This window comes from Sphingobacteriales bacterium (genome assembly GCA_016711285.1).
GTDB lineage: Bacteria > Bacteroidota > Bacteroidia > Chitinophagales > UBA2359 > JADJTG01.
Map to the genome: position 1 here is coordinate 57,672 of JADJTG010000016.1, position 115,343 is coordinate 173,014.

At 42.3% G+C, this 115,343-nt stretch carries 68 protein-coding genes and 9 pseudogenes (1 of these 77 only partly in view); 27 read left to right on the top strand and 50 right to left on the bottom strand.

Annotated features, from left to right (window positions below; genetic code table 11):
* Both phaC and IPL35_15515 read left to right on the top strand, forming a co-directional pair.
* Positions 1 to 891 carry the 3' portion of a class III poly(R)-hydroxyalkanoic acid synthase subunit PhaC gene (gene phaC, locus IPL35_15510; protein MBK8444720.1) on the top strand. 153 nt of this gene lie to the left of the window's left edge, so only the last 891 of its 1,044 coding nucleotides appear in the window; its start codon lies beyond the left edge, outside the window; the stop codon is at positions 889 to 891.
* Between the two features lie 194 nt (positions 892 to 1,085).
* A complete protein-coding gene (locus tag IPL35_15515; GenBank protein ID MBK8444721.1) occupies positions 1,086 to 1,400 on the top strand; it encodes a DUF3467 domain-containing protein in 315 nt (104 codons plus the stop codon).
* An 83-nt stretch (positions 1,401 to 1,483) separates the two neighbouring features.
* Here the strand turns inward: IPL35_15515 and IPL35_15520 are convergent, their stop codons facing one another.
* From IPL35_15520 to IPL35_15530, 3 genes are all read right to left on the bottom strand, one after another.
* The gene (locus IPL35_15520) at positions 1,484 to 2,260 is read right to left on the bottom strand and encodes a succinate dehydrogenase/fumarate reductase iron-sulfur subunit (GenBank protein ID MBK8444722.1); all 777 of its coding nucleotides are present in this window, start codon (positions 2,258 to 2,260) and stop codon (positions 1,484 to 1,486) included.
* 93 nt (positions 2,261 to 2,353) lie between these two features.
* Entirely contained in the window at positions 2,354 to 4,270 is a 1,917-nt protein-coding gene (locus IPL35_15525) for a fumarate reductase/succinate dehydrogenase flavoprotein subunit (GenBank protein ID MBK8444723.1), read from the bottom strand.
* 68 nt (positions 4,271 to 4,338) lie between these two features.
* The gene (locus IPL35_15530; GenBank protein ID MBK8444724.1) at positions 4,339 to 5,025 is read right to left on the bottom strand and encodes a succinate dehydrogenase cytochrome b subunit; all 687 of its coding nucleotides are present in this window, start codon (positions 5,023 to 5,025) and stop codon (positions 4,339 to 4,341) included.
* A gap of 383 nt (positions 5,026 to 5,408) precedes the next feature.
* On the opposite strand from IPL35_15530, the gene IPL35_15535 reads away from it, so the two are divergent.
* Entirely contained in the window at positions 5,409 to 7,421 is a 2,013-nt protein-coding gene (locus tag IPL35_15535) for a VWA domain-containing protein (protein MBK8444725.1), read from the top strand.
* Positions 7,422 to 7,435: 14 nt separating this feature from the next.
* Here IPL35_15535 and IPL35_15540 read toward each other — a convergent pair whose 3' ends face one another.
* From IPL35_15540 to IPL35_15575, 8 genes are all read right to left on the bottom strand, one after another.
* Entirely contained in the window at positions 7,436 to 8,866 is a 1,431-nt protein-coding gene (locus IPL35_15540) for a T9SS type A sorting domain-containing protein (GenBank protein ID MBK8444726.1), read from the bottom strand.
* A gap of 5 nt (positions 8,867 to 8,871) precedes the next feature.
* Positions 8,872 to 10,068 (bottom strand): hypothetical protein, encoded by a 1,197-nt coding sequence (locus IPL35_15545; protein ID MBK8444727.1) that lies wholly within the window; start codon positions 10,066 to 10,068, stop codon positions 8,872 to 8,874.
* Positions 10,069 to 10,232: 164 nt separating this feature from the next.
* Positions 10,233 to 14,858 (bottom strand): hypothetical protein, encoded by a 4,626-nt coding sequence (locus tag IPL35_15550; GenBank protein MBK8444728.1) that lies wholly within the window; start codon positions 14,856 to 14,858, stop codon positions 10,233 to 10,235.
* 59 nt (positions 14,859 to 14,917) lie between these two features.
* Positions 14,918 to 15,766: a 50S ribosomal protein L11 methyltransferase gene (prmA, locus tag IPL35_15555; protein ID MBK8444729.1), complete on the bottom strand. Its 849-nt coding sequence runs from the start codon at positions 15,764 to 15,766 to the stop codon at positions 14,918 to 14,920.
* Between the two features lie 62 nt (positions 15,767 to 15,828).
* Entirely contained in the window at positions 15,829 to 16,584 is a 756-nt protein-coding gene (locus tag IPL35_15560) for a triose-phosphate isomerase (protein MBK8444730.1), read from the bottom strand.
* A gap of 101 nt (positions 16,585 to 16,685) precedes the next feature.
* Positions 16,686 to 17,087 (bottom strand): HIT family protein, encoded by a 402-nt coding sequence (locus IPL35_15565; GenBank protein MBK8444731.1) that lies wholly within the window; start codon positions 17,085 to 17,087, stop codon positions 16,686 to 16,688.
* A 24-nt stretch (positions 17,088 to 17,111) separates the two neighbouring features.
* Positions 17,112 to 17,588, bottom strand: coding sequence for a transcription elongation factor GreA (gene greA, locus IPL35_15570; GenBank protein MBK8444732.1), 477 nt, complete (start codon positions 17,586 to 17,588; stop codon positions 17,112 to 17,114).
* Positions 17,589 to 17,933: 345 nt separating this feature from the next.
* Positions 17,934 to 19,736, bottom strand: coding sequence for an ABC transporter ATP-binding protein (locus tag IPL35_15575; GenBank protein ID MBK8444733.1), 1,803 nt, complete (start codon positions 19,734 to 19,736; stop codon positions 17,934 to 17,936).
* Positions 19,737 to 20,099: 363 nt separating this feature from the next.
* Between IPL35_15575 and IPL35_15580 the strand changes: the two genes are divergently transcribed.
* From IPL35_15580 to IPL35_15595, 4 genes are all read left to right on the top strand, one after another.
* Complete coding sequence (locus IPL35_15580) at positions 20,100 to 21,812, top strand: tail fiber domain-containing protein (protein MBK8444734.1); 1,713 nt, start codon at positions 20,100 to 20,102, stop codon at positions 21,810 to 21,812.
* Between the two features lie 266 nt (positions 21,813 to 22,078).
* Positions 22,079 to 23,872 (top strand): OmpA family protein, encoded by a 1,794-nt coding sequence (locus tag IPL35_15585; protein MBK8444735.1) that lies wholly within the window; start codon positions 22,079 to 22,081, stop codon positions 23,870 to 23,872.
* Between the two features lie 97 nt (positions 23,873 to 23,969).
* Positions 23,970 to 24,752, top strand: coding sequence for a hypothetical protein (locus IPL35_15590; GenBank protein MBK8444736.1), 783 nt, complete (start codon positions 23,970 to 23,972; stop codon positions 24,750 to 24,752).
* Positions 24,753 to 24,806: 54 nt separating this feature from the next.
* The gene (locus IPL35_15595) at positions 24,807 to 25,652 is read left to right on the top strand and encodes an ATP-binding cassette domain-containing protein (protein ID MBK8444737.1); all 846 of its coding nucleotides are present in this window, start codon (positions 24,807 to 24,809) and stop codon (positions 25,650 to 25,652) included.
* Between the two features lie 53 nt (positions 25,653 to 25,705).
* On the opposite strand, the gene IPL35_15600 is transcribed toward IPL35_15595, so the two are convergent.
* From IPL35_15600 to IPL35_15665, 14 genes are all read right to left on the bottom strand, one after another.
* A complete protein-coding gene (locus tag IPL35_15600; GenBank protein ID MBK8444738.1) occupies positions 25,706 to 27,226 on the bottom strand; it encodes a SulP family inorganic anion transporter in 1,521 nt (506 codons plus the stop codon).
* 277 nt (positions 27,227 to 27,503) lie between these two features.
* Positions 27,504 to 28,190, bottom strand: coding sequence for an aquaporin Z (aqpZ, locus tag IPL35_15605; GenBank protein ID MBK8444739.1), 687 nt, complete (start codon positions 28,188 to 28,190; stop codon positions 27,504 to 27,506).
* 176 nt (positions 28,191 to 28,366) lie between these two features.
* Positions 28,367 to 28,915 carry a dTDP-4-dehydrorhamnose 3,5-epimerase gene (gene rfbC, locus IPL35_15610; protein MBK8444740.1) on the bottom strand — a complete coding sequence of 183 codons (549 nt, stop codon included), beginning with the start codon at positions 28,913 to 28,915 and terminating at the stop codon, positions 28,367 to 28,369.
* Positions 28,916 to 28,973: 58 nt separating this feature from the next.
* Entirely contained in the window at positions 28,974 to 30,071 is a 1,098-nt protein-coding gene (locus IPL35_15615) for a hypothetical protein (protein MBK8444741.1), read from the bottom strand.
* A 49-nt stretch (positions 30,072 to 30,120) separates the two neighbouring features.
* On the bottom strand, positions 30,121 to 32,721 hold the full coding sequence (locus tag IPL35_15620) for an SLBB domain-containing protein (GenBank protein ID MBK8444742.1): 2,601 nt from the start codon (positions 32,719 to 32,721) through the stop codon (positions 30,121 to 30,123).
* 65 nt (positions 32,722 to 32,786) lie between these two features.
* Positions 32,787 to 33,854 carry a dTDP-glucose 4,6-dehydratase gene (gene rfbB, locus IPL35_15625; protein ID MBK8444743.1) on the bottom strand — a complete coding sequence of 356 codons (1,068 nt, stop codon included), beginning with the start codon at positions 33,852 to 33,854 and terminating at the stop codon, positions 32,787 to 32,789.
* A gap of 294 nt (positions 33,855 to 34,148) precedes the next feature.
* Entirely contained in the window at positions 34,149 to 36,272 is a 2,124-nt protein-coding gene (gene pnp / locus IPL35_15630) for a polyribonucleotide nucleotidyltransferase (GenBank protein MBK8444744.1), read from the bottom strand.
* A 130-nt stretch (positions 36,273 to 36,402) separates the two neighbouring features.
* On the bottom strand, positions 36,403 to 36,672 hold the full coding sequence (gene rpsO, locus IPL35_15635; GenBank protein ID MBK8444745.1) for a 30S ribosomal protein S15: 270 nt from the start codon (positions 36,670 to 36,672) through the stop codon (positions 36,403 to 36,405).
* A 179-nt stretch (positions 36,673 to 36,851) separates the two neighbouring features.
* The gene (locus IPL35_15640) at positions 36,852 to 37,397 is read right to left on the bottom strand and encodes a DUF1573 domain-containing protein (protein MBK8444746.1); all 546 of its coding nucleotides are present in this window, start codon (positions 37,395 to 37,397) and stop codon (positions 36,852 to 36,854) included.
* Positions 37,398 to 37,627: 230 nt separating this feature from the next.
* The gene (gene clpB / locus IPL35_15645; protein MBK8444747.1) at positions 37,628 to 40,231 is read right to left on the bottom strand and encodes an ATP-dependent chaperone ClpB; all 2,604 of its coding nucleotides are present in this window, start codon (positions 40,229 to 40,231) and stop codon (positions 37,628 to 37,630) included.
* A 401-nt stretch (positions 40,232 to 40,632) separates the two neighbouring features.
* The gene (locus tag IPL35_15650) at positions 40,633 to 41,772 is read right to left on the bottom strand and encodes a gliding motility-associated C-terminal domain-containing protein (GenBank protein ID MBK8444748.1); all 1,140 of its coding nucleotides are present in this window, start codon (positions 41,770 to 41,772) and stop codon (positions 40,633 to 40,635) included.
* Positions 41,773 to 41,875: 103 nt separating this feature from the next.
* Complete coding sequence (locus IPL35_15655; GenBank protein ID MBK8444749.1) at positions 41,876 to 42,082, bottom strand: hypothetical protein; 207 nt, start codon at positions 42,080 to 42,082, stop codon at positions 41,876 to 41,878.
* 38 nt (positions 42,083 to 42,120) lie between these two features.
* Positions 42,121 to 42,258, bottom strand: a complete 138-nt coding sequence (locus IPL35_15660) for a hypothetical protein (protein ID MBK8444750.1) — start codon at positions 42,256 to 42,258, stop codon at positions 42,121 to 42,123.
* An 11-nt stretch (positions 42,259 to 42,269) separates the two neighbouring features.
* On the bottom strand, positions 42,270 to 42,674 hold the full coding sequence (locus IPL35_15665; protein ID MBK8444751.1) for a winged helix-turn-helix domain-containing protein: 405 nt from the start codon (positions 42,672 to 42,674) through the stop codon (positions 42,270 to 42,272).
* A gap of 199 nt (positions 42,675 to 42,873) precedes the next feature.
* On the opposite strand from IPL35_15665, the gene IPL35_15670 reads away from it, so the two are divergent.
* The gene (locus IPL35_15670) at positions 42,874 to 43,908 is read left to right on the top strand and encodes an o-succinylbenzoate synthase (GenBank protein MBK8444752.1); all 1,035 of its coding nucleotides are present in this window, start codon (positions 42,874 to 42,876) and stop codon (positions 43,906 to 43,908) included.
* 118 nt (positions 43,909 to 44,026) lie between these two features.
* Here IPL35_15670 and IPL35_15675 read toward each other — a convergent pair whose 3' ends face one another.
* From IPL35_15675 to IPL35_15760, 18 genes and pseudogenes are all read right to left on the bottom strand, one after another.
* Positions 44,027 to 45,061 (bottom strand): outer membrane beta-barrel protein, encoded by a 1,035-nt coding sequence (locus IPL35_15675; protein ID MBK8444753.1) that lies wholly within the window; start codon positions 45,059 to 45,061, stop codon positions 44,027 to 44,029.
* 7 nt (positions 45,062 to 45,068) lie between these two features.
* Complete coding sequence (locus tag IPL35_15680) at positions 45,069 to 46,046, bottom strand: zf-HC2 domain-containing protein (GenBank protein ID MBK8444754.1); 978 nt, start codon at positions 46,044 to 46,046, stop codon at positions 45,069 to 45,071.
* 33 nt (positions 46,047 to 46,079) lie between these two features.
* Positions 46,080 to 46,574 carry an RNA polymerase sigma factor gene (locus tag IPL35_15685; GenBank protein ID MBK8444755.1) on the bottom strand — a complete coding sequence of 165 codons (495 nt, stop codon included), beginning with the start codon at positions 46,572 to 46,574 and terminating at the stop codon, positions 46,080 to 46,082.
* A 113-nt stretch (positions 46,575 to 46,687) separates the two neighbouring features.
* On the bottom strand, positions 46,688 to 49,339 hold the full coding sequence (locus tag IPL35_15690; protein ID MBK8444756.1) for a WG repeat-containing protein: 2,652 nt from the start codon (positions 49,337 to 49,339) through the stop codon (positions 46,688 to 46,690).
* Between the two features lie 129 nt (positions 49,340 to 49,468).
* Complete coding sequence (locus IPL35_15695; GenBank protein ID MBK8444757.1) at positions 49,469 to 50,647, bottom strand: beta-lactamase family protein; 1,179 nt, start codon at positions 50,645 to 50,647, stop codon at positions 49,469 to 49,471.
* Entirely contained in the window at positions 50,640 to 50,978 is a 339-nt protein-coding gene (locus IPL35_15700) for a hypothetical protein (protein ID MBK8444758.1), read from the bottom strand. Before IPL35_15700 ends, IPL35_15695 begins: the two co-directional genes overlap by 8 nt.
* A 298-nt stretch (positions 50,979 to 51,276) precedes the next feature.
* A pseudogene (locus tag IPL35_15705) lies at positions 51,277 to 54,643 on the bottom strand (methylmalonyl-CoA mutase family protein).
* A gap of 147 nt (positions 54,644 to 54,790) precedes the next feature.
* Positions 54,791 to 56,926 (bottom strand): cadherin-like domain-containing protein, encoded by a 2,136-nt coding sequence (locus tag IPL35_15710; GenBank protein MBK8444759.1) that lies wholly within the window; start codon positions 56,924 to 56,926, stop codon positions 54,791 to 54,793.
* Between the two features lie 760 nt (positions 56,927 to 57,686).
* Positions 57,687 to 58,076, bottom strand: a pseudogene (locus IPL35_15715) (DUF11 domain-containing protein).
* Positions 58,077 to 58,085: 9 nt separating this feature from the next.
* A pseudogene (locus IPL35_15720) lies at positions 58,086 to 58,475 on the bottom strand (DUF11 domain-containing protein).
* 12 nt (positions 58,476 to 58,487) lie between these two features.
* Positions 58,488 to 58,961: pseudogene (locus IPL35_15725) on the bottom strand (DUF11 domain-containing protein).
* A 303-nt stretch (positions 58,962 to 59,264) separates the two neighbouring features.
* Positions 59,265 to 59,759 (bottom strand): annotated as a pseudogene (locus IPL35_15730) (DUF11 domain-containing protein).
* Positions 59,760 to 60,058: 299 nt separating this feature from the next.
* A complete protein-coding gene (locus IPL35_15735) occupies positions 60,059 to 60,529 on the bottom strand; it encodes a DUF11 domain-containing protein (protein ID MBK8444760.1) in 471 nt (156 codons plus the stop codon).
* A gap of 1 nt (position 60,530) precedes the next feature.
* Positions 60,531 to 62,141, bottom strand: a complete 1,611-nt coding sequence (locus IPL35_15740) for a DUF11 domain-containing protein (GenBank protein MBK8444761.1) — start codon at positions 62,139 to 62,141, stop codon at positions 60,531 to 60,533.
* Positions 62,063 to 70,507 (bottom strand): DUF11 domain-containing protein, encoded by an 8,445-nt coding sequence (locus tag IPL35_15745; GenBank protein ID MBK8444762.1) that lies wholly within the window; start codon positions 70,505 to 70,507, stop codon positions 62,063 to 62,065. Before IPL35_15745 ends, IPL35_15740 begins: the two co-directional genes overlap by 79 nt.
* Positions 70,504 to 73,335 carry a DUF11 domain-containing protein gene (locus tag IPL35_15750; protein ID MBK8444763.1) on the bottom strand — a complete coding sequence of 944 codons (2,832 nt, stop codon included), beginning with the start codon at positions 73,333 to 73,335 and terminating at the stop codon, positions 70,504 to 70,506. Before IPL35_15750 ends, IPL35_15745 begins: the two co-directional genes overlap by 4 nt.
* A complete protein-coding gene (locus tag IPL35_15755; protein ID MBK8444764.1) occupies positions 73,332 to 80,705 on the bottom strand; it encodes a DUF11 domain-containing protein in 7,374 nt (2,457 codons plus the stop codon). The genes IPL35_15750 and IPL35_15755 overlap by 4 nt, the downstream gene beginning before the upstream one ends.
* A 786-nt stretch (positions 80,706 to 81,491) precedes the next feature.
* Positions 81,492 to 83,031, bottom strand: a pseudogene (locus IPL35_15760) (2,3-bisphosphoglycerate-independent phosphoglycerate mutase).
* Positions 83,032 to 83,240: 209 nt separating this feature from the next.
* On the opposite strand from IPL35_15760, the gene IPL35_15765 reads away from it, so the two are divergent.
* Together IPL35_15765 and IPL35_15770 are read left to right on the top strand one after the other, a co-directional pair.
* On the top strand, positions 83,241 to 83,687 hold the full coding sequence (locus IPL35_15765) for a hypothetical protein (GenBank protein MBK8444765.1): 447 nt from the start codon (positions 83,241 to 83,243) through the stop codon (positions 83,685 to 83,687).
* Positions 83,688 to 83,875: 188 nt separating this feature from the next.
* Positions 83,876 to 85,116 (top strand): annotated as a pseudogene (locus IPL35_15770) (sodium:proton antiporter).
* A gap of 32 nt (positions 85,117 to 85,148) precedes the next feature.
* Here IPL35_15770 and IPL35_15775 read toward each other — a convergent pair.
* Both IPL35_15775 and rpsA read right to left on the bottom strand, forming a co-directional pair.
* Positions 85,149 to 87,594: pseudogene (locus IPL35_15775) on the bottom strand (DNA translocase FtsK 4TM domain-containing protein).
* Between the two features lie 305 nt (positions 87,595 to 87,899).
* Positions 87,900 to 89,784, bottom strand: a pseudogene (gene rpsA, locus IPL35_15780) (30S ribosomal protein S1).
* 509 nt (positions 89,785 to 90,293) lie between these two features.
* Here rpsA and IPL35_15785 point away from each other — a divergent pair.
* From IPL35_15785 to IPL35_15800, 4 genes are all read left to right on the top strand, one after another.
* Positions 90,294 to 91,211 (top strand): hypothetical protein, encoded by a 918-nt coding sequence (locus IPL35_15785; protein ID MBK8444766.1) that lies wholly within the window; start codon positions 90,294 to 90,296, stop codon positions 91,209 to 91,211.
* Positions 91,212 to 91,282: 71 nt separating this feature from the next.
* Positions 91,283 to 91,588, top strand: coding sequence for a T9SS type A sorting domain-containing protein (locus IPL35_15790; GenBank protein ID MBK8444767.1), 306 nt, complete (start codon positions 91,283 to 91,285; stop codon positions 91,586 to 91,588).
* A gap of 94 nt (positions 91,589 to 91,682) precedes the next feature.
* Positions 91,683 to 92,231, top strand: a complete 549-nt coding sequence (locus IPL35_15795) for a sigma-70 family RNA polymerase sigma factor (protein MBK8444768.1) — start codon at positions 91,683 to 91,685, stop codon at positions 92,229 to 92,231.
* Between the two features lie 104 nt (positions 92,232 to 92,335).
* Positions 92,336 to 93,973 (top strand): PorT family protein, encoded by a 1,638-nt coding sequence (locus IPL35_15800; GenBank protein MBK8444769.1) that lies wholly within the window; start codon positions 92,336 to 92,338, stop codon positions 93,971 to 93,973.
* Between the two features lie 19 nt (positions 93,974 to 93,992).
* Here the strand turns inward: IPL35_15800 and IPL35_15805 are convergent, their stop codons facing one another.
* Positions 93,993 to 94,409, bottom strand: coding sequence for a hypothetical protein (locus IPL35_15805; GenBank protein MBK8444770.1), 417 nt, complete (start codon positions 94,407 to 94,409; stop codon positions 93,993 to 93,995).
* Between the two features lie 271 nt (positions 94,410 to 94,680).
* On the opposite strand from IPL35_15805, the gene IPL35_15810 reads away from it, so the two are divergent.
* Positions 94,681 to 95,250: a DUF1572 family protein gene (locus IPL35_15810; protein ID MBK8444771.1), complete on the top strand. Its 570-nt coding sequence runs from the start codon at positions 94,681 to 94,683 to the stop codon at positions 95,248 to 95,250.
* Between the two features lie 213 nt (positions 95,251 to 95,463).
* Complete coding sequence (locus tag IPL35_15815; GenBank protein MBK8444772.1) at positions 95,464 to 96,369, top strand: ethanolamine ammonia-lyase reactivating factor EutA; 906 nt, start codon at positions 95,464 to 95,466, stop codon at positions 96,367 to 96,369.
* Positions 96,370 to 96,706: 337 nt separating this feature from the next.
* On the opposite strand, the gene IPL35_15820 is transcribed toward IPL35_15815, so the two are convergent.
* Positions 96,707 to 98,104: a dipeptidase gene (locus tag IPL35_15820; GenBank protein MBK8444773.1), complete on the bottom strand. Its 1,398-nt coding sequence runs from the start codon at positions 98,102 to 98,104 to the stop codon at positions 96,707 to 96,709.
* 232 nt (positions 98,105 to 98,336) lie between these two features.
* On the opposite strand from IPL35_15820, the gene IPL35_15825 reads away from it, so the two are divergent.
* From IPL35_15825 to IPL35_15835, 3 genes are all read left to right on the top strand, one after another.
* Positions 98,337 to 99,650, top strand: a complete 1,314-nt coding sequence (locus IPL35_15825) for an adenosylhomocysteinase (protein MBK8444774.1) — start codon at positions 98,337 to 98,339, stop codon at positions 99,648 to 99,650.
* Positions 99,616 to 100,146, top strand: a complete 531-nt coding sequence (locus IPL35_15830) for a hypothetical protein (GenBank protein ID MBK8444775.1) — start codon at positions 99,616 to 99,618, stop codon at positions 100,144 to 100,146. Before IPL35_15825 ends, IPL35_15830 begins: the two co-directional genes overlap by 35 nt.
* A gap of 297 nt (positions 100,147 to 100,443) precedes the next feature.
* Entirely contained in the window at positions 100,444 to 100,986 is a 543-nt protein-coding gene (locus IPL35_15835) for a transposase (GenBank protein ID MBK8444776.1), read from the top strand.
* 118 nt (positions 100,987 to 101,104) lie between these two features.
* On the opposite strand, the gene IPL35_15840 is transcribed toward IPL35_15835, so the two are convergent.
* Positions 101,105 to 102,112, bottom strand: a complete 1,008-nt coding sequence (locus IPL35_15840) for an acyl transferase (protein MBK8444777.1) — start codon at positions 102,110 to 102,112, stop codon at positions 101,105 to 101,107.
* A gap of 38 nt (positions 102,113 to 102,150) precedes the next feature.
* Between IPL35_15840 and IPL35_15845 the strand changes: the two genes are divergently transcribed.
* The 5 genes from IPL35_15845 to IPL35_15865 all read left to right on the top strand — a co-directional run bounded on the left by IPL35_15845 (position 102,151) and on the right by IPL35_15865 (position 106,836).
* The gene (locus IPL35_15845) at positions 102,151 to 102,645 is read left to right on the top strand and encodes a hypothetical protein (GenBank protein ID MBK8444778.1); all 495 of its coding nucleotides are present in this window, start codon (positions 102,151 to 102,153) and stop codon (positions 102,643 to 102,645) included.
* Between the two features lie 71 nt (positions 102,646 to 102,716).
* Complete coding sequence (gene hemF / locus IPL35_15850; protein MBK8444779.1) at positions 102,717 to 103,643, top strand: oxygen-dependent coproporphyrinogen oxidase; 927 nt, start codon at positions 102,717 to 102,719, stop codon at positions 103,641 to 103,643.
* Positions 103,644 to 103,826: 183 nt separating this feature from the next.
* The gene (lptB, locus tag IPL35_15855) at positions 103,827 to 104,567 is read left to right on the top strand and encodes an LPS export ABC transporter ATP-binding protein (GenBank protein MBK8444780.1); all 741 of its coding nucleotides are present in this window, start codon (positions 103,827 to 103,829) and stop codon (positions 104,565 to 104,567) included.
* A 90-nt stretch (positions 104,568 to 104,657) separates the two neighbouring features.
* Complete coding sequence (locus tag IPL35_15860) at positions 104,658 to 106,106, top strand: hypothetical protein (protein MBK8444781.1); 1,449 nt, start codon at positions 104,658 to 104,660, stop codon at positions 106,104 to 106,106.
* 82 nt (positions 106,107 to 106,188) lie between these two features.
* Positions 106,189 to 106,836 carry a Crp/Fnr family transcriptional regulator gene (locus IPL35_15865; protein MBK8444782.1) on the top strand — a complete coding sequence of 216 codons (648 nt, stop codon included), beginning with the start codon at positions 106,189 to 106,191 and terminating at the stop codon, positions 106,834 to 106,836.
* Positions 106,837 to 106,902: 66 nt separating this feature from the next.
* Here IPL35_15865 and IPL35_15870 read toward each other — a convergent pair whose 3' ends face one another.
* Positions 106,903 to 108,339 (bottom strand): hypothetical protein, encoded by a 1,437-nt coding sequence (locus IPL35_15870; GenBank protein ID MBK8444783.1) that lies wholly within the window; start codon positions 108,337 to 108,339, stop codon positions 106,903 to 106,905.
* 97 nt (positions 108,340 to 108,436) lie between these two features.
* Here IPL35_15870 and IPL35_15875 point away from each other — a divergent pair, with 97 nt between their 5' ends.
* Both IPL35_15875 and IPL35_15880 read left to right on the top strand, forming a co-directional pair.
* Positions 108,437 to 109,012 carry a thymidine kinase gene (locus IPL35_15875; GenBank protein ID MBK8444784.1) on the top strand — a complete coding sequence of 192 codons (576 nt, stop codon included), beginning with the start codon at positions 108,437 to 108,439 and terminating at the stop codon, positions 109,010 to 109,012.
* A 68-nt stretch (positions 109,013 to 109,080) separates the two neighbouring features.
* Positions 109,081 to 109,980, top strand: a complete 900-nt coding sequence (locus IPL35_15880; GenBank protein MBK8444785.1) for a 3-hydroxybutyryl-CoA dehydrogenase — start codon at positions 109,081 to 109,083, stop codon at positions 109,978 to 109,980.
* A gap of 128 nt (positions 109,981 to 110,108) precedes the next feature.
* Here the strand turns inward: IPL35_15880 and IPL35_15885 are convergent, their stop codons facing one another.
* Positions 110,109 to 111,656 (bottom strand): NAD(P)H-hydrate dehydratase, encoded by a 1,548-nt coding sequence (locus IPL35_15885; GenBank protein MBK8444786.1) that lies wholly within the window; start codon positions 111,654 to 111,656, stop codon positions 110,109 to 110,111.
* Between IPL35_15885 and IPL35_15890 the strand changes: the two genes are divergently transcribed.
* Positions 111,546 to 115,307 (top strand): leucine-rich repeat domain-containing protein, encoded by a 3,762-nt coding sequence (locus IPL35_15890; GenBank protein MBK8444787.1) that lies wholly within the window; start codon positions 111,546 to 111,548, stop codon positions 115,305 to 115,307. The two genes, IPL35_15885 and IPL35_15890, sit on opposite strands and share 111 nt — an antisense overlap.
* The last annotated feature ends 36 nt before the right edge of the window (positions 115,308 to 115,343 follow it).

Sequence of the window (115,343 nt, forward strand, 5' to 3'; positions counted from 1 at the left end):
GAAGGCAAGGCAAGTGTAAAAACACCTTTGCTGATTAGCTACGCCCTCGTAAATCGCTGGGAGATGATGGACTTGCAGGAAGACCGCAGCCTTATCCGAAAACTCCTCTCCGAAGGCAGCGACATTTACTTGATAGATTGGGGCTATCCTTCTGCCATTGACCGCTACAAAACGCTGGAAACCTATATCAACGAGCACCTCAACGATGCCGTTGATTATATCCGCGAAACACACCAAACAGAAAGTGTAAATTTGTTGGGGGTGTGCCAAGGCGGTACATTTAGTGTAATGTATGCCGCTTTGTATCCCGAAAAAATAAAAAACCTCATCACCTTGGTTGCTCCCATAGACTTTGCACCCAACGAAGGTTTATTATTTAAATGGGCAAAAACAATGCCCGTAGATACCATTGTGGACGGCTTCGGCGGAGTGGTGTCGGGCGATTTTCTCAACTCCGGCTTCGATTTGCTCAAACCACTCAACAAAATGCGCAAATATCAAAATATGAACAAAGTGGTGAAAGATCAAGCTACTTTGCTCAATTTTTTGCGTATGGAAAAATGGGTTGCCGACAGTCCCGCTCAAGCCGGCGAAACCTATCGCCGCTTTATCAAAGATATGTATCAGCACAACAAGCTCATCAAAGGCGAATTGGAGCTGGACGGCAGAAAAGTAGATTTAAAAAACATCACGATGCCCCTACTCACCATTTATGCCAAAGAAGACCACATCGTGCCGCCGGTATGTACGCGCCCGCTCAACGATGCGGTAGGCTCTAAGGATAAAACGATGTACGAGTTTCCGGGTGGACACATCGGCGTATTTGTGGGCGCACGCTCCCAAAAAGAACTCGCCCCTGCCATTGTAAAATGGATGAAAGAGCGCGAATAATCGGAATAAGAAAAACATATACTTTATTGATTTTAAGAAAACAAATATATAATATTGGCATAATATCAAATAAAAGAGCAAAAAGAATTAACTTTTAAAGTTTTCTGATGAACTTATTATAGGTGGAATTTGTATTGTTTTGTACCTTATAAAATAATATTATCACTTTATTTGTATTCTATCAACCCGATTATATGTCTGACGAAAAAAAGAACCAAATAAGCATTGAATTATCTGAAAATGTAGCCGAAGGTGTTTACTCTAATTTGGCAGTTATTACACATTCTGCTACCGAGTTTGTATTAGATTTTATTCAAGTGCTGCCCGGTATGCCCAAAGCAAAAGTGCGCTCTCGTATTTTGCTCACACCCATACACGCCAAGCGTTTGCTGCGAGCTTTGGAAGATAACATTTCCAAATTTGAAAATGCGCAAGGTGAAATCACCGACTCCGGCGGCGGGCATATTCCGCCGATGAACTTTGGCGGTGGACCTCCTACACAAGCATAAAAACGAAAACATACAAAAAACCTATCAGTTTTTGCCGACTGATAGGTTTTTTATTTTTTGTTAAAAAAATTAAACTACTTTTTTTATCCGCCTTCTTCGGCAACTGCTGTTTCTTGCTGTATTACTAAGCTGGCACGCAAATAGTCTTTATTCATCAGAGCTATATTGGCAACCGAAATACCTTTCGGACATTCGGCTTCGCAAGCACCGATATTGGTGCAGCCGCCAAAACCCTCATTGTCCATTTGATTGACCATGCTAAGTACGCGGCGATAGCGTTCCGGCTCACCTTGTGGCAAGAGAGCCAAATGTGCTACTTTGGCAGATGTAAACAATGCCGCTGCCGCATTGGGACAAGCTGCCACACAAGCCCCGCAACCGATGCAAGCCGCCGAATCAAAAGCAGCATCAGCGTTGCGTTTTTCAATCGGAATACAGTTGGCATCTACGGCATTACCTGTATTTATCGACACAAAACCGCCCGCCTGCTGTATGCGGTCAAAGGCACTTCTGTCCACGACCAAATCCCTCACCACCGGAAAAGAACCGGCGCGAAACGGCTCAATATAGATGGTGTCGCCATCTTTGAAGGCTCGCATGTGCAATTGGCAGGTGGTGGTGCGCTCCCAGGGTCCGTGCGGGCGACCGTTGATAACCATACTGCACATACCGCAAATTCCTTCGCGACAATCGTGGTCAAAAGCAACAGGGTCGTCTCCTTTTTTGATGAGTTGCTGATTGAGTACGTCCATCATCTCCAAAAACGACATATCACTCTCCACATGGTCAATTTGATAATCCACTATTTTTCCGGCATCTTGCGCATTGCGCTGCCGCCATATTTTTAGATTGAGTTTCATTGATTGATGTTTTATTTTTTAATTGAAAAAAGTGTGAATTGCTGCCGAAAAAAATAACTGCAAATCCTCTTTATTCTATTGTGATTGATGATACTACTTATAACTTCTCGTTGTTGGTTTCACTACTTCGTATTTCAATTCTTCTTTGTGCAGCACCGGTGTTGAAACATTACTGTTGTGTTCCCAAACCGATACATACATATATTCGTCATCGCGGCGTTGGGCTTCGCCGTCGCTTTGGTATTCGCTGCGAAAATGTCCGCCGCAGCTTTCATTGCGATTGAGTGCATCTAATGCCATCAATTCACCCAACTCCAAAAAGTCGGCAACACGGGCAGCTTTTTCCAATTCTACATTCAGTTCTTCGGCTTTACCGGGTATGCGCACATTTTTCCAAAAGTCGCCGCGTATCTGCTGAATTTCGCTCACCGCCTGTTTCAAACCTGCTTCGTTGCGTGCCATACCTACTTTATCCCACATCACTTTTCCGAGTTCGCGGTGGTATTCATCTACGGTCATATTTCCATTGATACCCAACAAACGACTCAAATCATTGCGCACTTTATTTTCGGCTTCCACAAAAGCGGGGTGGTCGGTAGAAATGGGTTTGGTGGCGATTTCTTTGGATAAATATGCGCCGATGGTATAAGGCAATATAAAATAACCGTCTGCCAAACCTTGCATCAATGCCGAAGCACCCAAACGATTGGCTCCGTGGTCGGAGAAATTACATTCGCCGGTGGCATACAAGCCGGGTACGGTGGTACTCAGTTCATAATCTACCCACAAGCCGCCCATCGTGTAGTGTACGGCGGGATAAATGCGCATGGGTGTTTTGTAAGGGTCTTCATCGGTGATGCGCTGATACATTTCAAATAAATTACCGTAGCGTGCTTCCACTGCTCCTTTGCCGTCCCGTTCAATGGCACTTTTGAAATCCAAATAAACTGCCATTTTGGTTTTTCCCACGCCTCTTCCTTCATCGCATACATATTTGGCAGCCCTTGAAGCCACATCGCGCGGCACCAAGTTTCCGAAAGCCGGATAAATGCGCTCCAAATAATAATCGCGGTCTTCTTCTTTGATGTCTGCCGGATTTTTATCACAATCTTCTTTGCGTTTGGGCACCCACACGCGCCCGTCGTTGCGCAAAGACTCCGACATCAGCGTGAGTTTGGACTGGTGGTCGCCACTCACCGGAATACAAGTGGGGTGAATTTGTGTGAAGCAGGGGTTTCCGAAAAAAGCACCTTGTTTGTAGCATTTCCAGGCGGCGGTAACATTGCTGCCCATTGCGTTGGTAGAAAGATAAAACACATTGCCATAGCCGCCGGTAGCCAATACTACAGCGTGTCCGAAATGACGTTCCAAAGCACCTGTGATGAGATTTCGGGCGATAATGCCGCGGGCTTTGCCGTCAATTTTCACCAACTCCAGCATTTCGTGGCGGTTGAACATTTCCACATTGCCTAGTGCAATCTGGCGATTGAGCGCGCTGTATGCGCCGAGCAATAGCTGCTGTCCGGTTTGTCCGCGTGCGTAGAAAGTACGGCGTACCTGCACCCCTCCGAAAGAGCGATTGGCGAGTAAGCCGCCGTATTCGCGGGCGAAGGGCACACCTTGTGCTACGCACTGGTCAATGATGGCGGCACTTACTTCGGCGAGGCGATGCACATTGGCTTCGCGGGCGCGGTAGTCGCCGCCTTTGATGGTGTCGTAAAAAAGACGATAGGTGCTGTCGCCGTCATTTTGGTAGTTTTTGGCGGCGTTGATACCACCCTGTGCGGCGATGGAGTGAGCGCGGCGGGGGCTGTCTTGAAAACAGAATGCTTTGACACGATAACCCAACTCGGCTAAGGTGGCGGCGGCAGAGGCTCCGGCAAGACCAGTGCCTATAATGATGATTTCTATTTTGCGTTTGTTGTGTGGTGCTACCAAAGATACGGTAGATTTATACATTTTCCATTTATCGGCTAATGCACCGGCAGGAATTTTTGCATCTAAGGACATATCGGGAGTTGATTTTTTTTAATTCACAATAATAATAAAAAGAAAAAAAGAACATATCTGCGATTTTTTTAACCGCCGTTCATAGATAGCCACAACATATAAAGCGGCTGTATAGCAAAACCCAAAGGAATACCGATGGAATATAGCAAACCGATGCTTTGTATGATAGGGGTGTATTTATTGTGCATCAAACCCAAAGTGCGGAAAGCACTCTGAAAACCGTGCATCAGGTGATACGACAAAGCTATGAGCGACAATAAATAAAAAGCTACATACCACCATTGCGAAAAAGCAACTTTTACGATTTGATACAAATCTTTATTGCCCCATTGGTCAGTAGGAAGATGGCCGAATTTGTATTCAAACCAAAAACTTTTCATGTGAACTACCAAGAAAAAGAAAATCAAAGCACCCAAGAGTGCCATACTGCGCGATGCCCACGAAGTATTGGAGCGACCCGGCGCACCGGCGGCATAGCGCAGAGGGCGCGACTGGCGGTTGCGATATGCCAAATACAGCCCGTCGAAGGCGTGCAACAGGAAAAAAAGATAAGTGCCCCACGAAGCAATTTTGATAATGGGCGAAGAAGTCATAAGATGCGCATAAGCATTAAAAGACTGCCCACCATCGGGAATGAGCAACTGAAAATTGCCCGCCATGTGTATTACCAAAAACAGGCATAGAAATAAGCCCGTAATTGCCATAATCACTTTTTTGCCGATGGAAGAGGTGAAAAAAGAACGAATCCAACTCATATTATTATACTTGTTTTAGAATGTTTTTATGTTTTTGGAAATACGCCGCCAACACCTCATTCGTTCTTTATCTGTCCGTTCCTATTTTGCGCAAACAGCAAATGCAGGTATCGGCGTTATAAAGTGCTAAGGTAGGTAAAAAAGTACAATTTTTATAATTTAATCGTATCAAAGTTGCTCCTAATATTTTTTTTGGTTTTATTGGATGCCGTCTTTTTTTTCATATTCCTTATTTATAAACAATATCACTATATTTTTACATAAAAAAAGACAATAAAATGACAATTCTTTGTGTGTTTTATCGTTTGTTTGCTGATAGTTTTATTGACCTATTTTTTTTATGGATTTTATTTTTTTATTCTTATATGAAATTTTTAAACGTTTTGCTTGGGGGAATAATATTATGGCTCAATACCTGCCAGATACAGGCACAGAACAGCAAAATAGAAGGCAGTGTGTATGATGCCCACACGCATCTCCCTTTAACAGCTTCTATTGCAATAAGCAGTATGCCATATTTGATATTTTCGGACAAAGAGGGTGCTTACAGCTACGTTTTGCCTACCGGAAAATATGTATTTGGCATTTATGCACCAAACTACGAACCCTTTGTGAGCGATACGCTGCATTTATACGAAGAGGCTACACTTCTTCACAACTTTTTTCTGCAACCTGTTTCAAGTAACAGAGAAGAAGTTTTTGAAATGACAGAAGAAAAGGGAAACCGTGCTGTAGAAATAAAGGCTGTTACCCGCGAAGATTTGGAAGCTATGCCCACAAGAATGGTTGAATCAATTGCTTCAAAAACACTAGGCACTTACGATGCAGCCGCTCATAAAGGAACACCTTACGACCGTAGAATTAATGAAGTAGTTAAAAACGAACCTACAACCGCCTCGCCGCCCCCTTCGTTGCGCAAAGTTAAAGACGAACCTACAAGTGCCGCCTCGCCGACCTCCCCTTTGTTGCGACAAGATGCCGCCGATACAAACCTGCAAGGTAAGCTCACCGCCGGAGAAGTAAACGACTTCGGAAAATGGGAACTGTGGAAAGACCTCACCGAAGGCGAATTGGCGCAGTTTCAACAAATATGGCATTGCCTACCTACACAACGTTTTACGGTGCAGGTGAGCAATAGCGAAGGTTGGGCACTAAGCGATGTGCCGGTGGAGTTGTTGGACGAAAACAAAGTGGTGTTGTGGAGCAGCCGCAGCGACAATACCGGAAAAGCCGAACTGTGGGCAAATTTGTTCCTCGACCACGCCACACAAAATCCCGACAAGCTGCAAGTGCGTGTGGGCAAAGGCAAAAACGAAAAAATATTAAAAAAAATAAAACCTTTTCAGCAAGGTATCAATATGGTGGAATTGCCGAAAGCCGACTGCCACGCTGCCGACTCTTTGGATATTGTGATTGTATTGGACGTAACCGGCTCTATGGGCGATGAACTGCGCTATTTGCAAAAAGAACTCAGCGAAGTGACCGCACAGATAAAAAGCCGACAAAACGACTTGTATATTCGCACAGGGATTGTGCTGTATCAAGATGAAGGCGATTTGTTTGTTACAAAATACTCGGATTTAAACGAAAATATTGATGTAAGCACCGATTTTTTGCAAAAAACCAGATTTGGCGGCGGCGGCGATACACCCGAAGCCTTAGATGTAGCACTCGAAACCGCCGTAGAAAAATTATCGTGGAGCGAGGCAGCGCGGGCGCGGCTAGCTTTTGTTATCACCGATGCGCCGGCACATCAAGATGCCGCCACTTTACAACGCCTCCACAATGCGTTGGCGGCGGCAGCACACAAAGGTATCCGCATCGTGCCGATGGCGTGCAGTGGCATTGATAAAAGCGGCGAATATTTATTGCGCTCTATGGCGTTGGCGTGCAACGGTACTTATACATTTCTGACAGACGACAGTGGTATCGGCAATGCACACATCAAACCCAGCACCGACCACTACGAAGTAGAAACCGCCACCGATTTATTGGTACGCGTGATACAGCAATACAGCAGTGCACCCGCCTGCGACACACCTCCCCCACCGCAAAAATCGCAGCCCGAAGCAGTGACGATAGCCGTTCCGGTGATGAATAAAACAGCAGCCGACAGCCTCTCCCAACAAGAGACGGAGCAGCCTTCGCTGTTATTGCTGAGTTGTTATCCCAATCCCACCTACGGTGCACTCACCATAACTACGACAAGCGGCAGCGTGGGCGGTATGTTGTATGTGGCGGATATGAACGGCAAACTTTTGGCACGATACGATATGTCGGAGCAAACAACGATCGACATTGATTTAAGCCCTTTTCCGGCGGGCATCTACCTTATCAGCTATATTCACCCCGAAACAGAAAAAGCACACAGCGCAAAAATCAGTTTGTTAAGGTGATTGTATAAAATAATTTATTTAACGAATTTAGTACTGTAAGGACTTTCGCCAATAATTGCCCTCAGCATATAAATACCTCTCGGCAAATGTTGTATATCTATCTGATTATCGGGATTTTGTAAAGAAATTTTCAAATTACCCAAAGCATCATAAATATTAACACTTTTTATTTCTTCTATGCTGTGTAAACAAATAAAATTACTCACCGGATTAGGCGAAAGTTGCAATAAATTACTATTAGTATCCTCAAAACCTATTACATCAGGTATGGTTTCAATAATTTCGGTTTGCGTAGTATTAGTAATAACAGGAAAATTATAGTCAAAATAAATATCAGCAGTATTCTCTAATTTGCTACCAATACCTACTGTGTCGACAGCTTTTATTTTAAAAGCTAAAAAACCATGACTCTCTGGCTCGTTGGTGGTGCTATCGGGCAAATTAATATTTTCAAAAAACGCCTCTAAACTATTACCTTCCAAACGCAAACGACATTCATGGCTTGCACCTACCATTCTAAAAGTAGAAATATCTAAGTTCTTAGGTATATCATCTTTTACTACTATATTGAAAGCTTCAGCTGTCCCTGTGTTTTGAAATCGAATTACATAATGTAAATAATTGTCAATATTTTTGACTTCAATTTGTGTACCTTGTAAGCAAATTTTATCATTTGGGTCACAAGAGCCAATAACAGTCTGACGCAGAGCAGAACTGTTATCTTCGGGTGTCTCGTCTGTTTGAGGGTAATCAATATATGCTAAATAACTTAACACATCACCAATATTGACTGCTGGTATTTCTTGTGGTGAATTTACACGTATATGGAAAATAATACTACGACTTTCAAAAGGGTATAAGTTTTCAAAATTCCAACGGAGAAGGTTGTTGCTTTGAGCAGCTAATGATGAGTTGCTATAAATATATTCTAAACGGCTTGCATCGTATTGTAAGCCAATACTTCCATTTTCAATAATTGTGCCCATATTTTGATAAATAATTTGGTATGTTGCATCAAAACCCGGCCTGGCATCAATTAAAGGCATAAGCGTAATCTTTAAATCGTGGTATGTGGAGATAGGTTTGATGCAAAAGTCTTGAGTAATAGTGTCAATATCATTTCCAAAGTTTAAAACTGCCGGAGCAACGGAATAATATGGTATATCATTTAATTGAGGTTGGAGCTTAAAGGTGCCTTCATTACAGTAAAAGTCATATTTACCCGTATGATTACCAATAATATAGCCTTTTCCCTCAACATTATCATATTCAATAATTGGGTTTGTAACAGAAACAGCATTTTCATTGCAGTCGTTGTTGCCCATATCTATTTTAACCGCCCCTGAAACCACATTATAATCATTTCCGCCCGGCTCAAATGAGCAATAATTATTCACCTGACAGGGAGGCATATAAGGTCCGTTGTAAGGATAGCTATTAAGCATATTTATTATTGAAGACATTTGATCCTTATCACAACAGATATACTTAAAAAGTTATTGTACATTATTCCTAAATCGTTGTAAGCATTGGGCTGAACGATATAAGATAATTCATCTCTGCCATTTTTCAAAAATAAAGAACTCATACCATTATTTTGACAAGACAGAAAATTCAACTTGTAGTTGTTAGAAACGTCTAACTTTGCCAAGTTATTACCATTACAGTTCAATGTTTCTAAATTAAAACAGCCTCCCACGTCTAAGTCTGCCAGATTGTTATTAATACACTTTAGTGTTTGCAAATGGTCTAAATCAGAAACATTAAGTACAGATATTTCATTAATACCACAGTCTAAATATTTTAGTTCCGGAAAATTTTCTACTGCCAATTCTGTTATACTATTGTAGTGACAGTCTATATAGTATAATTTTGGCAAGTTATCCAATTTCAATTCAGCAATAAAGTTAGTATAACAAGTAAATTTTTCCAAGTCTGCCAAATTACTCAATACTATAGTATCCGATAATGAGTTTTGATGCACATATAATTGTTGCAAATGATTCAACCCTTCAATTTTTAAACTACTCAGGTCGTTATTAGAGCAATCAAAAAATTTCAGATTAGGCATATTATTCACATCTATAGAAGATATATTATTATTACCCGCATCTATATTTTCTATATTGTACAAATAACCCACTTCTAAATCGGAAATCAAATTTTGGCTGCAATTCAAGTCTTTTAAACTATAACCAAAATTTGATAAATTGAGAGAAGATAACTCATTATTTTGACAGTATAAAATACTTAATTGGGGGGTATTTTGTATGAATAAGTAATCAATTTTATTATTATTGCATTGCAAAGTTGTCAATTTAGATAAATTATGTAAAATAACTGTTTCTATTTTGTTATGGGCGCAGTAAATATTTTTTAAGAGTTGTAAATCTTCTATTTGCAGTTTTTTAATTTCATTATAGCTGCAATCTAATGTCGTCATATTCAAAAAATATTCAATTCCCTTAATATCACTTATATTGTTGTTGTTGATATTTATTTGTCCAGCAAAGGCATACGCCTCCGCTATTTGAATTTCGCCATCGCCGTTGGTATTTATAACGGGGTCGTGGTTGAGGAGTGCATTTTTAAAGTTGGTATCGGGAATATAAACATTTTGGGCAACGGCTACTATATAACAGAACAATAGCCCTGTTGTAATAAAAAATTTTTTCATATAATAATTTTTTATTTTTGAGTGATAAAAAAATAACTCTGTTGTTTAAAATAACTTTTATTATCTCCTGCTCTTTTGCAAATATAATCTTTTATTTTAAACTACCAATAGTATCGACTTATTTTTTTACGCAATTATTTTTTATCCTCTTCGCCGTTCACGACTTTTTCTAAGGCTTCGTACCAACTTCGGTTTTCTTGTAGTCGGAACACAAAATTGTTTTTCTTGACCACCGGAGCTACCATATATTGATATTTAATGGCTTTCTCTTTGTCTTCTTTGATGCGTTTGCTCTCTTTAATTCCCTCTATCATCGTGTTGATTTCCGCTTTGGACGAAAGCACCTGAAAAGTATTTGCCGAATAATGGAAATAGTACCATTGAGGTACGCCTTTTTCGGGGTCTTCCATTTCTATATAAATATTGAAGAAGTCGCCGTTTTTGCGCGGCGCAAATTCTATATAGCTGTTTTTGACGGTACGGTTGATGTAGGTGTTGCCGATATACGCCACGCCGAAGTTGCCCACCGAACGGAAAGAGTTGTTGAGGCTGTCCCATACCATAGTGAGGTCGGCAAAAAAGAGTGGGTAGTCAAAATCTTTGGGTTTGTTGAAATAGCCGTCTTTGGACAAATTAATGAGGGTTACTTCGGCAATTTCGGGTTTTACCAATTCTACTACCGCTTTGTTAAAGCCTTGCGTCATAAAGTTTACTTCTTTGTTGTCGGAAACCAACTCGCGCACATCGGTGGCAATAGCGTCCCATATTTTGCCGTCAAAGTGCATATTTAAGCCCAAAGCAATATTTTTAAACAAAAAGCTGTTGGCATTGAGGTCGTTTTCTATGATACCGGCAGCATCGGCTTTTACCAAACCCAAATTGCGACAAAAGTTTATTTTTCCTTCTACATTCACTTTGTCTTGCTCATCGTACAAAGTAAATACATTTCCTATAATTTTTTCCTGCCGCAATTTGGCGGCATCGCCCACCTGATAGGTTTTTTGTTTGGCATTGTATGCCAGCAAACCATTGGCGGGTGTGAGGGCATAGTCGTCGCCGCCGCGCTTGGAGTCCATAAATACCGAATACGGCATATTATCGCCAAAACTAAACATCAGCCCCGTAAACAAAGGCTCTTTTTCCTCGCCTTTGAGCAAGGTGTCCAATGCTATCTGAATGTTTTTAGGGTTTACTTCATCTTTAAAAGCAAACCAGCGTGCTGACAACTTTTGGGTACGCAGTTCTATTTTTGAAAAGCCGTCGAAGGTCATAAATTTATTTTGCGAAGCCAAAGCAACCTTTCCTTTAAAGAGCATGCGTTCATCTAAGTGGAAGTTCTGCTCTTCGGGCACATCGGTTTCGGCGAAGGTGTACCAGCCGTCTTTGATGAGGGTTTTGTCTTTGCGGCGTTCTTGTTTTTCGTTTTTGATAAATTGGGTGGTGATGGAATTGAGGCGGATAATCTGGTCGCTCAACGAGGGCGACTGATATACATAATCGCCGGAGGCACGATAATTGAATCGTCCGAAAATTTCTACATCAGCATTGGATATATTGTGAATTTTGGAAAGTGTATCTACTTCTATGCGTGCGCCTTGCATGGTTTGCATGGCAGCATCAGCACCTATATCAAATTTGTTGTCGGGCGGAATGATAGAAGCATCGGCGATTTTTATATCGGGTACTCCACTGAAATGCACCAAGTCTTTATCCAATTCGTATTCGGCTAATTTAGCATCAAAACGCAAAGAATCCTGTTTTTTATTCAAAGAATAATATTTTGCCAATTGATCGCCTTTATTTTTGAAGGTAAGCACATTTTGTTTTACTTTCCAGTCCACCTCATCGGAGTATGCCATATAGCGAATTACAGGCATTTTGATACCGAGTGTGTCGGTTTGACGTTTGAAATTGGCAAAGTCATCGTACATTTGCATCGTAGCTTTGAGTTTTTTAGCTTGCGCCCACACTTTGTCGCTGCCTTCGGCAATTTTGATTTCGAGGTCGGCGGTATCGGAGTAGGCGGTGGCTTCGTCGAAGGTAAACAACTGCGATTTTACCAAAGCATTTTGCCATAAAAAGTGTCCGCGCCCTTTGAGTCCGCTGCGCTGCATGAGGAGGTTTCCTTTCATTTGAGCGCGGTCTTCAAACATCACAAAGGGCTGTTCTTTCATAATGAGGTTCAGGCTGTCTTTGTAAGGAAAAAAGCGCACTTTGTGCAAGCCGTTGGTAACTTTAGGATATGAAACGCCGTGAAATTTGCCCTTTTCTATGAGTACTTCATCGGCATCTACGAGCATAGAGTCGGGCAAAAACAAGCAATCGCGTACTTTGAGCGTGGCGGGTTCAAAAAATACCGACCCATCGCCGCGCAAGCCGCGCAGGTTCATCATCACCGCACCTGTGAATTTCCCTATATTTTTATACAAAGGCGTATTTTCATGTACTTCGCCGTCTTTAAATCCGAATGATTTATCTTCCTGAATATCAATGGTTTTGCGCACTTCCGGAAAAATATCGCCAAACACCATCATACCACCAAAAGACAATTTTTCGGGCGATATTCTGTCCACATCTTCTACGGTAAAAGGGTCGAGTTTGAAAAAGAAACGGTCGCGGGCGTAAGCTCCGTTGAAGAGTTCTTTGTCATCATAATACACAAAAGAGTTTTTCTTGCTCTCAAAGCGCGGATATTGCTCATTATTCACCAAACCGGACTTATTATCGGGATTATCAATTTCCATGGTGCCGCTTACATTGTGGATAAATGTTTTTATCGGCTCGGTTTTCAGTTCTTTGGGGTTGTCTATTTGGTCTTTGGTGGGGATATAAAAAAGGAGTTTTTGCGTAGAGTCCACATTGATATTAAAATCACCGTAGTTAAATTTAAAGTTGCCGCCAATCAAGTCCATACGCCCTGCCACCACATCGCCGTAAATATCGGTGTCGCGCTCTTTTTTTACAAAAAATTCTTTATTATACGGAAACAATACCACTTTTTGCGTATCGCTCAACATTACTTGTTTTACGCCGCGCAGGTTGAGTTCGTAATTATCGAGATTGAGTTCAATGTTATCTTTATCATATACCGAAACAAACTGTATATTGTCGTAGTCTTTTTCTTTTTGATAAGAGAGGGCATAATCGCGGGCTTTTTCGCGAATGGTGATCATCTCTGCCACCGAATCGTAATAAATAAATCCATCGGCTACCAAATCGTAAATCACTGTGAGTGCGCTTTGTACATTGTAGTTGCTGTTGATAGAACGGGCGAAATCCAAGGCGGGCATCTGATTAGAGCCGCCCACGAGCCAGTTTTTCAAAATCGCCACCATGTTTTGTTCGGTGAGTGCGAGGTATTTTTCTACACGGTTTTTATTATAATAGTTGTATGATTCAATAAAAACGGGCTTGCCTTCCAGAGTGGATATTTTCTGAAAAGTGATTTTCGGCTCGTCCAATTTCCAGTCTAAAGCATCGGTTTTCATTTCCACTTTGTGGTAGCTGTCCATAAAAGCGATTTGTGAAGTGGCTTTTTCGTCGCGCACCAAACGCAGGTGTTTGGTGGGTATTTTGTAATTGAGTGTAAGGCTGGGGTGATAAATGGAATCCTGAGCAAAATAAAGGGCGGTTTCGGTTTCGGTGGAGTTGATTTCTTCGTTGTTGCGGATACCCACAAAGCGGGCGTGTGCTTTGAGCACCACATTTCCTTTGGAAGAAAAAAACTGCATCGACGCTTTTTGCTCTTTTGTTCCCAAAATAGTGGCTTTGGCACCGCGCAAGCCGAATCCGCCAAAAAAATGTACGTTATCGGCGAGGGTTTTAATGGATAAATCGTGATTATAGCTTTCAAATTGTGGATATTCGTAGTCGTCTTTTATCACCACGGCAATTTTATCGGTGATGCGTCCTTTTTGCGGCTGTGGCAGGTATTTATCCAAATGCAGTGTTACGTTTTCTATGATAAATTCGGGGTTTTCCAAGTTAATTTCATAATCCTGCAAGTCGCAATAAGCGTCTTTGTACAAACTTTTGGTGCGTTCCCAAGTAATTTTTCCGCCTTTTCCTATCCATTTTTTCCCCAAAAGATAAAATATTCCGGCAGTTTCCTGAATGGTGATGGTATCTTTTTTTTGTGTGGCTCCGAAAAAAGTGGTTTTGGGAGCAGTGATGGTAATGTCGTTGTCTTTCCACGCCATCATAAAATCGTCTGTTTTGATGCCCCAGCTTTTTGCCGGCGAATCAAAAAGCACTTTGCGCTCAAAAAAACTGTTTGAAAAATCAATAAAAGCATCGTAGCGGGCGTTTTTGCCGCGCTCCATCAAGTTGGCGAATTGGGTAGAAACCTCTATCCAGCCTTTAAATCGTGTGCCTTCGGTATCAATGAGCAAAAGCTTATTGGCAGCAGCCATATAGCCGTCTATATAGGGCGAAGCCGTCATTTTTTTGGAAAACATTACATTGAACAAAGCCGCCAACTGCGCTATTTTTTCTTCGTCCAAAGCACCTTTATCTATATTTTTGTTAAATTCTTTGAGAATATCTTTTGTTTTTTCGCTTTGAGTATTCTCAAAAAGCGCATTGATTTGTGTTTTAAACTCGGCAGGGTTCGCCGAAATTTCTATTGTTTTTTGGGCAGCGAGAGAGGAGCTTAAAAAAGTACCCACGAACACCAATAAAACGATTGCCCGATAGGAAAAACTGATTTGATTTTTCAAGCAAAATTGTAAATCATTGATAAGAAACATGATATTTCTCATTATCCATTAGTTTTGATAAATTGGTAAATGTTTCGTCTATTGTTTGTTTGGAAAAAATTTCAAGTCTTATGCTCAAACGCCATACACAACCAATTATTGCGCTCGGCGGTGCGGAGATGCTCCAAACCAACGGCTTGGGCGGCGGCGGTAATGGCGGCTTCGTCGGTGGATAGAATACCGCTCAACAGCAGGGTGCCGCCCGCGCGGAGGGCATTGCGGAGTTCCTGCATGGCATCTAAGAGCACATGCAAATTGATATTTGCCAGAATTGTATCAAAAGTATCGGCTACAAAAGAGGATTTTTCACCTAATTCCACCTGTATCTGCTGCTGCGAAATGCCATTAAGTGCCATTGTTTCGGCGGTATTCTCCGTTGCCCACTCGTCATTGTCTATCGCCAGCACCGCTGTTGCTCCTTTCATTGCCGCAAACACCGCCAAAATACCCGTTCCGCAGCCGAAATCCAACACTTTTTTCCCCGCAAAATCCATATCATACATCGCCCGCAACATTAAATAGGTGGTGGCGTGATGTCCCGTACCGAAAGCCATTTTAGGAGAAATGAGCAACTGATGATGAAAATTTTCGCCGCTGATGTCGTGAAACACCGCCTTTATCAGAATTTTATCTTCAATAGCGATGTGTTCAAAGTTTTTTTCCCACTCTTCATTCCAGTTTTTCTCTTCCAGAGGTTCGGCACTCAACAAAGCAACTGCCACCTGCGGCGCATAGCGTTGCAGGAGTGTCTGCAAATCGTCTGCTTGGTAGTGGTGATGTTCAATGTAGGCTTTCAAGCCGTCTGGCAGTTCCCAAAAGCTGTCGTATCCGAGTGCGCTCAATTCTGCCACCAACAGCGCAATATATTCGCTGTCATCTACCTGCAAATGAACTTCTATATGGGTGCTCATGCGTGATGATATAAAAAGAAAAGAAGAGTGATTATTTTAATAAATAAAAAAGAAAAAACATTTTAGCAAGCCGCTTGTATAATGGCAATAAAATCATCGGCTACCAAAGCTGCACCGCCAATCAAGCCGCCGTCCACATCGGCTTGCGTAAAGAGTTCGCGGGCGTTGGAGGGTTTTACGCTGCCGCCATACAAAATGAGCATACGTCTGGCTGCCGCCGCGCCCGCTAATTTTGCCACTTCTTTCCGAATAAAAGCGTGCATTTCCTGTGCTTGCTGCGGCGTGGCGGTTTCACCCGTGCCTATCGCCCACACCGGCTCATAAGCAATCACCACCGACTGCAAATCCTCGCCCGAAAATCCCGACAATGCCGTTTGTATCTGACGGCTCACCACTTTAAAATGTTCATTGCGCTTGCGCTCTTCCAATACTTCGCCACAGCAATAAATCACTTTCAATCCCTGCGACAAGGCTGTTTTTATCTTTGCTGCTAATTGCGTATCGTTTTCGTGCTGATATTGGCGGCGTTCGGAGTGCCCCACAATCACATAATCGCATTTGAGTTCTTGGAGCATTGCCGCACTGATTTGCCCTGTATATGCTCCTTTGAGGTGTTCGCTGCAATCTTGCGCCCCGATTTTTACTTTGCGCCCTGCCACTCGTTTGGCGGCGGCTATATGTACAAAAGTAGGACACAACAATACTTGCACAGCAGCGGGTATTTGCGGAGCAAAAGCGGCAACAGCCCGCGTGAGGAGTGTGATGTCGTGCAGCGAAAGGTTCATTTTAAGATTGCCCGCTATGAGTTTTTTGCGCATATTGTATGAAATAGTAAATGCTGTTTTTTATTAAAAAAATGAAAAAAAATGGATATAAAAAAATATCCGTGAGAAGAATTGTCGGATTGCTGCCGCATTTTCTATTGTGTAGATAAGGCTTCGCGGATAGCGGCTGCTAAGGCTTGATACTCGGCATCGCTTATCTGTACGCGCGGTTTTTTGAAATCAATAATCCCTTTTTCGTCCAAAGGCACTAAATGAATATGAGCGTGGCGCACTTCCAAGCCCAACACACATACGCCTACTTTTTCGCAGGGCACTACGCTTTTCAGAGCCTTTGCGATACGTTTCGCAAACAGCATCATAGCTGCCAACAAAGCATCGTCCAAATCAAAAATATAGTCAATTTCTTGTTTGGGAATAACCAAAATATGTCCTTTTTCTACCGGTCTGATGTCTAAAAAGGAGAAAAACTGCTCGTTTTCGGCAATTTTATAGCACGGAATTTCGCCGTTGATGATTTTAGTGAAAATACTCGCCATATTTAGAAAAAAGTTTTAAAAAAATTACTCTCTTGTAATTTCTATTACCTGCAAATCCATCAAACCGCCGGGTGTTTTGATGCTCACTACTTCGCCTACTTGCTTGCCGAGCAGCCCTTCGCCGATGGGCGATTTTACGGATATTTTGCCTTCTTTCAAATTTGCCTCCGACTCTGTTACCAATTTATACTTAAATTCTTTGTTGAGTTGGAGGTTTTTGAGGCGCACCGTAGAGAGTATTAATGCTTTGGAACTATCCAATTTGCTTTCGTCAATGAGGCGGGCATTGGATAATTCGGCTTCCAACTTGGCTATTTTCATTTCCAGCATACCCTGCGCTTCTTTGGCGGCATCATATTCGGCATTTTCGGACAAATCGCCTTTTTCACGGGCTTCGGCAATCTGGCGCGACATTTCGGCTCTGCCTTTGGTTTGCATTTCGTGCAATTCTTTTTTCAATCGCTCCAAACCTTCTTTGGTAAAATATTTGATTTCTGCCATATTTTTTAAATAAAATGATATTGTGTTAAAAGTGTAATGCAGTTAAATGTTCAGGTGTGTATTTTTTTTTCAATCACTCAATTTATTGAAAATATTATTATTGAAGTTTATTTTAAAAGAGTATTGCTTGATTTTTTTATTAAAAAATATTTATTGCATTAAAAATAGATTTTTTTGTAATTTTTTTCTATATATTTTATTTTCTATCAATCAATACGCAAAAAACACAGATTTTTGGTAAAAAAAATACAACGTTCCTGTTTTTCTCTGACAGGAACGTTGCAAAAAAGTATGGTGCAAAGATACATTTTTTATCAATGCCACAACACTTTACTATTTTTTATTTTAAATATCACGCAAGGCAGCAGCTTCTTCTAAGCGGCGGCGTATATCTTCGGGGCGACCTTTCGGAATGGCGGCGATGAGTTTTTGGGTATAGGGCGTTTGCGGATTATTGTAAATATCGTCAGCTACGCCGATTTCTTCTATTTTTCCTTTGTTCATCACCATCATACGGTCGCTCATAAATTTCACCACCGACAAATCGTGCGAAATGAAGATATAGGTAAATTTGAATTTTTCGCGCAATTCTATCAGCAAATTCAGCACTTGCGCCTGCACCGATACATCTAATGCCGACACCGACTCGTCGCAAATGATAAATTTGGGGTTCAGAGCCAAAGCGCGTGCAATGCAGATGCGTTGGCGTTGTCCGCCCGAAAATTCGTGTGGGTAGCGGTTGAAATGCTCCGGTTTCAAATTGACGGTTTGCAGCAAATCTATCACGCGCTCTTTGCGCTCGCGGTCGTTGGCATATATTTTATGTACCTGCATCGGCTCCATAATGGCATTGCCGATAGTGAGGCGCGGATTGAGCGAAGAGTAAGGGTCTTGAAAAATGATTTGCATTTCTTCGCGCAGTTGCTTCATTTCTTCCTGTCCCAATTGCAAAATGCGCTTTTCTTTGTACACAATGTCGCCGCCGTAAGCGGGAGCCAAACGCAGCAAAGTGCGCCCCAGGGTGGTTTTGCCGCAGCCGCTTTCGCCCACCAAACCGAGGGTTTCGCCTTCGTGTACTTCAAAGCTCACATCATCTACGGCTTTTACATAATCTAATACTTTGCCAAAAAAATTGGTTTTGGACGGAAAATAAGTTTTCAGGTTTTTCACTTCCAGCACCGGTTTTTGGCGGTGCAGGGTGTCGAAGCGGGCGCGGGTGGCTTCGGGCGATACCTCCACCGACTGCACCATCGCCTCCACGGATACCGGCACTTCCACGATATTTCCGGCGGCATCTTCTTTCATAAAATCCGACACAGTGGGCAATTTGCTCAGGCGTTTGCCGAGCGGCGGACGACAAGCCAGCAGTCCTTTGGTGTAAGGGTGCTGCGGGTTCGTAAATATATCGAGCACGCGCCCCTGTTCTACTATTTTTCCTTTATACATCACCAGCACGCGGTCGGCGATTTCGGCAATTACGCCCAAATCGTGCGTAATGAACATAATGGCAGAATTGTATTGCGATTTCAAATCCGACATCAGTTCCAGAATAGTTTTTTGAACGGTTACGTCTAAGGCGGTGGTGGGTTCGTCTGCTATCAGAATCTGCGGATTACAGCTCATTGCCATGGCTATCATCACCCGTTGCTTTTGCCCACCCGACAACTGGTGTGGGTAGCTGGTAAAAATACGCTCCGGCGTGGGCAGTTTCACTTGGTTAAACAAATCCAATGTGAGTTGTTTTGCTTCGGCGGTGCTGCGTTTTTGGTGCAAACGAATGGCTTCTACGACTTGATTGCCGCAAGTAAAAACGGGATTGAGCGAGGTCATCGGCTCTTGAAAAATCATAGAGATTTCGTTGCCGCGATAGCGGCGCATTTCGTCTTCCGGCACTTTTGTCAAATCGGTTTCTTTGCCGTCGCGGGTACGATACAGCATTTGCCCGCCCGCAATAATACCCGGCGGATTCGGAATGAGGCGCATCACCGACAGCGAAGTCACCGACTTACCCGAACCCGACTCGCCCACGATACCGAGTGTTTCGCCCTGTGCGAGCGAAAAGCTCACATCGTTCACCGCTTTTACCAAACCCTCTTCGGTACGAAAATGCGTTTCTAAATGATTGACTTCTAAGATAATTTTACTCATAAAAAATAAATGCAGATAAAAGCCCGTGATGAAAAACGAGTATTGCTCACTTTTGGCACAAGATAAATATTTTTATAAAAAAACGAAGGAGGTTTTTTTTATCATTCACAATCAAAATAATTCTGTTCTTTTAGAGAGGGGTTTAAAGAAACAACGCTATTACTACCTCAATTAATTATTTATTTAAAAACTATTTATTTTTTTAATTTCATATATATTTTATTTTTAATTAAAAAAACAAACTAACTTTGGCTATATCAGCATTGAGTTTAAGCTAAAAAACAAAATAACAAGCAATTTAGCTGTAACCTAATTCTGTAGATATTTATTATTTTTTTTTATCAAACCCAATCGAAATCAAACATGAAAAAAAACATTTATCAAGTATGCAGCCTCATTTTTGGCTGTGTATTTGTTGGTCAGTACAGTTTTGCACAAAATTTTATTCTTGATGTTTATGGAAATGCCAAAATACGCGGACGAATGGAATTAGGTACGACTACCGGCAATGATATTTACATCGGTATCAATGCCGGCGCACCTGATAATAATGCCGCTACCACAGGCAATATAGGTATAGGACGGGGAGTTTTGTACAACAATAACCGCTCAGAGATAGTGGCGATAGGCGACAGTGCTTTGTACAAGAATGGCACTGGTGCTACTATTCCACAACAACAGGCAATATGTAATACAGCAGTAGGCAGTAAATCTCTCTACGCCAACACCGTCGGCTCCTACAACACTGCCAATGGATATTATACCCTTCGTTTCAACACCACCGGTATTGGCAACACTGCCAATGGATATTATGCCCTTCGCTCCAATACCTTTGGATACTACAACACTGCGAATGGGCATGGTGCTCTTTCATCCAACACCACCGGCAATTCCAATACCGCTAATGGAAAAAGTGCGCTTTCATTCAACACTACCGGCTCTTATAATATCGCCAATGGATATTATGCTCTTTATAGTAACACCACAGGTGATTATAACACAGCAACTGGTATGAATGCCCTCTATTCCAACACCACAGGGTATTACAACACGGCAAATGGTATGAATGCCCTCTATTCCAACACCACAGGGTATTACAACACGGCAAATGGTAGGGCTGCACTCACCTCCAACACCATAGGGTATCACAACACGGGAATAGGGAACTCCGCGAATGTAAGCATCGGAAATTTAAGCTTCACCACTGCCATCGGTTATAATGCTGTAACGAATGCCAATAGAAAACATGTAATTGGCTCCAATCTAGCAAATACGGTTATCGGCGGCTATGCCAACTGGAGCAACCTTAGTGACGGGCGGTTCAAAGATAATGTAAAAGAAAATGTCCCCGGTTTGGAGTTTATCAATCAACTTCGTCCGGTTACTTATACAATAAATATCGATAAATTACAGCATCATATCACCGCCCAAATGCCCGACAGCATTGCGGCACGCTACTACCCTTCCAGCGAAGAAATTGACAATGCCAATCAGGAAATACGAACCGGTTTTATTGCGCAGGAAGTGGAGGCAACGGCACAAAAAATAGGATATAATTTTGACGGCATAAATGCACCTACCAATCCTACGGATAATTACAGCATAGAGTACGCTGGTTTTGTGCCGAGTTTGGTGAAAGCCGTGCAGGAGCAACAGGAAACTATATCAGCACAACAAAATGATTTGACGGAAAAAGACAAACGTATTGAGCAGTTGGAAGAACGCCTCGCCCGTTTGGAAGCCTTATTGAGCCATACCGATAATACAGGCGAAAAAACGCATAGCATTTCCACCTTATTGGAAGGCAGCAGCAACGAAACACCGCAATTATTCCAAAATGTCCCCAACCCTTTCAACGGCGAAACCAATATCGGCTACTTTTTACCCTCATCAACAAAAAATGCGCAACTCCGTATTACCAATGCTTTGGGACAGGAAGTAAAAACGGTAGAACTCTCCGAAACAGGAAACGGAAACGTCAAAATCAGCACCCGCAACCTGCCCAAGGGTACTTATATATACGAACTCCTCATCAACAGTGAGCGCATAGATGCCAAAACCATGATTTTGAAATAGTGAAAATATTTTTTCATTTTTCATCACTTCTGTTCAAAAGCCGCAAAAGTTTTGCGGCTTTTGTTTTTTTACCAAAAATTGTAATATAATGGCACATTGTTAAAAATAACAGTATATTTACTTTAAAAAATGGAACTTCACTACCATACACAATGTTTTTTACACAATATATACAGCACTGAAATAGCGTTGTATAAATGGTAAAATATAAATCAGCAAACTTTATAACCCAAAAAAGTTATTTGACAATAAAACTTTTATATCCTATGGCTAAATTAACACCTTTTTCGCGTATTCTTATTACAGCCGCTATTGTGGGGCTGATCAGTTATTTGGTAATCAAATTTGCCCCCGGCATCAAAATCGGCGAAGCCAAAAAATTAGATAGCATCGAAGTTTCGGGCGATGATGTAAATAATGTAAGTACCTCCGCCGAATTGTCTTTGCCGACTTCCAATGCATCTTCCAAAGTAAGCAGCCAACCCTTAGTGCGTTTGGGGGCTTATGCGTGGAATGCTCAATCGGGGATTATTGTTGCCAACGGCGGCACACGAAGCACCGAAAGCTCGTTAATGGAAAAAAACAACGTAAACTTAGAGATTATCCGTCAGGACTGGCTCTCGGAATTGCGCAACTTACACCTCAAATTTGTAGAAGAATACGATAAAGGAAACAAAAACCCTAAAAACGGCGTGGTGGGCGTGATGATTATGGGCGATGGTGCGCCGTATTATATCAGCTCTACCCAACAGGCACTCAACGACAAGTACGGCGAAGGTAAATACAGCCTGCAAGTGGTGGGCTGCGTGGGATTGAGCTACGGAGAAGATAAACTCATCGGTCCGCCGAAATGGAAATTAGACCCGCAAACCCTCAAAGGTGCTTTTATTTCGGCAGTACTCGGCGACGGCGACTGGGTGACGGCAGTGAACTATGCCTTTGCCAACGGACTTAAAGTGAACCCCGACCCGGGTACTTACGATGCCGATGCGGTTAATTTTTACCCTTCTGCCAATGACGACTATATAGAATCTGCCAAAGAACTCATCAAATCGCAGAAAGAAGGCTGGACAGTGCCGCTGAAAGAAGTAAAAGACGGCAAAGCCACCGGAAAAACCATCAACAAAAAAGTAGATGGCTGCGCCACCTGGACTCCCGGCGACAAAATGGTATTTGATGCTTTGGACGGATTTACCGATATTGTTTCCACCAAAGAATTTAACAACCAAATGGCTACCACTATTATTATGGTAAAAGAATGGGCTGAAAACAACAACACTACGGTGAGCAATATGCTCAAAGCGGCTTATACCGCATCTAACCAAATGAAACAATACGACTCGTGGCGGCGCAAAGCTGCCGAAGCAGTGGCAGCTACCTATCAGTTGGAAAACGGCGATTATTGGTACAATATGTTCAAGGGGCAAAAAGGCGAAAAAAACGGCATTACTTATAATATGGGCGGCTCGCGGGTGTTTAATTTAGCAGATGCCCGCCAATATTACGGCTTAGGCAGCGATGGCATCAGCCGTTACAAAGCCGTATATGACCAAGTATCGCGCTATCTGAAAGAACTCAATCCGGCGGGATTTAACCAAAATGTAAAACGCATTATTCCCTACGAAGAAGCTGTAAATTTGTCGTTTTTAAAAAATATCGCCAACATAGACGAAGGAACGGCATACGCGTCAGATTATAAAGAAAAAGCAAAAACGCTGCTGGCATCGGGGCAGTGGCAAATTAATTTTAATACCGGACGCGCCACCCTGCGCCCCGAAGCCACCGATATATTGAACCAAATTTATAATTTGCTCATTCAGGCGGAGGATTCTAAAATAGAAATCGTGGGACATACCGACAATGTGGGCAACGTAGAAGCCAACATCTCCTTGTCGCGGGCACGCGCCGAAGCCGTAAAAACGTTTTTGATGCAAAAAGGCATTCCGGGCAACCGCTTCCAACGATTGGACGGCAAAGGCTCTGAAGAACCCGTCGCCGACAACGACACCGAAAGCGGACGCGCCAAAAACCGCCGCGTAGAACTGACCTTGCTCAAATAAAGCAATATCACAACAAGTTTTTCCTTTCTTTTATACAAGACTGTTTTCCATTTTTCATTATTTCTTTCTTCTTTTAAAAAAAAATACAAGTAAAAGAATGGATATAAAAGCGTGGTTCCGTCCTTTTGAAAAAATAAACCGCAACAACCGCCTCTTCATCGCTTTGATATGGATAGTGGGGTTGTTGCTTTACTGGATAATAGCCACCAGCGGCGAAAAAAAATTGTTTCCGCCGCCTCAGAGTGTGTGGCAGGGTTTGAAGGATCTGTTCAATGAGGGTTTGGTGATGCACATCGCTGCCTCGCTCGGCTTGTGCCTGCAAGCCACCTTATTCTCTTTGCTCATTTCTTTGACAATCGTGTATTTGTCGCCTTTGCCTTTTGTGAAGCCTTTGGCGCAGTTTCTGAGCCGTCTGCGCTATTTGCCCCTCACCGGACTCACTTTTTATCTCGCCATTTTGGTATCCGATGCACGCACCATGCAAGTGTGGGTGTTGGTGGTATTTATGAGTTTGTACTTCATCACTTCTTTGCTCAGTGTGCTAAAAGATATTCCGCAAGAAGAAATAGACCACGCCCGCTCGCTCAATTGCAGCCGTTGGGAAGTGCTGTGGGAAGTGGTGATAAAAGGCAGATTGGATTATGTAGTAGATGTGCTGCGGCAAAATCTGGCGATTGTATGGATGATGCTCGTAACGGTAGAATCTATTTTGGTGGCGGCAGGCGGCTTGGGCGTATTGATTAAAAATAGCGACCGCTTTATGAATCACGGCAGAATGGTGGCTTTGCAAATCGTTATTTTAACCGTGGGTTTATTATTGGATTGGACACTGAGTGCCATACGAAAAATATTGTTCCGCTATTCACAGCCTAATTTTTGAGCAGCTATTTTTTCCTTGCTCTCATTTTTTATTTTCCCTTCATTGTTCACAATCATGCAACATTTCACCCTTAACCATACCATTTTGAAAGTAGAAAATGTGAGTGTGGTATATGGCGATAAAACCATTATTAAAGATGTTTCTTTTGAAGAAAAAGATGTACAACGCCCCCACTACCAACAATCACAAGGGCAAACCATCGCCTTTGTGGGCAGGTCGGGGCGCGGAAAATCTACTTTATTTCGGGTATTGGCGGGTTTAGAAAGCCCCAAAACCGGACAGATATGGCTCGCCGACCACGCTACCAACCATTCAAAGCCCACCTTAAAAGCCGTGAAAGAGGGCGAATTTGGCTTTGTTAATCAAAAATACACGTTGTTTCGCCACAAAACAGTGCATCAGGCTTTGCGATTTGCCTTGCGCAACAGCCCACTTTCCGATGGCGAAAAAGAAGATAAAATACAAACGATGCTCCAACAATGGGGCTTGGAAAAAGTAAAACACCACTACCCCAACGAGATGTCGGGCGGACAACGCCAACGCACCGCCATTTTGGAGCAACTACTCAACTCGCGCTATTTTATGATTTTGGACGAGCCTTTCAGCGGCTTAGATGTCGGCAATATTGAGCAGGTAAAAAAAGCTTTTTCGCTCATCAGCAGCAACCACGAACTCAATACTATTTTGTTCAGCACCCACGATATTGATTTGGCGGTATCTTTGGCAGATTCCATTTATATTGTCGGGCACCCCACACTCGCCAACGGGCAGCACGCCGACTACGGCACTTTGCTCAAACAATACGACCTCAAAGCAATGGGCTTGGCTTGGGCAGAAATATGGACACCTGCCCATCAGGAATTGGCGGTGATGATAAAAAACGATTTGCTTTGCTCTTAATAAATTAAAAAACAGCGATAATATTGTAATAATCAACAACGAAATTCCTTATCTCACAAACGCACTTTCAATCCTCTTACTTCCAAGGATATGTTCTTTTCGGGAGCAATCGTGTTCTGATAATCCTGCAATACCTCCATCACATCGTTGTCGATATAATTGCTGTAAGAAGCATCAATGATGACGTTGGAGTTTTCGGGCAAATCCCACAAAGTTTCTTTAATGGCGGCTTTGTTCAAAAAAGATACCTGATTGGGCAATTCCACCACCAATAATTCTTTGCCTTCGGCTGATTTTTCTTTGTGTAATAAAAAGGGATTTTTGTAGTTACTTTTGAGTATAAAGAAAATACTCACCGACAAACCGATTAAAATACCCACCAACAAATCCGTAAAAATAATAGCCAGAATGGTAACTACAAAGGGGATAAATTGGTCGTAGCCTTTGCGGTACATTTCCCGAAATAGGGATATTTTCGCCAGCTTATAGCCCGTTATCAGCAGAATAGCCGCCAATGATGCCAAAGGAATGAGATTGAGCCACTGACTGAAAAACAAGACGCTCACCAATAAAAGTACGCCGTGCAAAATGGCGGAAAGTTTGGTTTCGGCTCCGGCTTGCACATTGACCGAACCTCGCACGATAACCGAAGTAAGCGGAATGCCGCCGAGCAAGCCCGACAAAAAATTACCCGCTCCCTGTGCCACCAACTCCCGATTGGGCGAGGCTTGACGCTTGTGCGGGTCTAAATTTTCAACGGCTTCCAAATTCAGCAGCGTTTCCAAAGAAGCGATGAGTGCCAGCGTAAAGGCTACCACCCACACTTGATATTGCCCTATTGCCGAAAACAAAGGGAATGTAATCATAGACGACACACCATCAATAGGCGGAATATTCACCAAATGTGAAGGCTCTATATATAAGGCAGGAAAATAATTTTTAAAAACGAGACTGTTGAGCAATACGCCAAAAAATACCACAAACAAAGAGGAAGGGAAAAAATAGATTTTTTTCAGAGGCGTTTTGTCCCACAGTATCATAATCAGTATAGAAAAAACCGAAATAAGCACCGCTCCCCACGTAAAATATGAAAACACATTCAACAATTCCGAAAATGTGTTGGCACCATCGGGCTGAAAAAACGAAAACTCACCCTCCGCATCGCGGTCAAAACCTACCGCATGCGGTATTTGCTTCAAAATCAGAATAATACCGATAGCCGCCAACAAACCTTTGATAACGTTAGAAGGAATATAATTCGCAATAATACCCGCTTTCAATATACCGCCGATAAACTGAAAAATACCCGACAACATCACTGCTACCAAAAAAATCTCGAATTGCTGCAACTGAGCAATAGACGACAATACCACCGCCGACAAACCCGCCGCCGGTCCGCTGACACTCGTGGGCGAGCCACTGATGATACCCACTACTATACCGCCGATAATGCCCGTAATCAAGCCCGACAGCAGGGGTGCGCCACTCGCCAAAGCAATGCCCAAACACAAAGGCAGGGCAACCAAAAATACAACGATACTCGCCGGAATGTCTTTTTGCAAAGATTTCAACATATACAGATAGGTTTTTAGTGAAGGGCGAAAATAGTATATTTATTTATACTTATTCTAAATAAGTAAAGTATTTTTAATATTTTTTAACAAATTCTAAGCCCTGACCCTGCCAAAATTTTTTATTGGCGCGTTAGTAATCAATGACCTAAAACAAACATTTGGCAACAGGCCGAATGTATATTTGACAGAATTGAAACAAAACTAAAAAAAGTAAAAAAGCCGCTGAAAAATATTTTTCAGCGGCTTTTTTGTGCCTTTTATTTTAATCTTTCAACTTTTATAAATTATTTTCTTCAAAGACGGATTTATAAACAATACCGGCAAGGGCGGCTGCCAAAATCGGTATCACAATAAAAAGCCACAACTGACCCAAAGCCCAACCGCCCGCAAACAAGGCTTGGCTAATGCTGCGTGCCGGATTTACGGAGGTGTTGGTAACAGGAATACTGATGAGGTGAATGAGTGTAAGAGCCAAACCAATGGCAATACCCGCAAAACCTTTGGGCGCGCGTGCATCGGTAGCTCCCAAAATGATGATCAAAAACATAAAGGTCATCACAAACTCCGTAACTATCGCCGCCATCATAGAGTATTTGCCCGGAGAGTGGTCGTCGTAGCCGTTAGCCGCAAAATCGCCGACCGCCGAACCGTTGCCCGTAGCAATAACATACAAAACACCGGCAGCTGCTATCGCTCCCAAAATCTGGGCAACAATATAGGGAAATACATCAGACACCGACACGCGCCCGCCTGTCCACAAACCAACAGTAACAGCAGGATTGAGATGCGCCCCCGACACAGGCCCCAGCGAATAGGCGATGGTGAGTACCGTTAAACCGAAAGCAAATGACACCCCCACCAAGCCGATGCCCACTTCCGGAAAAGCTGCCGCCAACACCGCACTGCCGCAGCCGCCCAATACCAACCAAAAAGTGCCTAAAAACTCTGCAACTAACTTTTTCATAAAAAAAATTTGAATAAAAAAAGTGAATAAAAACCTACTCGTATGGCTTTTCGGTTTACGCCCTGTTTTTTTGGCAATACGCCAGTGTTATCAGCTACACAATATCATAGCTAACAAAAATAGAAAAAAAGTTAAAAAAAACTTTTTTTATCCCAAATTATTTTATCAAATACGCCTTAAAAGTCGTAATCTGCTTGTGCGAATACGGGCAACAGTAAATCTTTTTCCGAAATCAAGGCTTTTTCGGGGGCAATACGCCAATCTATTTCCATAGCGGGGTCGTTGTAGAGCATACCGCGCTCGTGTTGTTTGGAGTAATAATTATCACATTTATACACAAAAACTGCCTCATCGCTCAACACCGAAAATCCGTGTGCAAAACCGCGCGGAATGTAGAGCATTTTTTTATTTTCAGCCGATAGCAGTATCTCAAATTTTTTGCCGAAAGTGGGCGAACTGCGGCGCAAATCCACTACGGCATCTAATACCTCCCCTTGCAGTACACGCACCAACTTGGCTTGCGCATATTCGCCGATTTGGTAGTGCATTCCCCGAATAACACCATAACACGATTTAGATTGATTATCCTGCACAAAATGCGCGTTGATACCACCGGCTTTAAATTTTTCGTCTTGATACGACTCATAAAAATAGCCGCGCTCATCGCCTATCACCAAGGGTTCTACTATGATTAATTCGGGAAAATCCGTAGGAATAAATTTCATAAGATTATTATATATGCTATATATTTTTTGTGTTGTCGTAATTTTTTTAAAAAAAACATCAATCATCAGCCGGCTGATGGTGCAACGCATCTTGAATAATTTGCAGCACCAATACCCAAATTGCCCAAGTGAGCAAAGCCAAAAACAAAGCCAAGATGTAAAATTTAAAGGTAGGCGGGTCTTTTTTTTCCAAAGGCAAAGTCGGAAAATCAATAATTTGGATAAGCGGCTTTTGAAGGTCTAAGTTCATTTTAGCAATTTCCTGATTTTTGATGGCTTCGCCGAGTACCACGCTCATAAATTCCACATCGCGCTCCAAACGTATTTTATCCACATAAGAGTCGGCACTTACGGCACCGGCACGTATTTTGGGCTGTTCGCGGTCGTACCAGTGCGAGAGGCGGTATTCGGCATTGCCCAAAGTTACTTTAATAGAGTCCACCCTTTTATTCACCAATTCGTAGGCTTCGCGCTGTGCCTGCACCGATTTTGATACATAAAAATCGCTGAGTGTTTTTACTAAATACTCCAAAAAATATTTTGAAAAAACCTCCGAAGGCGTGGCGTATCGCAGTTGTATAATACCGCTTTTGGAAGTAGTAATCGCCAAGCCCGAAGTGAGAATTTGATAATATACTTCTTGCATCAAAAGATTTTCGCGTACATCAAAATCTTCTATTTTTTTATCTTTTGCAAATAAAAAACCCTCTGTTTCTATATCGGGTTGCTGTGCTTTTACTTTGCCGTAAACATTAAAATTTTTCAGGTAATAATTAATCAACAATTCTTCTTTTCCTTCTTCGTCTTTCAGTGTTTTCATCAAAGTAGAATAAATAATGCGCTTGCTGCTGAGGAGTTCCATCAGTTTTTCGCTGCTGATGTCGCTGCCCGTTTCTACGCCAAATCCGAACTGTCCGGCGAGTTGCATCAGCCCGCTCACGCCCGAAGCACTGTCGTTGTTGGTCATAAAAGAAGCGGCGGCGGTGTAAGTGGATCGCAGTCCTTTGCTAAAATAATAAGCAAAGCCAAACAAAGGCAAAGCCAATATCAGCAGCAGCCACCAACGGCGGCGCAACGACTGTCGGTAGCGTTGCCAATTGGCAAGCCACGTTTTTAAGTAATTGGAGGGCTGACTGAGAGGAGGAATACGATTCATGGGTGAATACAAAAAATACGGCAATGCAGCACGAGTAGCTTTGTTTTTTTTATTTAGAGGCTTGTTGTACCAATACAAAAATAGTGAGAATAGTAGCAATTTTAGAAGAAAAACTGTCGAAAGCATCGTTCCAGTTGCGATTTTTGCGCCGTTCGGAACGTTCTTTCTCAAATTTCTTGCGGTCGCTTACATCTACGAACACCGTAGCACCGCGTTCCACTTTCGGATATTTTACAAAAAACCAATAATTGCGGGCTTTGCGCACTTCACCATTAGACATTTGTACATAAGTGCGCGAGTGTTTGCCGTAGCGGTTGTAGCCTGCTCCATATTTTTCTATATACCTGCGGGCACTTTTTTTACCGAAATACGGCACACTGATTTGAATAAGAGAGTCGGTTTTGATTTGTTGTTTTTCGGCTTGGCTCAAATATTCCACATCAAAAAAACCGATAGCACCCTGCAAGGTCACGATATCGGTGATTTTGGGAATATAGAGCGAGTCGCCTTCGGTGAGTACATAGTTGTAGCGCGATTTTTTGGGGCGGCGCAATACATCTTCCAAATTCAGCAACACATAGCCCAAACTGTCTTCTTTGCGATACAGGCGCGTACCTTCCTGAAAAGCAAAAGGTGTAACACCGCCGGCACGCTCTATCAAAAGCCCCACATTATCATCTTTTCGGATAAGGGAATACTCGCCCGGATAATAAATTTCGCCGTAGATGACGATATTCTGCTGCAATTCAAAATCAGGCGAACGGCGCACCGAGATGCGGTCGAAGGGTTTGAGCAAATATAGCGCATTGGTGCTGTCCATTTTGAGGTTTTCGTCAATATCCACCCGCTTCATAATGATGCGCTCATCACTTTTTATCAAAGAACTTCTACCTTCAATCTGCACCATGCGCGACACTTCCAAACGGCTGTTGCCAGCTTCGCGCTTAAAACCACCCGACCAGTTGATTAAATCCAAGAGCGTCATACCTTCGGCATATTGATACTCGCCCGGAGTATTCACTTCACCCGAAATATTAACGGTATAGTCTTTTCTAAAATCGCGTTTGGATAAAATCTGTATCGTGTCTAAGGGCTGTAATAAAATATTGTCGGGCGAGTTTTGATTGAGCAATACCTCTTTGAGGCTGAAAGTATGAACTACTTTTTGCAAATCTTCATCAAGGCGCAGCACGTATGCGCGGTCTAAGTCGGCTTCTTCCATCGGTCCTTCGGCTTTGTAAAGAACATCGCTGATGCGGTTGCCTTTGTTGAGTTGGTAGCGTCCGGGTACACGCGCCGCACCCATCACTTCCACATAATTGCGCAAGGAGTTGGGAATGGTAGAAACAAAAATGCTATCACCGTTGAGCAGGGCAAAATTGCTTTTATTAGAACGAAGGCTGTCTAAATTTACGCCCACCAGCACTTCGCGGTTATCCACAAAGCGTTTGATATTGATGTTTTTGGTATAAGCATTGGCTTGCAAACCGCCGGCAAAATCCAACAATTCAAATAAACCCTCGCCATCTTTGAGTTCGTAGCTGTGGCTGCGGCGCACTTCACCTTTGATATGCACCACTTTGCCCAAAGGCGGCACAAAGATATAATCGTTGTTCGTGAGGAAAAAATCCTGCCTGCTGTCGGGGTTGAGCAAATACTGATACACGTCAAGATCGGCGATTTTTTTGTCGCCACGCTGTATGTTGATGTTGCGCACCGAGCCTATTTGGTTAGGTCCTTCCATTGCCACCAATACATTAAAAGCAGAATTGACCGAAGGAAAACGATAAGTACCCGGATTAAAAACTTCGCCTACCACATGCACGCTAATCATATTGGCATATACCAAAGTTATTTCCAACTGGTTGGCATCTTTGCCGTAAAACTGCTCCATTTTTTGTTGCAGCAGTTTTTTGGAAGCGGCATAAGTGACCCCCTCCAAATAAATTTTCCCTGCCAAAGGCACAGTAATCGCGCCATAGTCGTCTATGGTATAAATGGCGTTGAAGTCGGCACGTCCCCACATGGTAATATTGAGGCGGTCGCCTTTGCCGAGCACATAGTTTTCGGGCGGGTACAATTTTATTTCGTTTTCTTTACTGATATGCACTAAGTTTTTTCTAAAAAACTCGTGTCCATACACGGCGGCTTCGGGCAAAGAAAATGCTTTTTCAATGAGTTTATCTTTTTGTTTTTGAATCAATTCATCTAATTCATCAAAGGAGATGCTGTCGCGCTGGGCGGTGGCGTTTTTACTTTTTTGCTTGGCAGCCAACCCCAAAGCGAGTTGTTTGAGGCTGTCTTGCAATTCGTTGAGGCGCACAATTTCGGCAATAAGGGTGTCGTTTACGCCCAATTTTCGCAATTCTTCCGGCGAAGTACCTATTTTCTGTCGGTTGCTGACGATGGAATCCATTTTGGCGAGTTCCATTTCGCGCAGGGAGTCGGCTTCGGCATAGTAGGCATCAAAATCGTAGCGATTAAAAGCCCTTTGGTCGAAGCGTTCGAAGTCGCCACCGATGCGGCGCGGCATCGAGCGGGAATTATTTTTATTGCGGTTTTTATCAAAAATTTCCCCATAAAACTGCGCCTGCACCGCCTGAAATAGCAGCAGCCCGATAGCAAGCAGGATAATTTTTGAAATGTTCATTTTTTTCTTCAAAGATGAATTGATATTAAAAATACAATAATATCCGTTTTTTTTATCTATTGCGTCTAACGCTGCGCATATTGTTTATCATAATATTGCTGATACGCTCCCGATGTTACATTATCCAACCAGCTTTCATTATTCAGGTACCAATCTACCGTTTTTTCCAATCCTTCTTCAAAAGTGAGCGAGGGTTTCCAGCCGAGTTCGCGGTTTATTTTGGTAGCATCTATGGCATAGCGGCGGTCGTGACCGGCGCGGTCTTTTACATAAGTGATGAGCTGCGCCGAAGTACCCGCCGCACGATGGAGTTTTTTATCCATAATCTCACACATTTTTTTAATCAGTTCTATATTTTGCCACTCATTAAAGCCGCCCACATTGTAGGTTTCGCCGATTACACCTTTGTGAAAAATGAGGTCAATGGCGGCAGCGTGGTCTTCTACCCACAACCAGTCGCGGGTATATTTGCCATCGCCATATACGGGCAGGGGCTTTTTGTTTTTAATGTTGTGGATAAAAAGCGGAATGAGTTTTTCGGGAAATTGATACGAGCCGTAGTTGTTGGAACAATTGGAAACAAGCACAGGCAAATGATAAGTGTGATGATATGCCCGCACAAAGTGGTCGGAGGATGCTTTGGAAGCGGAATAAGGCGAGCGCGGGTCGTAGGCGGTGCTTTCGGTAAACAAACCCGTTTCGCCGAGCGAGCCATACACTTCATCGGTGGATATATGATAAAAACGTTTGTCTTCCAACTGGTCTTTCCATTGTTGGCGACATACATTGAGGAGGTTCACCGTACCCACCACATTTGAAAATATAAACGCATTGGGGTTGAGAATGGAGCGATCTACATGCGACTCGGCAGCCAAATGAATGACACCATCAAAATTGTAGCGTTTAAAAAGAGCTTGCAGCAATTTTTCTTTGCAAATATCTACTTTTTTAAAACGATAATTACGGGCAGTTTCAATATCGCGGAGGTTTTCCAAATTGCCCGCATAAGTGAGGGCATCTATATTGACGATTAAATAATCGGGATAGCAATGTACAAAACGGCGCACCACATGCGAGCCGATAAATCCGGCACCGCCGGTAATTAAAATTTTTTTCTTAAAAACAGTAGCCATTGGAGCAAAAAAAATAATATGCTAAAAAATAAACGGAAGGTTTGAGTGATATATCCTCCGTGTGCAAAGACACATTATACGACTTTGCGGCGCAAAAGTAGTGATTTTTATGAGATTTTATGTAAATTTATATTCCGCACGCTCTATATACTGCTGTCAATTACAACGATAGCAGCCAAATATACCTAAAAGTTGATACGATTTAAAAAAATAAAACGTTGATATTCTTATAAAAAAAGCACCCTTATCCAACAAAAAAAGATAAGGGTGCTTGTATCTTAATAAAGATTCTTTCTATACTTTCGGCAATAATACTTTGCGCGACAATTTGAATTTTCCGGTTTTTTCGTCTAAGCCGATTAATTTTACTTTGATGCGGTCGCTTTCTTTCAAAACCCCATCTAAACTGTCCAAGCGGCGGTGTTCCACTTCGGAAATGTGCAGAAGACCTTGTTTGCCGGGCAAAAATTCTACAAATGCGCCGTAAGGCATCACCGATTTTACGATAGCATCATACACCTCTCCTACTTCAGGCACGGCAGCTATGGCACGAATGCGCCCCATAGCAGTATCCAAACCTTCGCGGTTGGCAGAAGCGATGGTTACTTTGCCCTGTTCGCCTACTTCTTCAATATTGATACTTGTGCCGGTGGTGCGCTGCAACTCCTGAATATGTTTTCCGCCGGGTCCTATGATTTGACCAATAAATTCGCGCGGTATCAAAACCGTTTCAATACGCGGGGCGTGTGGTTTGTAGTCGGCACGCGGGCTTTCGAGTGCTTCATTCATTTTACCCAAAATGTGTAATCTCCCTTTTTTTGCTTGCAAGAGGGCTTCGTAGAGGGTTTCAAAAGACAAACCGTCAATTTTAATATCCATCTGACAGCCGCAAATGCCTTTTTCTGTGCCGGTTACTTTAAAATCCATATCGCCCAAATGGTCTTCATCTCCCAAAATATCCGACAAAATAGCATAGCGTTTGGGGTCTTGCGGGTCACTGATCATACCCATCGCAATACCTGAAACGGCAGCTTTTATTTTTACGCCTGCGTCCATGAGTGCCAAAGAGCCGGCGCATACGGTAGCCATCGAAGAAGAGCCATTTGACTCCAGAATATCCGACACCACGCGCACTGTATAAGGATTTTCCAACTCAGAAGGCAGCACTTGTTTGAGAGAACGCAACGCCAAATTACCGTGTCCTACTTCGCGTCGTCCGGGTGCACGCATAGGTTTTACTTCTCCGGTAGAGAAAGGCGGAAAATTGTAGTGTAAAATAAACTGCTTGTATTCAATACCTCCTGCTTTGTCAAGCATCAGTTCATCATCGGGCGTGCCCAAAGTAACGGTAGTGAGCGATTGTGTTTCGCCGCGCGTAAAGAGTGCGCTGCCGTGCGGCATAGGCAATATGCTGGTTTCGGCAACAATGGGGCGGATTTCGTCCAATTTTCTGCCGTCCAAGCGAATACGGTCGCTCAAAACAGTTTCGCGCACAACACTATATTCGGTATCTTCATACACTTTTGCAGCAAAGGCTTTATCTTCATCCGTAGCTTCTTCGCCCAAAAATGCTCCTAATTCTTCTTTTATAATTGAAAAACGCGCTTTGCGGTCTTGCTTGCTCAAAGCGGCTTTGGCGACTTCGGCAATTTTAGGTTGCAAAAATGCCTCTACCTTTGTTTTGAGCTCTTCGTTCACTGCCGCCGTTGCCACTGTTCTTTTTTCTTTTGCACCTGCTTTGCGTACCAATTCGTGCTGGGCATCGATATGTTGGCGGATAGCAGCGTGTCCTGTTTTAATAGCTTCGAGTAAGTCTTCTTCCGAACATTCTTTGGCTTCGCCCTCTACCATCATAATATTGTCGTAGCTGGCTGCCAAAATAATATCAATATCGGCGTTTTCCATATCCGCACGCAACGGATTGATAACAAATTTGCCATTGATACGCGCCACGCGCACCTCAGAAATAAGGTGTGGGAACGGAATATCCGACACTGCCAAAGCTGCCGATGCAGCCAAAGCTGCATAAGAGTCGGGCAAAATGGTGGGGTCGGAAGAAAGAAGGCTGATAAGAATTTGGGTATCGTTGACATAGCCTTCGGGAAAAAGCGGGCGCAGCGCACGATCTACCAATCTCGAAATAAGCACTTCGTAGTCGGAGAGCTTGGTTTCGCGTTTATGAAAACCTCCCGGAATACGACCGGCGGCTGCAAATTTTTCCTGATAATCCACCGAAAGCGGAAAGAACCCTACACCTTCGCGGGGTTTTTGAGCAGATACCACTGTGGCTAAAATAACGGTTTTGCCTACGGTCAGCACAACGGCTCCATCAGCTTGGCGCGCCATTTTACCGGTTTCGAGGGTCACAGTCAGCCCATCGCCTATATCAACGCTGCTGGAAACGGCTTGTAAATTCATAAAAATTAGAAATAACTAAAAATAATAAAAATAGAGGAATATAAGCGTCATGTTTTCTTATATTCCTCCTGATAAAAAAAATAAATGTAAATACGATAAAAAAACGCTTCCGACAGGGAAGTGAAAAGTATTATTTTCTTAATCCTAATTTCTCAATCAACGAACGATAGAGCGTAATGTCTTTTTTCGTCAGATAATTGAGCAAATCGCGGCGTTTTCCTACTAATTTTATCAGCGAACGGCGGCTGTTTTTATCTTTTGGGCGCACTTGTAAGTGGGCGGTGATGTGGTTGATACGCTCGGTAAACAGCGCAATTTGTCCTTCTATAGAACCGGTATTCTCTGCTGTACCGCCATACGTTTTAAAAATTTCCTGTGTTTTTGCTTTCGTCAAACTCATCGTTTTGTATAAAATAAATAGAGCGTCAATAAAAAAAATGCTTATAATTTGGCGGCAAAGATAATAATTTATTTGAGAAAAAGTAATATTTTTATTTTTTCTTTCATAAAAATAAAGAAGCTCCCCTTATCTTTTTAAGGGGAGCTTCTCTAAAAAAAACAAATTTTAGTACTAAATAATTAGTGTGGGTGGTTGTGGTCACCGCTGCCGGCAGGTACGGGTGCAATTACCGGAGAGCCTACAGCTGAAGGAGCAGTGGGTTCTTCTTTTACATCAACGTTGCCTTTCAATGTAACACGGGTTTGTGCGGGGTTTGTGTTGGCAGTGATAGTAACGGGTTTAGTTTGCATACCGCGTTTGCCGGCACTGTTGAAAATCACTTTCACGATGCTGCTTTCTCCCGGAGCGATAGGCTCTTTGGAATATTCAGGAATTGTGCAACCGCAAGAACCTTTGGCTTGTGAAATAATCAAAGGCTCAGTGCCTGTGTTTTTAAATTTAAAAACGTGCTCTACCTTATCCCCTTGCTGAATAGTGCCGAAATCAAATTCGGTTTCTTCAAATTCAATGGTGGTGGTAGGTCCTGCTTCGGCGGGAGTTGCCGGCTCAGGAGTAATTTTTACGGGAACCGGAAGTGCAGGAGTAGGTACTGCCTGATTTTCCTGTGCCATAGCAGTTGCGCTCATCAATAAGATGAAAGAGAAAATGCCGATAACTTTTTTCATGTCTTAAAAAATTGATATAATGTTGTTTTAAAATTATGATGCAATATTACAATATTATTTTTAATTGAACCGAAAGAACTAATATTTTAGTTGTATTTCATTTCTTTTTAACATTTTTTATACTTCCATATCTGTAAGTGTAGGATACAGCATATTTTAAAGAAATTAAGAGCTATCAAACTATTAGTTTTATGATATTTATTTTACACGCTGCTTTCATTGCACCCCATTTATGCCTCTTCGCTCTTGAATATCAGTTCATCTTGTTGTATATCAATTACAATGCGGGTATTTTTGCCAAATTCGCCGCCAATGATTTTTTTAGACAATACATTGACAATTTCTTTTTGTATGAGCCTTTTGAGGGGGCGTGCGCCGAATTGGGGGTCGTAGCCGTATTGTGCCAACCACGTTATGACTTCGGGTGTGTAATGGAGGTTTAATCCATTTTGTAACATTATTTTTTTCAAACCTTGCATTTGTATAGCTACTATTTGCTGCATTTCGCTGCGCAATAAGGGCTGAAACATCAGTATTTCATCAATACGGTTCAAAAATTCGGGGCGTATAGATTTTTTGAGCAATTCCATCACTTCTACTCGGGTGCTTTCTACGATAGCCGCCAAATTATCTTTTTCTTCATCAATTTTTGAAAAATTTTCCTGTATCAAATGTGCTCCTAAGTTGGAGGTCATAATGATAATGGTGTTTTTAAAATTGACGGTGCGCCCTTTGTTGTCGGTGAGTCTGCCATCATCGAGTACCTGCAACAATACATTGAAGGTATCGGGGTGGGCTTTTTCTATTTCGTCAAGCAGCACCACCGAATAGGGTTTGCGGCGCACGGCTTCGGTGAGTTGCCCGCCCTCATCGTAGCCTACATAGCCCGGAGGCGCACCCACCAAGCGCGATACGCTGTGTTTTTCCTGATATTCGCTCATATCAATCCGTATCAATGCTTGCTCGTCGTTGAACAGAAATTCTGCCAAAGCCTTGGCGAGTTCGGTTTTTCCTACACCGGTAGAGCCTAAAAATATAAACGAACCGATGGGTTTGCGGGGGTCTTGCAAACCGGCGCGGCTGCGGCGAATGGCATCGGATACGGCACTAATGGCGGCATCTTGCCCCACCACGCGCTTGTGCAATTCGGCTTCGAGTGTCAATAATTTTTCGCGCTCGCTCTGCAACATGCGCGTCACCGGAATATGTGTCCATTTGGCGACAATTTCGGCGATGTTTTCGGCATTTACTTCTTCTTTTACCAACCGCTGATTTTCTTCGTCTGCCAATTGATCTTGCAGTTCCACCACTTTGTTTTCGGCTTCTTTGATGCGCCCGTAGCGCAATTCCGCCACACGTCCGTAGTTACCTTCGCGCTCCAATTGTTCGGCTTGAAATTTATAATCTTCTATTTTTCTTTTTTCGGCTTGTATGGCTTCTATAATTTCGCGCTCGGCTTTCCATTTTGCCAAAAAAGTATCTCGTTTTTCGCTCAGGTCGGCAATTTGGGCAGCGATGCGCTCCACTTTTTCGTCATTGTTTTCGCGTTTGAGGGCTTCGCGCTCAATTTCCAACTGTGTAATTTTGCGGTTGAGTTCGTCCAATTCTTCGGGTACGGAGTTCATCTCCAAACGGAGTTTGGCGGCAGCTTCATCAATGAGGTCAATGGCTTTATCGGGCAGTTGGCGGTCGCTGATGTAGCGGTCGCTGAGTTCTACGGCAGCGATGATGGCTTCGTCTTTGATGCGCACTTTGTGGTGGTTTTCGTAGCGTTCTTTCAGCCCACGCAAAATAGAAATGGCATCTTCAACGGTAGGCTCATCAATGATAACCTTTTGAAAACGGCGTTCTAAGGCTTTATCTTTTTCTATATATTTTTGATACTCGTCCAATGTAGTAGCACCGATAGCACGCAAGTCGCCGCGTGCCAGAGCGGGTTTGAGGATATTGGCGGCATCCATAGCACCTTCGGCAGCACCTGCGCCCACCAGTGTATGAATTTCATCAATAAACAAAATAAATTCGCCCTCGGAGGCAGTAATTTCTTTGACCACTCCTTTGAGGCGTTCTTCAAAATCGCCGCGATATTTTGCGCCTGCCATCAGTGCGCCCATATCTAAGGCAAAGATGCTTTTGGTTTTCAGGTTTTCGGGTACATCGCCGGTGACAATGCGGTGGGCGATGCCTTCGGCAATGGCGGTTTTTCCTACACCCGGTTCACCGACCAAAATGGGATTGTTTTTGGTGCGGCGGCTCAGAATATGGAGCACACGGCGTATTTCTTCATCGCGCCCGATGACGGGGTCGAGCTTGCCGCTACGGGCGAGGTCGTTGAGGTTGCGGGCGTATTTTTCTAAGGTTTGGTAGCGGTTTTCGGCGTTGGCATCGCTCACTTTTTCGCCTTTTCGCAGTTCGGCAATGGCTTTCTGAACGGCGGCGGTGCTTAATCCGGCATCTTTGAGCAAACGCGACACGGGGTCATCGCTCTCCAAAATAGCCAGCAGCAAATGCTCTACACTCACAAACTCGTCGCCCATTGTTTTGGCGATTTGCTGGGCTTGCAGCAAAGCGCGATTGGCGGCGTTGGATAAATATTGTTGAGTGCCTCCCTGCACACGCGGAACAGACTCTAATTGTTTGCCGATGATTTCGTTGATGCGGGCGGCGTTGATGCCCACTTTTTTGAAAATATACGCCAATACCGCTTCATCTTCATCTAAAAGAGCTTTAGCGATATGTGCCACTTCTATGCTGGAATGTTGAAGATTAAAAGCCAAAGACTGTGCAGCAGCTATGGCTTCTTGTGCTTTAATGGTGAATTTATTGAGGTTCATATATATTGAGGAGTTGATTTTTTAGTTATTGATTGAATCTATCATCAAACATATATCAAAATACATACCGCCCCCAAAATAGCGACAAAACGACTGTTCTTTAATAAAGAGAACTGCAAAAATGACAGTTTTGTTCCAAATTTGGCAAAATTGCTGCGATTCTACTTAAAATCATAAAAACCGCTAAAAATGATTTTAACGGCTTTTTATGAACGATTTTTGTTTTTACTGCTATACTTTCAAACAAAAACTTTTGAGGGTTTGAGCCGATGCGTGCTGCTGAAAATACAGACCGACAACAAAAAAACAGAAATATAGTAGAGTGTGTTTCATGGTGTTTTGAATATGGGGGGTTAAAATTGTAAAATATAATAAATTAATTAAAAAAATTCATATTATTATCAGCGCAATAAGGTGACATTGCCGCCGTCTTGAATATTCGGATTTGCAGTGCTGCCCTCCAAGCGATAGCTGATACGATATACATATACACCCACCGGTTGCGGCTTGCCTCCATAAGTGCCGTCCCAAACGGCGGCGGGGTCGCTGCTTTCAAATACTTTTTCGCCATAGCGGTTGTATATCGCCAAATGGTATTGGCTTATCCACTCGCTCAGGCTCGCCTTGAACAGTGTGCCGAAGGTGTCGTTGTAGCCATCGCCGTTGGGCGAAAAACCCGTAGGCAGAAAATGCCCCCCGCAAGGCTCAAAAGTAAGGTGATAGGCGGTGATGCGGTCGCAAGCGGTAGCCAAGCGCAGGGTATCGTAGTAGATGCCGCTTTCGGTGTAGCTCCGATTGCCGATGCGCACCACAGAATCGCTGCAAACGCGCCAATGCTGCGGGTCGGTGTATTCAAATACATTTTCGTAAGAGATGGAGTCTATCTCTACATTATAAAGATGTTCTCCTTGCGCACTAAATCCGAAAGCACCCGCTTCGCGCAGCGAGCTGTCTGCTACATAGAGGAGTTCTTCGCCATCGAAGGTCAGGCGGATACCCCAGTCGCAACTGCGTTGCAGTTCTATATCGTACCAAATATCTTCTTTATATGCCCAACTGAGCGATTGCAACAGCGTGGTGTCGCCGTTAACTACCTTATGCAGAGCAATGTTTTGCTTGTCGGCAAATAGGAGCGTATCGTACAAGCCCCCTACATAAAAATCAAAATGAATGAAATAAAAATTATCCCAATCAATATGTTGAAAAATGAGGCTGCTGCGATTGAGAACATAATTTTCTGTATTAAATGCAGCACTGTATTTATATTGGATAGTGCCGAAATTGCTCTTGTTTTTGCTGAGGCAATATGCCAATTCCGGATCGGCATCTAAATAAATAGGTAAGTAAATAAGTTCTCTACCTTCAGAAACTGTTGAAGAACCAGAGAAAACATGTTTCATCTCCTCCCAAAAATTTCCTTCAAATTCTTCGGGTACATTGGGGTCATAGTTGCTGGCATAATCGGCTTCTACTTGGGCGTGCAGGGGCGGTGGCACAAAAAGCAGCAGATAAAGCAACAAAAATTTTAATAAGTAGTACATTGTATTGTTTTTATTGGTAGAAAATTACAAACAATCACAGTTTTTGGAAATGACATATCCTGTTGCACCGCCGTTGTAAAAAATAATTTCTTTAACTTTTGCCTCAGCTGATTCCTTGTAGGGGCAGAGGGTGAAAACAAGTATTTTGTTTTTGCAATATTTTTTCTGCATCACTACAGTACACCACATCGCAATCCATCTTTTTATAAGCAACTACTTTTTTAATCCCTTTATTTTGATAAATAAGTGATAAATCGGCAAAATATTGAGCTACTTGCTCGGCTTTGGCTACTTGGTTGGCTTGGAACAAACAATCCGCATCAAAAAGGTCAATGGCTAAGAATCCGTTTAGTCTTGAACGTTTTTTTCATTGGTAACCACCAAAGGACGCGTGTTTTTCTCTGCCCAGCCGTAATAGGAGGTGGGTCTTTCACTTATCGAAAACTCGTCGTACATCAAAACGGCGGTGGTATCATCAGCTACCAAAAGTTGCTCTTTTAAGTCTGTAACAAAGGCTTTTGTTTGTCTTTATCGGCATTGCCATAATCAAAATGGGCTTTCTGGTGGCTCAGATTTAAGCGTTCCAATAAGTCATAAATGCCTGATTTATAAACTACTCCATAGGTGGCTTTCAGGTAGGCTTTCATTTCGTTGCCTGTCCAAATATTCCCCTTTAAACCTACCTCCGAGGGACGTTTATTTAAAACAACTTCCTTAAAATCAGACATTTGAAACTCGCTTAGTTGGCTGGGTTGTTTTCGCTCAACCCGCTTGCATAATTGCTCAAAGCCGCCCATAATATACTCATTGATATATTTACGCACACTTTGCCAATGTACCTTCAATTCCAAAGGGATTTCTTTAAATTCTTTCCCTTGATTATACAGAAAAACGCAACGCAATTTCCTGCGTATGTATTCTATTTAATGACGATGATAATACTTCTGGTATTCTTTTACGTCAAATCCTCTTTGTTCAAATTTTGTTCTACTATAGCCCATAACACAAAATTATAAAATATTAACCAAATGGGAGTAATTCGTTCTTCGATGAAGATACCTTTGTATCTTTGTACTTTTCAACAACAACATCGTTGCCCCTATGCCCTTCATTGCTCGCTACCAACGCCACCGCCTTGAGTTGCTGCGCCCCGCCGGTACTTCGCGTGGCTATTTGGAGCACAAAGACACTTGGCTGCTGCACCTCCAACACCGCCATCAACCGCAAATTTGGGGCTGTGGAGAAGCCGCCCCCCTCATTGGTTTGAGCATAGATGCACACGCCGGCTTTGAAAACAAAATTGCCGAAGTCTGCGACCACATCAACGATTATCTGCCGCAATTGCACGAGCGTTTAACGGATTTTCCCGCCCTTCGCTTCGCTTTGGAAAGTGCTCTGCGCGATGTGCAAAACGGCGGCAGGGCTTTGTATTTTCCTTCGCCTTTTACCGAAAATCGGGCGGGTATCGCTATCAACGGACTCATTTGGATGGGCGATATTCCTTATTTACAAGTACAAATAGAAGAAAAATTGCAGCAGGGCTACACTTGCCTCAAAATGAAAGTGGGCGCACTCCGCTTCGCCGATGAGTTGGAGGTGCTGCAAAAGGTGCGCCGCCGTTTTCCGAAAGAACAATTGGAAATTCGCGTAGATGCCAACGGTGCTTTCAGCCCTTGCGCCGCTATTTACCATTTGGAGCAATTGGCGGATTTGGATATTCATTCCATCGAGCAGCCCATTGCACCCAAAAATTGGCGTGCTATGGCTGATTTGTGCCGCAATTCGTCTTTGGCGGTGGCTTTGGACGAAGAACTCATCGGCGTGTCGTCGTCTGCCGAGCAACAACAGCTTTTAGATGAAATACAGCCGCAGTATATCGTTCTCAAGCCCACCTTTTTGGGCGGTTGGGCAGCAACGGAACAATGGATACAGTGGGCAAAGGAGCGCAATATTGCTTGGTGGGTAACTTCGGCGTTGGAAGGCAATGTGGGCTTAAATGCGTTGGCTCAATGGACGTTTACACTCAATAATCCTCTGCCGCAGGGTTTGGGTACCGGACAATTATATCGCAACAATTTTGAGTCGCCGCTTTATATGAGCAAGGCTCGCCTTTGGCATCGCGCTCCGGCCACATAAATAAAAAAAGCTGCCGCCCACGCTGTTCGGCTTGGACGGCAACTACACTTAACAACTTATTTTATGAGAAAACTTTTATTTTAAAAAAAATAAATACGATAAAAAAACATTGCAATTTCTAAAATCCGATAATATTCAATCCTACCGAAATGGGATAGTATTCCATAGTAGCAGGGCGTTCACTTTCTTTGAATAATTCGGTAAGAGCATATTTTGCATAAAAATTAAACATTCTGCCATAGCCAATTTCGCCCAACAATCCATAGCTCAAACGGTTGAGGTGTAAGCCGTCTTCTTCTTTGTGTTTTTCGTTGTTGCCGGTTTTGTATTTCAAATGTCCGCCCGTTACGATACCCATATAGCCGCCAACACCCAAATTAAAAGATTTACCTTTTTTGTAAGCATTACTTTCAAAACTCAGCATTAAAGGCACATATAAAGTAGAAGTTGTGAGTTTTACTTTTTTGTAACCGTCTTCGCGACTTGGTAACGCGATTACTTCTACCTGCGATACCGAAGCGGTGGGGCTGTCTTGCAACCAGATATTTTTTTCAAAGCGATAATTGTTAAAGCCGTAGGTCAAACCGTATTTCAAAAATAATTTGTGCTGGATTAAATTCAGGCGTTGCTGAATCAGGTGCAAATTGGCTTCAACAGATTTGGCTTTTAACTCCATCGTTGTGCCGTTTTCCAATACAGGTAAATCCAATTTTCCGTCATACAACAATCCGTTCCAGCCCAAATCAAGCAACAAAAAGCGTGTTTTTAGGTTTTTTTTCTTTTTGTTTTTGAATAAAGATTTCAAAGCACCTTCATCTGAAAAATCTTTTTCTTCTTCTATTACAATATCTTTATGATAGTTGTGTTCGTGTATTTCCTCCTCTGTTTCATTTATTTCTTCTTCTATCTCCGATTCTATGATTTTTTCTATGGTATCGCCAATGGCAGAGGCTATTCCTTTCTTGTCTTTTACCTGAATGGAAATATCCACACCGTTGTCGTCAATATTCAAACGAACAGTATCGCCGTTTTCGGTAATGTGGAGTTTGACGGGTTTTTGGGGGTTTTCAGAGTCGGTTTGAGCTTGCAGGATTATAGCAGGCAGACTGCTCAAGCAAAGCGCGCACAACAAAACACGAAGGTAAGTTTTCATTTTTTTGTTAATTTTTCTTATTAATAAAGTATTGAATAATTGAATTTTTTGTTTGTATAGATACTGTCAGTTGTTCATTTTGCGGTAAATGCTGCGACCATTTTTCGGCTACGGCGGTGGGCACTAAGGCTTCATTGAGCTTTGCTAATATCACCCCACTCACCCCTTTCCGAAAATCGGGATAACTCTGTTGTTCTGTTTCTGTATCCAAAGTCGCCACTTTTTTAGGTTTTAGCAAATCGTTGCGCAGGTGCGGCTCCACAGATGCGAGTGCGGCAATGGCAAGCGGCTCTACGGTGTTCAGTTCGGGTAGGGCGGGTCTTGTAGTAGCGGCGGCGGCAAGCGTTGAAACAGCAGCAGACGACACAATAAAAGCAGGAGCAACACTCTGTGGCAGTGGATTGTTATTTTGTGTAATTGTTATATCATTTATATCATTATTATCCGCTTTTTTGTTTGTACGGCGTTCAGCGATAGACAAGGCAGCAGAAGGCGGTATTTCAGCAACAGCTTCATCGTCTTTTTGCTGACTGACGGACTGTGTTCCGGCGGTTTTTTCTTTTTCCGGTGCGGCAATTGCAGTAGTAACAGACCTTTTATTTGCTCCATTTTCCGCCCGTGCGGGCTGTTCATCAAAAAAACGGGGTTGCACCATCGCCAGCAGCAGCCAAGCGGCGGCAATGCCCGTACTCAAGCCCCCTCCTATCCACGCCCACAACGGCAAAATACGGCGGTGGGCGGCGGCGGCTCGCGGAGCAGGCGGCGGTGCTTCGGCGGCTGCTGACGGCACAACGCGGCGCAATGTGTCTTTGCGTGTGTAGCGCAATGAAGTATCGGCTTGCAGACGGGTGGTGCGGTATTGCTCCAATACAAGGCGATAATTCGGATTTTTTTGCAAAAAAAGCAATAAACGCTGCTCCTCCTGCTCGCTCAATTCGCCGTCTATGTAAGCGACTAATTGTTGTTCTATCTCTTGTGCGGACATATCGTTGCTTTTTTTTATGATTAATTTATTTTTTTAAGAATGACGAATTTGCTCCGATGCTACAATGTGTTGTTTGAGATGTCGGCGGGCGCGGAACAAATATACCTTCACCTGGCTGTCGCTGAGTTGGGCAATCTGAGCAATTTCTTCGTAAGAGTAACCCTCATAGTCGCGCAGCAATACCAACGACTGATACAAAGGCGGCAGTTGCTGTAATGATTTTTCCAATAAATCCTGAAGATGATGCAAAGGCTCGGCTTCGGAGAGTTGGGCAGTTTCGGGTATTTGATCCAATGGCACCAAAGGGCGTTTGCGCCGAAACATATCCATCATGGCGTGATAGGCTACTTTGAAAAAATAGTTTTTGGCTTGCTCAAAAATGACGCTCTCGTGCGTGAGCCATACTTTTTCAAAAGTTATTTGCACCACATCATCGGCATCGGCTTCGTTGCGCAGCGTTTTCAGTGCGAAACGAAACAATTTGTCGGCATACAGCTCGACACATTCATTGTATTGATGCGGTGTCATTTGTAAGCTATTACGCCGCCGCCGCCCTAAAAGTTACAAACAATGAAAAAAAAAATTCAAATGTGTAAAAAATTGAAAAGACGGGTGAATTAAAGGATATTTTCGTTAAAGAATCAAAATGATGTATCTCTGTATTCTTGCAAAGTGGTTTTGTTGATGTAAAATATTTTATTATTTTCATCTTTAAATTTCAAATGACCTCCATTCTCTGCTGCTTCGTCTTGTAGGTGCGGATTATGAATTTCTGTGCCTTTAATTTCTTTTACGCATTTTCCTTCCTGATTAAATATCAATGATTTTCCTGCTATTGATACCGCCACATATTTTTCGGATATAGTATGTATATAGGGTGTTTCTGTCCAGTTTTTCATAATTATTTCGCCATATTGATTGAGCAAATATCTTGCCTTTTCGGGATAAGAACTAGCATACCACAAATTTGAATTATTTGCATTTTCCAAATAGGTGTAGTTAAGAGGAATTATTAGCTTCCCGTTTTCGTCGGCAAGCCCCCAGAAACCGCCTTTGCTCACCACCCAATATTTTCCATGATATACTCCCTCTATCCGATGATACTCGGTATCCCACAGAATTTTGCCTTTGCTATCCAATATATCTATTTCGTGTATGGTTTTAAATGATGCGAGCGTTTTATATCCGATGTATTTGGCTTCTTTTCCTTTTATCAATGCTACTTGTGAGTAAGACGGCAATTCTTTCATATCCCTATATTGATTGCTAAATAAAACTGCTCCCTTACAATTTATCCAATCGTTGATGATATTGCCATCGGGCTGCTTATTTATCCCTCTCAAAATAATATGCTCCTCATCAAAGGGTTCTTCGCTGATAGATATGGTATGTATTTCATCATAGCCTCCTCCTTCTAAAAGTATTTTTCCTCTTTCATCTATCCAATAGGTTTTATATTGTTGGGTAAGAGGATCGTAGCGTTGGGCAATAAATGTGGAGTCGCCGCTATCACAAGTGGAGGTTTCGACTATTTTGATGTTTTTCCATTGTGTGTCAAATTGAAAAACGATATTTCCTTTTTTATCTAAAATCAGGTATTCTTGTGTTTGGTCGGGGCGGGGTTGTGCAACAAAATATCCTTCGTCAAAATATTCCAAAATGTCGTAATAAGGGGCAATACTTACTCCCGATTGAAAATAAGGTGCTTTTTTAAAGGATTTTGACAAATTTTCGCTTTGCCGTTCCATTAATGTTTTATTATTCTTCGCTATTCTCCATTCATACAACAAGGGTTCTTCCAACTGACTGCTTACCAAAAAATATTCCTCTCCCTGATGTTGATATAAATAGATAGCAGTATAAACAGTATCTAAATTTCTTACGGTATCATTGCTCCATATTCCGTACCTGTCTTTGTTACTTAGACAAGTTATATATAAACAAGCATTGCTTTGAAAAAAGAATGCTACGTCTTTATATACAGGAGGAATGCGTACAATACCGTTGCAATCTATCAATCCTTTCTTACCTTTTTCTGTAATAATAAAATAATCCTTTGACATCACGTCATTTTGAAAATAAGGTTGTATATTTTCATCAGATGAATAGCTTACAATTTCTGTCAAATCGCTGTTTAATAAACAAACTGTTTTGCCTTTCTGACAGGTATAATAGGCGTTTTGATCATCAAATTCCAATCTGTCGAACTCATCGGGCAGCAAACGTTCGGTTTTTTCGTTGATAAGTATATATTTTTTGTTGGGTAAAACAGCCGTAAAAGTTGTCGAGTTTTTTATGCTGTCATCGTAATTATTATATATAATATCTGTGAATGTTTCACAATTGATGATATTTCCTTGTATATCAAATATTTCTACCTGTCCTGCGGCATTTTTTCCCTGAAAATAACGCGCTCCGAAAGGATAGATATATTTGTAATACAAACTGTCCAACAATATTTCGCCCTTGCGATTGATGATCCTTTTACAATGCGGAAAATCATCATCTATATATGTTGTGAAAGCCGTTAAGTCCCAAAAATCGGCGAGTTGCGGCGTTGCTTGGGTGCTTGCACAGTAAATGCCTGGTTGTAAATAGGTTATTTTCTGGTACGGAAGGGGCAATGTAGTGCGGGTGGGTATATCAAATAAACAGAGTATGCCGTCTTTTCGCAGAGATAATACATTTTTTTCTAAAGAATCTATATGTGTTACATCTGCGAGCACTACTTCAAAATCCTGATTAAGCAGGTCCTGGTGTATGCTGTCTTTTCGCAATACCAATATGTCTTCATACATTTTATAAGGTGTAAAAGGGTGATAAATACCAGAACGTATTGCGTAGGCAGGAGCAATGTATTGATATACCGGAGTAAAAGAGCCTTTGCGTACATTTACCAAATGAAAACGCGCATAAATGTGCGGTTTATTTTCGAGGTAATATATAAAAAAAGGCGGTAGGTCGTCAATTTGACCGAGATGCCCTGAATCTTTATTTTGTGATGCCGACGAACTAACAGGAAATAGTTCTTTGCCCCAGCAGGTGAGCAGCCACCATTGTTCGCCTTTGCGCACAGCAGCTACGCCATTTTTATCAAAGAGCTTCACTTCATCGTATTGAGCAGCGATGTACAAGCGTCCCGAAGCGTCCATATAACCATACTTACCCGCCTGCAAATAGGGCGTGAGCGGTAAAGAGGGAGTGGTAGTCGGTAAATCATACGACTTCCATTGGCAGGAAACAAAATTCAGGCAACATAGAATAATAAAAGGAAGCAAGTAATTTTGCAACATATTCTATAAAATTTACCTATTAACGCATCTGTCAAAAAAATATTATACCTGATAATTATGCGATAGTTCAGGGCATTTTTAAGATACTCATTTTTCGTATTGCTAATTTTTTCAATTATACTGCTTTGTTTATTTCGCTTCATTTATTATTTTTTCCATTGCTTCTTTTGTTGAGAAGAATTGGTCAATCTTTCCGTAGTTGCTGTTTACAGCGTAAACGATTGTAGTGCTGTCGTCTGGGAAATAAAGCATATTTGCATAATAACCAACTGCATCACCACTATGCATATAAGCAACTCCTTTATCTGTTTCAATTTTGAAAATTCCTAAACCATACGAAATAGGAAAAAAATCATTGTCTAGCTCTTTTGGTGTTTTCCAAGCAAACATTTGATTCAATGAGTTTGAGTTAATAATTTGTCCACTCATTAATGCTCTGAAAAAAACATTCATATCGTATGGATTTGAAATTAATCCACCGTCTGCCGTGAAGTAATCCCAGCCACTAAAATAGGTGCTTTCTACAACTTGTAAATTACTATACATATCTATATAACCTCTTACAATTCCAGAAGGAATAGGGTCTTCAGCTGCAAATTTTGTCATAGTTAAACCAAGTGGGTTGAATATTTTATCTTCAAAGACTTTATAAAATGGCTTCCCTTCAATTTTTTCAATCAGCATTCCGAGCATTATGTAACCAGTATTTGAGTATCGCACATCATCACCAGGCTGAAAATAAGCCTTTTGATTGTAGGCATACTTTAATAGGTCATTGGGTTTCCATTCTCTGATAAAGTCATTGAGGGAAGCAGTTTGGAATTTCAAATTTTGAATGTAGTTATAAATGCCGCTTGAATGTTGAAGTAGTTGCCTGATAGTTGCCTTGTCTGCATTTTCAATTTTATTAATTACATCGCCTTGTAAATAGGATGATATTTTGTCATCTAAATGTAGCTTTCCCTCTTCCGCAAGTTTCAATACTGTGGTCGCAGTAAACATTTTTACTGTTGAACCCACTCGACTGATATTACAAGGTTGCATATCTATATTATTGTGCAAATCTGCTTTTCCGCTTGCACCAATCCAGATACCTGTTTGAGTATGATAAACCGACATTGTAACTCCAACAACACCGCTTGAAGTCATATCATTTATTAATGACTGATATTTACTGTTGTTGGGATTTGTGGCACTGCTGTCCGCAAAATTGAAATCGCAGTTATAAAATGAAGGATTTATATCTTCGCCTTTATGACAAGAGTTTAGGATAAATAAGGCAAGAATGAAATATAGTATTTTATTCATTTTTCTTAGTCTTAGTATTGATGAAAAATTTAGCACCAACGTGGAGGTTGATATGTGTCATAACAGGTATAAAATCAGGAGAATAGGGATATTCTGCCCAAGCTTGATAACGGATGAATATTTTAGGACTGCTTTCATCTGCCTTTTTAAGATAGTAGCCAATATCTAAGAAAAATGAAGGATATAATCTTGCGTTTCCTTTATCGACTTTCTTAACATATTGTCCGTTTGTAAATGTAAATTCTTCGGCAGTTGCAAATGTGTGCATATATCCCACTCCCAAAAGTCCTGAAAAAGCAAGTCCACATTTTAGTCGGTATTCATATCCCAATTCTGTATTGAGTCCAATGCCTTGTGCCAGATAGTTGTGCTAGAAATAACTAATATTTGCAGTCTGAAAAAGTCGGGAATGTTCTTTTACTTTATAATTAAATTCAGTACCCACTTGAAGTCCGGGGTGAATCGGTGTTGTTACAAACCTTGTAAATGGGATAGCTGTTGATTCATTAAAAATTGAAACATTTATTGGAATTGCTTTCCTTTGTCCAAACAAAACTATAGGGCTGATGAAAATAAAAAATATTAGTATTCTATTCATTGCTATGATGTCTTTTTATAATGGCTTATAACTACATATTTCTTCGGTACTGACCGCCCACTGCGTAAAGTGCTTGTGTGAGTTGTCCTAAAGTGCAGATTTTGGCGGCTTCCATTAATTGTTCAAATACATTTTCGTTGCGCAAAGCCGCCGTTTGTAATTGTTGCAGAACGGCATTGCTACGGGCGGTGTTGCTCTGCTTCACCAAATCGCGGCTCTGTATTTGCAGTTCTTTTTCTTGGGTAGTGGAGCGTATCACCTCTTGCGGTATCACGGTGGGAGAGCCTTTGCTGCTCAAAAAAGTATTTACGCCCACAATAGGGTACTCGCCACTGTGTTTGAGGGTTTCGTAATATAGGCTCTCCTCCTGAATTTTGCTGCGCTGATACATCGTTTCCATTGCACCCAACACGCCCCCGCGCTCGGCGATGCGTTCAAACTCCTGCAATACTGCCTCCTCCACCAAATCGGTGAGTGTTTCAATAATAAAAGCTCCCTGCAAAGGGTTTTCATTTTTCGCCAGCCCCAACTCACGGTTGATAATTAGTTGAATGGCTACAGCGCGGCGCACACTTTCTTCGGTGGGTGTGGTGATGGCTTCGTCGTAGGCATTGGTGGAGGCTGTTGCAGTTGTCGTAAATGGCATACAGGGCTTGCAGCGTGGTGCGTATGTCGTTGAAATCAATTTCCTGAGCGTGCAGGCTGCGCCCCGATGTTTGGATATGATATTTTAGTTTTTGGCTGCGCTCGTTGGCGTTGTATTTATGTTTCATCGCTTTTGCCCATATCCGCCGCGCCACTCTCCCAATTACTGCATATTCGGGGTCGATGCCATTGCTGAAAAAGAACGATAAATTCGGTGCAAAATCGTCAATGTGCATACCGCGACTGAGATAATACTCCACAAATGTGAAACCGTTTGCCAGCGTAAATGCCAACTGCGAAATCGGATTAGCTCCCGCTTCGGCAATATGATAGCCACTGATAGAAACGGAATAAAAATTGCGTACTTTTTTAGTAATGAAATACTGCTGCATATCGCCCATTAGTCGCAGCGAAAATTCAGTACTAAAAATACAGGTATTTTGGGCTTGGTCTTCTTTTAAAATATCCGCCTGTACCGTACCGCGCACTTGGTTGAGGGTGTAGTTTTTAATATCGTTGTACACGGCGGCAGGCAGCACCTCATCGCCTGTAATGCCGAGCAGCAATAAACCTAAAACGGTATCAGTCTGCTGCCCTTCTTCGGAAATGAGTTGATACTGCGGTCGCGGCAAACCTTTGTCGTCGTATTTTTCTTTCAGTTTTGCCGCTGCCAAATGTTCCAATTTATTTTCTTTTATATACAATTCGCATTGTTGGTCAATAGCGGCATTCATAAAAAAAGCAGCTACGATAGAAGCCGGACCATTGATGGTCATAGACACCGATGTTTTGGAGTCGCAAAGATTAAAACCGGCATATAGTTTTTTGGCATCGTCCAAGCAGCATACCGATACGCCACTGTTGCCGATTTTGCCGTAAATGTCGGGGCGGTGGTCGGGGTCTTCGCCATAGAGCGTTACACTGTCAAAAGCAGTGGAAAGGCGGGCGGCGGGCTGTCCCTGTGCCAGATAATGAAAGCGGCGGTTGGTGCGTTCGGGGTTGCCTTCGCCGGCAAACATACGCGTGGGGTCTTCGCCTTCACGCTTAAATTCAAATACGCCCGCCGTAAAAGGAAATGCTCCGGGAAAATTTTCCTGTAATACCCAGTGCAGGCGGTCGCCCCAGGAGCGATATACCGGAACAGCAATTTTAGGAATTTTGTTGTGTGAAAGCGTTTCGTGATAGGTTTTTACACGAATTTCCTTATCTCTTACCTGATAAATAAATTCATCGTCCTGATATTTTTTTAATAATTGCTCCCAGTTGTCCAAAACCCGCTTACATGTACCGTCCAAATCTTCGCTGAACTGTCGGGCAGTTTTTTGCAACTTTTCATCGTTTTTCAACAAATGAGCTGCCGCTTGTACATGTTGCCATTGCTCGGCAATATCGGCTTGTTTTTTTGCCCATTGGTCGTAATTACGGTTGTTTTCGGCTATTTCTGCCAAATAACGGGTGCGTTGCGGCGGAATGATATAAATCTTTTCAGATATTTTATCCTCCACTACCAAATTACTTTTAAAATTTGTACCGCATTTTTCATTTATCTTTTCCAATATTGACACATATAAACGATTGATACCCGGATCATTGAATTGTGAAGCAATCGTGCCAAATACAGGTAAGGTGTCTAAATCCCGATCCCACAACTGGTGGTTGCGCTGATATTGTTTTTTTACATCGCGCAAGGCATCTAAGGCCCCTCTTTTATCAAATTTATTGAGGGCGATGAGGTCGGCAAAATCCAGCATATCTATTTTCTCCAACTGTGTTGCTGCCCCATATTCGGGGGTCATTACATATAAAGATACATTGCTGTGTTCTATAATTTCGGTGTCGCTCTGCCCGATACCCGATGTTTCGAGGATAATCAAATCAAAAGCTGCTGCCTTGCACACAGCTATGGCATCTGCCACATATTTGGATAATGCCAAATTGCTTTGGCGTGTGGCAAGCGAGCGCATATACACCGCCGAATGGTGTATGGAGTTCATACGGATACGGTCGCCTAAAAGCGCACCGCCCGTTTTGCGTTTGGAAGGATCAACAGAAATAATGGCTATATTTTTATTGTCGCTAAAATCCAACAAAAAACGGCGCACCAATTCGTCCACTACGCTGGATTTTCCCGCACCGCCCGTTCCGGTAATACCCAATACGGGGACTTTACTTTGTGCAGCGCGCTGGTGTACTTCGTTCAGTACGGATTCATATTCATCGGCACTATTTTCGGCGGCAGAAATGAGGCGGGCAATAGCTCGTTTGTTGTGCGGGTGGAGTTGTTTGGGTGCTATTTCTTTGAGGTCGGGGGCGATAAAAAAATCACTCTGGCGCAATACATCATTGATCATTCCCTGTAGCCCCAAAGCCCTACCATCGTCAGGCGAGTAGATGCGTGTAATGCCGTATTCATGTAGTTCGTCAATTTCCTGCGGTAAAATAGTACCGCCGCCGCCGCCAAATATCTTAATATGTGGCGCACCTTTTTCGCGAAGCAAATCATACATATATTTCAGATATTCCACATGCCCTCCCTGATAAGAGGTGATAGCAATGGCTTGTACATCTTCCTGAATAGCAGCATCAACAATTTCAGCTACCGAGCGATTGTGTCCGAGATGGATAATTTCTGCTCCCGAACTTTGCATAATGCGCCGCATAATATTAATGGCAGCATCATGACCATCAAACAAAGAAGCCGCTGTAACAATACGTATTTTATGAACAGGAATATAAGAACTACGAGCTTGCATAGAAAAAGATATTGTACTTATGAAAGGTAAATTTACAATGTTTTCGGCAACTATAATGTGACATTGTCAAAAAATAAAAAAAGCCGCATACTTTTCAGTATGCGGCTTTATAAACAATATCTAAGTATTAAACCTTCTTAGAAAGAACTATTTTATAACGGGCAGATAACCGGTGCGTTGAATAGTACCCTGTTCGCGAGTATTTATCAACATTTGATATACATAGATACCATTTGGTAAATTCATTTCGTTGAGGAAAGCAATACGGTTGAAATTGTTGATGTTGAAAGCAGCATTTTGATAAACTATTTGTCCGTTTACGTTATATACTGCTATTTGTGCATCTTGAATATCTAAACCGTTCAATTCATCAAGATTGAAACCATTGGTATCTGTATCCGGTGTCATCAATTCAGGCATTTGCAATTCGTTGAAATCATTTTTGCCTGAACCGTCACATTCACCCACATACATGTGTACTGTGTAAATATATTCCATTCCGTTGTTGTCAATGGCAGTTACGGTCAAGTGTTCTGTCAAATCAACATAGCCGGGTAAAGCAATATAGCGGAATGTATTTTCATCTATAATATCAATACTGCAAGGATAGATAGACTCAATATCTACGATATGTAAGTTTAATCCGCAGAAATTAACATTCACATAAATAGGTGTCATCGGTGCTACACACTCGTCAAACTCGGTTTGGCAATCTACCGCTACACTGATAGTACCAGTAGCCGTTCCATCATTGCCGTCACAGATTGTGTAGTTGAATGTTTCTGTACCAGAGAATCCATTATCCGGTGTATATACTACTTCACCATTTACAACACTTACTGTTCCGTGTGTCGGATCTTGTACATTGCAAATTGTCAAGTTATCACCGTCAGGATCTACATCGTTGCCTAAGATGTCTATCGTTACTAATGTACCTCCCTGAGTAGAAGCGTTATCATTGCTAGTAATAGGATTGTGGTTTTCATTATCAAATTCTTCACAATCTTCTACAACATTGACATAGTAAGTAATAATATCCTCTGTACCGCTAGTGCCCACCGCTTTGATAGTCAAGGTATCTATACCTACATAACCAGGTGTAGCTACATAGCGTACACAAGAGTCGCTTAAAATATGGATACTGCATTGATAAGCTGAATTGGTCAGAAGCGTGATAGAATAGGCTTCGTTATCAAATTCACAGAACTCAGGGCAGATAACCAATATATTGAAGGCATCAGCGCATAATGAAACCGGAGTGTTAGTGCAATCACCGCCGTCACCATTACAATCTACTGTGCTTGTTACAGGCAACGTGATGCTGCTCGCTTCATAATCACAAGCATCTAATGGATCTGTGCCGTCTGTTGTTTCATCTCCGTTCGTTACACCGTCTCCATCGCAATCTGCCGCAGTCCAAGATGCACTTGCATTCGCAGGTACTTGGCTGCTGCTGTAAATACATGGGTTCGTGTCGTTCGGATCTGTGTCGTCACCATCACCATCGCCGTCGGTATCATCGCTGCCACCGCCATTACAATCTACTGTACTTGTTACAGGTAACGTGATGCTGCCTGATTCATAATCACAAGCATCTAATGGATCTGTGCCGTCTGTTGTTTCATCTCCGTTCGTTACGCCGTCGCCATCGCAATCTGCCGCATTCCAAGATGCACTTGCATTCGCAGGTACTTGGTTGTTGCTGTAAATACATGGATTCGTGTCGTTCGGATCTGTGTCGTCATCATCACCATCACCGTCGGTATCATCGCTGCCACCGCCATTACAATCTACTGTGCTTGTTACAGGTAACGTGATGCTGCCTGATTCATAATCACAAGCATCTAATGGATCTGTGCCGTCTGTTATCTCATCTCCGTTCGTTACGCCGTCTCCATCGCAATCTGACGCAGTCCAAGATGCACTTGCATTCGCAGGTACTTGGCTGCTGCTGTAAATACATGGGTTCGTGTCGTTCGGATCTGTGTCGTCACCATCACCATCGCCGTCGGTATCATCGCTGCCACCGCCATTACAATCTACTGTACTTGTTACAGGTAACGTGATGCTGCCTGATTCATAATCACAAGCATCTAATGGATCTGTGCCGTCTGTTGTCTCATCTCCGTTCGTTACACCGTCTCCATCGCAATCTGCCGCATTCCAAGATGCACTTGCATTCGCAGGTACTTGGTTGTTGCTGTAAATACATGGGTTCGTGTCGTTTCGGATCTGTGTCGTCACCATCACCATCGCCGTCGGTATCATCGCTGCCACCGCCATTACAATCTACTGTGCTTGTTACAGGCAACGTGATGCTGCTCGCTTCATAATCACAAGCATCTAATGGATCTGTGCCGTCTGTTGTTTCATCTCCGTTCGTTACGCCGTCGCCATCGCAATCTGCCGCATTCCAAGATGCACTTGCATTCGCAGGTACTTGGTTGTTGCTGTAAATACATGGGTTCGTGTCGTTCGGATCTGTATCGTCACCATCACCATCGCCGTCGGTATCATCGCTGCCATTGTTGCCGCCTGTAATAGTAGTTGTTACACTATCTTGGTCGTCTTCGCTGGTTACATTATTATTTGGTGTAGAGTCAATATCATTTTCAGTTAAACCAACTACTTCAGCTGTATTAGTAATTGTTCCGTTACCGGTAGCAGTTACTGTAATAGTCAATACTTTTGTTTCATTAACTGCAATAGTACCGATGCTCCATATACCACTGGCAGCAGAATAAGTACCTGGAGCAATATGACTCACATATTGTACACCACTTGGCAATATATCTTTTACCTGTACATTGGTAGCAACATTAGGACCTTCGTTGATGACTGTAATCGTATAAGTAAAGTTCTGTCCGACATTCACAGTAGAAATAGAAACTTGTTTTTGCAATTCCAAATCGACTGCTATATTGCTGGCAGGTGTTACATTTACTGTTACATCATCTATATCGTCTTCCGAAGGATTACTATTGTTCACATCTGAATCAGGATCTTCTTGGTTAGAAGCCACTACTTCAGCAATGTTTTTAATAGAGCCTTCGTTTTGTGCTGTTGTTGTAAGAGTCAAAGTAACTGTTTGACCTACTGGTACACTATTAATGCTCCAAATACCAGTATTGCTGTTGTAAGTACCTGCACTTGTGATAGCAGAAACAAACATCAAGCCTGCAGGTAGTTGATCTTTAACTTGTACTCCGGTAGCAGGATTTGGTCCTTTATTTGTAAGCTGTAGAGTATAAGTAATCGTTCCTCCTACATTCACTGAAGTTACACTGGCTGTTTTTTGCAATTCTAAGTCAGCAGTTGGTGTAAATGGTTCAATTACGTTCACTGTTACTTGGTCTTGATCATCTTCGTTAGCATTGCTATTATTTGGCGTAGAGTCAATGTCTTGCTGATTTGCAGCATTTACCTGTGCCATATTAGTAATTGTACCCAAAGATGTTGCTTTTACTGTAATTGTTATGTATTTTGTTTGTCCGACTGCCAAGTCACCTACCAACCACAATGAAGTGTTAGATGTATAAGTGCCTTGTCCGTTAGAACTTTGATATTCTACACCCGCAGGCAAAATATCTTGAACAATTACACCCGTAGCAGCATCAGGTCCTTCGTTTTTAATATTCAATGAATAACTAAAAATACTATTCAAAGTAACTGTATTACCGCTTAGTGCCAATGATTTTTGCAACTCAAGGTCAATAGAACTATTAGGTTGTTGTACCTCAATAATATCATCGTCTTGATCATCTTCAGATAACACATTGTTATTTGGTGTTGAATCTATATCATTTTCGTTATGAGCAATAATTTCAGCCATATTAACGATAGTTCCATAGGTATTTACCACACCATTAATGTTCAATGTAACAGTAGTTCCGGCAGGTACATTACCGATAGTCCAAAGACCGGTAACTGCATCATAAGAACCTACTGTAGTTGTTGCAGATGTATAAGTTACGCTGCTTGGCAATTTATCCAATAATACCACACCTGTTGCGGTTTGTGGACCTTGGTTGCTTACTTCTACTACATAAATTATAGCATCGCCTACCTGAGCATTAGAACTCAACAAACAATATTTATTAACTGATACGTCAATACCTTGACCAGTAGTCGGTACTACTACATAATCGGTCTGATAATCATCTTCTGTCGGGTTATTATTACCCGGTGTAGAGTCAATATCAGTTTGATTAGCAGCAGTTACTTCAGCGACATTGTAAATATTACCTGTACCGTTTGCTGTCACCACAATTTGCAAGTAGATAGTAGCACCTGCCGGAACAGTACCTACATTCCACACTCCGCTCGCAGCATCATAAGTTCCGTTAGCGGTGCTGTAGCTTACATAATTTACGGTAGAAGGCAATTTATCCATCACTGTCACTCCTGTTGCAGTAGCAGGTCCTTCATTTTTCAACTCTAAGAAATAAGAGAATTGTTGACCTGCCTGTACAGTACCTGAAGTCAAAGAGTATTTATCCAATTCCAAGTCAATATTTTGCGGTTGTACCGTAATTACATCGTTGTCTTGGTCATCTTCATTCGGATTACCGTTGTTTGGAGTAGAATCTGTATCGGTTTGGTCAGCATCTGCTACTTCTGCAATATTGGTGATAGTACCTTCGCCTGTTACAGTTACATTAATACTCAACATAGCCGTAGCACCTGCATTCAAGTTGCCGATAGTCCAAAGACCGCTGGCAGGAACATAAGAGCCGTTAGCCGTATTATGCGATTGATAGCTTAAGCCGGCAGGCAATATATCTGTCACCATCACACCTGTTGCGTTGGTATTGCTTTCATTTTTAACTTCAATGTAGTATGTTACTGCATCACCTACGTTAACGCTTCCATTGGTATTAGAAGCTTTATTTAAGGTTAAGTCAATATTGTTTGGCAATACTTCTACAGTGTCACCTTCCTGATCATCTTCATTCGGGTTATTGTTACCCGGTGTGCTGTCAGGGTCGTTTTGGTCAGAACTTTGTACTTGTGCAATATTCGTCACTGTACCTGCTCCGGTAGCTGTTACTGTAATTTGCAAAGTGGCTGTTTGTCCATTTGCAATTGTACCGATATTCCAACTACCATTTGACAAATTATAAGTACCTGCACTTGAATTGTATGATACATACGTTACGCCACTTGGTAATTGTTCTGATACTGTAACATTTGTAGCATTGGCAGGTCCATTATTTGTTACTTCAATATAATAAGTGAATTGGTCACCTATATGTATAGAACCACCATTAGTAACTGAATACTTATTCAATGATAAGTCAGCATTCGGATTGATAACATTTACTTCCACTGCATCTTCATCATCTTCACTCTGGTCGCCGTTATCATTGCTTGGAGTAGAATCAATATCAGCTTGGTTAGCAGCAGATACCTGAGCTACGTTTTTAACATTACCAGGGTTGTAGCTTTTACATTAATAGTTAAAGTTGCAATTCCACCTACAGGTAAGTTTCCAATATTCCATACATCAGTACCTTCACTATAAGTACCCATATTTGCACTTGCACTGACAAACTGAACGCTTGTAGGCAAGTTATCAAATACAGCTACTCCGGTAGCAGCATCTGGTCCTTCATTGGTAACTGTAATGGTGTAAATAAATGTTTCACCTACATTTACAGAAGCTTTATTTGCTGCTTTATCCAATTCCAAATCAATCAATGGAGTATTAGGTTCGCTAATAGTAACACTTGATTCGTCTTGGTCATCTTCATTCGGGTTGCTGTTATTTGGTGTCGAATCCGGATCTGTTTGGTCAGAGTCAGTCACTTGTGCAATATTTAAGGTTGAACCTGCTTCAATAGCTTCTACTTCAATTGTCAAAGTAGCTACAGAACCTACCGCCAAATTACTGATACTCCATTCGCCTGGTTACAGTATTATAAGAACCATTAGAAGTTGTATGGCTGTTGTATTGTAAATTATTTGGCAAGTTTTCCAATACTTTAATGCCTGTTGCTGCATCTGGTCCTTGGTTAGTAAGTGTTATAGTATAAGTAAATGGTTCGCCAATTTGGGCTACTACTTTACTCGATACTTTAGTCAATTCTAAATCCGCTGTCGGAACACCCGGCTCTGTGATATTCACCACCTGATTGTCCTGATCGTCTTCGGTTGCATCGCCATTTCCTGGTGTGCTGTCCGGATCATTCTCATTTGATGCCACCACTTGCGCTACGTTGTTCGTTGTGCCACTGCCTGTTGCTGTGACTACTATGTTCAACGTCGCTGTGCTACCTGCTCCTACACTTGGTAGTGTCCATAATCCGCTTGCTGTGTTATATACACCTGCACTCGCTGTATGGCTCACATAGCTCAATCCGCTTGGCAAGTTCTCTATAACTCCTACGCCTGTAGCTGCATCTGGTCCCTGATTGCTCAATGTAATTGTGTAGCTGAACTCGTCGCCTTGTGATACCACTGTCGCATTTGATGTTTTCGTCAAACTCAAATCTGCTACTGGGGCTGTAGGTTCGGTCACTGTTGTAACTACACTATCCTGATCATCTTCCGTTCCATTACTGTTGTTCGGGGTAGAATCTATATCTGATTCATTCGCCGCACTCACTTGTGCTACATTCGTCATACTGCCGGCAGCTTGGGCTTTTACCACGATTACCAATGTAGCCGTAGCTCCAACGTTCATTCCGCCGATATTCCATATCCCAGTTCCAGGACTGTATGTGCCTGTGCTCGCATTGCTGCTCACATAGCTTACACCACTTGGCAACAAGTCAAATACTTGTACACCTGTCGCTGCATCTGGTCCTTCATTCGTCAATGTCAAGGTGTAGTTGAAGTTGTCGCCTACTTTTACCAAAGATTGATTCGCTGTTTTGCTCAACTCTAAATCAACCATCGGCTCTGTTGGCTCTGTGATATTCACCACCTGATTGTCCTGATCGTCTTCGGTTGCATCGCCATTTCCTGGTGTGCTGTCCGGATCATTCTCATTTGATGCCACCACTTGCGCTACGTTGTTCGTTGTGCCACTGCCTGTTGCTGTGACTACTATGTTCAACGTCGCTGTGCTACCTGCTCCTACACTTGGTAGTGTCCATAATCCGCTTGCTGTGTTATATACACCTGCACTCGCTGTATGGCTCACATAGCTCAATCCGCTTGGCAAGTTCTCTATAACTCCTACGCCTGTAGCTGCATCTGGTCCCTGATTGCTCAATGTAATTGTGTAGCTGAACTCGTCGCCTTGTGATACCACTGTCGCATTTGATGTTTTCGTCAAACTCAAATCTGCTACTGGGGCTGTAGGTTCGGTCACTGTTGTAACTACACTATCCTGATCATCTTCCGTTCCATTACTGTTGTTCGGGGTAGAATCTATATCTGATTCATTCGCCGCACTCACTTGTGCTACATTCGTCATACTGCCGGCAGCTTGGGCTTTACCACGATTACCAATGTAGCCGTAGCTCCAACGTTCATTCCGCCGATATTCCATATCCCAGTTCCAGGACTGTATGTGCCTGTGCTCGCATTGCTGCTCACATAGCTTACACCACTTGGCAACAAGTCAAATACTTGTACACCTGTCGCTGCATCTGGTCCTTCATTCGTCAATGTCAAGGTGTAGTTGAAGTTGTCGCCTACTTTTACCAAAGATTGATTCGCTGTTTTGCTCAACTCTAAATCAACCATCGGCTCTGTTGGCTCTGTGATATTCACCACCTGATTGTCCTGATCGTCTTCGGTTGCATCGCCATTTCCTGGTGTGCTGTCCGGATCATTCTCATTTGATGCCACCACTTGCGCTACGTTGTTCGTTGTGCCACTGCCTGTCGCTGTGACTACTATGTTCAACGTCGCTGTGCTACCTGCTCCTACACTTGGTAGTGTCCATAATCCGCTTGCTGTGTTATATACACCTGCACTCGCTGTATGGCTCACATAGCTCAATCCGCTTGGCAAGTTCTCTATAACTCCTACGCCTGTAGCTGCATCTGGTCCCTGATTGCTCAATGTAATTGTGTAGCTGAACTCGTCGCCTTGTGATACCACTGTCGCATTTGATGTTTTCGTCAAACTCAAATCTGCTACTGGGGCTGTAGGTTCGGTCACTGTTGTAACTACACTATCCTGATCATCTTCCGTTCCATTACTGTTGTTCGGGGTAGAATCTATATCTGATTCATTCGCCGCACTCACTTGTGCTACGTTCGTCATACTGCCGGCAGCTTGGGCTTTTACCACGATTACCAATGTAGCCGTAGCTCCAACGTTCATTCCGCCGATATTCCATATCCCAGTTCCAGGACTGTATGTGCCTGTGCTCGCATTGCTGCTCACATAGCTTACACCACTTGGTAACAAGTCAAATACTTGTACACCTGTCGCTGCATCTGGTCCTTCATTCGTCAATGTCAAGGTGTAGTTGAAGTTGTCGCCTACTTTTACCAAAGATTGATTCGCTGTTTTGCTCAACTCTAAATCAACCATCGGCTCTGTTGGCTCTGTGATATTCACCACCTGATTGTCCTGATCGTCTTCGGTTGCATCGCCATTTCCTGGTGTGCTGTCCGGATCATTCTCATTTGATGCCACCACTTGCGCTACGTTGTTCGTTGTGCCACTGCCTGTCGCTGTGACTACTATGTTCAACGTCGCTGTGCTGCCTGAGCCTACACTTGGAAGTGTCCACAATCCGCTTGATGTGTTATATACACCTGCACTTGCTGTATGGCTTACATAGCTCAATCCGCTTGGCAAGTTCTCTATCACTGCTACGCCTGTAGCTGCATCTGGTCCCTGATTGCTCAATGTAATTGTGTAGCTGAACTCGTCGCCTTGTGATACCACTGTCGCATTTGATGTTTTCGTCAAACTCAAATCTGCTACTGGGGCTGTAGGTTCGGTCACTGTTGTAACTACACTATCCTGATCATCTTCCGTTCCATTACTGTTGTTCGGGGTAGAATCTATATCTGATTCATTCGCCGCACTCACTTGTGCTACATTCGTCATACTGCCGGCAGCTTGGGCTTTTACCACGATTACCAATGTAGCCGTAGCTCCAACGTTCATTCCGCCGATATTCCATATCCCAGTTCCAGGACTGTATGTGCCTGTGCTCGCATTGCTGCTCACATAGCTTACACCACTTGGCAACAAGTCAAATACTTGTACACCTGTCGCTGCATCTGGTCCTTCATTCGTCAATGTCAAGGTGTAGTTGAAGTTGTCGCCTACTTTTACCAAAGATTGATTCGCTGTTTTGCTCAACTCTAAATCAACCATCGGCTCTGTTGGCTCTGTGATATTCACCACCTGATTGTCCTGATCGTCTTCGGTTGCATCGCCATTTCCTGGTGTGCTGTCCGGATCATTCTCATTTGATGCCACCACTTGCGCTACGTTGTTCGTTGTGCCACTGCCTGTTGCTGTGACTACTATGTTCAACGTCGCTGTGCTGCCTACTCCTACACTTGGTAGTGTCCACAATCCGCTTGCTGCATTATATGCGCCCGCACTCGCTGTATGGCTCACATAGCTCAATCCGCCCGGTAAACTTTCCAACACTGCTACGCCTGTAGCTGCATCCGGTCCCTGATTGCTCAATGTAATTGTGTAGCTGAACTCATCGCCCTGTGATACCACTGTCGCATTTGATGTTTTCGTCAAACTCAAATCTGCTACTGGGGCTGTAGGTTCGGTCACTGTTGTAACTACACTATCTTGATCATCTTCCGTTGCATTGCTGTTGTTCGGGGTAGAATCGATATCTGACTCATTCGCTGAACTCACTTGCGCTACATTCGTCATACTGCCAGCAGCTTGGGCTTTTACCACGATTACCAATGTAGCCGTAGCTCCCGCATTCATTCCGCCGATATTCCATATTCCTGTTGCAGGACTGTATGTGCCTGTGCTCGCATTGCTGCTCACATAGCTTACACCACTTGGCAACAAGTCAAATACTTGTACACCTGTCGCTGCATCTGGTCCTTCGTTCGTCAATGTCAAGGTGTAGTTGAAGTTGTCTCCTACTTTTACCAAAGATTGATTCGCTGTTTTGCTCAACTCTAAGTCTGTTATAGGTTCTGTACTATTCGGATCAAGAATAATTACTGAAATTTCATCTTGATCATCTTCTGTAGGATCATTATTACCTGGTGTGCTATCAACATCTAATTCATTTACACTTGCTACTTGTGCCACGTTTGTTGTACCATTTATACTTACAGCTTCAACTAATATATTCAAAGTAGCTACTGTGCCTACTGCCAAACTTGGAATAGTCCAAGTTCCGGTAGCGTTACTATAAATACCTGTGCTGCTTGTATAACTGATATAATTTACACCACTTGGCAAGTCTTCATTTACAACGATAGATGTTGCCGTATTAGGACCTTGGTTAGTTAATGTTATCGTATAAATAAACTGGTCGCCAATATTCAACAAAGCTTGTGAAGCAGTTTTTTGTAATTCCAAATCTGCTACAGGAGTTGTAGGTTCGGTCACTGTAGTGTTTACACTATCCTGATCGTCTTCCGTTGCATCGCTGTTGTTCGGGGTAGAATCTATATCTGATTCATTCGCCGCACTCACTTGCGCTACATTCGTCATACTGCCAGCAGATTGTGCTTTCACTACAATCACTAAGATAGCTGTTGCACCAGCGTTCATAGTGCCGATATTCCATATACCTGTTGCCGGACTATAAGTTCCTGTGCTTGCTGTGTTGCTCACATGGCTTACACCGCTTGGCAACAAGTCAAATACTTGTACGCCTGTTGCTGCATCTGGTCCTTCGTTTGTCAATGTCAGTGTATAGTTGAAGTTGTCACCTACTTTCACCAACGCTTGATTCACTGTTTTGCTCAACTCTAAGTCCACCATTGATGCAGTCGGTTCTGTAGCAGTTGTAGTTGCGCTATCTTGGTCGTCTTCATCAGGGTTGCTGTTGTTTGGAGTAGAATCAGGGTCATTTTCATTTACTGAGCTTACTTGTGCAATATTTACCAAACTACCTGCACTTTGTACTTTTACTTTTATAGTCAAAGTTTCAGTTTCACCCACAGGTACATTTCCTACTGTCCATAAAGCAGTATTCGGATTATAAGTACCCATTGATGCGTTGCTACTTACATAGCTCACGCCGCTTGGTAACAGGTCAAACACCTCTGCTCCGGTAGCTACATTTGGTCCTTGGTTGGTCAAAGTAAGTGTATAATTGAATTCATCACCTACTGTTACTGTTGCTTTATCAGCAACTTTTGTCAATTCAAGGTCAGCAGTAGGCGCACCTACAGTAATTGTTTTACCGTCTTCGTCATCTTCACTTTGGTCGCCATTATCATTATTTGGAGCAGAATCAATATCCGGTTCATTAGCCGCAATTACTTGTGCATTGTTGCGGAAAGTACCGGCGGTTGTAATGGTAGCTGACATATTCAATATTGCATTAGCTCCATTAGCAAGGTTTCCGATAGTCCAAATTCCTGTATTTGTATTATAAGAACCTGCCGTAGCTGTATAACCTGCAAAATCTAAACCTTGCGGTAAAATATCTTGTATAGCTACACCAGTGGCATTGGAAGGACCTTCGTTAGATACAGTAATAGCATACTCTACCACATCACCGATTTCTAATCCTAATGAAGTACCTGTAATCACTTTGGTCAATTCCAAGTCAATTTGTTTAGCACTTACAGTAGCATTGTCCTGATCGTCTTCAGCAGCTATGTTATTACCCGGTGTACTGTCAGGATCGCTTTCATTTGAAGCAGCTACTTGCGCTACGTTGCTGAACGGACCCACACCAGTTACGGTGGCTGTAATCAACAAGGTTTCTATATCACTTGCACCCAAATTACCAATTGTCCAAATTCCTGTTGCAGCAGCATAAGAACCTGTGCTGGCATCAGAAGTAACAAAGGTCAATCCAGCAGGTAAAACATCAGAAACTGTTACACCTGTAGCATTTGCAGAACCGCTATTTTTTACTTCAATTTCAAAAACAACGTTATCACCTACATTTACTACTGATTTATCTACTGATTTGGTCAATGATAAATCTGCGCCAATACCGTTGATAGTCACGCAATCATCATCATCTTCACATTCGCAACTATATCCAGGAGAAGAATCAGCATCAGGTTGGTCTGAATCTGTAATCTCTGCGCAATTGGTCATTGGACCCTCTTCTGTCACTACACATTGAATCTCGATAGATTTGCAAGTACCTGCTGCTACTGTTCCAACGTTCCATTCACCCGTTGCTGGGTTAAATATACCATTAGAAGATACATATTCGCATTGAGGCGGCAAGTAATCTACTACCAATATACCTGTAGCATCGGAAGGTCCGTCGTTACATACTTCAACTGTGTAAGTAACAGTTTGTCCTATTCCTACTTGTGTTGCAGAAGCAGTTTTAGTCAGACTCAAATCTATTTGTGAGCCGGTTACTGTAATTGCATCTTCATCATCTTCGCTTTGGTTACCGTCATCATTGCCCGGAGTAGAGTCGATATCAGGTTGGTCGGCGTTGCTCACCTGAGCTACGTTTTCGATTTCACCAGCTTGCTCTACACGCACTGTAATGATTAAAGTTTCGGTTTCACCTTTTGGTAAATTGCCAATTACCCATTGACTGGTTTGTTGGCTATAAATACCGGTAGAAGCGGTATGGCTCACATAACTTACACCACTTGGAAGGTTTTCAAATACAACTACGCCCGTAGCGTTAGAAGGTCCTTCGTTGTTTACTGTGAGGGTATAGTTAAAGGTATCGCCTACATTTACTACTGTAGCATTCGCTACTTTATTCAATTCAAGATCAATAGCCTGTGCAGAAACAGTGGCATCGTCTTGATCATCTTCTTCTGCTATATCATTACCCGGAGTACTGTCTGGGTCTGTTTGATCAGAAGTAGCTACTTGTGCAATATTATTCACGCCGGTAATGCTGTTTACTTGTACAGTAATGAATAATTTTTCTTCTTCGCCCGCATAAATTTCACCTACATTCCAAATGCCTGTGGCTGCATTGTAAGAGCCTACTGTAGCTTCGGAAGATACATAAGTTAATCCGGCAGGTAATTGGTCTTCTACTGTTACATTTGTAGCATTAGCACCACCATTATTTTCCAACACAATAGTAAATACTACTTCGTCACCCAAGTTGACAGTCGCATTATTCACGAACTTATCAATTTCGAGGTCGGCAGCAGTAGAACCAATGGTAATAGCATCATCATCATCTTGTGTAGTGCTGTTATCATTCGGCTCTGAATCTACATCTGGCTGGTCTGCGGCAGTTACCTGTGCATAGTTAGTAATAGCTTGGTTTTCAACATTTACGGTAGCTGTGATACTTAAAGTTACAGAACTACCTGCTGCTACTGCACCTGCTGTCCATACACCGGTTGCAGCGTTATATACTCCGGCAGGAGTTGCGCTTACAAAAGTTAATCCGGCAGGTAATTTATCAGTCACAACCACACCTGTTGCATTGCTGTTTCCGCTATTGCTCAAGGTTAGAGTATAGGTAATATTTTCACCTAATCCTACTTGTGTATTATTGGCTGTTTTAGTCAATGATAAATCTATCTGCGTTCCTGTAGCTTCTACACTATCCTGATCATCTTCGGTAGGATTATTGTTGGCAGGAGTAGAATCTACATCTGGTTGGTCTGCATTACTTACTTGTGCTGTATTGATGAAGCTGCCCGCTTTCATCACTTGTACTGTGATATTAATGGTTTTGGTTTCACCAGCCGGAATTGTGCCTATTGTCCAAACAGAAGCACCCGGACTAAAAATTCCACTACCACTTGAAGTTACATAAGTTACATTGCCTGGTAATTGATCAAATACCTGAACATTAGTAGCTGTACTTGGACCTTGATTGCTCACCGACAATGTATAGATTAATAAATCGCCTACATTAACTGTAGTAGCATTGGCAGTTTTAGTCAATGACAAATCTATCTGTTGAGCAGATACGGTTGTATCATCTTGGTCGTCTTCGTCAGGATTATTGTTATTCGGTGTAGAGTCCGGATCAGATTGGTCGGAGTCTGTCACTTGAGCTGTATTATTAATGTCGCCCGCCTGATTAACCGTAGCAATAATGTTTAATGTTTCACAAGTACCTACACTGATAGATGTGATAGACCATAAACCATTGGCATTATTATAATTACCTGTAGTTTCATCTGCACTAACAAAAGTTAAAGAAGCAGGTAATTGCTCAGTTACTACAACATTAGTAGCTGTTGAAGGTCCGTCGTTACATACTGTAATAGTATATGTGATATTTTCACCCACACCCACCATTTCTTTATTAGCAACTTTGGTCAAATTCAAATCAGCCACTCCATAAGTAGAAGTTGTAGCTGCATCTTCATCATCTTCGCTTTGGTCGCCATTATCGTTGTTCGGTGTAGAATCTATATCATCTTGGTCGGCAGCAATCACTTGTGCTATGTTTTTGAAAGTTCCAGTTTCTTCTACTTTCACCTGAATAGTTACAGTAGCTGTTTGTCCGGCAGCCAAGTTGCCTACTGTCCAGTTACCTGTAGCGGCATTGTAAGAACCCGCTGTAGCAGTAGAGCTTACATAAGACACTTGTGAAGGTAATTGATCTAAGACAACAACGCCTGTAGCATCGCCGGGACCTTCATTAGTTAAAGTAAGTACATAGTTAAAAGTATCGCCGATTACCAAAGTAGCCGGAGCCTCACTGGTTTTTTGCAATTCTAAATCTATCAACTCACCGTCAAAGCCAAAGTCTGCATCTACATAGTCTTCACCTGCTCCTAAACTTACGTTGTCTGTAGCTGGTGTTGTCAATGTTGTGCCGTCAGGACCTGTGCCTACTGTAACAACGTAGTTGCCCGCAGGTAGGTCTTCAAAGATGTAGTGGCCTGTGCCGTCTGTGGTAGTCGTTGCTGTTGTGCCATCAGGATAGGTCAAGGTTACCGTTACATTCGAAATACCTTGCTCGCCTGCATCTTGCACGCCATCACCATCTACATCTAACCATACATAATCACCGATACTACCCAATTGAGTGTAGCCTGCATCTATGGTCATATCGTTTTCGCCCGCACTTAAAGTAATTACAGCAGTTTGACCCGTTGTTGTATTGGCATTACTGTCTGTATTGTTTTGGTTATCACCACCACCTAACGAAGTAGCATTGTATCCATCAGGTGTAGTAAACTGAACAATATATTGTCCGGGATCTAAATTATCAAATAAGTAATAACCTCCATTAGAAGTAGTAGTGCTTGAAATTACATTACCTGCGGCATCTAATAAAGTAACAACTACCCCATCAATACCGGGTTCGCCACTATCTTGTAAGCCATTGGCATTTTCATCAAGCCATACATAATTACCCAAAGAAGCTGTATCAAATCCGAAGTCAGCAGTTGTAAAATCTTCACCTGCATCTAAACTTACATTTACTGTTCCATTGGTTGTTAAGCCGGTGCCGTCAGGACCCGTGCCTACTGTAACAACGTAGTTGCCCGCAGGAAGGTCTTCAAAGATATAATGTCCTGTACCGTCTGTGGTAGTCGTTGCTGTTGTGCCATCAGGATAGGTCAAGGTTACCGTTACATTCGGAATACCCTGCTCGCCTGCATCTTGCACACCATCACCGTCTTCATCTAACCATACATAATCACCGATGCTGCCCAATTCTTGTGCTTCTACTGTCGCTGCATCTTCATCATCTTCGCTTTGGTCACCGTTGTCGTTGTTTGGTGTAGAATCTATATCCTCCTGATCTGATGATGATACTTGTGCTATGTTCTTAATTGAACCACCACTCAACACTTGAGCCTGAATGCTCAACTCAATGTCAATGTATAGGTGATAATATCGCCTATCACTGCTGTGGTTACATTGCTTGTTTTTGCCAATTCTAAATCTATCAACTCACCATCAAAACCAAAGTCTGCATCTACATAATCTTCACCTGCTCCCAAACTTACGTTGTCTGTAGCTGGTGTTGTCAAAGCTGTGCCGTCAGGACCCGTGCCTACTGTAACAACATAGTTGCCCGCAGGAAGGTCTTCAAAGATATAATGTCCTGTACCGTCTGTGGTAGTCGTTGCTGTTGTTCCATCAGGATAGGTCAAGGTTACCGTTACATTCGGAATACCTTGCTCACCTGCATCTTGTACACCATCGCCATCTACATCTAACCATACATAATCACCAATGCTGCCCAATGGAGTATAACCTGCATCTATCGTCATATCGTTTTCACCCGCACTAATTGTGATGATTGCTGTTTGACCCGTTGTGGTATTCGCATTGCTGTCCGTATTGTTTTGGTTATCTCCGCCGCCTTGTTGAGTTGGCTCGTAACCTGAAGGTGCTACAAACTCTACTATATATTGTCCCGGTTCTACATTAAATATGTAATAACCACCGTTTGAAGTAGTTGTAGTTGCTATTTGATTGCCTGCGGCATCTAATAAGTTTACAACTACTCCATCTATTCCTTCTTCTCCTGAATCTTGGATACCATTGGCATTTTCATCAAGCCATACATAGTTGCCTAAAGAAGCACCATCGAATCCGAAGTCTGCATCTACATAGTCTTCACCTGCTCCCAAACTTACGTTGTCTGTTGCAGGAGTAGTTAAGGCTGTACCATCAGGACCTGTGCCTACTGTAACAACGTAGTTGCCCGCAGGAAGGTCTTCAAAGATATAATGTCCTGTACCGTCTGTGGTAGTCGTTGCTGTTGTGCCATCAGGATAGGTCAAGGTTACCGTTACATTCGGAATACCCTGTTCGCCTGCATCTTGTACACCATCGCCGTCTTCATCTAACCATACATAATCACCAATGCTGCCCAATGGAGTGATGTCAATGATAACTGCATCTTCATCATCTTCGCTTTGGTCACCGTTGTCGTTGTTTGGTGTAGAATCTATATCCGGTTCATTGGCAGCCACTACCTGAGCAATGTTTTTAATACCTTGCGCTTCTTCAGTAGCACGAACAGTAATCGTTAGAGTTTGTGTAGTTCCTACCGCTAAGTTGCCCACAGTCCAAAAACTTGAAACAGGATTATAATAACCAGTTGTTTGACCGTGTGTTATATAAATAACTTCGGCTGGTAAATTATCTCCTATTACTACACCCGTAGCATCGCTTGGACCCTCGTTGGTAACTGTAATGGTATAAGTAAACTCATCGCCCAATACACCACTTGTTACATCAACTGTTTTGGTGAGTTCCAAATCAATTTGTTTTGCACCTACCGTTTCTGCATCTTGGTCGTCTTCGGTAGGGTCATCATTACCCGGTGTGCTGTCCGGATCAGGTTGATCCACAGTTTCTATTTGGGCAATATTGGTGATATTGGCGGTGCTGTTAACGGTAGCAAAAATGTGCAATACCTCAAATTCGCCTGCATAAATTTCACCGATTGTCCAGATACCACTTGCATCGTTATAAACACCCAAAGTTGCATCGTAGGATACAAATGTCAATCCGGCAGGTAATTGGTCTGATACCGTTACACCGGTAGCATTAGCACCACCATTGTTTTCTACCAAAATGGTAAACATTACGGTATCTCCTAAATTAACAATGTTTTTATCTACATCTTTATCCAATTCCAAATCGGCAGCAATACCGCCAACAGTTACTTCATCATCATCGTCTTGAGTATCGCTGTTGTCGCCGGGTTCAGAATCTATATCCGGTTCGTTGGCAGCAGATACTTGAGCGTAGTTGATTACAATATCTTCTACATTTAGAGTAACAGTAATATTCAATGAAGTAGAAGCACCGGCAGCTAAATTGCCAATTGTCCAAACGCCGGTAGCAGCGTTATATGTGTTCGGAGCTGCGCTTACAAAAGTAACTCCAGCGGGCAATTGGTCGGTTACTGCTACGCCGGTAGCATCGCTCGGACCTTTATTGACAAGTGTAATAGTATATGTAAATTGCTCACCTACACCCACTTCTTGAGCACTGGCAGTTTTTTGCAATTCCAAATCAATTTGTTTGCCTTCAACTACTACCGCATCTTCTTCGTCTTCGCTTTGGTCGCCATTGTCATTATTTGGAGTAGAGTCTATATCTTGCTCATTGGCAGTAGCAACTTGCGCTACATTCTCAAAGCTTCCACCTTCCAAAACTTTAACGGTAATATCCAAAGTGACTGTTGCTCCAACTTCTAAAGTACCCACTGTCCAAGTGCTGGTATTATTGTTGAAAGCACCCTGAGAAGCAGTTGCACTGATGTATTGTACTTGTGTAGGCAAATCATCTAAAACGCTTACACCCGTAGCTACATCTGGGCCTTCGTTGCTCAATGTGATAGTATATGTAAATTCATCTCCCACATTTACAGCAGTAGCATCTGCTGTCTTCAAGAGCTCAAGGTCAATTTGTTTTGCCTGAACCGGCTCATTATCTTGGTCGTCTTCGGTAGGGTCATCATTACCCGGTGTACTGTCTGGGTCGGGCTGGTCAACGGTTTCAATCTGAGCCGTATTTACAATCGGACCACGTTCAGTAACAATCGCATAAATGTACATTCTTTCTTGTTCGCCGGCATAGATTTCACCGATTGTCCAAATTCCGGTAGTAGGGTTATAAGTACCTACGGTTGGTTCGGCATATACGAACGTTAATCCGGTAGGGAAGTTGGTCAAGTACTGTAACTTCCGGTAGCATTGGCACCACCGTTATTTTCTACCAAAATAGTAAAACGAACGGTATCACCTAAGTTTACTATTGACTTATCTACTACTTTATCCAATTCCAAATCGGCGGCGATACCACCAATAATAACTTGGTCGTCATCATCTTCGGTATTGCTATCGTTATTGGGTTCTGAGTCTGTGTCCGGTTGGTCGGAGTTGGTAATTTCGGCATAGTTTACGATACCGTCAGCTTCTACCAACATTTTTACAGTGATGTTCAATGTTTTAGATTCTCCTACGGCTACGTTTCCAACTGTCCAAACGCCTGTAGTAGCATTGTAAGTACCGTCAGCACTTACATATTGTACCTCAGCAGGTAATTGGTCGGTTACTTCCACGCCTGTTGCAGCAGAAGGACCATCGTTGGTTACTACCAAAGTATAAACAAAGTTTTCGCCGATACCTACGGTCGTTGCATTTACCGATTTATCTAATGATAAGTCGGCGGCAGCACCTTCTACCGGAACGGCATCTTCGTCATCTTCACTTTGGTCACCATTGTCGTTATTAGGAGTTGAGTCAATATCCGGTTCGTTAGCTGTTGCTACTTGTGCTACATTTTTAAACGAACCAGCTTCCAATACTTTTACTTTTACGGTTAAAGTAGCTTCGCCGTTCACAGCTAAATCGCCGATTGTCCAAATACCTGTATTGGTATTGTAAGCACCGACAGAACTTGTAGAAGAAACATATTGAACTTCGCTTGGCAAATTATCCAATACGCTCACGCCGGTAGCATCAGAAGGTCCTTCATTGCTTACAGTAATTGTGTAATCAAAAGTATCTCCTACATTTACTACAGTAGCATTTGCAGTTTTGGTTAATTCCAAATCAATTTGTTTGGCTTCTAAAGGTGCGTCATCTTGGTCGTCTTCAGTAGGCACATCGTTGCCCGGAGTAGAATCTTCATCTTCTTGATCCACGGTTTCTACTTGTGCAATATTGATAATGTCGCCCGGTTGAAGCACCAAAGCTGTAATTTCTAAAGTAACTGTTTTGCCGGCATTCAAATCGCCCACATTCCAAGTGCTGCCACTGAATGTACCTTGCGTAGCATCGGAAGATACATATTGCAATTGAGCAGGCAATTGGTCTGATACAGTTACACCGGTAGCATCAGAAGGACCTTGGTTGGTAAGTGTGATAGTATAAGTTACTTCATCACCTACTCCCACTACCGATTGATTTACATCTTTTTGCAATTCTAAATCCACAATACCTACGCTTGTTAATGGATAATCATCTTCATCATCTTCTGCAGGAGCATCACCTAAGTTGCCCGGCTCAGAGTCAATATCTGTTTGATCCATTTCACTTACTTCGGCTTTGTTGTAAATATCACCTTCGGCAATTACTGTTACGGTAATTGTAAGTGTTTTGGTTTGATTTACTGCCAAATTACCTACATTCCATTCGCCTGTTCCCGGAGAATAAGTGCCGCCACTGGAAGATACAAATTGTACTTGTGAAGGCAATACATCGCTTACTACTACTCCGGTAGCCAAAGCAGGACCTTTATTTACAACACTTAACGTATAAGTATAAGTATCTCCGATTTTCACTGAAGAACCGGAAGGAACACTGGCTGTTTTGGTGAGTTCTACATCTACGTTACAGTCTTCTACGGTAAACATTGCACCATTTACCAACAGTGCGGCACAAATATCACCGCCGCCTTGCAACAACTGGCTGTTTACTGAACTAATAGTTGTAGAGTTGGGTATAATACTTCCTATATTAAAGGTAGTAGATTGATACACCAAAGTGTGGATTTTGTAATCGCCGGGAGCTAACCCTGAACCAAACTGAGGAATAGCACTTACCGCTAATACAATGCCGTCTTTAGAAAGCAGATAAGCGGCTTGATAACCAGCAGGAATAGTAGGAGGTGTAGCTGTAATGGCTGTCAGTTTATCTTCGGAACAAATTTGCCCGTCAGCCGGTTCTTGTGCTATTAATGTACCTGCAGTAGGTGATACGCCCGACTCTATCTGCAAGTTAATAGTTTCTTTACAGCCCTTGCTGTCAGTAACTTCTACAATATAAAAGCCGGGTTTTAAGTTGGTGGCATTTGCACTTTGTGCAACTGTTTGCCCGTTTAATTTCCAAAGAATGGTATAAGCAGGTGTGCCGCCACTTACTTCCACTGAAGCAGTACCATCATTTTCGCCATAACAAGTTTCGTGTGTTACACCGGTGATGATAATATCAATAGGAGTGGTAGGCATCAATGTTTCTCCTGTTACTGCAACACAATCATTTGCATCTTTCACTGTAACAGAATAAGAACCTGCCAATAAATTAGAAATAGTAGAAGTATAAGGTGCTGTAGATTTTACTTCGTTCACACCATTGCTCCATGTAAATGTATATGGAGGTGTACCGCCCATAGCAGTAGCTGTAATAGAGCCACCTTGATTGAGGCAATTTACTTCAGTTACTATTTGTGCCGTAACACTTGGTGAAGCGGGTCCGGCTACATTGATACCCTCTACTGTTCCGCTACAACCCTGAGAAGAAGTAACTGTAACACTATAAGTACCGCCGGCTAAGTTTTCAAATACAGCACTTGCACCGGTAGTAGCAGTAATATTGCCCGGATTTAATACATAAGTATAATTACCCGGGGCACCTGCCAATACAGTAATTGTTCCATTGTTTTTATCACAATCGGCGGGCTCTACTTGCGCAATAGGAGAAACTTCCAATCCCGGACCTATTTCTACGGTAGCAGTTCCTTTACAACCTTCGCTGTCGGTAACAACTACAGTATAAAAACCGTCTGACAAGCCGCTTACATTAGTGCCTGTTTTTACGGTAGTTCCGTTGAGTTTCCATTCTATGGTAGCATAAGTGCCGCTGCCGCCACTAATCAATACAGAAGCAGTACCGTCATTTGCTCCGGCACATACCTCGTCTGTTTTAGAAGCGATAGTAACAACTACCGGCGTTTTTTCATCTAAATTATAAGCCCCTTCCACTTCACAACCTGCTGCATCTACAACGGTCAATAAATAAGTACCCGGAGTTAAATTATTGATGGTAGAAGCACCAGAGATGGTTTCTGTTTTTCCGGTACTCCAAGTATAGGTGTATGGAGCTAAACCACCGCTTGCAGTGGCTGTGATGCTGCCATTTTTATTTTCGCAGTTTACAGGTGTACCTTGAAATACAACCACAGGTTGGTCTGGACCGGAAACAATAATATTAGAAATTGTTTCAGAACAAGAACCGACAGTTGAACTTACTTCAATGGTATAAGTACCACCCGCAAGTTGTTCGAAAGTATAAGAAGAACCGCTTGTAGCTGTAACATTACCCGGATTTAAGGTGTAGGTATAAGTACCTGCACTGCCTACAGAAATAGTAATAGAGCCATTATTTTTACCACACTCTGCATCATCAATATCTAATGAAGGTGCTAAAATAATACCTTGTGCTATTTCTACTTCGGCATAACCCTTACAACCTTTGCTGTCGGTTACGGTAACGGTATAGAAACCGTCTGCCAAACCGGTTACACTTGCACCTGTTTTTACTACCGTGCCGTCCAAAGACCATTGGATAGTATAGGCAGGTGTGCCGCCGGTAGCAGTTACAGTAGCTGTACCGTCATTACTACCGTCACAACTTTCGTCAGTTTTTGCAATTACATTTACTGCAATTGGAGAAGGCGCATTAACAGTGTATGATGCTTCTGCTGTACAACTATTTGCATCAGTTACAGTCAAAAGATAAGTTCCTTCGCCTACGTTTGTCAAAGTTTGTGCGGTAGCACCAGTACTCCACAAATAGGTATAAGGAGATTTACCTCCTGAAGCAGTAGCCGTTAATGTAACACCACCCTCACCATCACAAGTAACATTTCCAGTAGGGGCTATAGATACTGTGGGAGCTAAAGGATCAGTCAAAGTATAAGTAGCATCATCTTCACAACCCTTAGAGTCTTTTACCGTAACAGTATAAGTACCTGCTGCAACACCTGAAATAGAAGCTGTTGTAGCTCCCGTACTCCATACATAGGTATAAGGAGCCGTACCGCCTGTTGCTGTAGCTGTCAATTGAGCATTACCTGCTCCATTGCAACCCGGAGTACCAGTGGCACTAATTGCAGCGGTAGGTGCGTTGGCAGGAGCTAATGTATAGGTAGCTTCATCTTCGCAACCTTTAGAGTCTTTTACTGTAACAGTATAAGTACCTGCTGCTACACTGCTAATGCTTTGTGTAGTAGCTCCGGTACTCCATAAATAAGTATAGGGTGCTGTACCGCTTGTTACATTGGCTGTTAAAGTGGCACCACCAATGCCGCCTGTGCAACTTGCCGAGCCGGAAGCTGCAATGGTTACAGTTGGTGCAGAAGGAATACTTATAGTATAGGTAGCTGTTCCGGTATAACCTTCGGCATCTGTAGCAGTAACTGTATAAGTTCCCGAACCTACACTGATACTTGCTCCTGTTGCGCCATTGCTCCAAGAGTAAGTTGCCGGAGGAGTGCCGCCATTTATCGTTGCTGTTAGTGTAATATTAGAACCGCCGCAAGTAGGTGTTCCTGAAGGAACAATGGTCACTTGTGGACTGGTACCTCCACCAACTATGATATTAGGAATAGTCTGAATACAACCATTAATAGCACCTGCTTTACCGGTTACTTTTACAGAATAAGTACCCGGACAAAGTTGTTCAAAACTTTCAGGTGGATTATAGGTAGCATTAATTTTAGCTACTGGTGCTGTGGCAGTACCATTATTAAAAAATTCAAAGTACCATTGATTCTGTCCGTTGATTAATGCATCGGGTGCATCTAATACTACTTCTCCGTTGCATTGTCCGCAAGAAGCATCTACAACTGAATAAAACACCTCACAGCTACAGCCGGTTGGTGCATTCAGAGTAAAAGTATAATCGTTTTTTTCACAACCATTTGCATCTTCAACAGTTACTGAATAGGTATCTGCTGAAAGGTTGGTAGCCGTATAAGAAGTGTTTCCCGTACCACTGGCTACAGTAGTTGTGCCTTTTTTAACAATAAAATTATAAGGGCTTACACCACCCGAAGCAGTAATAACAGACGAACCTCCATTGGGATTTTCGCAAGTGGGTTGGGTTTGAACAGAAGAAATAGTAATGGTTGAGCAAGGAGGAGCTCCTCTAAATCCGAAATCAAAAACGTGTGAGTTTTTACCAAAAGCACCAGTAGTAAAAGATACTTCTGCATGATTGCCACTTAAAATTCCATCAGAATCTATTCTGTCTGTTTCATCATTCGTCGTACCACTCTGGTTGCTTAAAGTTATTTCATTAATTCCTAATGCAGATTGCTTACTTCCACCTATTACATCTGGTACTCTAATCGTATAATTAGAGAGTTGGCTGAGTCCTGTTATACCATAAATGGCACTAATTGTAGAAGTTTTATTTTCACTAGAAAAAATATAATTGCCCTCACTATCTGTTATAGCATAAGCCAAGAGTGTAGCTCCTTGATAGAGTTCTACGCGAACACCAGCAATCCCCAACTCATCTCCATCTTGTATCCCATTACTATTGCTATCTAACCACACACGATTACCAATTTCTATGGGTGCTACATTACATACTGCATCCACATCTCCCATAACAGAAGCCTTCATTCCTACCATGCTAGTTCCATAAATGGATACACCTGTAGTATAATCCAAGTATCGCCCTCCCGTTTGGCTACTAGATTCTCCAGGCACAGTAAATCCCCCTAGTACCAATCCTGTACCAGGAACCACCAAAGCACCCCCATTATATAGATAGGGGTGGCTTGTTGTTCTCCCTACCTCAAAAAACCAATCATCACCAGGTCCTGCGGTAGAAGGGTCATCACTTCCGTCATAGTAACCGGGTAAACCTCCATCATTTGCTGATGAACCCTTAGCCGCCGAAGTATAAGGACCTGATACGCCTCCGTTTTCAACCGTAAAAGTACCATTATTCTCACGCCAGGTTCGCAACATATACCCAGTTTCTCTATCGCTTTCTCCATCTACAAAAACTTGCCTGTTCGTTACACCTACTATCATAGAACCATTATCATCAAAAGCAATAGACGGTACTAAGGGCTGTATCACACCAGAACTGCCTTCACTATCTGTACCACTCCAAGTATTACTCCATTTACGCTGTGGCCAGCCGGCTGCTCTTAGTCCCCCTCCCGTAAAAGTGGATAGGTCATAATCTAATACTTGAACAAAAGAAATATTGGATAGACTAGTCCTTAATGCTCTCAGACGCAAATCTGATAGATTAGAGGAATTAGACGCATCACATACCCCTGCTACAAATAGATTTTCTCCTTCTATTGATAAAGCTGAAGGTCTAAATATACCTCCCGAACAATTAGCTCCAGTTATACTTATTTCACTTACATTAAGGTTCGTATACCCTCCACTAGGGATTGAGGCAAAAGTAACTCCGGATATGTCTATTTTTGCTATATTTCCTTTACCCATATTTATAACATACAAATATCTTCCATCGCTTGAAATCGCAACTCCACCCAAACCATATTCCCCCATTTCATTGGCAACAGGGTTTAATGCAGAGGTACTAATTCCGTAATTACTCAAATTTGTCAATAATTTATTTCCCACATAAGTATTATTTGGTCCTGAATAGTCTGCCACATAAATAGCATCTATACCATCGGGTGCCTGTGGAAAAATATTGGTTAATGTAGCAGCTACTGTACTAAAATAAAGCAATTTCGTTGTTTTCTGGACAGCTACTCCGAAAGGAACTCCTACTTCCTGATATGTAATATCCTCTGTATGAGGAGTAGTACTACTTCCCATGTTATCCACATCTCTTCTGTCAGTAAAGTAGTCCCACGATTTAACGGAATAGTCATCGTCTGCCAAGCCCATACCTGTTACCACTCTAATGGATAGATCGGGATCGCATTTATTGGGCAAGTAAATTCCAAAATCCAAATTTGTGGTATTACCCGCAGCAAACTGCACAGATGAACCAGATTGGTTTCCAAAAGCTCCATCATTGTACCCAAATGGCAGAGATAATTCTACTCTATACATAGTAGCACTTGATGTACCATTGATGACATAAGCACCTGAGTTATTTGTAACTCCTGAAAAAGTACCACCCGAACTACTATAGGCAGTGACGGTTAAGTTTCTATAACCTGCCTCATTACTCTGTTTGATACCATCATTATTTCCATCAAAATAAACAATGCCAGATATTTGAGCGTCAAGCGTATAGCAAACTATAAAAAGATATGCTAAAGAGTATAACAGATGTCTATAAATACTCCAATGATTAATTTTGTAATCCATGAATTATTTCCAATATTTAAAGTTGATAAAAAAGTAGTTCGCTTTAGCTTGAACAGCAGTTTTTGCATATTTATTTTGAGAAAGAAAGCATCCAAGCCTTTTTATACAAATCGCATAATATGTGGGCACACCATATACGCATGGCTCATTATCAACACAAGAATTTCCTAATAATTGTAATGAACCCCTAATGTTGGTATCCGAATTAAATGCGGATTCTAATACTGACTTGTTAAGCCCACCTAGCAACAACAACAGGCTCAACAAACGCCTGATTGTGTGCTGCCATAGGAAAGCAGACTTTTTGGTTAAGTAATAAATTTTTTCTCTCATTGTAATTTGATTATTAGTAATTAAATAATTTATTTTCAAATAATTTATTGTCTAAATTCATACTTTAGTAGTATGCGAAATGTACCTATCACCAAGCAAAATTAGAACGTGCATTTCTGAAATAATAGGCATTGTGTGACTATTATTATATATACTACACAACCTATATTTTTAATATTGATTATTAAACATTTATACACATAGCTGATATAACAAAAAAATAAAATGTATAAAATAATATACACCGGACAAGTCTTATTCCGTAACTTTTAATAGACTGTTTTATTTAAATGAGGTCACTCAAAAACATTTCATTTAATGACATCTAATGTCTAAATATTAAAACTAAAAAACAATATATATTTATAAATATTATTTTATATTTTAACATATATAAAACAAAAGATTATCAGTATTTTTTTAAATAAAAAAATATCAACCCAAATGATCAACTTATAGGTCAAATAAAGATGCTCCGCTCATTTCGGCGGGTATGGGTATTTGCATCAATTGGAGAATACTCGGGGCGATGTCGGCAAGTACGCCATTTTTGAGGCGCGGGTGAAATTTATTATCTACAAAAAATACGGGAACCGGATTTTTTGTATGTGCCGTATTGGGGGTGTCGTCTTCATTTTTCATTAAATCGGCATTGCCGTGGTCGGCGATAATAAAAATGGAATATTGAAGCGATAAGGCTTTCTCTACTACTTGTCGGGTGCAGGCATCTACACTTTCAACTGCTTTTACAACGGCACTCCATACGCCAGGTATGCCCGACCATATCGGCGTTGGCAAAATTGATACACACAAAATTCGGTTTGTTGTGGTCTAAATAATTGCATACTTGCTCGGTTACTTCGTACACGCTCATCTCCGGTTGCAGGTCGTAGGTAGCTACTTTGGGCGATGCCACCAAAATGCGGTCTTCGCCTTTAAAGGGCATTTCGCGCCCACCTGAAAAGAAAAAGTAAACATGCGGATATTTTTCGGTTTCGGCAACTCGCAACTGTGTTTTTTGATGTTGTTCCAATACTTCGCCCAAAGTGTTGGTCAGGTTTTTCTCTTCCAGCACAACCTTTACGTTTTTAAAAGTTTTATCGTACTCTGTCATCGTCACATAATACAAATCCAGAGGCTGCATACCGTATTCCTCCAAAGGCATTTGCGTGAGGCATTGTGTGATTTCACGGCAACGGTCGGTGCGAAAATTAAAACACAACACTGCATCGCCCTGTTGAATGGTGGTAAGCGGGCGGCGTGTTTCTTTATCTACACATACAACAGGCAACACAAACTCATCTGTAACTCCGGCACGGTACGACTCCTGCACCGCGCGCACCGCGCTCTCTGTGGGGGTGCCGATACCGTGCGCCAGCAAATCGTAGGCTTTCTTCACGCGCTCCCATCGTTTATCCCTATCCATGGCGTAGTAGCGTCCTATTACCGAAGCAATTTTTATGTTGGAGTGAAATTGTATATGATTTTGTATATCCTGCAAATATTCAGCTCCGCTGTGCGGGTCGGTGTCGCGCCCGTCTGTGAAGGCATGTATGAATATATTCTCTACTTCGTGCCGTACAAAGAAATCGCAAAGTGCTTTGAGGTGGCTGCTGTGTGAATGTACCCCGCCTTCGGAAACCAAGCCCAGCAGATGCACCGGCTTTTGGTGGCTTTTGGCATATTGAACCAAATTTAGCAAAGCCTCCTCTTCAAAAAGAGAACCGTCTTCTACGGCACGGTTCAACTTCAACAAATCTTGCAGTACGGCACGCCCCGCTCCTATATTCAGATGCCCTACTTCGGAGTTGCCCATTTGTCCGAAAGGCAAACCTACCGCCTCGCCATGTGTGGTGAGTTCGGCGTTGCTGTAGCTGTTGTACAAGCTGCTTACAAAAGGAGTATTGGCATTCGCAATGGCATCGGCACGGCGTGTTTTGCCGTGTCCCCAACCGTCTAAAATCAAAAGTAAAACTTTGTTGTTGTAGTACATATATAATATGGTAGCGTCGTTGTATGCAGCAATGAGAAAAACATAACAAAACTAATACACTCTCTCTGTATTTATTTCAGGCTGTAAAGGTAGCCATTTTATAGCTAAAAAAGATAGTTTTATTAGTGTTCATAAAATATGAATTTAAAAAAATATTTACACTTTTGCACTCTGTTTTATTTTATGATGAAAATAAATTTATCCAAATTATGCTGTTGGTATTCCTTTCTGCCTGCCAACCCACTACTCCGCCACAAAATTCTGCTTCACCAACGGCAGAAGATAATGTAGAAGCTGGAGCGACCAACAATACCGCCACAGCAAAAGAAGATATTTCATTTGCGATAGCTAAAAATTATTTTGTCAAGCACTCCATGAGTCCGCTGGACAACCCCAAAATTGAAACTGCCGAACAGTTTCAAAGTATTTTCGGGGCGGCAACCACGATGGGCGAAGCAGGAAAACCCACCGATATTGATTTTTCTAAACAGTATGTGATTGCTGTGGTGCTGCCCGAAACCAACCTCAACACCACCATAGAAGCGGTTCGCCTACAAAAAAACGAGCACAACGAAATTGATTTTTATTACCATATACAAAAAGGTGAGCCACAAACTTATACTATCAAGCCGGGCTTTGGCTATTGTGGTGGATAAAAAAAGCAGACGGAAAGGTGAATTTGTACGCCCAATAATGGATAAGATGAAAAATAAAATCATTGAAAAACTTCGCAACATTGAAAAGGAATGTATCAACAAATACCTTAAAGAGCTATGCCGTGAAGGATATTCATCGGGTCATTTGTTTTAAATATTTTTCATTTTTTTTAACTATACCGCTTTTTATGACTACTACTATTATTATTATTATTTGTGTATTATTGTTATTAGCTTATATATTTGATATCACCGCTTCTAAAACCAAAATTCCTTCCGTTATACTATTATTAACGCTGGGATATGGATTTAAGCAGGCTACTTCGTTTTTCAAGTTCCGATTCCTAACTTAACTTCTATATTGCCTGTACTCGGCACGGTGGGGTTGATTCTCATTGTTTTAGAAGGTAGCTTAGAGTTGGAAATTGACCGTTCTAAACTGCCCTTTATCGGAAAAACTGCTCTGATGGCATTGGTGCCTATGCTGTTGTTTAGTTTCGGGTTTGCTTATCTTATTCAGTATATCTATGATATTCCTCTTAAAATTGCACTTACCAATGCTATTCCATTGGCGATTATCAGCAGTGCTATTGCTATACCAAGTGCGCAACCCCTCCCTGCCAAACAACGGGAATTTATCACTTACGAAAGCAGTTTGTCTGATATATTCGGGGTAATATTTTTTAATTTTATTTCGCTCAATGATAATATCAACACGCAATCTGTCTATACTTTTATTATTGAAATTCTACTTATTTTGGTGGTTACTTTTATTGCTACGGTGGCTCTTGCATTTCTACTCAGCAAAATAAAACACCATAAAAATACGCCCCCATTATTTTAATGGTTGTATTAATTTATGCCATTGCTAAAATTTATCACTTACCAGCATTGATATTTATTTTGCTTTTCGGTTTGTTTCTTGGCAATCTTGATATTTTTAGAGAAAATCATTATATACAAAAACTCCACCCCGAAATTTTGAACAGAGAGGTACATAAATTTAAAGACCTCACCACAGAGATAGCTTTTTTTAATCCGTGCTTTGTTTTTTCTTTTATTCGGCTTCTTAATCCAAACACAGGAACTGCTCAACGCACAGACTATTGTGTGGTCTTTGGGAATCGTTACGAGTATATTTTTACTCCGATTTTTATTGGTAAAAATTTTCGGACTCAGTGTAGTGCCGCTCGGCTTTATTGCTCCGAGAGGATTGATTACAATTTTATTGTTTTTAAATATCCCCGCTGCCCTAAATATGGAATTAGTAGATAAATCATTGATTATTCAGGTTATTTTGCTTAGTGCTATGGTGATGATGATGGGCTTACTCCTCAACAAAACAGCAGTGCAACAAGAAGAAGATACAACAAGCAAAGAAGTGCCGGCTATTATTTCCCCTGATTCTGATTTGCCTGAATATCATTAATCTTTATACGGAAAGGTGTTTTCTTTGCGCCGTCAGGAGGAAATTTTATTCAAAAACTGCTCCAAATCTATCAAATCTTTTATCAATACTTCGCGGGGTTTGCTGCCGAGATTGGGACCTACCACCCGGCTGCCTCCAATTGATCCATCAAGCGTCCGGCACGGTTGTAGCCTAATTTCATTTTGCGTTGTATGAGCGAAGTAGAGCCTATCTGTGCCGATACAATCAAGGCGGCGGCTTCATCAAAAGGGCATCGCGCTCTTGCAGCAACAGCCCATCTTTACCGCCGCCGCTATCGTCTGCGGTATATTCGGGCAACTCAAATGGCGCACCATAGCCCGTTTGCCGTGTGATATGGGCAATAATGCGCTCTACTTCGGGCGTATCTACAAAGGCACACTGCAAACGAATGGTATCGGCTCCTGCCAGCAGCAGCATATCGCCGCGACCGATCAGCTGCTCCGCCCCGCTGTCGTCCAGAATAGTGCGTGAGTCGGTTTTTGAAGATACCCGAAAGGCAATACGCACCTGAAAGTTGGCTTTGATGGTTCCTGTGATGATGTTTACGGTAGGGCGTTGTGTAGCTATTACCAAATGAATACCCACCGCCCGCGCCAATTGCGCCAAGCGTGTGAGCGGCAATTCAATATCTTTGCCCGCCGTCATTATCAAATCTGCAAATTCATCAATCACCAATATAATATAGGGCAAATATTGATGTCCGTTTTCGGGATTGAGGCGGCGTTTGGTGAATTTAGCGTTGTATTCTTTTACATTGCGCACCGCCGCATTTTTTAGCAAATTGTAGCGGTTGTCCATTTCCACACACAGCGCATTGAGCGTATTGATAACCTTTTTGGTGTCGGTAATAATGCAATCTTCCTCGTTTGGCAGTGCCGCCAAATAATGATTTTTGATGCTTTCGTAAATAGAAAGTTCTACCTTTTTGGGGTCAATCATTACAAATTTAATTTCGGAAGGGTGCTTTTTATACAGCAACGACAACAATATCGCATTAATTCCCACCGATTTGCCTTGTCCGGTAGCACCTGCCATCAGTAAATGTGGCATTTTGGCGAGGTCAGAGATATAATCGCCGTGCGTGATGCTCGTTCCCAAAGCGATGGGCAAATCGTAATTGCAGTTTTGAAATGCTTCGGATTCAATGATGCTTCGCAAAGACACCACTTCTTTGTGGTGGTTGGGTACTTCTATTCCGATAGTGCCTTTGCCCGGAATAGGGGCTATAATGCGAATCCCCAAAGCTGCCAAACGCAAAGCCATATCCGGCTCGTGGCTCTTGATACGGGCAATGCGCACCCCCGGAGCAGGTACAATTTCGTATAATGTAATGGTAGAGCCTACCGTTGCTTTTATCTTTTGAATTTCAATAGAAAATTCGCTCAATGTTTTTACGATGAGGTTTTTATTTGCTTTCAGTTCCTCCTCGTTGATGCTCACTTCCTGCTGTCCGTAATCGTTGAGCAACTCCACCGCAGGAAACGTATAATAAGACAAATCTTCGCGCGGGTCGTAGTCTTTCAGTAATTCCGGCGAAAACAAGGGTGTATCTGCCGTTTCTTTGCTGTCAGCGGCGGTTTTTGGCGGCGGCGTGGTATCGCTTTGCGGTGAAGATGGCGCAGGTTTGCGCGAAAATTCAATGTCCAGCATCAAATCTTCGTGTAATGATTTGGGATTATTCTGCTGATTTTGCTCTGCCAGTACGTCTATTAAATTTTTACCTCTGCTCTTTACCGCCTGCATATCTATTTCTTCATTTACTACTGCCTTGGGTATTTGTGTCATTGTGTTATCCTCCACTCCTTCAGCGGCAATATCTGTTTCGGCAACCGGTGTTGCTGCTTTTTCTTTTTTTGTAAATGTGGTGCTGTTGGTAGTAGCCGAAGTGTTTTTTTTCCCTGAAAAAAACACTTGAATAAACTGCTCATAAGTTTGTTGTATTACCCAATATACTTGTGCCAAAAATTCATCTAAACCGATACCAAAAAGGTACAAAAACAGAGCTACCAGCAGGCAGACAAACAAAACCGGTGCGCCCCAACCCAAAAAGCCGTAAATCGCCGAAGCCAAAACAGTGCCGAAGCCGCCGCCATACGGAAAATCGCTGCCTTTGGTGAAATGCCCCAATGCCAGCGACAGAATTACCACCATCAATACCACATTAAATGTATAACGACGCAAAGGAATGTGCAAACGCGGAGCTACCAAATCTATCCCCGCCAGCAACAATAGAGCAGCAAGTGCAAAAGAGGAAACACCAAATAAGCGATAGAAAAATAAATGCGAAACCAAAGCTCCCAAACGCCCCAAACTGTTATATACAATATGTTCGCCATTCAACAGAAAATCAAAAGCCGATTGGTTTAAAATGGCACTTTGGTCATCTTTCCATGTAGAAAGATAGGAAAAAAAAGCAATGAAAATGCAGATTGCAACAAACACCATTCCTAAGCCCATCAACTGATTAAACTGATGGTCGCTCATTTGCGGAAACAGTACCTCTTGTTGTTTTGGTTTTGACTTGGGTTTAGCGGCTGCCATAATATGTGTTAATAAAACAACAAAAATAGCCTAATTTTTTATACAGTTATAGAATTACTTAATTTTTTGGCACTTATTATTTCACTACAACGCAAAAAATTGAATAATAAGTTAAATTATAATCTTGTTTTTAAAGGTATTTATTTTTTTATAAAATTAAAAAAATCCCCTTGCTTTCGTACAAAAACAAGGGATTTGGGATATAGAAAACGATAGATTATTTATCCTTTTTCGTTGGCTTCCATTTTTTGTTTCAATTTCGCCAATACATCTAACTCGCCCAAAGTAGTTTTTTCGTTGTCGGCGGACTGCTGCGAAGTGGCTTCTTTTCTAGGGGCTGCTTTGCGAGGGCTGCCTTCTTCTTCCGTTTTAGGGCGTTCTTTTTTGAACAGGTCGCTGTGCGAAGCAATAATGCGTTTGTCGTCACGGTTGAACTCAATAATTACAAACTGCAAAGCTTCTTCAGCCTGTACACTGCTGCCGTCTTCTTTTCGCAAATGTTTGGCAGGCACATACGCTTCTACACCATAGGGCAAAGCAATAACAGCACCTTTCTCGTCTTTGCGCATCACTGTACCGCTATGCTGCGAACCAATGGGGAACAAGGTTTCAAAAGTATCCCACGGATCTTCTTCTACTTGTTTGTGCCTGAGCGACATTTTGCGTCCTTCTTCATCAATATCCAATACAACTATCTCCAAATTATCGCCAACTTTTACAAATTCCGAAGGGTGATTGTAGCGTTTTGTCCACGAAAGATCAGAAATATGCACCATACCGCCGATACCTTCTTCCAGCTCTACAAATACGCCATAAGGAGTAATATTGCGCACGATACCGGTGTGGCGGCTGTTGGTTTGATATTTTTCTTTTACATTCGTCCAAGGGTCGGGAGTGAGTTGTTTGATAGACAAAGACATTTTGCGCTCATCTCTATCCAAAGTAACCACTACGGCTTCGTACATTTCACCCAACTTGAAGTATTCTTTTGAATTGATAGGTTGGTTGCTCCAAGAAACCTCCGAAATGTGAATTAATCCTTCTACACCCGGTGTAATTTCCAAGAAAGCTCCGTAGTCTTCTATGTTCACAATACGACCTCTTACCTTGGAATTGATAACCATACTTTGTTCTAAAACGTCCCAAGGGTGCGCTTGTAATTGTTTTAAGCCCAAAGAGATACGTTTTTTGTTGTCGTCATAATCCAATACCACCACATTAATTTTTTGTCCGTTTTCCAGCACTTCGTTCGGGTGTGTGATGCGCCCCCACGAAATATCGGTGATATACAACAAGCCGTCCACGCCGCCCAAATCAATGAATGCGCCGAAGTCGGTGATGTTTTTGATAGTTCCTTCCAACACCTGACCTTTTTCGAGCTTGCCGATAATGTCTTGGCGTTGCTGTTCCATATCGCCTTCGATGATGGCTTTATGTGAGAGTACGGCGTTTTTGATGATTTCGTTGATTTTTACCACCTTAAACTCCATCGTTTTGCCCAAGTAGCTATCGTAATCGGTGATAGGGCGCACATCAATTTGTGGAGCCGGGCAAGAAGGTTTCCAAACCATATACATCTACAATCAAGCCGCCTTTGGTTTTGCTGTTGATTTGTCCTTGTACAATATAGCCTTCGGCGTATGCTTCCACGATTTTGTCCCACGCACGCGCCAAACGCGCTTTTTTACGCGACAAAATCAACTGCCCGTCTTTATTTTCTTTTTGCTCTACATACACTTCTACGCGGTCGCCCACACGCAATTCGGGCATATCACGGAATTCGGAGCGCGGAATCAATCCGTCCGATTTAAAACCGATGTTCAATACCACATCATTAAGAGTAACGGACTCCACTACGCCATCTACGATTTCCTGATCGTTGATGTTTTTGAAAGTGCGGTCATATTGGTCGGTCAAACGCTCCACTTCCGAGGTGGTGTAAGGTAAACGTTGCAGGTTGCCGCCTTCCCAGTCAAAAGCATCGTGGGGGGTGTTTTTTAAACGTTCGCGCTCATCATCTAAAATGAGAATTTTTTCATCACTCTCCAACAATTCTAAAACAGATTCTTTGGGGGCTTTTTTAATCGGTTCTTCTTCCCTGAACAGATTATCTTCTTGTGCCAACTCCGTACTTTCATTGGTGATTTCGGGTTGCGGACTTACAGAATCACGGCTCTGCTCCGTTTCGTTAAATAATGGATTTTCTAATTCGCTCACGAGATTTTTGTTTGTTTTTTAAAATGTTATAAAATATGTTTAATAAAACAGGGTGCAAAGATAGCTTTTTTTATCGACATATATGAAAAAAAACTTTTTTTAGTTTTGGGAGATATTGAATTTTCTGACCAGTAAAACCAAGAACTGAACCTGCCGAAGCCCCGAAATACAGTAATAAAAATGTCTTGTCATTTTTCTGTCATATTTAATGACGATATCAGTATGTTTCACTGCTTTGGATATACTTTTGTCTTATCTTTTTTTATTCATCTAAAATACAAGTTGAAAATTATGAGAATTTTGTACGCCATTTTTCTTTTTCATTTTTTTCTTTTGCTGTATCAGCCCAGTTTGAAGCACTTTGTACCGACGAAAATGGCGAACAGGGCAATGGCTTTGTGGTTGATTTTGCACCTTTTGAAGGTAAGCTGTATGTAACCGGATTTTTTACGGAGTTGTGCGGCGTGTCTGCCAATCATGTGGCGGTATGGAACGGCGAACAGTGGGAGCAGGTGGGCAGTGCGGGTTTGCCTACACCCGGACACGCTATCAAAGTTATCAACAATCAAATTTATTGCGCCCTCTATGGCTCTAACACAGACTCCAATTATGTGTATCGCCTCAACAGCCAACTCAACGAATGGGAAAAAGTAGGAAAAGGCTTTAGAAATTTAGGATCTTCAGTGCCTGCTACTCTCTACGATATAGCGGAGTTTCAGGGGCAACCGGTGGTGGCGGGCGATTTTACCAAAATCGGCTCTCAAAGCGGCTACAACAATATCGCTCGCTGGAATGGCAGCGATTGGGAACCTTTGGGTAGCGGTTTGACGGAATTTTATGCAGGTGTTCCTCTCATTGCGCCACACGGCTTGTCTGTGTTTGAAGGAGATATTGTCGTAGCCGGAGCTTTTAAAAAAGCGGGCGGTGTGCAGTGCAACGGCATCGCACGCTGGAACGGCACTGAATGGTTGCCTTTCGGCGGTGGCTTTAATAAACCTGCCTACAAAGCCACCGAATACAAAAACGAATTGTATGCCTGCGGGGAGTTTTTGACGAGTGGCGCATCATCCAACATTTCGGGCATTGCCAAATGGGACGGCACACAGTGGGTAAACCCCGGATTTTCATTATCCGGTGAAGAAGTGCCTTATTTTTTTGTACATAGTTTAGATATTGTAAACAACCAACTCTATATCACGGGGGGATTCAGTCAAGTAAACACCGACTCCACGCATACCCACGAGGCGTTTAATATTTGCGTGTTTGACGGCGAAAATATTGACACGCTCGGTGGTGGTTTTCGGGCAATGAAGTAGAGAGTGTCTGCGAATTTGACGGAAAAATTTTTGTCGGAGGCGGCAATTTAAATGATCTCTATAGCAGCAGTATGGTAGTATATCAAAACATTGAAATACCTTCAGCGGTTGAGCCTGCACCCGCAATTTCCGATGCCCCTGCCCTACTCTTTCCCAATCCGGCAAAAGATTTTATTTATATCCAAAAGCACAGCACCTACTCTGAAGCACCGGTTATTGCCGCTTTTCTGTATGATATTCAAGGAAAAATTGTACAAAACCTTACAAATACCGACTTGCAGCAAGGAATTTTTACAGGCGATCTTCAAAGCGGAATGTATTATTTAAAAGTGATACAAACACAGCAAGTAAGCGTATATCATTTTTCAAAAATGTAAAAAAAACGTGTTTTTTCTGCCGCCAAAGCAACGTTTTTATTAATTTTACGTTTTTATCAGCAATTCATTTCCGCGTATCGCTCTTGTATCTTCTATGCACATTGCCTTGAAACTGACAGACGAACAGCATCTTTTAACAGCTTGCCTCCATCATGATCGGGTCGCTCAAAAGCGGCTGTATGAAGTATTTTATGGTAAGATGATGGGGGTGTGTTTGCGCTATGCCGGCAACCGCGAAGAAGCAGAAGATGTGTTGAGCGAGGGTTTCGTGAAGGTTTTTAATAATTTACATCGCTACGAACCTACTTATTCTTTGGAGAGTTGGATACGGCGTATTATGATTAACAATGCTATTGACACTTATCGGCGCAATAAAAAATACCAGTATGATGTGGAATTGGAGCAGGCATATATGAGTCCCGAACAGGAAAATATACACGCCAATTTGTCGGCAGAAGATATTTTGAAATTGGTACAAAAACTAAGCCCTGCTTATCGCGCTGTTTTCAACTTATACGCCATAGAAGGCTACAACCACCGCGAAATCGGCGAATTGTTGGGTATCAGCGAAGGAGCGTCCAAATCCAATTTGTCCAAAGCCCGCGCACGCTTACAGACTATGCTGCGCGAGTTGGAAATTTAATTTTAATATCAGATATTTTTGTTCAAAAAACTAAACCTATTGCTTTTTTTCAAGTCATCTTCTTTTTTGAAAACGATATTTTTTTCTTGACTTTTTTGTAAGTAATGATGAACGACCGACATTTTTTAGACGATTTTTTCAAACAAAACTTGGCACAGCACGAAGCACCCTTTGAAGAGGGAGCTTGGGATAAAATTGCGCAACGCTTAGATGAAAATCCGTCTTTGCATCATTCAGTGGATACTTGGGTGCGCAAAAAACTGTCGGGCTACGAAGCTCCCTATCAGGAGCAATACTGGCACGGCATACGGCGGCAATTGGAGTACCAAAATTATCGCCGTTGGGCGCAGCGTGCAGCAGTGGCTGCTTTGTTGCTACTGGGTTTGAAAATAGGTTTTACTTATCAAAATACTATTTATCAGGAACAAAATATCGGCACTTCTTCTGCCCCTTCCTCTGTTACACCGCATAATAACGGCAATAACACTGCATCTGATAATATTGCAACGAAGCAAGATAACGCAACAACAGCAAATTTGCCCGCAACAGCAGCACAATCATTTGAAAAAACAGAGACAGCAACTCGCCAAGTGCCGCCCGTCCTCAATGAAGCAGCCGACAGCGAAATGAGTTTGCTGCAACCCGCTGCATCTGAAAGCATTTCTTCGTTGTCGCCTTCCGGCTTCCAGCATACAATAGAAGAAAACACAACCACAGCAAGCCCCTCATCACCAGAAAAAAATACCCATACAGAGGAAAGTATTGCGTCTTCATTTGGGTCTTCGTCTGCTGCTGCGGTGTCGGAGATGACCACAACTGCTGCCACAGCAAGTGAAGCAATAAATACTGTCGCCGTTCTTGCAGAAATACCGCCTTTGTTTTCTGCTTTGCCCTTGACGACAATACCTCTGACGGCTACACTTTCGCCTTTGCAAAAGCCAGAATTGCCGCCGCGCCGCGCCGCCTCTAAATGGGAAGTAGGCGCAGATTTGGGGCTTTTAGGTAATTGGTCGGCACCCAAAACGGCTGTGCGTGAGCAGAAAAAAGGTGGCGGCTTGAGTCACGACGAAATCCGCTATGGCACTACCGCCGGTATGAGTGTTTGCTATCAGTTGACGACGAGCTGGTCTTTGCAAAGCGGTTTGTATTATACCGAAAAAAATTATTACTTTGAAAATGTCAATACGCCGCACTATCTGAATGGCGAAGTAAAATCGTTGCGTATTAATTACAACAGCCTTGAAATTCCGTTTTTAGTGCGCTATAATTTTGGTAAAAATCGCTATTTTCAGCCGGAAATGGCAGCGGGTGTTGCTTTATTTTCGCCTTTCAGAAGCTTATATCACTATGCCGTGCAGCCTTTCAGCTACGACCCTTCGGAGTTTGACAATAATATGCCCTTACTTTTGCAAGAGGACGGCGTTTCTATTGAATATTATGCCTTGCAAAACACCGAGAACCTGTCGGACAACAGAACTTATATTGAAAAACCCGAAAAATTTATATCCAACAGTTCTTTATGGGCTTGTTTGGAATTGCGTGCCGGTATTGACAGTCATTTGTCGGAGCGTATGCGCCTGAGAGGGGAATTGGTAGGAAAAAGAAGCCTCACACAAGTTCCTTTTGATGCTTCTGTGCGCAAAACTAATCTTACCGCACAAGCGACAGATGCTTCTATCGGTATCAACGACAAAGAGGTTTACAGTTTAGGTGTGCAATTTTCGCTCTTGTATCGCTTGTAGTAAAAAAAAAGAAATCTACTTAAAAATCTTTTCGGTTCATAATAGCATCGTAAATCAAAGCGTGTTTGGCGTTGAATCGGAAACCGGAAAGGATTTTCAGCTTTTTGCTATGTTTTTTGTGAGTATTTTGAGTAAAAGAAATTATATCTGTATTCGCCGTGTTTCTTCTTCCTTCAAACTCAAACTCAAGTCCCATTTCTTCTAGGGTATTTCCCTCTTCCTGCATCATATTGGTTGTGCGCAGTTCTTTTTCTTCTTTTATAATTTGAGCATATTTTTTTTGTAATGTGGAAGTTCTAGGTTGAGCCGCCTGCACTGTCGGGCGGGTCGGAGCAGAGAGCGACTTTCTTTGCTGTGCTTCTGCAAATGCCTGCACTTTGCGAATGATGTAGGTGATGATTAACGCAAGCGTAATGACGATTTTTAAGGCTTCCATATTCGCGCTGTCGGTGTTTTTTTTTTGAAAATTATCCAAAAATACGCATTTCAAATATCTTTTTGCTCTTATTTTTTTGAAAGTCGTTTAAATTTTTTTTGGCAGAAAAAGAATCTCATATAATTTTTATCAAAAAAACATTTGTATTTTTGAATATATACAACAAATTTAGATATTCGTTGGTATATAAATAATATATAATTTTTCAAGAGCATTAAAAAATCCAAATTTCAATCATTATTGGTAAAATATACAAAAACATTAAAATAATATGAAAAACGACTTTTTAGAGAGTGCAAAAAAACAATTTGAGTATTACAAAATGCTCGGAGAAAAAACATTTGCTCAACTTTCAGACGAACAACTTTTTTGGAAATTTAATGAAGAAAGTAATAGTATTGCAACCATCGTAAAACATTTGTGGGGAAATATGCTTTCTCGCTGGACAGATTTTTTGACAACTGATGGAGAAAAAGAATGGCGAGACCGAGATGCAGAATTTGATAATGATATTGCCGATAGGACTGAACTTTTAGCAAAATGGAATGAAGGTTGGGCTTGTTTGTTTGATGCAATAAATCCATTGACAGACAATGACTTGACAAAAGAAGTTTTTATACGAAATCAAGGACATACGATTACAGAAGCAATAAACCGACAGCTTGCACATTATCCATATCATATCGGGCAAATTGTGTTCATCGGAAAAATGTTGCGTAATGATAATTGGACTTCGCTTTCTATTCCAAAAGGAAACTCAAAAGAATATAACACTGATAAATTTTCACAACCAAAGCACAAACAACATTTTACAGACGAATATATAAACAAAAAAAAGTAACTGCCGCCGACAAAGCATTGTCAAAAGCGGAGTTGTTTATGATTTAAAAAATTTAGTGTGTATTTAAAAGGTGCTATTTCTGGCTAAAATATAATTTAATAGCTTGAACCTCCTCATCTCTGGCAGAATATTTTTTAAATAAATCATCTAAAACCATAAAAAGTGGCTTGTTTTTCTCATGTTTGCAGCCATAAAACCCAAATAATTCAAAACGTGAAACTCGCCGGTATAGATATAGGCTCTAATGCGGTGCGCCTCCTGATTATGGAAATCACCGAGCGCGACTCCAATCCCGATAAAACGGTTTTTACCAAAGATGTATTGGTGCGTGCCCCCCTGCGCTTGGGCGAGCAGGTATTTGTGAAAGGTTATCTGATGGACGACAAAATAAATCTGCTGGAAAAAACTATGCAGGCTTTTGCCAATTTGATGGAGGTGTTTGAAGTAAAAGGTTATCGCGCTTGCGCCACCTCCGCCATGCGCGATGCTACCAACGGAAATGACATCATTGAGCGTATCCGCGAGCACACCGGCGTACAAATCGAGATACTCAACGGCAATGAAGAGTCGCTTATTGTATTCGGCAGCTATGCCAACAACCAGCAGCATACCAAAGAGGCTTTTTTGAATATTGATGTAGGCGGCGGAAGCACAGAGTTGGTATTGTTTCACGATGGAAAAATCATAGCCAACCGTTCCTTCAATATCGGCACGATACGATTGCTCTACGAACAGGTGGAACATACACAGTGGGTAGAGATGAAAGCGTGGCTGGAGGAAAAAAGAAAAATGTTTGATATACCCATTGTGGGAGTGGGTTCGGGTGGCAACATCAACAAAGTGCGCTCTATGTACTTAAATAATTCTGCCGACAAGCCTTTGAGCATCAACAAATTGCAAAAAATATACGACGAGTTGTCGTCTTACAGCTTGGAGGAGCGTATGAAAGAATTAGGGCTGAAACCCGACCGCGCCGATGTAATTGTACCCGCTACGCGCATTTATTTGAACGTAATGACTTGGGGCGGGCTGAAAAAAATGGTCATTCCGCAAATAGGAGTAGCAGATGGTTTGGTGCGGCAACTATATAAAACGATGAAAGCAAAGGGGCAACTGTAAAAAAAGTTTGTTCTCTGCATCATCAAATATATTTAAAAATCTTTAATTTGCTGAAGCACCGCCTGTCTGTTTTTTTTATATTTTGATTGCTTTTTGAAAAAAATCATTTTAACTTTTATTCAAAATTAGCACTTTACAAATATTTTTCATTCTTAAAAACGGCACAAAAAAGCCTCAAAAATCCAATGGATTTTTTGAGGCTTTTTTATTGTCTTTTATTTTTAATAATTAGTTATACAAAAATAGTTTATATTTATAAATTGATAAAAACAATTGATAATCATATACTTATGCCAACTAAGAACTAAAAACTAATTACTCATAACTACTTACATCTTTATTTCTTATTTGAGCTGAGTGCCACAAAATTGTGATAAAAATAAGGAAGCGTTTCTATGCCTTTGTAGAAATTTTCTAAACCGTAGTTTTCGTTGGGAGAGTGGAGCGCATCGGTATCCAAACCAAACCCCATCAGCAATACATCTTTTTTTAGCACTTTTTTAAACAAAGCCACTATCGGAATACTGCCGCCCTCCAACGTAGGAATGGGGGTTTTTCCGTAGGTGCTTTCCATCGCCTGAGCAGCAGCCTGATAAGCAATGCCATCGGTGGACGTAAGATAAGACTCGCCGCCGTGATGCGGGCGCACCGCCACTTTTACCGATTTGGGTGCAATACTTTTGAAATGTTTTTCAAATAATTTTGTGATTTCTTCGTGATTTTGATTCGGCACCAAACGCATTGAAATTTTAGCAAATGCTTTGGACGGCAATACTGTTTTCGCACCTTCGCCGGTGTAGCCGCCCCAAATGCCGTTGCAATCCAACGTAGGACGAATGCCGGTGCGCTCAATGGTGGTATAGCCTTTTTCGCCGCGAATATCATCAATACCCAATTCTTTTTTGTAAGCATCTATATCAAAAGGGCGGCTGTTGATGGCAGCGCGTTGTTTGGCAGTATATTTCACCACATCGTCATAAAATCCGGGAAGGGTAACGCGCCCGTCTTTGTCGTGCAAAGAGGCTATCATTTCGCACAGCACATTGATAGGATTGGCAACAGCACCGCCATAAACGCCCGAATGTAAATCGCGGTTGGCGGCGGTTACTTCCACTTCTACATAGCTCAAACCACGCAAGCCGATGGTGATAGAAGGAACAGTATTGGAGATAATAGAAGTGTCGGAAATCAGTACCACATCGCAGGCGAGTTTTTTGGCGTTGTCTTTTACGAATTTCGGCAAGCTCACCGAGCCGGCTTCCTCTTCGCCTTCAATAACAAATTTTACATTGCAGGGCAGCGTGCCGGTGTTCAGCATTCCTTCAAATGCTTTTACGTGCATATACATTTGCCCTTTATCATCACAAGCACCACGGGCAAAAATAGCTCCTTTGGGGTGTATGGCGGTTTTTTTAATGGTAGGTTCAAAAGGTGGTGTATCCCACAATTCGTAGGGGTCGGCGGGCTGCACGTCGTAGTGCCCATATACCAATACGGTGGGCAGTTTTTTGTCCACTATTTTTTCGGCATATACGATGGGGTGTCCGGCGGTTTCGCAGACTTCGGCAGTGTCAGCACCGGCATCTAAGAGGCGTTTTTTGACGAGTTCGGCGCATTTTCTTACATCAGCGGCAAATTTACTGTCGGCACTCACCGAAGGAATACGGAGCAATTCAAAAAGCTCATCTAAAAAACGTTGTTCGTTTTGCTTAAAATACGATTGAAGTTGTTGCATTGTATAAAAAGTAATGAAATGTGGAAAATCTATTTACAAAAATACAAAAAATTTTGCTCACTACCGAAGTTTTTGTGTAGATATACACAACTTAAGGCATTGAACAACTCATCTGTATCCTTAATTTTTCTTGCTCATTATTACAATTTTTAGCAAATTATTGCAAAAAACATTGTATATTTGCACCCGATTTTAATAATAAATTATTAACAACATACTTAAAAAATATTAAATGCTGACAGTTGATGTAAAAATGCCCTATAGCGTAAAAGATATTAGCTTGGCTGAATGGGGACGCCAAGAAATAATTTTGGCAGAAGCAGAAATGCCCGGTTTAATGGCTTTACGCAAAGAATATGGTGCTTCCAAACCTTTGAAAGGGGCACGTATTGCGGGCTGCTTGCACATGACTATCCAAACCGCCGTGCTCATCGAAACCCTCATTGAATTGGGTGCCGAAGTACGTTGGAGTTCTTGTAATATTTTCTCCACCCAAGACCACGCCGCCGCCGCTATTGCAGCAGCCGGAGTGCCTGTATTTGCGTGGAAAGGAATGAATGCCGAAGAATTTGACTGGTGCATTGAACAAACTTTGTTTTTTGGCGATGAAAACCGCCCGCTGAATATGATTTTGGACGATGGCGGCGACCTTACCAATATGGTTTTTGACAAATATCCTGAACTCGTAAAAGGTATTCGCGGTATTTCGGAAGAAACCACCACCGGCGTACACCGCTTGTATGAACGCGAGAAAAACGGTACTTTGTATTTGCCCGCTATTAATATCAACGACAGCGTTACCAAATCCAAATTTGACAATAAATACGGCTGCAAAGAGTCTTTGGTTGATGCCATTCGCCGCGCTACCGATGTAATGATGGCAGGAAAAGTAGCCGTAGTATGCGGATATGGCGATGTGGGCAAAGGTTCGGCTGCCAGCTTGCGCGGAGCCGGTGCACGGGTTATCGTTACCGAAATTGACCCCATTTGCGCCCTCCAAGCTGCTATGGATGGCTACGAAGTAAAAAAATTAGACCACGCCGTACAACGCGCCGACATAGTGGTAACAGCTACCGGTAATTGTGATGTAGTAGGTGCGCAGCACTTCAAAAAAATGAAAGATAAAGCCATCGTGTGCAATATCGGTCACTTTGACAATGAAATTGATGTGGCTTGGTTGAATGAACACTACGGCACTACTAAAAACACTGTAAAACCTCAGGTTGATGTGTATAATGTAGATGGCAAAGATATTATCTTGCTGGCAGAAGGCCGCTTGGTAAATTTGGGCTGCGCCACCGGACACCCTTCATTCGTAATGAGCAACTCTTTCACCAACCAAACTTTGGCACAGATAGAACTTTGGGCAAATCACGACCAATACGAAAACAAAGTATATGTGTTGCCTAAGCATTTAGACGAAAAAGTAGCGCATCTGCACTTAGAAAAAATAGGCGTAGAATTAGAAGACCTCACCGAAAAACAAGCAAATTATATCGGTGTTACAAAAAATGGTCCTTTCAAGCCTGAATACTATCGTTATTAATATTGTTGAAAAAATATTGAGTGTGCAAAAGTCCCTTCCTGTATCTTACAGCGAAGGGATTTTTATTATAACTTTAAAAAAGTTTTATACCATTAAAACAACTATTTGGCATAGTTATTATGGTATGGTAATTATGTCATTACCCATAGAACTTATCATAAAAGAGTCAGCAGATTACCTAAAACAGCTACATAAAAAAGCCAAAAGGAAGGGCGTTTATAAAATAAAGATGTTGATGAATATCCAAAGCGGTATCCACCACAATCATCTTCTTGCCATCAAGTCAGGGGCTTCTGTGCGTTCGATAAACAGGTGGAAAGCTACTTACCAATCGCAGGGACTTGATGGATTGCTCAGGGACAATAGAGGTGGTGATTTCCGTAGCCAACTCGAGACAGCAGACAAGGAGCGGATATCGCAAAAGCTAAAAGATCCCAAGAATGGGTTGCACCTACAAAGAAGCACAGCAGTGGCTGAAGTCGGAGTTGGGTATTGAAAAGCAATACAATACGGTAAGGATGTATCTGAAGCGAAACTTTGGCACAAAACTCAAGGTGGGTAGAAAAAGCCATATCAAAAGGACAGCGGCGGTTGATACTTTAAAAAACTTATCAAACACGCGAAGGCATTAAAAATAAGGAGTTTCGTCTTTCAGGCTGCCAGTGTATAAATATTTATGTTGCTGACGAAAGCAGGGTCGGGTTATTGCCCAATATAAGACGATGCCTTACCGCAAAGGGCGTAAAACCCATCGTAGCTTACCAACATCGCTTCCAAAACTTCTATCTCTTTGGTGCCTATTCCCCATCAAGGAGACAATCTTACCTTAGAAATGCCTTACTGTAATACGGTCTGCTTTCAAATATTTATAGATAAACTCTCCGTACAAAAGCCTGAAGAATTCAAGATAATTCTACTTGACAATGGTGCTTTTCACCACAGCCGACAATTGGTAATTCCTAAAAATATTCATCTGTTGTTTATTCCTCCTTACTCTCCCGAATTAAACCCCGCAGAGATGATATGGCGATTCATCAAGGGCAAAACTGCTAACATTATTTGCAAAGATCTGGAAGAACTCTCCGCCAAAGTCACTGATATTATCAACGATATGAGTAACGTTATCATTCAATCCATTACAGGTTGGAAACTTTTACAAACTGTGCCTTTTAGATGTTTATTTGGTATTATTTTCTCATGGAATTTATCACTGTATCTTCTTCCAAAATTCGGCAGGTCGCCTATCAGGCTGCTCAGGAACGCTTGTATATCATCACCAAAGAGGGTATGCTCTATGAACACCAACAAGTTCCGGCGCATTTCTGGAGCGAAATGATGCTGGCGACCTCTATCGGCAAATATTACTTTGACAACATACATGCTACTTTTCCTTACTCAGTGCGCCGCCTACCCGCCGACAACGAAGATGCAGGATAAAATTTTGTGCCCGCACCTTACGCCAACATCAAATTGCAGCCTCTAATATCGCTGTGGTCGGCACGCCCCAGCACTTCAAACGAGCCATCGGCATATACACGCCCCACATCGGCGGTAGCCAAAAAACTACACGAATACAAATTCGCCAAATCTATCACATTGAGCAAGCCGCTTTGTGCAGGGCGCAAGTAAGAGAAAGGATCGGTGGCATCGCGGCACAGCACTTGCATCGTGGGCGCACAGCGAAAAACCCCACCTCCCTCCGAATAGGCTTGCGACAACAACTCCGTCATTCCGTATTCCGAATGTATCGCCGCCACTTCAAAAGCATTTTTCAACATCTCGTGTACCTCTTCGCGCAGCAACTCCCGCCGCCTGCCCTTCATTCCGCCGGTTTCCATAATGGTCGTATGGCGCAAAGGCAGTTTTTCGCAATACTGAGCAAAATCCAGCAGCGCGAAAGTAACACCCAACAGCAGCGTTTTCTGACCTTTTTGCTCATTATCCAATAAAAATGCTTTCAGTTGCTCCCACTCGTACAGAAAAAAAGCACCACTGCGAGCCTGCTCCAACCATTTATTTGCCATATATACCAACGACGAGCCGCTACGCTCCAAATAGGAAGGCAGCAAAGCCGCCACCGACCACTCGCTTATATCGCCGTAAAAATGCCGGAATCCCGCCTCAAAACTCGCTTCGTACAAGCTCACATCTGCCACAAAATGGCGACTATTGCCACTGCTGCCCGTGCCACTGCTGTAAAAAGAAGCCGATTGCGGAAAAATATTTCCGAAAGCCGCCTGTGCTATATCGTGTTGCTTAAAAAGCTCCACAGGCAAGCAGGGAATTTGTGAAATATTACTGATTTTGTGTACCTTTGTATGCAAATATTGCAAATATTGAGCATACACTTCGCAATGTTGGGCTTGATGCCGAAATACCTCCAAAGCCAAATTTGCAAAATCGTGCTCTGATGCAATATTGAGTAGTTTTTGTCGTATATGATGATGTGTTGCGTGCGACATTAATCGTATTTATTCATCTTAATTTTTTTTAAAAAAATATGAAAAAACAGCCTTTGATAACAGTTTCAGGTATCTTGGGGCTTATCTTTCTTCTTTCGGCGTGTGTAAAAGAACAGGAATTTTCTCCAACTCCCAAAATCAACGCTGTTTATCTTTCAACAGATACTTTATCCAATGGCGATTATTTTGATTTGATTTTTGATTTTGAGGACGGCGGCAATGATTTGGGTGCTGTTGATGATGCAAATTTAGGCGAAAAAGACATTTCCATCATTGATTCGCGCGACAGTGTGGTGATTTTGAATAATTTACCCAAAATTGACAACAAAGGCAGCGATGGATTTACGGGTACAGTGAGCGTAAAAATGAGCGATTGCTGCAAAAATGTTATTTCGGGAATACCGTGCAGCCCTACTTCCAACTTTACCGCGCCTTTTGATACGCTTTCCTATATCGTACAAATCAAAGACCGCAGCCAACACTGGAGCAATACCCTGCGTACTCCCGTTTTGTATATTGCCTGTAAACAATAATTTTTGTTTTTTCACTTGTTTTCTTATCGCAAATATCTACTAATTTATATATCAAAAAAATATTTCTGATTATGTTTACATCTGTTTCTGACATTGAATTGGACAAACATCAAATTGAAGCGGGATTCACCGCATTGCAAGCGCGTATTTGCAAAGGTTTGGAGGAATTGGACGGCAGTGGGCACGTTTTTTCGGAAGAATACTGGAAACACCGCGAAGGCGGCGGCGGACGGACGCGTGTTTTTCAAAACGGAAACTTTTTGGAAAAAGGCGGTGTGAATTTTTCGGCAGTATGGGGCACTGCTCCCGAACTTATCCAAAAAGCACTGCAATTACAGGGCAATAGCCATCAGTTTTTTGCCAGTGGGGTATCTATTGTATTACACCCTGCTTCGCCCTTAGTGCCTATCATTCACATGAATGTGCGCTATTTTGAACTATCCAACGGCGATGCTTGGTTTGGCGGCGGTATTGACCTCACTCCTATCTATGTGGTGGAAGAAGATGCCCGCCATTTTCACCGAACCCTCAAAAAAACCTGCGATGCCTTTGACGTGCAATTTTATCCCAAATTCAAAATGTGGGCAGATGATTATTTTTATTTGCAACACCGCAACGAAACGCGCGGCGTAGGCGGCATTTTCTTTGATTATCTGCGCCCCGATGCCACACACAGCAAACAACAGTTATTTGATTTTGCGATAGCTGTAGGCGATACTTTTGTGCCGGTGTACCGCGATATTGTTGAGCGCAGACGACATTTGCCTTTTCACGAAGAACACAGACGCTGGCAGTTGTTGCGGCGCGGCAGATATGCAGAGTTTAATTTGGTGTGGGATAAAGGCACTAAATTCGGATTGGAAACCGGCGGGCGCACCGAGTCTATTTTGATGAGTTTGCCGCCGCTCGCCGCTTGGGAATACGACTACACCCCACCCGCCGACAGCGAAGAAGCCGCTACGCTCGCTTGGTTGAAACGCGGTGTTGATTTTGTGTAAATACAATATTTTTTCGAAAAAGTCCATAGGGCGGGTTTTCATGTATCCGCTCTATGGGCTACACAATAAATGTGGTACTTTATTCTGCAAGAATATAAAACCTTAAGCAGGTTCAAATAATAGCTACTATCTTTATCCCAATTTTTAAAAATCATTTTTTCAACATCTTTTTTAAAAAATATCTTGATACTCCGTTCTGATGATTTATACAAACGCTACGGCAAGCGCACGGTCGTAAATGGCGTTTCGGTGCAGGTGCAACAAGGCGAAATCGTGGGGTTGCTCGGTCCTAACGGTGCCGGAAAAACCACCTCTTTCTATATGATAGTCGGTCTTATCAAACCTGACACCGGCAATGTGTATCTCGACGACAAAAATATCACGACTCTGCCGATGTATAAAAGAGCACAGCTCGGGGTGGGATATTTGCCACAGGAAGCGTCTATTTTCCGGCAGTTGAGCGTACAGGACAATATCTCTGCCATTTTAGAAATGACTGATTTGAGCAAAAAAGAGCAAAAACAAAAGTTGGAGGAACTCTTGGAGGAGTTCAGCCTCACACATGTACGCAAAAGTATGGGCAATGTGCTGTCGGGCGGCGAGAGGCGGCGCACCGAAATTGCGCGCGCACTGGCGGTAAATCCGAAATTTATTCTTTTAGACGAGCCTTTTGCCGGTGTTGACCCTATTGCGGTGGAGGATATTCAGAGTATCGTGGAAAAACTGCGCTACAAAAATATCGGTATCCTCATCACCGACCACAATGTGAACGAAACGCTCTCCATCACCGACCGTGCCTATCTGCTTTTTGAAGGCAACCTCCTCAAAGCCGGCACTGCCGAAGAGCTGGCACAAGACGAACAGGTGCGCCGTTTGTATTTGGGGCAAAATTTTGAACTGCGCCGCCGCAAAATTACTGTATAACACAGCACTTATTTTTCCGAAAAAAACCTTTTCTTTGCTATTGCTTTACGGGAACACCACCACAAACCCGTAAAGTATCGGTGGCATTGTATGTATAAAAGTAAACTTTTGCGGCTAATGGGTACTTTGAGTAAAAAAGAACTCAAAGCATTTGCGCTATATCTCGCATCGCCTTACTTCAATCTGCACACCGAACCCAAATTACTTTTTAAACACCTCAGCAATCATCACCCCGATTTTACGCACCAGCACATAGAGCGCGGGAAAGTTTTTGAGCAGATTTTCGGAAAAGTACCTTTCAACGAGCGACAACTCAACTATATGATGAGCGAATTGTGTCGGCTGTTGGAGGATTTTTTGTTGCTGGAAGAATTGCAGCAGCAGCCCCAACGCCGCCAAATGCTGCTCTTGGATATGCTCAATCACCGCCGATTAGATAAGTCTTTTAAGCAGGAAACCAAAGCCGTACAAGCCGACTTGGAGGGAGGTGCCACCGGTATTGATATTGAACATTACCGCTATTTGTATTTGCTGCACGAGCAAATAGCCCTCTTTGAAACACAGCGCGACAACCGCTTTGATTTTGCCTATTTGTCGCAAATGCTCGATTATTTAGATGTTTTTTATATCGCCAACAAACTCAAATACGCCTGCGAAATTCTCAACTATCAAAATGTGTTGCGCATTGCGTATCAGCCCGCGCTGCTACCCGAAGTAATGACGCATATCCAAGAAAAAGAATTGCATCATTTGCCCATTATTCAGGCGTATTATTTGGTGTATCTTACCCTCAAAGAACCCGAACAGGAAACCCATTTTGAAAATTTAATTCAAAAATTAGATGAATTTGTGCAGGTTTTTAAAGCCGATTTGCTGCGCGAACTGCATATTTATGCCCGAAATTATTGTATCAAAAAGCTCAATAGCGGTAATATTTCTTATTTAAACCGCTTGTTTGAATTGTATCAAAAAGCTCTTGAACAGGGACTTTTATTTACAGAAAATGTGATGTCGGAGTGGGATTACAAAAACATCACTTCTATTGCGCTGCGCCTGAACGAAATTAAATGGGTGGAGCAATTTATTCATCGCTATCGCAATTACCTGAACGAAACGGTGCGCCAAAATGCTTATAATTTTAATCTGGCTTCTGTGTATTTTCATCAAAAAGAATACAGCAATACCATTGCCACGCTGCGCGATGTAAATATCGCCGACACTTATTATTTTATGGAAACCAAATCGCTGCTGCTCAAAACATATTTTGAATTGGACGAGACTTTGGTGTTGATTTCTTTGACCGACTCCCTGAAAAAATATTTGCACCTCAACAAAAAAATTGCAGCTTTCCAAAAAGAAATCCGCCTGAAATTTATCACTTTCCTCAAAAGATTGCTGAAGATAAAACTGATGCGCACCAACAAAATTTCGCAGCGCGAAAAGCTGCAGGACTTGCGCACCAAAATTGCCGCCGCCCAAGTTGCCGACAAAACGTGGTTATTGCAAAAAACAGACAGTATGATGGGGGCATTGTTGTAATTTCGCCACTGCCTTGATGAACAAAAATGATTAGGTTTTATTTTTAATGGTAATTTCTTTTATCAACACTAAAAAAACATTTATGTCGCCGATTAATAATATAGCTCTGACCGAACAATTACACTCGCTTTTTGAACCTGCTTTGGTAGCAGAAATGATAGAATTTGGCAAAGAAATGAAAATTGAAGCGGGGAAAATGATTATGGACTACGGCAAACAGGTGAGTATGATGCCTTTGATTGTGGGCGGTACGGTGAAAGTGATGAAAATGGACGATGAAGGCAGAGAAATTTTGTTGTATTATCTCTCTGACCACGATAGTTGCAGTATGGCTTTTGCTTGTTGTATGGAGAGCCGCCGCAGCGAAATCCGTGCTGTTGCTGAAGAAGATGTGACTTTAATTGCTTTGCCCCAGCAAAAACTCAACGAATGGATATGTAAGTATCCTTCGTGGAAAAGCTATATTTTTAACAATTTTGACAAGCGTTTTTCGGAGCTGCTCAAATCTATTGAAGGGATTGCTTTTAAAAAGTTAGATGAGCGTTTGGTGGCTTATCTAAAAGAGCGACAAAGGGTAGGAAAATCCTCTTTGATAAAGGCTTCGCATCAAAATATTGCCGAAGAATTGGGTACTTCGCGGGTGGTGGTGTCGCGTTTGCTCAAACAATTGGAAAACGACCAAAAACTGCTCCTCTATCGCAACGAAATTAAGCTGCTGAAAGATTTTTAGCCCGTTTTTGGTCGTTTTTTTATTAGAAAGAATCTTTTTTTTCTTCTGCTATCTCTTTTTTTTCTTTTACCACAAAAAGCGTGATTTCACTATATCCAAAAACTCACGCACGGTGCTGTCGCTGTTGTCCCAGTGGTATTTGGGTTTTATGTTCAAATTCAGATAGGTGAACGCCTCAATAACGCTGTTGGATTGATTTAAATCGTGAATGGTCTTTTCATATACTGCCGTGTCGCCGCCAAATAATTCGCTCAAAAACGTAAAGCGTTGGTTGAAGCTGATATTAAATTTGCCGTTGGCAGCAGCACCGTTCAGGCGATCTACAGTGTCGTGGCTGTTGTCGTCTTTGGCAGCGAAACGTTCGTTGAGGTTAGTAGGTGTTTCTATTTTTTCGCTTACGGTGTCTTTCAAATTGTCCAACAGGGCAGTGGCATTGTTGAAAGTATCGGCGGCTTTGTCTTTGATGTCGCTCAAAATTTCGGTAGGTGCGCCACTCCACGCCGCCGCTTTGTTTTTTACCGACTCTGCCGCTTCTTCGGCTTCGGTTTTGAGCGAATCCCAACCAGTGGAAAATTTAGACGACAAGGAGGCGGCTTGCTCTTTGGCGGCTTCTTTCAGTTGCTCGCTTTTTTTTGCTAATACCTCCACCGGCGATTTGTCGCGGATTTTTTGAATGAGGTTATTGTCAAATACTTCTGTGGCGTTGTGGTCTGCTTCGGCTACCGCTTGCAGCATTTCTTTGGGCAAAGACAAAGTAGGCTCTTCGGCTTTCAGTTCTGCCTCTGCCGTCACCGTTTCGGGTATATTGATTTCTATTTCTATCTCTTGTTCAGCTGCCGCATTGCGAATAGATGCAGTATCGGCATCGGCTGCCGCCAAAGTAACGACAGGCTCTGTAATCTCCGCAAGTACAAGAGGCTCTTCCGCTATTTCTGCTTCGGGAAGGAGTTCGGCACTTGCCGCCGCTTCTACAGGCTCAGGGGTTGCTTCGGGTAGGTCTGTGCTTTCCGCCACTGCAGTGCTTGTTTCTTCGATGGCTTCTTCAATAGCAGCAGTTGTTTCTTCTATGACCGTTTCGTGCTCGGCTGTTATCACTTCTTCCGCTATCTCTGCCATCGGCGGCTCTGCTGCCGTTTCAACAGCGATATTTTCAACGACAGGCTCTGGAGCAGGCGGCAGTGTTTCGGCTACCGGCTCAATGATGGGGTCGGCGGCGGCTATCGGCGGCGCGGGGGCTACTGCTTCGGGCGCAACTATCACCGGAGGCACTACCGCTACCGGCGGCGGGGCTACGGCGGTAGAAACAGGCACAGCCCGCAAATCGGTGTGCAGATTATCCAATTCTAATTCAATGATGGTATCGTAGAGTTCGGTGGCATATTGCTTGAGCAAAATCAACTGTAGCTGAAACGATTTCGGTTGTTCATTATCGCGCAGGCATTTGTACAAATAATCCACTTTGTCTATCACCAATTTCAATTCGGGCAATTTAGACTTGTTCATATTCTTGGCGGCTGTTTTGGGGGGATAAAGATATTTTATATACTATATACGAGTAAAATTAAAACTTTATTTTTTTATTTGCATAAAATTTTCAACTATGTTTATAGAACCTTCCATTGCCTCCAAGCAAAAAGGGTGGATAGAAGTTATTTGCGGCTCTATGTTTTCGGGCAAAACCGAAGAATTAATCCGGCGGCTGCGCCGCGCACAGATTGCCAACCAAAGGGTGGAAATTTTCAAGCCCACCATTGACAAGCGTTATGATGAGGAAAGTGTTGTATCCCATAATAAAAACAGCATTGCTTCTACACCCGTAGAAAATTCGCAGGCAATCTTATTATTGGCTCATAATGTAAATGTGGTAGGCATTGACGAGGCGCAGTTTTTTGATGAAAATTTGCCCGATGTGTGCGAGCAGTTGGCAAAAAAAGGTTTGCGCGTGGTAGTGGCGGGTTTGGATAAAGACTTTTTGGGAAAACCCTTCGGTTGTATGCCTTATATTTTGGCTTTGGGCGATTATGTCACTAAATTGCACGCTATTTGTGTGCGGTGCGGTGATTTGGCGACTCATTCTTTTCGCAAAACAAACAATAGCGGCACTATCTTAATCGGCGAAACGGAATCGTATGAGCCGCGCTGCCGAAATTGTTATTATCAGCACAATACCAAGTAGATTTTTTTTGTATATTTTTGATTGGAAATAATTATTACTTTTTACTTTATATTTTATTTTTTTGGTTCATGAATTTTAATATTATCACCGTTATCGGAGCCGGAACGATGGGCAACGGCATCGCTCATGTATGCGCTCAACAGGGCTACACCGTGCGTTTGTTAGATGTAAATGAAGTCGCTTTGCAAAAAGCTGTGGCAACCATCGCCACCAATTTAGACCGCCTCATTGCCAAGCAAAGCCTCACCGAAGCCGACAAAACTGCCACCCTCGCCCGCCTCAGCACCCACACCGATATGGCGGCTGCCGTGCGCAATGCCGACTTGGTGATAGAAGCCGCCACCGAAAATGTGGAACTGAAACTCAAGATTTTTAAACAATTAGATGAGTTGTGCGCCCCCGAAACGCTTTTGGCAAGCAATACTTCTTCTATTTCTATTACCAAAATTGCCGCCGCTACCCGCCGCCCGCAACAGGTAATCGGTATGCACTTTATGAATCCCGTGCCGGTGATGAAATTGGTGGAGGTGATTCGCGGATATGCCACTTCAGATGCCGTAACAACTGCTACGATAGACTTGTCGCGCCGACTGCAAAAAATTCCGGTAGAGGTGAACGATTACCCGGGTTTTGTGGCAAACCGTATTTTGATGCCGATGATTAACGAAGCCGTTTATACGCTGTATGAGAGCGTAGCGGGCGTGGAAGAAATAGATACGGTGATGAAACTCGGTATGGCGCACCCGATGGGTCCTTTGCAATTGGCTGATTTTATCGGTTTAGATGTGTGTCTGGCGATTTTGCGCGTATTGCACGAGGGTTTTGGAAACCCCAAATACGCCCCCTGCCCTTTGTTGGTGAATATGGTGACAGCCGGAAAATTAGGTAGAAAAAGCGGCGAAGGTTTTTATGATTACAGCGGCGGCGGCAAAGAATTGATAGTGGCAGCAGGATTTAAGAAATTGTAGCACCTGTATATTCCTCTTTTATCGCTTATCAATGAGGGGAACACAGATGAAACGGATTTAGCGGATAAGCACAGATTTTTATCCGTGAAAACCTGTTCAATCCGTCCAATCTGTGTTCCAAAAAAATATCAGTCTGTATCATTTTGTTTTTTTATTTCCCAAAACGCATTGCTCAGGTTTTCGGCGATGTCGGAGGCGGTCATTGCCTCTTGCCCCCACTGCTGCGCCGCCCAATCGCCGGCACGCCCGTGCAAATAAACGCCCAAACGCGCTGCCGTTGCTGCCTCGTAGCCCTGCGCCCATAAGCCGCATATCATACCACTCAATACATCGCCACTGCCGCCTTTCGCCATACCCGCATTGCCGCTACTGTTGAAATACACCGTGCCATCGGGCAGTGCAACGGCGGTATGCGCTCCTTTCAGCACCACTATTGCCTGATGCTGTCGGGCAAAGTCGCGTTGCCATTGTAGTTTTTCTTCGTCGCTTTTCCATTTTTTACCCACCAATCGCTCAAATTCTTTGGGGTGTGGCGTGAGTATGCTGTGTGGCGGCAACAAGTCCAATAAATAGCGGTGCGCTGCCATGATATTCAGCGCATCGGCATCTAACAAAAGGCGCGGCGGTTTTTGTTCCAATACCTTTTCCAAAAAACAGCGCACAGGCTCTGCCGTTCCGATGCCGCAACCGATGCCCACTACTGCATACTTGTCGGTATCGGGGCTGTTGCCGTGCAGATAATGAGGCTGCGTGGCTTCGCTGCAATTGCACATTGCTTCGGGAACGCCGCCCTGAACAATGCCGTAGCCGCAAGCAGGCACATACATCGTCAGCAGTCCCGCTCCACTGCGCAAACAGCCCTTTGCCGCCAATAGTGCCGCTCCTATTTTCCCGAAACTCCCCATTGCCAAGCATACCTGCCCGAAATCGCCTTTGTGGGCGAATTTTTTGCGGCGAAGCAGGAGAGCTTGCAGGTCGGCGGCGGTGCTGTAATAATAAGAAGTGGGGGCTTCGGCGATAAATTGTGGGTGCAAACCTATCGGCAAAAGGTGCCACTCGCCCGAAAAATCCTGATACTGCGGCAGCAGCAAAGCTAATTTGGGCAACTCAAAAGTGAGCGTATGCGTGGCGCGTACTATATGCTGCAAGGGGTTTTGGCTGTTGTCGTCGCAAAACAAGCCGGAAGGAATATCAATGGAAATGAGGGGGTACTCGCTTTGGTTCATATATTGAATCAGGGCAGCCTGCAAACTGTCGGCGGCGAGGGGGCGGTTGAAGCCACTGCCAAAAAGTGCGTCAATCAATACGGCAGCAGGCGAAAAAACAGGAAAATCGCTGCTGCTGTGCAGGAGGTGCAGGGGTATGCGCTTGAAAGCGAGCATTGCCGCACTTGCCAGAAAATCGGCAGAAGCCTTGTGATGGTGGTAAGTGGGGGCATATAGCTGCACCGCATAGCCCGCATCGTGGAGCAAAGCACCGATTTGCAAGCCATCGCCGCCATTGTTGCCACTGCCGCAAAAGATATAAAAAGTGTGGCGGTGCGGGTGATAGCGGCGGCGCAGCCAATGAAAACAAGCGGCGGCGGCGCGTTGCATCAGCGACAAAGACGAGACCGGCTCGTGGGCGATGGTATAGGCATCGGCAGCGCGAATTTGGGCGGCTTGCAGGATTTTCATATTTCAGGGGCTTATTTTTTTGTTTTTTGTTCCCTCAACAAAATTAGAAAATCCCTATATTTACGCTTATATTTTTTACCCAAAGAAACGAAACTGCACCCGATGAGCCGCACCTCAGCCGAAGCCATGTACCGCATAGATAAAGCGAAACGAAACGGAGCAACAACTTTAGATTTAGGTGGATTCGGATTAACCACCATACCGTCCGAATTGGATAACTTGGCACACTTACAAGAATTAAACCTTTCCTATAATAATATCAGCGAGATAAAGGGCTTGGATAATTTGAGCAACTTGCAGCAATTATACCTTGATAATAATCAAATCAGCGAGATAAAGGGTTTGGATATGTTGAGCAACTTGCAAAGATTAGACCTTTATTCTAATAAAAACAGCGAGATAATGGTCTTGGATAATTTGGGAAGCTTACAGGAATTAAACCTTTACGATAATCAAATCAGCGAGATAAAGGGCTTGGATAATTTGAGCAACTTGCAGCAATTATACCTTGATAATAATCAAATCAGCGAGATAAAGGGTTTGGATATGTTGAGCAACTTGCAAAGATTAGACCTTTATTCTAATAAAATCAGCGAGATAAAGGGTTTGGATATGTTGAGCAACTTACAGGAATTAAACCTTTACGATAATAAAATCAGCGAGATAAAGGGCTTGGATAATTTGAGCAACTTACAGGAATTAAACCTTTACGATAATAAAATCAGCGAGATAAAGGGCTTGGATAATTTGAGTAATGTGCAAATATTAGACCTTTATAATAATCAAATCAGCAAGATAAAGGACTTGGATAATCTGAGTAACTTGCAAATATTAAACCTTTCCGCTAATCAAATCAGTGAGATAAAGGGCTTGGATAATCTGAGTAACTTGCAAAGATTAGAGCTTCGCAATAATCAAATTACAGCTATTGAGCCTTTTTTGCTCTTTTTACAGCGCGAAAACCGACCTTTAAAAATAGTTTTTTCTAATCATACTTTTATCATAAACAATCAAAGCATCAACCTCTACGACAATCCCCTCCAAACGCCGCCTTTGGCTATTGCTCAAGAGGGTACGGCGGCAATATTGCGGTATTTTGAGGAGTTAAAGAAAGGAACAAAACCGTTGATGGAGGCAAAGGTGCTGATAGTGGGGCAAGGCGAAGCAGGTAAAACTTCTTTGAAGCGAAAATTAATGGATATAAATGCCGAACTGCCCGAAGGAAAAGACACAACCCGCACCATAGAAATAGACCGTAAGCCGTACCCCTATCAAAAGGAAACCCTGACCATTCATTACTGGGACTTTGGCGCACAAAATATTCAGCACTATGCGCATCAGTTTTTTTTAACCGAAAACTCCTTGTATATACTCCTGAGCAACGACCGCGAACAAAACCCCAATTTTCAATATTGGCTCAATATCATCGCTTTATTGGGAAAAAACAGCAAGGTATTGATTGTCCAAAACCAAAAACAGGGGCATTGTGCCCCCATCCGCAATGCCGCCGCCATTCGGGGGCGTTTTGGCAATGTATTGTCGCCTTTTTATGCTTTAGACATCAGCAAAGTTGCCGATGAAGGCAAAGACCGGAAGGAATATGAAAATATTGAACGAGCCATTGTTCAACAAGCCTTAGCCATTCCCTTAGTGACACGCTCCTATGCTGCTTCTTTTGTGGATATACGAAAAAAATTGGAGGACTTGCCTGCTTCAATGCAGTATCTTACTTGGCAGGATTATATAAATATATGTAAGAAATTTGGAGTGTCGGAAGATACGGCAAAGGATTACGCCATTGCTTACAATGCGGTAGGTGTTTGTTTATATTATCCCGACCATTATCTGTTAAATAATTATGTGTTTCTGCGCCCCAAGTGGATTATAGATGCCCTATTTGATTTGCTCTATTCGCCTGATGTAGAAGGAGGTGAATTGGACAGTTGCCGTTTGAAATCTATATGGAGTGCTCCCCATTATGCGGGTATGCACGGCAATTTATTGTATTTGCTGGAGCATTTTGAATTGTGTTACCGCGTACAGGACAAAGAAAATTTGTATATAGTACCCCAGCGTTTGCCCATTGCCTCCGATAGTTACGGCTTTGAGGTGCAGAATACCACGCAAGTAGTATATGACTACGAGTTTATGCCGACCGGTATTATTACGCGCTTTATTTGTCGCCAGCACCTCAAAATAAAAAAAGTATGGTGCGATGCCGTAATTTTGGAATATCAACAAGAAACCGCCTTAGTAAAAGAAGTATATGGCGACAACAAAATAAAAATAGAAGCAAGCATCCTGCACAACAATATTTTGCTCAATATTATCATTGACTGCATAGATACCATACATCAGAGTTTTAAAGAGAAAGGGTTTAATTTGAACGTGAAAAAACTGATACCCTGTTGTTGTGAGGAGTGCATAAATTCTGAAGAGCCTTATTATTTTGAATATGATGATCTGATGAAGTTGGTGCGGCGGGGCGAAGCCAAGGATAAAGAACGCTGTAAAAAAAGTAATACAAGGATTGTTATCGAAGATATTTTAAAACGCAGTAATTTAGAGACCATTAAAAATAAAGGTATGACCCGTATTTTCATCTCTTATTCCAAGATGGATTTACCGCTTATTTCAGAATTTCAAAATCACCTCAAGGTACTCAAGCGCGATAATTTAGTAGAAAGCTGGTTTTGCACGGAGCTGTTGGCAGGCGGCAAATGGGACAATGATATTCAGGAGCATTTTAATAAAGCGGATATGGTCTGTTTTATGGTGAGTTCGAATTTTATGAGTAACGATTATATTTATGAATACGAAATTAAAAGAGCCTTTGAACGGCAAAATGAAGACCCCAATTTTAAGATAGTGCCTATTATTTTAGATTTTTGCCGTTGGAAAACCCAAACCTACAATCTAAGCGATTTTACGGCATTGCCCTATACTGCCAAGCCCATTTGTGATTTTGAAAACAGAAATTTAGCTTGGTATATTGTAATTGAGTGTTTGCGCATCAGTATAGAAGAAGGAAAATATCCAAATTCGGAAGATTATTTCGCCAATCACGAACAATTTCCACAGGATATAAGAGCATATTTTAAGACCACTAAAGAAAAAGTAAAAAAAATTGATACCGAAGATATTTTAAAACGCAGTAATTTAGAGACCATTAAAAATAAAGGTATGAAAAAAATTTTTATTTCTTATGCAGAAGAAGATGCAACGTATTTAAGAGATTTTGTAACTGCTATTTCTACACTAAAAAGACAAGGTTTAGTTGAATCTTGGTTTGACCGTGAATCTTTGCCCGGAAGTGATTGGGATAGTGATATACAGAACAATATGCGCAAGGCGGATATTATTGTGATATTAGTGAGCGGTGATTATTTCAAAGAAGAAAAAAAATATATTTGGGAGGTTGAAATTCCCATTATTGCCGAAAAATTATGCTCCGCACCCAATAGCGTTATTCCGGTTGTTGTTCGTCCTACGGATAGTTGGTACGATGTTCCAATAGGAAAAAATATTACTTTGGGAAAACCCAATGCTTTGCCCGCCAAAGGAAAACCAATTACTGACTTTCAAAAAGATGCGGCTTGGCAAGAAGTAGCTGCCGGAATACGGCGCGTTATACAACATAAGTTAGATTGACCCAAAGTTAATGGAGTCATCTCCCTCAATCCCTCT

Coding starts and splice junctions, on each gene's coding strand:
- aqpZ (MBK8444739.1), bottom strand. CDS start 28,190: ATGAAAAAGTTAGTTGCAGAGTTTTTAGGCACTTTTTGGTTGGTATTG.
- IPL35_15710 (MBK8444759.1), bottom strand. CDS start 56,926: ATGGCGGTGGCAGCGATGATACCGACGGCGATGGTGATGGTGACGACA.
- rpsO (MBK8444745.1), bottom strand. CDS start 36,672: ATGAGTTTGACGAAAGCAAAAACACAGGAAATTTTTAAAACGTATGGC.
- IPL35_15575 (MBK8444733.1), bottom strand. CDS start 19,736: ATGAGTAAAATTATCTTAGAAGTCAATCATTTAGAAACGCATTTTCGT.
- IPL35_15525 (MBK8444723.1), bottom strand. CDS start 4,270: ATGTCCTTAGATGCAAAAATTCCTGCCGGTGCATTAGCCGATAAATGG.
- IPL35_15890 (MBK8444787.1), top strand. CDS start 111,546: ATGAAAACAAGCGGCGGCGGCGCGTTGCATCAGCGACAAAGACGAGAC.
- IPL35_15870 (MBK8444783.1), bottom strand. CDS start 108,339: ATGAACAAGTCTAAATTGCCCGAATTGAAATTGGTGATAGACAAAGTG.
- IPL35_15600 (MBK8444738.1), bottom strand. CDS start 27,226: ATGTTGAAATCTTTGCAAAAAGACATTCCGGCGAGTATCGTTGTATTT.
- IPL35_15670 (MBK8444752.1), top strand. CDS start 42,874: ATGCCCTTCATTGCTCGCTACCAACGCCACCGCCTTGAGTTGCTGCGC.
- rfbB (MBK8444743.1), bottom strand. CDS start 33,854: ATGGCTACTGTTTTTAAGAAAAAAATTTTAATTACCGGCGGTGCCGGA.
- IPL35_15860 (MBK8444781.1), top strand. CDS start 104,658: ATGTATAAAAGTAAACTTTTGCGGCTAATGGGTACTTTGAGTAAAAAA.
- IPL35_15820 (MBK8444773.1), bottom strand. CDS start 98,104: ATGCAACAACTTCAATCGTATTTTAAGCAAAACGAACAACGTTTTTTA.
- IPL35_15845 (MBK8444778.1), top strand. CDS start 102,151: ATGAAAAAACAGCCTTTGATAACAGTTTCAGGTATCTTGGGGCTTATC.
- IPL35_15740 (MBK8444761.1), bottom strand. CDS start 62,141: ATGGAATATCGGCGGAATGAACGTTGGAGCTACGGCTACATTGGTAAT.
- pnp (MBK8444744.1), bottom strand. CDS start 36,272: ATGAATTTACAAGCCGTTTCCAGCAGCGTTGATATAGGCGATGGGCTG.
- IPL35_15685 (MBK8444755.1), bottom strand. CDS start 46,574: ATGACACCGCATCAATACAATGAATGTGTCGAGCTGTATGCCGACAAA.
- IPL35_15580 (MBK8444734.1), top strand. CDS start 20,100: ATGAAAAAAAACATTTATCAAGTATGCAGCCTCATTTTTGGCTGTGTA.
- IPL35_15615 (MBK8444741.1), bottom strand. CDS start 30,071: ATGAATCGTATTCCTCCTCTCAGTCAGCCCTCCAATTACTTAAAAACG.
- IPL35_15650 (MBK8444748.1), bottom strand. CDS start 41,772: ATGTACTACTTATTAAAATTTTTGTTGCTTTATCTGCTGCTTTTTGTG.
- IPL35_15680 (MBK8444754.1), bottom strand. CDS start 46,046: ATGTCCGCACAAGAGATAGAACAACAATTAGTCGCTTACATAGACGGC.
- IPL35_15810 (MBK8444771.1), top strand. CDS start 94,681: ATGAAAAACGACTTTTTAGAGAGTGCAAAAAAACAATTTGAGTATTAC.
- IPL35_15640 (MBK8444746.1), bottom strand. CDS start 37,397: ATGAAAAAAGTTATCGGCATTTTCTCTTTCATCTTATTGATGAGCGCA.
- IPL35_15755 (MBK8444764.1), bottom strand. CDS start 80,705: ATGGATTACAAAATTAATCATTGGAGTATTTATAGACATCTGTTATAC.
- greA (MBK8444732.1), bottom strand. CDS start 17,588: ATGGCAGAAATCAAATATTTTACCAAAGAAGGTTTGGAGCGATTGAAA.
- IPL35_15560 (MBK8444730.1), bottom strand. CDS start 16,584: ATGCGCAAAAAACTCATAGCGGGCAATCTTAAAATGAACCTTTCGCTG.
- IPL35_15530 (MBK8444724.1), bottom strand. CDS start 5,025: ATGAGTTGGATTCGTTCTTTTTTCACCTCTTCCATCGGCAAAAAAGTG.
- IPL35_15550 (MBK8444728.1), bottom strand. CDS start 14,858: ATGAGAAATATCATGTTTCTTATCAATGATTTACAATTTTGCTTGAAA.
- IPL35_15805 (MBK8444770.1), bottom strand. CDS start 94,409: ATGGAAGCCTTAAAAATCGTCATTACGCTTGCGTTAATCATCACCTAC.
- IPL35_15565 (MBK8444731.1), bottom strand. CDS start 17,087: ATGGCGAGTATTTTCACTAAAATCATCAACGGCGAAATTCCGTGCTAT.
- IPL35_15765 (MBK8444765.1), top strand. CDS start 83,241: ATGCTGTTGGTATTCCTTTCTGCCTGCCAACCCACTACTCCGCCACAA.
- IPL35_15620 (MBK8444742.1), bottom strand. CDS start 32,721: ATGAACATTTCAAAAATTATCCTGCTTGCTATCGGGCTGCTGCTATTT.
- IPL35_15830 (MBK8444775.1), top strand. CDS start 99,616: ATGGTCCTTTCAAGCCTGAATACTATCGTTATTAATATTGTTGAAAAA.
- IPL35_15540 (MBK8444726.1), bottom strand. CDS start 8,866: ATGCTTAATAGCTATCCTTACAACGGACCTTATATGCCTCCCTGTCAG.
- IPL35_15515 (MBK8444721.1), top strand. CDS start 1,086: ATGTCTGACGAAAAAAAGAACCAAATAAGCATTGAATTATCTGAAAAT.
- hemF (MBK8444779.1), top strand. CDS start 102,717: ATGTTTACATCTGTTTCTGACATTGAATTGGACAAACATCAAATTGAA.
- IPL35_15800 (MBK8444769.1), top strand. CDS start 92,336: ATGATGAACGACCGACATTTTTTAGACGATTTTTTCAAACAAAACTTG.
- IPL35_15865 (MBK8444782.1), top strand. CDS start 106,189: ATGTCGCCGATTAATAATATAGCTCTGACCGAACAATTACACTCGCTT.
- IPL35_15795 (MBK8444768.1), top strand. CDS start 91,683: ATGCACATTGCCTTGAAACTGACAGACGAACAGCATCTTTTAACAGCT.
- clpB (MBK8444747.1), bottom strand. CDS start 40,231: ATGAACCTCAATAAATTCACCATTAAAGCACAAGAAGCCATAGCTGCT.
- IPL35_15520 (MBK8444722.1), bottom strand. CDS start 2,260: ATGAAACTCAATCTAAAAATATGGCGGCAGCGCAATGCGCAAGATGCC.
- IPL35_15695 (MBK8444757.1), bottom strand. CDS start 50,647: ATGAATAAAATACTATATTTCATTCTTGCCTTATTTATCCTAAACTCT.
- IPL35_15590 (MBK8444736.1), top strand. CDS start 23,970: ATGGATATAAAAGCGTGGTTCCGTCCTTTTGAAAAAATAAACCGCAAC.
- IPL35_15880 (MBK8444785.1), top strand. CDS start 109,081: ATGAATTTTAATATTATCACCGTTATCGGAGCCGGAACGATGGGCAAC.
- IPL35_15825 (MBK8444774.1), top strand. CDS start 98,337: ATGCTGACAGTTGATGTAAAAATGCCCTATAGCGTAAAAGATATTAGC.
- IPL35_15875 (MBK8444784.1), top strand. CDS start 108,437: ATGTTTATAGAACCTTCCATTGCCTCCAAGCAAAAAGGGTGGATAGAA.
- IPL35_15595 (MBK8444737.1), top strand. CDS start 24,807: ATGCAACATTTCACCCTTAACCATACCATTTTGAAAGTAGAAAATGTG.
- IPL35_15585 (MBK8444735.1), top strand. CDS start 22,079: ATGGCTAAATTAACACCTTTTTCGCGTATTCTTATTACAGCCGCTATT.
- IPL35_15675 (MBK8444753.1), bottom strand. CDS start 45,061: ATGAAAACTTACCTTCGTGTTTTGTTGTGCGCGCTTTGCTTGAGCAGT.
- IPL35_15690 (MBK8444756.1), bottom strand. CDS start 49,339: ATGTTGCAAAATTACTTGCTTCCTTTTATTATTCTATGTTGCCTGAAT.
- rfbC (MBK8444740.1), bottom strand. CDS start 28,915: ATGAAATTTATTCCTACGGATTTTCCCGAATTAATCATAGTAGAACCC.
- IPL35_15840 (MBK8444777.1), bottom strand. CDS start 102,112: ATGTCGCACGCAACACATCATCATATACGACAAAAACTACTCAATATT.
- IPL35_15790 (MBK8444767.1), top strand. CDS start 91,283: ATGGTAGTATATCAAAACATTGAAATACCTTCAGCGGTTGAGCCTGCA.
- prmA (MBK8444729.1), bottom strand. CDS start 15,766: ATGAGCACCCATATAGAAGTTCATTTGCAGGTAGATGACAGCGAATAT.
- IPL35_15885 (MBK8444786.1), bottom strand. CDS start 111,656: ATGAAAATCCTGCAAGCCGCCCAAATTCGCGCTGCCGATGCCTATACC.